The organism is Flavobacterium sp. UBA4197, assembly GCF_002379575.1.
Classification (GTDB): Bacteria; Bacteroidota; Bacteroidia; order Flavobacteriales; family Flavobacteriaceae; genus Flavobacterium; species Flavobacterium inviolabile.
Genome location: NZ_DFUB01000033.1, coordinates 2,842 through 118,184 on the forward strand (window position 1 = coordinate 2,842; position 115,343 = coordinate 118,184).

111 protein-coding genes (1 of these 111 running past the window's edge) are annotated in these 115,343 nt (G+C 40.6%); 62 read left to right on the forward strand and 49 right to left on the reverse strand.

Going from position 1 to position 115,343, the window contains the following annotated elements:
* From B3394_RS16690 to B3394_RS16710, 5 genes are all read left to right on the forward strand, one after another.
* Positions 1 to 1,397, forward strand: a 1,397-nt coding sequence (locus tag B3394_RS16690) for a DUF7507 domain-containing protein (protein ID WP_286927579.1), incomplete at its 5' end; no start/stop codon positions are given.
* A gap of 51 nt (positions 1,398 to 1,448) precedes the next feature.
* Positions 1,449 to 2,363 carry a PorP/SprF family type IX secretion system membrane protein gene (locus B3394_RS16695; protein ID WP_177733759.1) on the forward strand — a complete coding sequence of 305 codons (915 nt, stop codon included), beginning with the start codon at positions 1,449 to 1,451 and terminating at the stop codon, positions 2,361 to 2,363.
* Between the two features lie 14 nt (positions 2,364 to 2,377).
* Positions 2,378 to 4,324: an OmpA family protein gene (locus B3394_RS16700; RefSeq protein WP_286927580.1), complete on the forward strand. Its 1,947-nt coding sequence runs from the start codon at positions 2,378 to 2,380 to the stop codon at positions 4,322 to 4,324.
* A gap of 396 nt (positions 4,325 to 4,720) precedes the next feature.
* Complete coding sequence (locus B3394_RS16705) at positions 4,721 to 5,986, forward strand: aminotransferase class I/II-fold pyridoxal phosphate-dependent enzyme (RefSeq protein WP_177733763.1); 1,266 nt, start codon at positions 4,721 to 4,723, stop codon at positions 5,984 to 5,986.
* 134 nt (positions 5,987 to 6,120) lie between these two features.
* Positions 6,121 to 7,752, forward strand: a complete 1,632-nt coding sequence (locus B3394_RS16710; RefSeq protein ID WP_177733765.1) for a hypothetical protein — start codon at positions 6,121 to 6,123, stop codon at positions 7,750 to 7,752.
* A 61-nt stretch (positions 7,753 to 7,813) separates the two neighbouring features.
* Here the strand turns inward: B3394_RS16710 and B3394_RS16715 are convergent, their stop codons facing one another.
* Together B3394_RS16715 and B3394_RS16720 are read right to left on the reverse strand one after the other, a co-directional pair.
* Entirely contained in the window at positions 7,814 to 8,929 is a 1,116-nt protein-coding gene (locus B3394_RS16715) for a GNAT family N-acetyltransferase (protein WP_286927581.1), read from the reverse strand.
* Positions 8,930 to 8,937: 8 nt separating this feature from the next.
* A complete protein-coding gene (locus tag B3394_RS16720) occupies positions 8,938 to 9,888 on the reverse strand; it encodes a transporter (RefSeq protein WP_177733769.1) in 951 nt (316 codons plus the stop codon).
* Between the two features lie 122 nt (positions 9,889 to 10,010).
* Here B3394_RS16720 and B3394_RS16725 point away from each other — a divergent pair, with 122 nt between their 5' ends.
* From B3394_RS16725 to B3394_RS16740, 4 genes are all read left to right on the forward strand, one after another.
* Positions 10,011 to 10,286, forward strand: a complete 276-nt coding sequence (locus B3394_RS16725) for a DUF4834 family protein (protein WP_177733771.1) — start codon at positions 10,011 to 10,013, stop codon at positions 10,284 to 10,286.
* A gap of 81 nt (positions 10,287 to 10,367) precedes the next feature.
* The gene (locus B3394_RS16730; protein WP_286927582.1) at positions 10,368 to 12,803 is read left to right on the forward strand and encodes a YfhO family protein; all 2,436 of its coding nucleotides are present in this window, start codon (positions 10,368 to 10,370) and stop codon (positions 12,801 to 12,803) included.
* A 6-nt stretch (positions 12,804 to 12,809) separates the two neighbouring features.
* Positions 12,810 to 14,087, forward strand: a complete 1,278-nt coding sequence (locus B3394_RS16735; protein ID WP_414654277.1) for a glycosyltransferase family 4 protein — start codon at positions 12,810 to 12,812, stop codon at positions 14,085 to 14,087.
* A 1-nt stretch (position 14,088) separates the two neighbouring features.
* Positions 14,089 to 15,558 (forward strand): polysaccharide biosynthesis C-terminal domain-containing protein, encoded by a 1,470-nt coding sequence (locus B3394_RS16740; protein ID WP_286927583.1) that lies wholly within the window; start codon positions 14,089 to 14,091, stop codon positions 15,556 to 15,558.
* A gap of 80 nt (positions 15,559 to 15,638) precedes the next feature.
* Here the strand turns inward: B3394_RS16740 and B3394_RS16745 are convergent, their stop codons facing one another.
* Positions 15,639 to 16,349, reverse strand: a complete 711-nt coding sequence (locus tag B3394_RS16745) for a hypothetical protein (RefSeq protein WP_286927584.1) — start codon at positions 16,347 to 16,349, stop codon at positions 15,639 to 15,641.
* 325 nt (positions 16,350 to 16,674) lie between these two features.
* On the opposite strand from B3394_RS16745, the gene B3394_RS16750 reads away from it, so the two are divergent.
* Positions 16,675 to 17,868, forward strand: coding sequence for a M28 family peptidase (locus B3394_RS16750; RefSeq protein WP_286927585.1), 1,194 nt, complete (start codon positions 16,675 to 16,677; stop codon positions 17,866 to 17,868).
* A gap of 181 nt (positions 17,869 to 18,049) precedes the next feature.
* Here B3394_RS16750 and uvrA read toward each other — a convergent pair whose 3' ends face one another.
* Positions 18,050 to 20,836 (reverse strand): excinuclease ABC subunit UvrA, encoded by a 2,787-nt coding sequence (gene uvrA, locus B3394_RS16755; RefSeq protein ID WP_286927586.1) that lies wholly within the window; start codon positions 20,834 to 20,836, stop codon positions 18,050 to 18,052.
* A gap of 314 nt (positions 20,837 to 21,150) precedes the next feature.
* Here uvrA and B3394_RS16760 point away from each other — a divergent pair, with 314 nt between their 5' ends.
* Both B3394_RS16760 and B3394_RS16765 read left to right on the forward strand, forming a co-directional pair.
* Positions 21,151 to 21,735: an RNA polymerase sigma factor gene (locus tag B3394_RS16760; protein WP_177733782.1), complete on the forward strand. Its 585-nt coding sequence runs from the start codon at positions 21,151 to 21,153 to the stop codon at positions 21,733 to 21,735.
* 50 nt (positions 21,736 to 21,785) lie between these two features.
* The gene (locus B3394_RS16765) at positions 21,786 to 21,929 is read left to right on the forward strand and encodes a hypothetical protein (protein ID WP_177733784.1); all 144 of its coding nucleotides are present in this window, start codon (positions 21,786 to 21,788) and stop codon (positions 21,927 to 21,929) included.
* A gap of 33 nt (positions 21,930 to 21,962) precedes the next feature.
* On the opposite strand, the gene B3394_RS16770 is transcribed toward B3394_RS16765, so the two are convergent.
* On the reverse strand, positions 21,963 to 22,631 hold the full coding sequence (locus B3394_RS16770; protein WP_177733786.1) for an endonuclease III domain-containing protein: 669 nt from the start codon (positions 22,629 to 22,631) through the stop codon (positions 21,963 to 21,965).
* A gap of 34 nt (positions 22,632 to 22,665) precedes the next feature.
* Here B3394_RS16770 and bcp point away from each other — a divergent pair, with 34 nt between their 5' ends.
* Positions 22,666 to 23,118: a thioredoxin-dependent thiol peroxidase gene (gene bcp / locus B3394_RS16775; protein WP_273244624.1), complete on the forward strand. Its 453-nt coding sequence runs from the start codon at positions 22,666 to 22,668 to the stop codon at positions 23,116 to 23,118.
* A gap of 47 nt (positions 23,119 to 23,165) precedes the next feature.
* On the opposite strand, the gene B3394_RS16780 is transcribed toward bcp, so the two are convergent.
* The 3 genes from B3394_RS16780 to B3394_RS16790 form a co-directional block, all read right to left on the reverse strand.
* A complete protein-coding gene (locus B3394_RS16780; protein ID WP_177733790.1) occupies positions 23,166 to 24,641 on the reverse strand; it encodes a TonB-dependent receptor in 1,476 nt (491 codons plus the stop codon).
* A gap of 172 nt (positions 24,642 to 24,813) precedes the next feature.
* Entirely contained in the window at positions 24,814 to 25,254 is a 441-nt protein-coding gene (locus B3394_RS16785; protein WP_177733792.1) for a hypothetical protein, read from the reverse strand.
* A gap of 53 nt (positions 25,255 to 25,307) precedes the next feature.
* Positions 25,308 to 26,891 (reverse strand): hypothetical protein, encoded by a 1,584-nt coding sequence (locus tag B3394_RS16790; RefSeq protein ID WP_286927587.1) that lies wholly within the window; start codon positions 26,889 to 26,891, stop codon positions 25,308 to 25,310.
* 663 nt (positions 26,892 to 27,554) lie between these two features.
* On the opposite strand from B3394_RS16790, the gene B3394_RS16795 reads away from it, so the two are divergent.
* The 3 genes from B3394_RS16795 (at position 27,555) to B3394_RS16805 (ending at position 29,440) form a co-directional block, all read left to right on the forward strand.
* Entirely contained in the window at positions 27,555 to 28,319 is a 765-nt protein-coding gene (locus B3394_RS16795) for an MBL fold metallo-hydrolase (protein WP_177733796.1), read from the forward strand.
* Between the two features lie 4 nt (positions 28,320 to 28,323).
* Complete coding sequence (locus B3394_RS16800; protein WP_177733797.1) at positions 28,324 to 28,821, forward strand: hydrolase; 498 nt, start codon at positions 28,324 to 28,326, stop codon at positions 28,819 to 28,821.
* A 112-nt stretch (positions 28,822 to 28,933) separates the two neighbouring features.
* On the forward strand, positions 28,934 to 29,440 hold the full coding sequence (locus tag B3394_RS16805) for a hypothetical protein (protein ID WP_177733798.1): 507 nt from the start codon (positions 28,934 to 28,936) through the stop codon (positions 29,438 to 29,440).
* Positions 29,441 to 29,484: 44 nt separating this feature from the next.
* Here the strand turns inward: B3394_RS16805 and B3394_RS16810 are convergent, their stop codons facing one another.
* The 5 genes from B3394_RS16810 to B3394_RS16830 all read right to left on the reverse strand — a co-directional run bounded on the left by B3394_RS16810 (position 29,485) and on the right by B3394_RS16830 (position 35,101).
* Entirely contained in the window at positions 29,485 to 30,129 is a 645-nt protein-coding gene (locus B3394_RS16810; RefSeq protein ID WP_177733799.1) for an alpha/beta hydrolase, read from the reverse strand.
* Between the two features lies 1 nt (position 30,130).
* Complete coding sequence (locus tag B3394_RS16815; RefSeq protein WP_177733800.1) at positions 30,131 to 30,457, reverse strand: hypothetical protein; 327 nt, start codon at positions 30,455 to 30,457, stop codon at positions 30,131 to 30,133.
* A 3-nt stretch (positions 30,458 to 30,460) separates the two neighbouring features.
* A complete protein-coding gene (locus tag B3394_RS16820) occupies positions 30,461 to 31,717 on the reverse strand; it encodes a dihydroorotase (protein WP_286927588.1) in 1,257 nt (418 codons plus the stop codon).
* Entirely contained in the window at positions 31,714 to 33,642 is a 1,929-nt protein-coding gene (locus B3394_RS16825) for a vWA domain-containing protein (protein WP_286927589.1), read from the reverse strand. The genes B3394_RS16820 and B3394_RS16825 overlap by 4 nt, the downstream gene beginning before the upstream one ends.
* A 112-nt stretch (positions 33,643 to 33,754) precedes the next feature.
* Positions 33,755 to 35,101, reverse strand: coding sequence for a DEAD/DEAH box helicase (locus tag B3394_RS16830; protein ID WP_286927590.1), 1,347 nt, complete (start codon positions 35,099 to 35,101; stop codon positions 33,755 to 33,757).
* 323 nt (positions 35,102 to 35,424) lie between these two features.
* On the opposite strand from B3394_RS16830, the gene B3394_RS18205 reads away from it, so the two are divergent.
* Positions 35,425 to 35,508: a hypothetical protein gene (locus B3394_RS18205; RefSeq protein ID WP_414654279.1), complete on the forward strand. Its 84-nt coding sequence runs from the start codon at positions 35,425 to 35,427 to the stop codon at positions 35,506 to 35,508.
* A gap of 73 nt (positions 35,509 to 35,581) precedes the next feature.
* On the opposite strand, the gene B3394_RS16835 is transcribed toward B3394_RS18205, so the two are convergent.
* On the reverse strand, positions 35,582 to 35,953 hold the full coding sequence (locus B3394_RS16835) for a nuclear transport factor 2 family protein (protein ID WP_177733804.1): 372 nt from the start codon (positions 35,951 to 35,953) through the stop codon (positions 35,582 to 35,584).
* A 150-nt stretch (positions 35,954 to 36,103) separates the two neighbouring features.
* Positions 36,104 to 36,730, reverse strand: coding sequence for a helix-turn-helix transcriptional regulator (locus B3394_RS16840; protein ID WP_286927591.1), 627 nt, complete (start codon positions 36,728 to 36,730; stop codon positions 36,104 to 36,106).
* Between the two features lie 89 nt (positions 36,731 to 36,819).
* Between B3394_RS16840 and B3394_RS16845 the strand changes: the two genes are divergently transcribed.
* The 5 genes from B3394_RS16845 (at position 36,820) to B3394_RS16865 (ending at position 42,327) form a co-directional block, all read left to right on the forward strand.
* Positions 36,820 to 37,320 carry a DUF2480 family protein gene (locus B3394_RS16845; RefSeq protein WP_286927592.1) on the forward strand — a complete coding sequence of 167 codons (501 nt, stop codon included), beginning with the start codon at positions 36,820 to 36,822 and terminating at the stop codon, positions 37,318 to 37,320.
* 16 nt (positions 37,321 to 37,336) lie between these two features.
* On the forward strand, positions 37,337 to 37,885 hold the full coding sequence (locus B3394_RS16850) for an NADPH-dependent FMN reductase (protein WP_177733807.1): 549 nt from the start codon (positions 37,337 to 37,339) through the stop codon (positions 37,883 to 37,885).
* 254 nt (positions 37,886 to 38,139) lie between these two features.
* Entirely contained in the window at positions 38,140 to 39,624 is a 1,485-nt protein-coding gene (locus B3394_RS16855; RefSeq protein ID WP_286927593.1) for an ankyrin repeat domain-containing protein, read from the forward strand.
* Positions 39,625 to 39,628: 4 nt separating this feature from the next.
* A complete protein-coding gene (locus B3394_RS16860) occupies positions 39,629 to 40,120 on the forward strand; it encodes a DUF2271 domain-containing protein (RefSeq protein WP_177733808.1) in 492 nt (163 codons plus the stop codon).
* An 11-nt stretch (positions 40,121 to 40,131) separates the two neighbouring features.
* Positions 40,132 to 42,327, forward strand: coding sequence for a PepSY domain-containing protein (locus tag B3394_RS16865; RefSeq protein ID WP_286927594.1), 2,196 nt, complete (start codon positions 40,132 to 40,134; stop codon positions 42,325 to 42,327).
* Positions 42,328 to 42,394: 67 nt separating this feature from the next.
* On the opposite strand, the gene B3394_RS16870 is transcribed toward B3394_RS16865, so the two are convergent.
* The 5 genes from B3394_RS16870 to B3394_RS16890 all read right to left on the reverse strand — a co-directional run bounded on the left by B3394_RS16870 (position 42,395) and on the right by B3394_RS16890 (position 53,267).
* Positions 42,395 to 43,639: a pyridoxal phosphate-dependent decarboxylase family protein gene (locus B3394_RS16870; RefSeq protein WP_286927595.1), complete on the reverse strand. Its 1,245-nt coding sequence runs from the start codon at positions 43,637 to 43,639 to the stop codon at positions 42,395 to 42,397.
* Positions 43,640 to 44,041: 402 nt separating this feature from the next.
* Positions 44,042 to 44,860, reverse strand: coding sequence for a hypothetical protein (locus B3394_RS16875; RefSeq protein ID WP_286927596.1), 819 nt, complete (start codon positions 44,858 to 44,860; stop codon positions 44,042 to 44,044).
* Positions 44,861 to 45,524: 664 nt separating this feature from the next.
* The gene (locus tag B3394_RS16880) at positions 45,525 to 45,743 is read right to left on the reverse strand and encodes a hypothetical protein (RefSeq protein WP_177733822.1); all 219 of its coding nucleotides are present in this window, start codon (positions 45,741 to 45,743) and stop codon (positions 45,525 to 45,527) included.
* Positions 45,744 to 45,761: 18 nt separating this feature from the next.
* Positions 45,762 to 48,644, reverse strand: a complete 2,883-nt coding sequence (locus B3394_RS16885; protein ID WP_286927597.1) for a beta strand repeat-containing protein — start codon at positions 48,642 to 48,644, stop codon at positions 45,762 to 45,764.
* A gap of 216 nt (positions 48,645 to 48,860) precedes the next feature.
* Positions 48,861 to 53,267 (reverse strand): lamin tail domain-containing protein, encoded by a 4,407-nt coding sequence (locus B3394_RS16890; protein WP_286927598.1) that lies wholly within the window; start codon positions 53,265 to 53,267, stop codon positions 48,861 to 48,863.
* A 432-nt stretch (positions 53,268 to 53,699) separates the two neighbouring features.
* Here B3394_RS16890 and B3394_RS16895 point away from each other — a divergent pair, with 432 nt between their 5' ends.
* The gene (locus B3394_RS16895) at positions 53,700 to 54,122 is read left to right on the forward strand and encodes a hypothetical protein (protein WP_286927599.1); all 423 of its coding nucleotides are present in this window, start codon (positions 53,700 to 53,702) and stop codon (positions 54,120 to 54,122) included.
* Between the two features lie 190 nt (positions 54,123 to 54,312).
* On the opposite strand, the gene B3394_RS16900 is transcribed toward B3394_RS16895, so the two are convergent.
* Positions 54,313 to 54,873 carry a Crp/Fnr family transcriptional regulator gene (locus B3394_RS16900; RefSeq protein WP_177733831.1) on the reverse strand — a complete coding sequence of 187 codons (561 nt, stop codon included), beginning with the start codon at positions 54,871 to 54,873 and terminating at the stop codon, positions 54,313 to 54,315.
* Between the two features lie 283 nt (positions 54,874 to 55,156).
* Here B3394_RS16900 and B3394_RS16905 point away from each other — a divergent pair, with 283 nt between their 5' ends.
* Entirely contained in the window at positions 55,157 to 55,786 is a 630-nt protein-coding gene (locus B3394_RS16905; protein ID WP_286927600.1) for a chloramphenicol acetyltransferase, read from the forward strand.
* Between the two features lie 4 nt (positions 55,787 to 55,790).
* Entirely contained in the window at positions 55,791 to 56,315 is a 525-nt protein-coding gene (locus tag B3394_RS16910; protein ID WP_286927601.1) for a GNAT family N-acetyltransferase, read from the forward strand.
* A gap of 161 nt (positions 56,316 to 56,476) precedes the next feature.
* Here B3394_RS16910 and B3394_RS16915 read toward each other — a convergent pair whose 3' ends face one another.
* Entirely contained in the window at positions 56,477 to 56,812 is a 336-nt protein-coding gene (locus B3394_RS16915) for a hypothetical protein (RefSeq protein WP_177733837.1), read from the reverse strand.
* A 483-nt stretch (positions 56,813 to 57,295) separates the two neighbouring features.
* Here B3394_RS16915 and B3394_RS16920 point away from each other — a divergent pair, with 483 nt between their 5' ends.
* Genes B3394_RS16920 through B3394_RS16930 form a run of 3 tightly spaced genes read left to right on the forward strand, consistent with a single transcriptional unit; the run spans position 57,296 to position 58,672 of the window.
* Positions 57,296 to 57,799 carry a DUF4199 domain-containing protein gene (locus B3394_RS16920; protein ID WP_286927602.1) on the forward strand — a complete coding sequence of 168 codons (504 nt, stop codon included), beginning with the start codon at positions 57,296 to 57,298 and terminating at the stop codon, positions 57,797 to 57,799.
* 34 nt (positions 57,800 to 57,833) lie between these two features.
* Entirely contained in the window at positions 57,834 to 58,274 is a 441-nt protein-coding gene (locus B3394_RS16925) for an SRPBCC family protein (protein ID WP_286927603.1), read from the forward strand.
* A 26-nt stretch (positions 58,275 to 58,300) separates the two neighbouring features.
* The gene (locus tag B3394_RS16930) at positions 58,301 to 58,672 is read left to right on the forward strand and encodes a DoxX family membrane protein (protein WP_177733843.1); all 372 of its coding nucleotides are present in this window, start codon (positions 58,301 to 58,303) and stop codon (positions 58,670 to 58,672) included.
* Between the two features lie 107 nt (positions 58,673 to 58,779).
* Here the strand turns inward: B3394_RS16930 and B3394_RS16935 are convergent, their stop codons facing one another.
* The gene (locus B3394_RS16935) at positions 58,780 to 59,109 is read right to left on the reverse strand and encodes a hypothetical protein (RefSeq protein ID WP_273244670.1); all 330 of its coding nucleotides are present in this window, start codon (positions 59,107 to 59,109) and stop codon (positions 58,780 to 58,782) included.
* A 26-nt stretch (positions 59,110 to 59,135) separates the two neighbouring features.
* Positions 59,136 to 59,498 carry a DUF1622 domain-containing protein gene (locus B3394_RS16940; RefSeq protein ID WP_177733847.1) on the reverse strand — a complete coding sequence of 121 codons (363 nt, stop codon included), beginning with the start codon at positions 59,496 to 59,498 and terminating at the stop codon, positions 59,136 to 59,138.
* A gap of 299 nt (positions 59,499 to 59,797) precedes the next feature.
* On the opposite strand from B3394_RS16940, the gene B3394_RS16945 reads away from it, so the two are divergent.
* Positions 59,798 to 59,965, forward strand: coding sequence for a hypothetical protein (locus tag B3394_RS16945; RefSeq protein WP_177733849.1), 168 nt, complete (start codon positions 59,798 to 59,800; stop codon positions 59,963 to 59,965).
* Between the two features lie 264 nt (positions 59,966 to 60,229).
* Here the strand turns inward: B3394_RS16945 and B3394_RS16950 are convergent, their stop codons facing one another.
* The 5 genes from B3394_RS16950 to B3394_RS16970 form a co-directional block, all read right to left on the reverse strand.
* Entirely contained in the window at positions 60,230 to 63,967 is a 3,738-nt protein-coding gene (locus B3394_RS16950) for an AAA family ATPase (protein WP_286927604.1), read from the reverse strand.
* Position 63,968: 1 nt separating this feature from the next.
* A complete protein-coding gene (locus tag B3394_RS16955; RefSeq protein ID WP_286927605.1) occupies positions 63,969 to 65,207 on the reverse strand; it encodes an exonuclease SbcCD subunit D C-terminal domain-containing protein in 1,239 nt (412 codons plus the stop codon).
* Between the two features lie 217 nt (positions 65,208 to 65,424).
* Positions 65,425 to 66,840, reverse strand: coding sequence for a PLP-dependent aminotransferase family protein (locus B3394_RS16960; protein ID WP_286927606.1), 1,416 nt, complete (start codon positions 66,838 to 66,840; stop codon positions 65,425 to 65,427).
* Positions 66,841 to 66,894: 54 nt separating this feature from the next.
* The gene (locus B3394_RS16965) at positions 66,895 to 67,305 is read right to left on the reverse strand and encodes a hypothetical protein (RefSeq protein WP_286927607.1); all 411 of its coding nucleotides are present in this window, start codon (positions 67,303 to 67,305) and stop codon (positions 66,895 to 66,897) included.
* A gap of 309 nt (positions 67,306 to 67,614) precedes the next feature.
* The gene (locus B3394_RS16970; protein WP_286927608.1) at positions 67,615 to 68,040 is read right to left on the reverse strand and encodes a hypothetical protein; all 426 of its coding nucleotides are present in this window, start codon (positions 68,038 to 68,040) and stop codon (positions 67,615 to 67,617) included.
* 407 nt (positions 68,041 to 68,447) lie between these two features.
* Between B3394_RS16970 and B3394_RS16975 the strand changes: the two genes are divergently transcribed.
* The 8 genes from B3394_RS16975 (at position 68,448) to B3394_RS17010 (ending at position 78,635) form a co-directional block, all read left to right on the forward strand.
* Entirely contained in the window at positions 68,448 to 69,065 is a 618-nt protein-coding gene (locus tag B3394_RS16975) for a hypothetical protein (protein ID WP_286927609.1), read from the forward strand.
* 245 nt (positions 69,066 to 69,310) lie between these two features.
* The gene (locus B3394_RS16980) at positions 69,311 to 70,153 is read left to right on the forward strand and encodes a universal stress protein (protein ID WP_286927610.1); all 843 of its coding nucleotides are present in this window, start codon (positions 69,311 to 69,313) and stop codon (positions 70,151 to 70,153) included.
* Between the two features lie 154 nt (positions 70,154 to 70,307).
* Positions 70,308 to 71,432: a sensor histidine kinase gene (locus B3394_RS16985; protein ID WP_177733862.1), complete on the forward strand. Its 1,125-nt coding sequence runs from the start codon at positions 70,308 to 70,310 to the stop codon at positions 71,430 to 71,432.
* The gene (locus B3394_RS16990) at positions 71,407 to 72,156 is read left to right on the forward strand and encodes a LytR/AlgR family response regulator transcription factor (RefSeq protein ID WP_218618713.1); all 750 of its coding nucleotides are present in this window, start codon (positions 71,407 to 71,409) and stop codon (positions 72,154 to 72,156) included. The genes B3394_RS16985 and B3394_RS16990 overlap by 26 nt, the downstream gene beginning before the upstream one ends.
* 226 nt (positions 72,157 to 72,382) lie before the next feature.
* The gene (locus tag B3394_RS16995; RefSeq protein WP_286927611.1) at positions 72,383 to 73,462 is read left to right on the forward strand and encodes an efflux RND transporter periplasmic adaptor subunit; all 1,080 of its coding nucleotides are present in this window, start codon (positions 72,383 to 72,385) and stop codon (positions 73,460 to 73,462) included.
* Positions 73,463 to 73,496: 34 nt separating this feature from the next.
* A complete protein-coding gene (locus tag B3394_RS17000) occupies positions 73,497 to 76,652 on the forward strand; it encodes an efflux RND transporter permease subunit (RefSeq protein WP_286927612.1) in 3,156 nt (1,051 codons plus the stop codon).
* A complete protein-coding gene (locus B3394_RS17005; RefSeq protein ID WP_177733870.1) occupies positions 76,652 to 78,061 on the forward strand; it encodes a TolC family protein in 1,410 nt (469 codons plus the stop codon). Before B3394_RS17000 ends, B3394_RS17005 begins: the two co-directional genes overlap by 1 nt.
* 124 nt (positions 78,062 to 78,185) lie before the next feature.
* Positions 78,186 to 78,635: a GNAT family N-acetyltransferase gene (locus B3394_RS17010; RefSeq protein WP_177733872.1), complete on the forward strand. Its 450-nt coding sequence runs from the start codon at positions 78,186 to 78,188 to the stop codon at positions 78,633 to 78,635.
* Between the two features lie 9 nt (positions 78,636 to 78,644).
* Here B3394_RS17010 and B3394_RS17015 read toward each other — a convergent pair whose 3' ends face one another.
* The 3 genes from B3394_RS17015 to B3394_RS17025 all read right to left on the reverse strand — a co-directional run bounded on the left by B3394_RS17015 (position 78,645) and on the right by B3394_RS17025 (position 80,864).
* Positions 78,645 to 79,085 (reverse strand): DUF1801 domain-containing protein, encoded by a 441-nt coding sequence (locus tag B3394_RS17015; protein WP_286927613.1) that lies wholly within the window; start codon positions 79,083 to 79,085, stop codon positions 78,645 to 78,647.
* Between the two features lie 24 nt (positions 79,086 to 79,109).
* Complete coding sequence (locus B3394_RS17020; RefSeq protein WP_286927614.1) at positions 79,110 to 79,877, reverse strand: MBL fold metallo-hydrolase; 768 nt, start codon at positions 79,875 to 79,877, stop codon at positions 79,110 to 79,112.
* 108 nt (positions 79,878 to 79,985) lie between these two features.
* Positions 79,986 to 80,864 carry a LysR substrate-binding domain-containing protein gene (locus B3394_RS17025; RefSeq protein ID WP_286927615.1) on the reverse strand — a complete coding sequence of 293 codons (879 nt, stop codon included), beginning with the start codon at positions 80,862 to 80,864 and terminating at the stop codon, positions 79,986 to 79,988.
* Positions 80,865 to 80,953: 89 nt separating this feature from the next.
* On the opposite strand from B3394_RS17025, the gene B3394_RS17030 reads away from it, so the two are divergent.
* On the forward strand, positions 80,954 to 82,153 hold the full coding sequence (locus tag B3394_RS17030) for an MFS transporter (protein ID WP_286927616.1): 1,200 nt from the start codon (positions 80,954 to 80,956) through the stop codon (positions 82,151 to 82,153).
* 29 nt (positions 82,154 to 82,182) lie between these two features.
* Positions 82,183 to 82,662, forward strand: coding sequence for a gamma-glutamylcyclotransferase family protein (locus tag B3394_RS17035; protein ID WP_286927617.1), 480 nt, complete (start codon positions 82,183 to 82,185; stop codon positions 82,660 to 82,662).
* 29 nt (positions 82,663 to 82,691) lie between these two features.
* On the opposite strand, the gene B3394_RS17040 is transcribed toward B3394_RS17035, so the two are convergent.
* Both B3394_RS17040 and B3394_RS17045 read right to left on the reverse strand, forming a co-directional pair.
* Entirely contained in the window at positions 82,692 to 82,856 is a 165-nt protein-coding gene (locus B3394_RS17040; protein WP_286927618.1) for a hypothetical protein, read from the reverse strand.
* On the reverse strand, positions 82,853 to 83,260 hold the full coding sequence (locus B3394_RS17045) for a hypothetical protein (RefSeq protein WP_286927619.1): 408 nt from the start codon (positions 83,258 to 83,260) through the stop codon (positions 82,853 to 82,855). Before B3394_RS17045 ends, B3394_RS17040 begins: the two co-directional genes overlap by 4 nt.
* Positions 83,261 to 83,603: 343 nt before the next feature.
* Between B3394_RS17045 and B3394_RS17050 the strand changes: the two genes are divergently transcribed.
* Complete coding sequence (locus B3394_RS17050) at positions 83,604 to 84,515, forward strand: hypothetical protein (protein WP_286927620.1); 912 nt, start codon at positions 83,604 to 83,606, stop codon at positions 84,513 to 84,515.
* Between the two features lie 433 nt (positions 84,516 to 84,948).
* Here the strand turns inward: B3394_RS17050 and B3394_RS17055 are convergent, their stop codons facing one another.
* Positions 84,949 to 85,848 (reverse strand): helix-turn-helix domain-containing protein, encoded by a 900-nt coding sequence (locus tag B3394_RS17055; RefSeq protein WP_177733877.1) that lies wholly within the window; start codon positions 85,846 to 85,848, stop codon positions 84,949 to 84,951.
* A gap of 321 nt (positions 85,849 to 86,169) precedes the next feature.
* Between B3394_RS17055 and B3394_RS17060 the strand changes: the two genes are divergently transcribed.
* Both B3394_RS17060 and B3394_RS17065 read left to right on the forward strand, forming a co-directional pair.
* Positions 86,170 to 86,583 (forward strand): (R)-mandelonitrile lyase, encoded by a 414-nt coding sequence (locus B3394_RS17060; RefSeq protein ID WP_286927621.1) that lies wholly within the window; start codon positions 86,170 to 86,172, stop codon positions 86,581 to 86,583.
* A 36-nt stretch (positions 86,584 to 86,619) separates the two neighbouring features.
* Positions 86,620 to 87,678 (forward strand): NAD(P)-dependent alcohol dehydrogenase, encoded by a 1,059-nt coding sequence (locus tag B3394_RS17065; RefSeq protein WP_286927622.1) that lies wholly within the window; start codon positions 86,620 to 86,622, stop codon positions 87,676 to 87,678.
* Between the two features lie 71 nt (positions 87,679 to 87,749).
* On the opposite strand, the gene B3394_RS17070 is transcribed toward B3394_RS17065, so the two are convergent.
* Complete coding sequence (locus tag B3394_RS17070; RefSeq protein WP_286927623.1) at positions 87,750 to 88,628, reverse strand: NAD(P)H-binding protein; 879 nt, start codon at positions 88,626 to 88,628, stop codon at positions 87,750 to 87,752.
* A gap of 80 nt (positions 88,629 to 88,708) precedes the next feature.
* Between B3394_RS17070 and B3394_RS17075 the strand changes: the two genes are divergently transcribed.
* Both B3394_RS17075 and B3394_RS17080 read left to right on the forward strand, forming a co-directional pair.
* Positions 88,709 to 89,077, forward strand: a complete 369-nt coding sequence (locus tag B3394_RS17075; RefSeq protein WP_177733882.1) for a winged helix-turn-helix transcriptional regulator — start codon at positions 88,709 to 88,711, stop codon at positions 89,075 to 89,077.
* A gap of 197 nt (positions 89,078 to 89,274) precedes the next feature.
* Positions 89,275 to 90,849 (forward strand): Na+/H+ antiporter, encoded by a 1,575-nt coding sequence (locus B3394_RS17080; RefSeq protein ID WP_177733884.1) that lies wholly within the window; start codon positions 89,275 to 89,277, stop codon positions 90,847 to 90,849.
* A 280-nt stretch (positions 90,850 to 91,129) separates the two neighbouring features.
* Here the strand turns inward: B3394_RS17080 and B3394_RS17085 are convergent, their stop codons facing one another.
* Both B3394_RS17085 and B3394_RS17090 read right to left on the reverse strand, forming a co-directional pair.
* Positions 91,130 to 91,471 carry a zinc ribbon domain-containing protein YjdM gene (locus B3394_RS17085; RefSeq protein ID WP_177733886.1) on the reverse strand — a complete coding sequence of 114 codons (342 nt, stop codon included), beginning with the start codon at positions 91,469 to 91,471 and terminating at the stop codon, positions 91,130 to 91,132.
* A 46-nt stretch (positions 91,472 to 91,517) separates the two neighbouring features.
* Positions 91,518 to 92,237, reverse strand: coding sequence for a YoaK family protein (locus B3394_RS17090; protein ID WP_286927624.1), 720 nt, complete (start codon positions 92,235 to 92,237; stop codon positions 91,518 to 91,520).
* 356 nt (positions 92,238 to 92,593) lie between these two features.
* Here B3394_RS17090 and B3394_RS17095 point away from each other — a divergent pair, with 356 nt between their 5' ends.
* The 3 genes from B3394_RS17095 (at position 92,594) to B3394_RS17105 (ending at position 95,017) form a co-directional block, all read left to right on the forward strand.
* On the forward strand, positions 92,594 to 93,139 hold the full coding sequence (locus B3394_RS17095) for a sugar O-acetyltransferase (protein ID WP_286927625.1): 546 nt from the start codon (positions 92,594 to 92,596) through the stop codon (positions 93,137 to 93,139).
* A 360-nt stretch (positions 93,140 to 93,499) separates the two neighbouring features.
* Positions 93,500 to 94,465, forward strand: coding sequence for a bifunctional helix-turn-helix transcriptional regulator/GNAT family N-acetyltransferase (locus tag B3394_RS17100; RefSeq protein WP_273244716.1), 966 nt, complete (start codon positions 93,500 to 93,502; stop codon positions 94,463 to 94,465).
* A gap of 141 nt (positions 94,466 to 94,606) precedes the next feature.
* Positions 94,607 to 95,017, forward strand: a complete 411-nt coding sequence (locus B3394_RS17105) for a hypothetical protein (RefSeq protein ID WP_286927626.1) — start codon at positions 94,607 to 94,609, stop codon at positions 95,015 to 95,017.
* Positions 95,018 to 95,063: 46 nt separating this feature from the next.
* Here B3394_RS17105 and B3394_RS17110 read toward each other — a convergent pair whose 3' ends face one another.
* From B3394_RS17110 to B3394_RS17130, 5 genes are read right to left on the reverse strand one after another with little or no spacing between them, the layout of a single operon-like run.
* Positions 95,064 to 95,282: a DUF4287 domain-containing protein gene (locus B3394_RS17110; protein WP_286927627.1), complete on the reverse strand. Its 219-nt coding sequence runs from the start codon at positions 95,280 to 95,282 to the stop codon at positions 95,064 to 95,066.
* 2 nt (positions 95,283 to 95,284) lie between these two features.
* The gene (locus tag B3394_RS17115) at positions 95,285 to 95,677 is read right to left on the reverse strand and encodes a DoxX family protein (RefSeq protein ID WP_286927628.1); all 393 of its coding nucleotides are present in this window, start codon (positions 95,675 to 95,677) and stop codon (positions 95,285 to 95,287) included.
* Between the two features lie 10 nt (positions 95,678 to 95,687).
* Entirely contained in the window at positions 95,688 to 96,110 is a 423-nt protein-coding gene (locus tag B3394_RS17120; protein WP_273244724.1) for a VOC family protein, read from the reverse strand.
* A 10-nt stretch (positions 96,111 to 96,120) separates the two neighbouring features.
* The gene (locus B3394_RS17125; RefSeq protein WP_286927629.1) at positions 96,121 to 96,540 is read right to left on the reverse strand and encodes a VOC family protein; all 420 of its coding nucleotides are present in this window, start codon (positions 96,538 to 96,540) and stop codon (positions 96,121 to 96,123) included.
* Positions 96,541 to 96,548: 8 nt separating this feature from the next.
* Entirely contained in the window at positions 96,549 to 96,986 is a 438-nt protein-coding gene (locus tag B3394_RS17130; protein ID WP_177733905.1) for a VOC family protein, read from the reverse strand.
* 138 nt (positions 96,987 to 97,124) lie between these two features.
* Here B3394_RS17130 and B3394_RS17135 point away from each other — a divergent pair, with 138 nt between their 5' ends.
* The 5 genes from B3394_RS17135 (at position 97,125) to B3394_RS17155 (ending at position 101,334) form a co-directional block, all read left to right on the forward strand.
* Entirely contained in the window at positions 97,125 to 98,105 is a 981-nt protein-coding gene (locus B3394_RS17135; RefSeq protein ID WP_273244728.1) for a GlxA family transcriptional regulator, read from the forward strand.
* 64 nt (positions 98,106 to 98,169) lie between these two features.
* Positions 98,170 to 98,646: a hypothetical protein gene (locus B3394_RS17140; RefSeq protein WP_286927630.1), complete on the forward strand. Its 477-nt coding sequence runs from the start codon at positions 98,170 to 98,172 to the stop codon at positions 98,644 to 98,646.
* 173 nt (positions 98,647 to 98,819) lie between these two features.
* Positions 98,820 to 99,008 carry a cold-shock protein gene (locus B3394_RS17145; RefSeq protein WP_177733909.1) on the forward strand — a complete coding sequence of 63 codons (189 nt, stop codon included), beginning with the start codon at positions 98,820 to 98,822 and terminating at the stop codon, positions 99,006 to 99,008.
* A 258-nt stretch (positions 99,009 to 99,266) separates the two neighbouring features.
* The gene (locus tag B3394_RS17150) at positions 99,267 to 100,853 is read left to right on the forward strand and encodes an ABC-F family ATP-binding cassette domain-containing protein (RefSeq protein WP_286927631.1); all 1,587 of its coding nucleotides are present in this window, start codon (positions 99,267 to 99,269) and stop codon (positions 100,851 to 100,853) included.
* Positions 100,854 to 100,950: 97 nt separating this feature from the next.
* Positions 100,951 to 101,334: a VOC family protein gene (locus tag B3394_RS17155; protein ID WP_177733913.1), complete on the forward strand. Its 384-nt coding sequence runs from the start codon at positions 100,951 to 100,953 to the stop codon at positions 101,332 to 101,334.
* Between the two features lie 15 nt (positions 101,335 to 101,349).
* Here B3394_RS17155 and B3394_RS17160 read toward each other — a convergent pair whose 3' ends face one another.
* Together B3394_RS17160 and B3394_RS17165 are read right to left on the reverse strand one after the other, a co-directional pair.
* On the reverse strand, positions 101,350 to 103,038 hold the full coding sequence (locus B3394_RS17160; RefSeq protein ID WP_286927632.1) for an RluA family pseudouridine synthase: 1,689 nt from the start codon (positions 103,036 to 103,038) through the stop codon (positions 101,350 to 101,352).
* A 76-nt stretch (positions 103,039 to 103,114) separates the two neighbouring features.
* The gene (locus B3394_RS17165) at positions 103,115 to 103,504 is read right to left on the reverse strand and encodes a DUF1398 domain-containing protein (protein ID WP_286927646.1); all 390 of its coding nucleotides are present in this window, start codon (positions 103,502 to 103,504) and stop codon (positions 103,115 to 103,117) included.
* A gap of 389 nt (positions 103,505 to 103,893) precedes the next feature.
* On the opposite strand from B3394_RS17165, the gene B3394_RS17170 reads away from it, so the two are divergent.
* From B3394_RS17170 to B3394_RS17185, 4 genes are all read left to right on the forward strand, one after another.
* A complete protein-coding gene (locus B3394_RS17170) occupies positions 103,894 to 104,226 on the forward strand; it encodes a PadR family transcriptional regulator (RefSeq protein ID WP_177733919.1) in 333 nt (110 codons plus the stop codon).
* Positions 104,223 to 104,828 (forward strand): HAAS signaling domain-containing protein, encoded by a 606-nt coding sequence (locus B3394_RS17175; RefSeq protein WP_286927647.1) that lies wholly within the window; start codon positions 104,223 to 104,225, stop codon positions 104,826 to 104,828. Before B3394_RS17170 ends, B3394_RS17175 begins: the two co-directional genes overlap by 4 nt.
* A 7-nt stretch (positions 104,829 to 104,835) precedes the next feature.
* Complete coding sequence (locus tag B3394_RS17180) at positions 104,836 to 106,155, forward strand: serine hydrolase domain-containing protein (protein ID WP_286927648.1); 1,320 nt, start codon at positions 104,836 to 104,838, stop codon at positions 106,153 to 106,155.
* Between the two features lie 203 nt (positions 106,156 to 106,358).
* The gene (locus tag B3394_RS17185) at positions 106,359 to 106,943 is read left to right on the forward strand and encodes a nucleosidase (protein WP_273244744.1); all 585 of its coding nucleotides are present in this window, start codon (positions 106,359 to 106,361) and stop codon (positions 106,941 to 106,943) included.
* 17 nt (positions 106,944 to 106,960) lie between these two features.
* On the opposite strand, the gene B3394_RS17190 is transcribed toward B3394_RS17185, so the two are convergent.
* The 4 genes from B3394_RS17190 to B3394_RS17205 all read right to left on the reverse strand — a co-directional run bounded on the left by B3394_RS17190 (position 106,961) and on the right by B3394_RS17205 (position 109,392).
* The gene (locus tag B3394_RS17190) at positions 106,961 to 107,587 is read right to left on the reverse strand and encodes a class I SAM-dependent methyltransferase (RefSeq protein WP_286927649.1); all 627 of its coding nucleotides are present in this window, start codon (positions 107,585 to 107,587) and stop codon (positions 106,961 to 106,963) included.
* Positions 107,588 to 107,633: 46 nt separating this feature from the next.
* Complete coding sequence (locus B3394_RS17195) at positions 107,634 to 108,359, reverse strand: CPBP family intramembrane glutamic endopeptidase (RefSeq protein ID WP_286927652.1); 726 nt, start codon at positions 108,357 to 108,359, stop codon at positions 107,634 to 107,636.
* Positions 108,360 to 108,549: 190 nt separating this feature from the next.
* Entirely contained in the window at positions 108,550 to 108,750 is a 201-nt protein-coding gene (locus B3394_RS17200) for a hypothetical protein (protein WP_177733929.1), read from the reverse strand.
* A gap of 114 nt (positions 108,751 to 108,864) precedes the next feature.
* Positions 108,865 to 109,392: an ATP-binding protein gene (locus B3394_RS17205; protein WP_286927658.1), complete on the reverse strand. Its 528-nt coding sequence runs from the start codon at positions 109,390 to 109,392 to the stop codon at positions 108,865 to 108,867.
* Positions 109,393 to 109,631: 239 nt separating this feature from the next.
* Here B3394_RS17205 and B3394_RS17210 point away from each other — a divergent pair, with 239 nt between their 5' ends.
* From B3394_RS17210 to B3394_RS17235, 6 genes are all read left to right on the forward strand, one after another.
* Entirely contained in the window at positions 109,632 to 110,159 is a 528-nt protein-coding gene (locus tag B3394_RS17210; RefSeq protein ID WP_286927660.1) for a GNAT family N-acetyltransferase, read from the forward strand.
* A 503-nt stretch (positions 110,160 to 110,662) separates the two neighbouring features.
* The gene (locus B3394_RS17215; RefSeq protein ID WP_177733935.1) at positions 110,663 to 111,235 is read left to right on the forward strand and encodes a restriction endonuclease subunit S; all 573 of its coding nucleotides are present in this window, start codon (positions 110,663 to 110,665) and stop codon (positions 111,233 to 111,235) included.
* A gap of 1 nt (position 111,236) precedes the next feature.
* Positions 111,237 to 112,628: an HsdM family class I SAM-dependent methyltransferase gene (locus tag B3394_RS17220; protein WP_286927664.1), complete on the forward strand. Its 1,392-nt coding sequence runs from the start codon at positions 111,237 to 111,239 to the stop codon at positions 112,626 to 112,628.
* Between the two features lie 25 nt (positions 112,629 to 112,653).
* Positions 112,654 to 113,058 (forward strand): hypothetical protein, encoded by a 405-nt coding sequence (locus B3394_RS17225; protein WP_177733939.1) that lies wholly within the window; start codon positions 112,654 to 112,656, stop codon positions 113,056 to 113,058.
* A gap of 736 nt (positions 113,059 to 113,794) precedes the next feature.
* Positions 113,795 to 115,234 (forward strand): hypothetical protein, encoded by a 1,440-nt coding sequence (locus B3394_RS17230; RefSeq protein ID WP_286927666.1) that lies wholly within the window; start codon positions 113,795 to 113,797, stop codon positions 115,232 to 115,234.
* 60 nt (positions 115,235 to 115,294) lie between these two features.
* A protein-coding gene (locus B3394_RS17235) for a hypothetical protein (RefSeq protein ID WP_286927670.1) crosses the window boundary here: on the forward strand, positions 115,295 to 115,343 show its 5' end (the start). It continues 1,538 nt past the right edge of the window; the window shows 49 of its 1,587 coding nt (coding positions 1–49); its start codon is at positions 115,295 to 115,297; its stop codon lies beyond the right edge, outside the window.

Sequence of the window (115,343 nt, forward strand, 5' to 3'; positions counted from 1 at the left end):
CATTTGCACAGGTTGGTGAAACCATCACGTACACCTTTACGGTAACCAATACCGGAAACGTAACGGTAAACGGATTGGTGATCAACGATACACAGATCGGATTGACGAATGCAGCGGTAACACCAGCTACTTTAGCACCGGGAGCAACAGGTACTGCAACGGCTACCTATGTATTGACCCAAACGGACATCAATGCCGGACAAATCAGCAATACAGCTATTGCAACCGGAACCACACCACAAGGCGGTTCGGTTCAGGATACTTCTGGTACTTCAACGACAAACGATACGCCAACGGTAACACCATTAGTACAAAATCCGGAGCTGACTTTATTTAAAGAAGGAACATACCAGGATGCCAATGGCGACGGACTTGTAAACGCAGGCGATACAGTATTGTACACCTTTACAGTATCGAATACCGGAAACGTGACGATTACCAATATCGACATAACAGATCCGGCAGTTACAGTTACCGGCGGACCTTTAAGCAGCCTGGCACCGGGTGTGACAGATGCAACAACATTCACAGCCTTGTATACCATTACACAGGGAGATATCGATGACGGAGCGGTTTATAATATGGCATTAGTGGAAGGTACGGCTCCAAACGGTGATCCGGTTATGGACGATTCGGAAGATCCTACACCAATTAACCCTAATGATCCTTTAGTAGATCCAGGTTGTCCGAAATGTACCGTTACACCGTTAATCCAGAATCCGGGTATTGCTTTAATCAAAACCGGAGTGTTTAACGACAACAATCATGACGGTATTGCTCAGGCCGGAGAAACCATTACGTATAGCTTTACAGTAACGAATACCGGGAATACAAGTTTGGCCAATATTACCATAACCGATCCTTTACCGGGAGTGGTAGTGACCGGCGGACCTATCAGTTTAGCTGTTGGGGCAAGCGACTCAACAACGTTCACAGCAGTATATGTAATTACGCAGGCCGATATTAATGCCGGTGCGGTAAGCAACCAGGCTTTTGTTACCGGAACAGCACCGCAGGGACAAACAGTAACTGACAGTTCGGACGACAATGATGTGATTGGCGATAATCCGACAGTGATTACAGTTGACGGATGTGCGATCAATGTCTTTAATGCAGTATCTCCAAACGGAGACGGTAGTAACGATATTTTCTATATTGCGGGTATCGAATGTTATCCGAATAATGAAATTCAGATATTCAACCGTTGGGGCGTTCAGGTCTTTGAAACAAAAGGATATAACAATACCGATAAAGTATTCAAAGGATATTCCGATGGCAGAGCAACTGTAAACGCATCAGAACCATTACCGGACGGAACCTATTTCTACATTTTGCAGTATACCACTGCATATGGTGTGTCTCAGAACAAAAACGGATACCTGTATATTACAAGATAAATGGAATCCCGGGGGAAAGTAAGTACCCCGGGTTTATAAAACAAATAAAAAATGAGAACAAAATTTATACTTTTCGTTTTACTGTTGACCGGGATAAGCGGATTTGCCCAACAGGACGCCCAGTATACCCAGTATATGTACAATACGATTAATATCAATCCGGCCTATGCAGGCTCCAGGGGAGTAATGAGTATTTTCGGATTGCATCGTACGCAATGGGTGGGACTGGAAGGTGCGCCGGTAACCAATGCCGTATCGCTGAACACGCCAATTAACAATAGTAACTTAGGGCTGGGATTGTCATTTGTAAACGACAGGATTGGTCCGGCAGATGAAAATTCCATTTCAGCCGATTTCTCGTATACCATCAATACATCGGAAACTTTTAAACTGTCTTTCGGATTAAAAGCAACGGCACATTTGCTGAATGTTGACTTTAACAAGCTGAATATTTATGACCATTCCGATCCGAGGTTTCAGAACAATATTGACAATAAATTCTCTCCGAATTTTGGTGCCGGAATCTACCTGCATTCCGATAAAACCTATGTCGGGGTATCGGTGCCTAATTTTCTGGAAACCAAACATTATGATAAAAGTTCTGCATCAACCGCAAAAGAAAACCTGCATTATTACGTGATTGCCGGTCATGTGTTTGAGATCAATCCGGATATAAAATTCAAACCGGCATTACTGACAAAAATTGTTAAAGGTGCCCCATTACAGGTTGACCTGTCGGCTAATTTCCTGTTGTATGACAAATTCACTGCCGGATTAGCTTACCGATGGGATGCAGCCTGCAGTGCGATGGTTGGATTCCAGATCACAAACGGACTGTTTGCAGGATATGCTTATGATATGGAAACAACAAAACTGGCAGACTATAACTCAGGATCACATGAGATTTTCCTGCGATTCGAATTGTTTAACAGAAGTAACAGAATACTGACACCAAGATTCTTCTAATTAAAGACATGATTATGAAAAAAATAGTATTGCAATTAGGTTTGCTGCTGCTGCTTTCTACAAGTGTATATTCGCAAAAAGGAAAGATTGTTTCCGCTAATAAAGAATATGACAATTACGCTTATGTAGATGCCATTAAAACCTATGAAAAAATAGCCGACAAAGGATACAAGTCGGTTGAAGTACTGCAAAAATTAGGAGATTCCTATTATTTCAACGGAAAACTGGAATCGGCTGCAAAATGGTATGGCGAATTGTTTGCGATGTCGAAAGAGGTCGATGCCGAATATTATTACCGGTATTCCCAGTCGCTGAAATCCATAGGAGAATATGAAAAGGCCAATCAGATGCTGGCGAAATTCAATGAGAAAAATGCAAACGACGTAAGAGGTAAAGAATATAAAAGCCAGACCGATTACCTGGAAATCATCAAACAGAATTCCGGGCGTTACACTATTGATAATGCCGGAATCAACACTCAGTATTCCGATTACGGAAGTTCTTTCTTTGAAAATAAAGTGATCTTTACTTCGGCAAGAGATACTTCGGGTGTATTCAGCAAACGGGTACATACCTGGACAGGAGAATCGTTTACCAATCTGTATGCGGTAACGCTGAACGAAGACGGTTCGGTAACCAACCCCGAACGATTTGCAAAAGAGATCAGTACCCGGTTTCACGAAGCGACCCCGGTATTTACAAAAGACGGCAAAACGATGTACTTTACCCGTAACAACTATAATAACGGTAAAAAAGGAAAAGACAGTCAGAAAACAACGTTGCTGAAAATTTACAGGGCAACCTTAAAAGACGGTAAATGGACAGCTGTTACCGAACTGCCTTTTAACAGTAACAGCTACAGTACGGCACATCCGGCATTAAGCCCGGATGATAAAACCTTGTATTTTGCATCCAATATGCCCGGAACACTGGGACAATCGGATATTTTTAAAGTAGCCATTAAAGAAGACGGAAGTTTTGGCACACCGGAAAATTTAGGTGCAGTAATCAATACACCGGGAAGAGAAACCTTTCCGTTCGTATCGGCAGATAACGAACTTTATTTTGCTTCCGACGGCCATTTGGGATTGGGAGGTCTGGATATTTTTGTTTCCAGATTATCAAAAGAAGGAACTTTCAAAACGGTACAGAATATTGGCGCACCGGCAAACAGCCCGAAAGACGATTTCAGTTTCCTGATCAATACCACCACTAAAAAAGGATTCCTGAGTTCGAACCGGGAAGGCGGACAGGGAACGGATGATATCTATAAGTTTACAGAAAACCAGCCGTTACAATATGCCTGCGAACAGCTGCTGGCCGGTATCGTTACCGATACGGATACTGCAGCACCATTGCGCAATGCGACCGTTACCCTGTTTGATGAAAACTTTAAAGTAGTGAAAACAGTTACTACCGATGCAGCCGGAAATTACAATTTTGGCACTGTGGACTGTCAGCGAAAATACTTTGTAAAAGCAGAACTGCCGGGCTATAATACCAGAGAGTTAAGCGTTATTATTCCAAATACTTCCGGAAGTACGAACCTGCCGGTAGCCTTGGATAAAACCGTTAAACCGGTTCAGAAAGGTGATGACCTGGCTAAAACATTCGGAATCAGAATTATCTATTTTGATCTGGACAAATGGAATATCCGTCGTGATGCAGCGGTTGACTTAGCTAAAATAGTGGAAGTCATGAAAGAAAACCCGAAAATGAGAATAGATGTCCGTTCGCATACCGACAGCCGTCAGACTCATGAATATAATGAGCGTTTGTCCGATAGAAGAGCCAGATCAACAATTGCATGGATGGTGAAACAGGGTATCGAGGCTTCGCGATTAACCGGTAAAGGCTATGGCGAAACACAATTGCTGAACAAATGTGCAGACGGGATATCGTGTTCGGAAGAAGAACATCAGTTAAACAGAAGAAGTGAATTTATTATTGTTGACATGTAATATTCTGATAGAATGTATACCAATCAGTTATTATCCTTCTTTATTGGTTTATGCCTGTTTGTTTTATCCGGGCATACCCTTATAAATGGTATCATTAATAAAGAAAATCAACAGAAACGAAAGGGAATGCTCGGACTGATTGTTTCGTTCGGATTAATAATAGGGGGCTATTATTATATCCTGACCCAATAGGAACCGTTCGGGAACAGCAGTAGTATTCTTGTAAAAACAGGGTCAGAACATTTTGGCCCTGTTTTCTTTTTAGAGAACAGCGGTTAAAAAATAGTGGTGGCAGCACACAATAAAATAGGCAGAAAACTATGCTGAAATTATTATGATGGCATATAATAAATAGTTACTTTTGGCACGTTTTTAATATACTTAATATTGAATAGTATGGTAAAAGATTTATTCGAAAGAATTCAAAGTAATAAAGGTCCTTTAGGAAAATGGGCTTCACAGGCAGAGGGATATTATGTATTTCCGAAACTGGAAGGACAACTGGGGCCTAGAATGCAGTTTCACGGAAGAGAAATTTTAAACTGGAGTATCAACGACTATTTAGGATTGGCAAACCATCCTGAAGTTCGAAAAGTAGATGCACAGGCAGCATTAGAGTATGGAGCGGCTTACCCGATGGGTGCCCGAATGATGAGCGGACACACCACGATTCACGAACAGCTTCAAAATGAATTAGCAGAATTTGTACAAAAAGAAGCAGCTTATTTATTGAACTTCGGTTATCAGGGAATGGTATCTATTATTGATGCTCTGGTAACTAAAAATGACGTGATTGTTTACGATGTAGATTCCCACGCCTGTATTATTGACGGGGTTCGTTTACACATGGGAAAACGTTTCACGTACAAACACAATGATGTAGAAAGTCTGGAGAAAAACTTGGGACGTGCTACAAAAATGGCAACGGAAAACGGAGGAGGAATCCTGGTAATTACCGAAGGTGTTTTTGGAATGCGCGGACAACAGGGAAAACTAAAGGAAATCATTGCTTTAAAAGAAAAATACAATTTCCGTTTGCTGGTTGACGATGCACACGGTTTCGGAACACTTGGTAAAACCGGTGCCGGAGCAGGTGAGGAGCAGGGTTGTCAGGATGGTATTGATGTGTACTTCTCCACATTTGCAAAATCAATGGCGAGCATTGGTGCTTTTGTGGCGGCAGATAAAGACATTATCGATTACCTGAAATACAACTTACGTTCTCAGATGTTTGCAAAATCGTTACCGATGATCATGACTATCGGAGCGTTAAAACGTTTGGAAATGTTGCGTTCCATGCCGGAACTGAAAGCAAAACTTTGGGAAAATGTAGATGCGTTACAAAACGGATTAAAATCAAGAGGTTTCAATATTGGCGATACCAATACCTGTGTAACACCGGTTTACCTGGAAGGAAGTATTCCGGAAGCAATGGTGATGGTGAACGATTTACGTGAGAATTACGGAATCTTCCTGTCCATCGTGGTTTATCCGGTTATTCCAAAAGGAATTATCTTGTTGCGAATGATTCCTACCGCTTCGCATACCTTAACGGATATCGACGAAACTTTAGCGGCTTTCGAGGCAATTCGCGAGAAATTGGTTAACGGAACCTATAAAAAAATAGCTCAGGAAACTACAGTAGACGTAAGCGCTGAATAATACCTGAAATATAAAAGTAAGAATAAACACCGGAGATCTTCTTCGGTGTTTTGCGTTTTTATACGGTGAATAACTGCTTTTTTTAACATAGCTTAACATATAAAAGGAGTATTTTTGCCACAAATAAAATGAAAATGAAATTAAACAGATTAACAGGAATTGCCGCATTAGCGCTTTTTGCAACCGTAATTGGTTGTCAGTCAGATGATACTAACGGATCAAATTCAAACGGAGATGCTGATAAAGTTATTTTAAACTCAGACATCAATGCTTTAAATCAAAGAATTAACTTTTCAAATTCAGGAGTTTTGGACATGGTAGGTGCTACTTCTGGAAAAATGACAGGAGCTGCCAGTGATTTCCCGCTAACATTAGTTGCCGAAATTAACGCGCCAACCTATAACGGGCACACGTTGAGAGCGACACATGTGGATGTGGCCAATCAATATGCTTATGTGTCATACAATACCGAAGGGGAGACCTATTTGGGAGCGATTGACGTAATCAATATTTCAAATCCTAATAACCCGCAGTTAGTAGTTCAGGCGATTTTCCCGAACAGCGATATCAGCGCGGTTTCTTATAACAACGGAGAATTATTCATTGCAGGAGCAACCAGCATTGATTCAAATCCGGCATTAACAAGCCCTGCTTTTGCGGCTAAAATGCCATTGCAAAACGGTTTGTTAACAACAAACTATACACCAAATACCATTCTTGGAAATGTAGCTACTGATATTTTTGCAAACAGCTCTAAATATTATGCAGTTTCCGGTTATAACGGAGAATTGGTACGTTACAACAGATCTGGAAATACTTTTGAAGCAGCTATTCCGGTTGCCGATTTAAGAGCTTTAGGAAGTGTAGACAACAAAATTGTAGTTCTAAGCGGAACTCAGGGTGTAAAAGTATATGATGCCAATTCATTTGCTTTACAAAACGCATTCACCACTTCTCAGGATGTTTCAGATGCTAAAAGAACTATCGGTTTTGCTGATAACAGCAGAGTTTTAGTATCGGAAGGATATAATGGATTAGGTGTTTATAACTATGCTACAGGAAACAAATTACAAACTATCGCAATCCCTACAAATGTAGCCGGAGTTGAGGTACAGGATATCGTTACCAATGCAGTATCAGTTAACAATAATAAAGCATTTGTTGCTAACGGTGCAGCAGGATTATATATCTACAACACTGCAGGAACTTTAAGCCTTTTAGGTTCATTGCCGCTAAACGGTTCTTCTAACTATGTGAAAAGTGCCGGTGACTATATTTTCGTGGCAAACGGAAACGGTGGATTGAAAATCATCAAGATGTTAGCAACGCCTAACAATACTGTTGACTGTACAAACTTCCCTAACTATCCTGGTGACCAATGGTTAAATGTAAACTCAGGTCAGAACTTACAGTATAAAGGTTCGGCTTCTGTACAGGGTGTTAACGTAAACGCTAACCTTACTTTCTGCGGATCTTTAGCAGTTTCACAGGGATTAAATGTAAACAGCGGCGGAACATTCTACATGAAAGGTTCTTTAGCGCAGGGACAGGTACACAACCCGTACAACTCATTGAATGTAAACAGCAATGCTAAATTGAAAATCGAAGGTAGTGTAGTGATCTATGGTAACCTGGTATTGAACAGCGGAGCGACATTGGAATTCGTAGGATCTGGTTCTTCAATCACTATCCACGGATCGGTAACAAAAGGAAACAATGTAACGATTACAGGAACTTATACCGATACGTTTAATAAATTAAACTAATCGGATACTCTCAGAAATAGAAATGAAAAAGCCCTGAATTAACATTCAGGGCTTTTTTTTATTATAAATCCTTTTTAAACGTTTTGCGGCGTTTGTGGATAACCGGATTAAAGTTTTTCCATAGTTGCTGGATCTTTTTGTTTTCTTCCAGCTGCGGGTTTGTTTCGACCGATTTAATGCCTCTTTCGTTAAACACCTGATACATACGTTTCATGATTAAAGCTGTAACCCCTTTGTTCTGGTATTCCGGATCAACGCCAATAAGATAAAATTCGGCATGATCGTTCTTTTTCATCGCCCTAAGCAGGTGCAGGAAGCCAAAAGGGAATAATTTCCCGTTTGCTTTCTGGAAAGCCTTTGAAAAGGATGGCATGGTAATCCCGAAAGCGATCATTTTACCGTTTTTATCCGTTACACAGGTAATAAAATCCGGGTGGATAAAGGAAATGTATTTTTCTTTGTAATGATCAATCTGGAACTGCTCAATAGGCACAAAACTCTGTAATTCGGCATAGGTCTTATTCAGTAAACCAAACATTTCGTCCACATAAGGAAGAATGTCTTTGGTTGTTTTAAAATTCAGGCTCTTTACCTCATAACGCTGTTCGATAATGCGTGATAACGGTTCTACTTTGCCTAAATCCACCTGGGTGGCATCGATCTTAAATTCCAGCCATTCCGCTTCTTTGGTAAAGCCCAGTTGTTCCAGATGCTCCGGATAATAAGCGTGGTTGTACAATCCGATCATCGTTGCGATCTGGTCGAAACCTTCCGTGAGCATACCGGCTTTATCCATATTTGAAAAACCTACCGGTCCTTCAATATACTCCATATTGTTCGTTTTGCCCAGTTCGGTCACCTTGTCTAATAAGGCTTTGGAAACGGCAAGATCATCAATAACATCAAACCAGCCAAAGCGCACTTTGGCCTTGTGCAGTTCCTTAACCTCTGTCCAGTTGATAATTGCGGCAATACGCCCCACAACTTTTTGATCTTTATAGGCCAGGAAAAAGTGTGCCGTTACACTTTTAAAGATGTCGTTAGACTTGTTAAAACTCTTGAGTTCATCTTTTATTAAAGGCGGAACCCAGTAAGCGTTATTCTTATATAACTGAAAAGGAAATGTAACAAAGTCTGTCATTTCCTTTTTAGTGATTGCTTCTTGTATGTGAATCATTTTAAATACTATTGCGTTTCTATCTCATCAACACGTTTTTTCTTCTCTTCTTTTTTACCGTCCTTTTTGCCTTTTTCTTCCTTACCGCTCTTAATTTCGATTGGCTTGTAGTTTTTGTCAAAACGCCATGAAAAACCGATTCCGCCAATAACTAAGGATGGTGTATCTTTGATATTCGCTCCTATTGAGGCGTCAATCTGAAGGTTTTTGCGAAGCAGGTAAGCTGCACCGCCTCTGAAGATTACATCGGAATAATAATCACTCTGGTAACCCTGGTTTTCTATAAAAGCCGACCATTTCTCGTTGATACCTCTTGTTAGCGTTAAAACGTAACCGTAGCTGGAATAATCGGAAGTGAATTTATCGGCGATAAAGTTACCCACCAATACCCATTGTGCCCCGAAATGATTCTGGGTAATCAACATGGCTTTCGGACTGAAAGAAGGCTCGTCCGGATACCTGTAAATATTGGAAGCGCCAAAATTAGCACCTACATAAACCCCGACTGCCGGTACAAACTGACGCCATTTAAAACGGTGGTTTGCTTTCCAGCTGTAAATGTTTACTTTCTCTTCGTGATTTTTAAAAGGATCATACACCAGGTATTTGGCCCCTATGGTGGCCTGTCTGATACCGTTTCGGTTCGTATCGTAATAATCGGTTTTGTAACTGTCAAACTGGTATTGGATATCCGCAATAAACTCCAGCTGCTCTAAGAAAGCGCCGTATCGAAGACTTAATTCCCCGCCAAAACCCGAAGACTTATAACCCAGATATTTGTGCTTGTCATTAATATAATACGTACCGGCTTCTGCCTGAATTACGGTTTTACCTACCGAGAAAGCACCGTGTGATTTTCCGGGGCGGTTCGAGTTGATCTCATCTGTAAACTGGGCGTAATTTAATGAGGTGGTAAAAAGTAAAAGACCTGCAATTTTTAATTTAAAGTGCTTTATCATGGGTAAGTTGCGTTTCAATAGGATATAAACGTAATTCAAATGTAGTTATTTTATTATTATTTTAAGAAATAGAATTTATTTTTAAACGAATGATTTATTAAATTTGACAAAATTTATATATTATGGATACGGCATCATTTAGCGGTTTTGTGCGAACATTGTTATGGATTATCGTTATTTTTTATGCGCTAAAATTTGTAATGAAGTTATTGGCACCTTATTTTTTGCAACAGGTTGTGAAAAAAGCAGAGCAAAACTTCCAGCAACAGCAACAATACTACAATCAGCAAAATACACAGCAATCGCAACAGCAAAATACTCAGGCTAACTTTTCTTCCGATAAACCCAGAGAGAAGAAAAAAGTAGGCGAGTATATCGATTTTGAAGAGATAGAGTAGTGTTTGAAACCTGCTCTTTTTCTTTTTTTACAAGACATTTATTTCTATTTTAGCCTACTATTATTAGGCTAAATTCTTTTTATGAAAAACCTTTCTAAATTTTACCCACATGTACTGGCAATTTTTGGCTTTGTACTGATTTCTTTATTGTATTTCCATCCTGTACTACAGGGTAAAAAAGTATTCCAGTCCGATATTGCTCAATATATCGGGATGGCAAAAGAACAGAACGACTTCAGAAAAACAACAGGCGATGAGCCTTATTGGACAGACAGTGCTTTTGGAGGAATGCCTACTTATCAGTTAGGCGCCAATTATCCTAATAATTTTATCAAACAACTGGATTCTGTTATCCGCTTTTTACCGCGTCCGGCAGATTATTTATTCCTGTATTTTGTAGGATTTTATATTTTACTCCGCGTGTTCAGGGTAGATTCGCTCAAAGCCTTTTTTGGCGCTCTGGCCTTTGGATTCTCGACCTACCTGATTATTATTTTAGGAGTGGGACACAATGCAAAAGCCCATGCAATAGCCTATATGCCAATGGTGGTTGCCGGAGTGATCCTGGTTTTCCGGAAAAGATACCTGCTGGGAGGACTGCTCACTATGGTGGCAGCAGCATTGGAAATCAATGCGAATCACTTCCAGATGACGTACTATCTGCTATTATTCCTGTTGGTAATAGGCATCTGTTTTACCATTCAGTATATCAAAAACAAAGACTTTAAAAACTTAGGAATTGTTATCGGAATTTTTGCTGTAGCCGGTATTTTGAGTATCGGTGTCAATGCAACCAACCTGATGGCAACTTCCGAATATGCCAAATACAGTACCCGAAGCGACAGTGAACTGACATTCAATCCGGACGGTTCTAAAAAAGAAAGCAATAACGCGATGTCCTATGAGTATATCACCGAATATAGCTATGGTATTGCCGAAAGCTTTAACCTGATTGCCCCTCGTTTATTCGGAGGTTCCAACCATGAAAACGTAGGTGTGGATTCGCCAATGTATGAAATGGTTTCCAATCAGGGTGCTTCACCGGAACAGGCAAAAGACTTTGCATCAAGCGTACCGACCTATTGGGGCGATATGCCTATAGTTGCCGCTCCGGCTTATATTGGCGCAGTGGTTTTCTTCCTGTTCATCTTAGCGCTGTTTATCGACAAAAGAAAAATCAAATATACGTTTCTTGCCGGTGCCTTGTTATCGTTATTCCTGTCATGGGGAAAACATTTACCGGCACTGACGAATTTCTTTATCGACTATGTACCGATGTACAATAAATTCCGGGCCATATCATCCATCCAGGTAATTCTGGAACTGTGTATGCCGGTTTTAGCCGTATTGGGCTTACAATCCTTTTTTAAAGCCGAGGAGAAAGAACGCTGGAATGCTTTATGGAAATCCGGCGCAGCAGCTTTGGGAGTAGTGGTAATCTTACTATTGTCCAAAGGAATGTTCAGCTTTACCGGAGGAAACGACAGTTACTATTTACAGGCTTACGGAGAAATGGGCGCACCATTTATCCAGGCATTAAAAGAGCAGCGTGCTGCGATGTATGTTTCCGATTTATTGCGTTCCGGAACATTGATCCTGTTGGCAGCGGCAGTATTATGGCTGTTTACAAAAAACAAACTGTCACAGGTTACGGCTGTTGTACTGGTAGGTGTATTAATGGTGGGCGATTTGTTCTTTGTTGATAAAAACTATGTAAACAGCGATAGCTTTGTTACAGCACGTCAGGCAGATGTTCCTTTTGAAGAAACACCGGCCGATGCACAGATATTACAGGATACAACACACTACAGGGTATTTGAAGTAGACGGTAACATGTCGAGTGCAAGAGCGTCCTATTTCCACAAATCTATTGGTGGTTACCATGCGGCAAAACCAAGAAAAATGCAGCAGCTGTTTGACTACCAGATTGCGAAAAACAATATTGGTGTATTGAACATGCTGAATGTAAAATACATCATCCAGAAAGATAACGAAGGAAAAGACATCCCGTTGAAAAATGCGGAAGCAAACGGAAATGCGTGGTTTGTGAGTGAGGTGAAAAAAGTAAACACACCGGATCAGGAAATGAAAGCGCTGGACAAACTGGACACTAAAAAAACAGCGGTTCTAAACCAGAAAGAATTTGCCAATGCGGTAAAAGGAAGCACTTTTGTAAAAGACTCTTCGGCCGTGATTACCTTAAAGGAGTACAAACCGAATTACCTGAAATACACCTCGGATAACCCGAATGAAGGATTGGCTGTTTTCTCGGAAGTATATTATCCGAAAGGCTGGAAAGCGGTTATAGATGGTAAGGAAGTACCGCATTTTGCCGTGAACTATGTATTGAGAGCGATGGAAGTTCCGGCAGGAAAGCACACCATTGAATTTAAATTCGAACCGGGAGTGGTTAAAAAAGGAAGCCAGATTTCCTTATTCAGCTTTATTGCAATGCTGATACTGATTATTGCCGGAATTTATTTTGATGCTAAAAAGAAAAAAGAAAACGCAGCATAACTGATAATGAAAAAAGTACTGATCATAACCTATTATTGGCCGCCGGCCGGAGGCCCCGGTGTACAGCGCTGGCTGAAGTTTGTAAAGTACTTACCGGACTTCGGAATGGAACCGGTGGTTTATATTCCGGAAAATCCAACCTATCCGTTATTGGACCGGCAACTGGAAGAAGAAATTCCGGACAGCATCACGATACTTAAAAAGAAAATTACCGAGCCCTATGCATGGGCCTCGGTTTTTTCAAAAAATAAAACCAGGAAAATCAGTTCCGGGATTATCCCGAATAAAAAAAAGCAGTCGTTTTTAGAACGTTTAATGCTGTGGACAAGAGGTAACCTGTTCATACCCGATGCCCGTGTATTATGGGTAAAACCGTCGGTTGCCTATTTGTCGGAATATATTAAAGAAAACGGAATTGATACGGTAATCACTACCGGACCGCCGCACAGCCTGCACCTTATCGGGCTCGCACTGAAAAAAAAGCAACACATCAAATGGGTAGCCGATTTCAGGGATCCCTGGACCACTATTGGCTATCATAAAGCGCTAAAGTTATCCGGCTATGCCGCTAAAAAGCACAAAGACCTGGAACGGGAAGTAATGCAGGAGGCCGATTTCCTTTTGGTAACCAGCCAGACCACTAAAAAAGAATTTGAAGCTATTACGACCAAACCGATTCATGTTATTACCAACGGCTATGATGTAGAAAAGGTTGTCAAAGAACCTTTGGATGAAAAATTCACCTTAGCCCATATCGGTTCCTTTTTGTCGGAGCGCAACCCGAGAATACTTTGGAAAGCCTTGAGCGAACTGGTAAAAGAAGAACCCGGATTTAAGGAGCACTTTCAGCTGAAACTGATAGGGGCAACCAGTCAGGAAATCATGGAAACGATAGACGAGTTTAAACTGGCTCCGTATGTAAACAATCTGGGCTACGTTTCCCACCAGGAAGCGGTACAGCACCAGCGTAAATCGCAGGTACTGTTACTAATCGAAATTGATTCGGAAGAAACCAAAAGCATCATACCGGGAAAACTGTTTGAATATATGGTTTCCGAAAGACCAATACTCGCTATCGGACCGGAAGAAGCGGATTTTGCAGGCATACTGAAACAAACCAATACCGGTGTTTTTGCCCTGTATGAAGAAAAAGACCTGGTCAAAGAAACGCTTTTAAAATACTATAAAGCCTATCTGGAGCAAAACCTGAAAGTATATCCGGTAGGACTGCAGCAATACAGCCGTAAAAACCTGACGAAACAATTAGCCGATTTATTGAAATAGCATGGGAATTGTCATTAATCAATCCATAAAAAACACGGTGATAACCTATATCGGATTTGTAATAGGGGCTGCCAATACGCTTTTTATGTATCCTAAATTTTTAGGAGAAACCTATTACGGACTAACGGGCTATCTGCTTTCTTCGGCGAATATCATCATGCCATTGATGGCTTTTGGCGTGCACAATACCCTGATTAAATACTTTACCCATTATAAGACCGAAAAAGAAAAAGAAGAATTCCTGACCTTTGTGTTGTTTCTCCCTTTCCTGCTCATTATCCCGATGTTTCTTTTCGGAACCTTCGGATATTCGGCTGTAGCATCGTTCCTGTCCCGCAAAAACCCGATTATCTTCGATTATGTATGGCAGATTCCGGTGATCGGTTTGTGTATGGGTTATTTTGAAATATTTTATGCCTGGGTAAAAGTACACATGCAATCCGTTTTCGGAAGCTTTATCAAAGAAATCGCCCTGCGTATTCTCATCACGGTTTTCCTGTTTGCCGTTTACTTTAAATGGATCAGTCCGCTGATGTTTATCAATGCACTGATGGGCATCTATTTAGCGACCATGCTATTGATGCTGTTTTATGCCTTTAAAGTAAAGCCCATTGTTTTCCGGTTCCGGCTTCCGGCCAATAGCAGAGCCGTATTGGTCTATTCCTCTTTTATTATTCTATCGGGCAGTATCGCGAACATGCTTCTGGATATAGACAAAAACATGATCGGGCAGTATATCGCGATCGAAAACATAGCCTATTATTCGGTAGCCATCTTTATTGCTACGGTAATATCGGTTCCCAGCCGGGCAATGCACCAGATCACTTATCCGATTACAGCAAAGCTGATGACGGAAAACAAACACGAGGAACTGAACGACCTGTATAAAAAAACATCCATATCGTTACAGGTAGTCGGCGGATTGGTCTTTTTGGGAATACTGGTTAATATTAATGAACTGTACACCATGCTTCCCCAAAATTACCGCGGCGGAATTTTTGTTGTTTTTGTGATCGGACTTTCCAAATATTTCGATTTGCTGCTGGGAAATAACAATGCAATCATTTTTAACTCCAGATACTATCGTGCCGTTCTGTTTTTAGGACTGCTGCTGGTGTTTCTGACCATCAGCCTTAACATGTTTTTTATCCCGAGAATGGGTATTGAAGGTGCTGCGATAGCCACCTTGATTTCGATAACATTATACAGCCTGGCAAAGCTCCTTTTTGTGGTCATGCGGATGAAACTGTTTCCGTTTTCCAGAAACACCTTATATTCTTTCGGAATATCATTGTTTTGCTTTTTTGCCTTTTACTATTGGGATTTTCCGTTTCACCCGGTCATCAGTATCGGAATGAAATCAGTCCTGATCACCATCGTTTACCTGTATCTGAACTATTTCTTTAAGATTTCCGAGGATATCAATATGGTACTGCTCAAAGCCTTGAAAATGGCAAAACTCATCAAATAAGAAAACCCGCTCAACAACGGATTGTCTTGCGGGTTTCTTCAAACTAACCAACCAAAATTTTAAACTAACTACACTTAAAATTATTTTTTACTGTCTTTTATCGTTTTGATGTCTTCATTGCTCATCTTCGCTTTGGTACCATCGGCTTTATAATAATAGTAATCATCGTCATTGCTGCCGGTACCTGAGCCGTAGTTGTTATTGTCATAATCATCATTGTCATAAACCGAATAACCGCCATTGCTATAAGGAGCATAAGTATAATTTTGAGACGCATTGTTCACAAAACCGCTGATGTCGATAATCTGCCCTCTGCGGTTGTAAAAAATACGCAAGCCACCTACCTGTGACAAGGCAAAACTGTTATAGCTCATATATACTGTTCCCACTCTTTTAACGCGGTTAGCGCTATCGTAGTTGATAAAAACATTACCTACGCGTTTCACTCTTCCGAAATTATCGTGCTCGATACGCACACCATAGTTGGGCGTATAGTAACCGCGGACATTACCACGGGTTGCCGGAGCGCCATAGGTTGCATTGACACCGCCACGTCTTGTTCGGGTGTACACCACGGTTTCTGCAGGCTGGGTGTTGAAATCAAATTCACCGTTCGGGAATATATAAAACGCAATGCCTCTTTCCATAAACATAATCGGTTCCGCATTTCGATAGTCAATGCCATAACGCGGTCCGCTACCATTGTTGTCAGAAAAAACAGGGTTTTCTGACGCATTAGCCATACTTCCTACCAGGAACATACTGGCTACTAAAAGTGTAAATTTTTTCATAATACAATAATTTAATAGTTTCCTACTCTATACGTTTTTCGGTTCCACTTCACGAAATCTGTTTTTAAAAAGATGTTCGTTGTTTAGGTAATTCCAATTTGCGTGCCAAAAAAAATTACAGAGGACGGCGGTGTGCCCAATAAGAATTAAAATAATAACTATCTGTCTGGATAACAGTAGCTTTCGGGAATGTTAAAAATGACGTAAGAAAATGATTTGCCCAAATAATTTAAAAGAACAAATGGGTGAAAGGATTAAAAAGTAGTATATTCGTTTGCCGATTTATCGGAATAACCCAACAATACTAAAAATAACTAACTAAAAAATGAAAATCTTAACGAAAAGTTTAGTGGTATCACTATTCGCAGCAATGTACGCGCATACAACCCAGGCCCAGACATTTGTACAAGCCTATGCGAATATTGTGAACCAGAGTTCCCAATCGGGGATTTTAACGAATCTGACCGAGTTTGAAAACCTGGGCGTCAAATACAGGGGAACTGCTGCGCAGGCTAACACGCTGGAATGGCTGAAAAACAAATACCTGAGCTATGGTTATACGGCCAGCCAGCTCACGGAAGACACATTTACCTATTCGGGAGCGACCTGTAAAAACCTGATCGTAACCAAGATCGGAACGCTTTATCCGAATACCTATGTGATTGTTTGTGGACATTATGATACGATTACCGGAACCGGAACGAACGACAACGGCAGCGGAACGGTAAGTATCCTTGAAATTGCCCGTTTACTGGAAAATATCCCCACAGAATACTCCATTAAATTCATCAACTTCAGCGGGGAAGAAGACGGTCTGAGAGGAAGCCAGCACTATGTGAGTACGGTAGTGAACGGAACGACCCCGAAAATGAATATTAAAATGGTATTCAACATTGACGAAGTGGGTGGAGTAGCCGGAAAGGTGAACAATACAATTACCTGCGAACGCGACACGTCCAGCCCGACAGCAAATAACGCTGCCTCAAATACCATTACCAACGAACTGATCCAGTGCGTGCAGCTGTATTCGCCGTTACAGACAAAATTATCCTATGCCTATGCCTCCGATTATATGCCTTTCCAGTCGAATGGCGAGGTAATTACCGGTTTTTTTGAAACAAACGAGACCACTTTTGCCCATACCGTAAATGACTTACTGGTTAATATGGATCCGGTATATGTATTTAATGTAGCCAAAGCTGCTACCGGAGCAACCCTGCATTTTGCCAAAGCAACCACATCAGCCATCCTGAGCAGAGAGGATTTTGACAATACTTTTAATGTGAGTTTCTTTCCAAATCCGGTAAAAGATCTGCTAACCATCAACAAAGGGAAATTAGAAGCAAGTCATTATACTTTTTCGATTTTGGATATCAACGGAAAGCAGGTTTTGAATCATAAAGTAAACGATGCAAAATTGCTGGAAACAGTAAATGTAGGTACATTGAGCAAAGGAATTTATATGGGTGTGCTGGAAGCAGAAGGGCACTGGATCTCAAAGAAAATTATAATAGAGTAACAACTCGTTGTATAGCAGGATTGCTACAGTTTGGTTTTTCAAATTGTGCAGAAGAAAACAACATTCCGTTATACCTTTGCCGCAAACCGAGAATAAACATTAAGGAAAAGTGGAAAACACTGGAAAAACACATATTCGATTAAACAAAAAGCCCTTCCCGATATCAGGAAGGGCTTTTTTATTATAGCTTGTCTTTTAAATATTTTCCGGTAATGGAAGCTTTGTTTTTGGAAACTTCCTCCGGTGTACCGAAAGCCATTAACTGGCCGCCGTTTTCACCGCCTTCAGGGCCGATATCAATAATATAATCGGCACATTTAATTAAATCCAGATTGTGTTCGATAACAATAATGGAATGCCCTTTTTCGATTAATGCCTCGAAAGAAGCCAGTAACTTTTTGATATCGTGAAAATGCAGACCGGTTGTCGGTTCGTCAAAAACAAACAATGCCTTGTCTTTTGTAACGCCTTTTACCAGGAAAGAAGCCAGTTTTATACGTTGTGCCTCACCACCGGACAGGGTAGAAGAGGATTGTCCCAATTGTACATATCCCAAACCAACATCCTGAAGCGGTTGTAATTTCTGGGTGATTTTGGTCTGACCGTGCAAATTGAAAAAAGCAATCGCATCGTCAATGGTCAGGGTCAGCACATCGTCGATATTTTTATTCTCGAAATTAACTTCCAGTATTTCCTTTTTAAAACGTTTTCCGTTGCAGGTTTCACATTCCAGGTGAACATCGGCCATGAACTGCATTTCGATCGTAACGGAGCCTTCCCCTTTACAGGTTTCACAACGTCCACCATCGACATTAAAAGAGAAATGTTTCGGCTGATAGCCTCTCATTTTAGAAAGATGCTGTTTGGAGAACAAATCGCGGATATCGTCATACGCCTTGATATAGGTCACCGGATTGGAACGCGAACTACGGCCAATCGGGTTCTGGTCCACATATTCAATATGCTTGATATGGGAATAACTGCCTTTCATTTCGGTGAATTGCCCGGCTTTTTCGCCAACGCCTTCCAGCTGCTTCTGCATGGCAGGAAACAGTATCTTTTTAACCAAAGTACTTTTTCCGCTTCCGGAAACTCCGGTAATAACCGTAAGGCATTCCAGAGGGAAAGTAACGTTGATGTTTTTTAAATTGTTTTCACGGGCACCGATAATGTCAATATGATTTTTGAACTTCCTTCTTTTTTTAGGAACTTCAATTTCCATGGTGCCGTTCAGGTATTTGGCGGTAAGTGAATCTGCTTTCAGGATCTCCTCATAAGTTCCCTGAGCAACAAGATCACCACCCAAAGTTCCGGCTTCCGGTCCGATATCAATGATCATATCGGCAGCTTTCATGATATCCTCATCGTGTTCCACAACAATTACGGTATTCCCTAAATTGCGCAGGTTTTCCAATACGGTTATCAGGCGTTCGGTGTCTTTGGGGTGCAAACCGATACTCGGTTCATCCAGGATATACATGGATCCTACAAGGCTGCTTCCCAAAGAAGTGGCCAGATTGATACGCTGCGATTCTCCTCCGGAAAGTGTTGCCGAATTACGGTTTAACGTTAAATAGCTTAATCCTACTTCATCCAGAAAGCGCAAACGATTGTTGATCTCAATCAAAAGACGTTTGGCTACTTTTTCATCATATTCAGATAAGGTAAGCGCTTTAAAAAAATCGATCAGGTTTTTAATTGGCAGATCAACCAGGTCGGAAATGGTTTTTCCGCCCACAAAAACATAATTTGCTTCCGGGCGCAGACGCTTTCCTTTACAAACATTACATTTCGTTTTTCCGCGGTAACGCGACAGCATCACGCGGTTCTGGATTTTATAATTTTTCTCTTCCAGTTCCTGGAAAAAATCATCCAGTCCGGTAAAGAATTTATTCCCTTTCCAGATCAGTGCTTTTTGAGCATCTGTTAATTCAAAGAAAGGTTTGTGTATCGGGAAATCAAATTTATAAGCACTGTTTACCAATTGATCGCGGTACCAGCTCATGCTTTCACCACGCCACGGATAAACGGCATTTTCATATACAGACAGTGCTGTGTTGGGAATAACCAGCTCTTCATCAATACCAATCACGTTTCCGTAACCTTCACATTTCGGGCAGGCTCCGTAAGGATTGTTAAAACTGAACAAATGAACATTCGGCTCCAGGAAGGTAATCCCGTCCATTTCGAAGCTGTTGCTGAACACGATGCGTTTCTCGCTATTTATTTCCTGTAAATAACATTCCCCCTTACCTTCATAAAAAGCAGTCTGGGCGGCATCGGCAAGGCGGTTGTAAAATTCTTCATCTTCTTTTACAACAATCCTGTCAATGATTAATAAAACATCTTTATTATCCAGCGTATGCTGTTCGATCTCATCCAGACGCACCATTTGGTTATCGACTAAAACACGGGCAAAACCCTGTTGCAGCAGCACCTTTAACTTGTCTTCCAGTTTTCTGCCGTCTTCCAGGTGAATAGGCGCGAGCAGCAACCATTTGCTGTCCGGTTCAAATTGCTGAACCTGGTCAATTACATCCGTTACGGTATCTTTTTTTACTTCACGGCCGGAAACCGGAGAAATGGTTTTCCCGATCCGGGCATATAGTAATTTCAGGTAATCGTAAATTTCGGTAGAAGTTCCCACGGTAGAGCGGGCATTGGTGGTATTTACTTTCTGCTCAATGGCAATAGCCGGAGCAATACCTTTGATATATTCTACTTTCGGCTTGTCCAGCCTGCCTAAAAACTGTCGGGCATAGGAGGACAAACTCTCCACATAACGGCGCTGTCCTTCGGCATATAACGTATCGAAAGCCAGGCTCGATTTTCCCGATCCCGAAAGACCGGTCACAACCACTAATTTATTTCGCGGAATAGCGACATCGATGTTCTTTAAATTGTGTAGTTGAGCCCCTTTTATGATAATATTCTTTTTGGGCTCGAGTGTTGTGATATCCGTTTTCATAGCAAAAAATCAATGGAATGCAAAGATAGTCAAAAAGAAAATTTTTGTTTTTCTTATTGCTAAAGATTCTGATAAAAAAGTTATTCCTTTTTAAAGAGCCGGTTTCGCGGGATTCGGCCTGCATTTTTGATACTAAAAACAGGAAATTATTGTATGAAAATATGTTAATTTTTAAAATTGTGTTGCTATGTAACAAAATATTATGTTATATTTGGCTTAACATTAAATCTAATTTAACATTTGCCTATAGGATAAAAATACTTTTTAGAAAACATTTTTTCGAAAATCCAAACCAAAAACTAAAAGGTATTGTTATGGCTAATGTTGTACTTCCAGACGCTGTCTTGGTGAAAAATTATGTAGGTGGAGATGAAACTGCTTTGGCTACACTAATTGAGAGACATCAATCAAAAATTTATGGTTTTATTTATTCTAAAGTAATGGATCGTGAAATTACGGAGGATATATTTCAGGATACCTTTATTAAGGTAATAAAAACATTAAAAACAAAAAACTATAACGAAGAAGGTAAGTTTTTACCCTGGGTGATGCGCATTTCGCATAATTTGATTGTCGATTATTTCAGAAAATCGAAAAAAATGCCTTATCACAGAGAAACGGAAGAGTTTTCTATTTTTTCTATCATGACCGACAACAGTCCGAATGTGGAAAACCGGATTATCAGTGAGCAGGTAGAAGTGGATTTACAGCGTTTAATCGAGGAACTTCCTGAGGATCAGAAAGAAGTACTGGTAATGCGTATGTATCAGGACCTTAGCTTTAAAGAAATCGCCGATTTAACCGGAGTGAGTATCAATACAGCTTTGGGAAGAATGCGTTATGCGTTGATGAACCTGAGAAAAGTGATCGAGAAAAATCAAATTATTTTAACGAACTAAACAATATTATATATAAAGATGCGTTATATTAGTATAATTAAAGCACTAATATGGCAAAACTTTACTCTAAGAAAAAAAAAGCAAGTCAAACTATGTTACCTAAAAAAGAAACTATAAGTTTTTTACTCAGTTATTCTAAAGCATTGAGTATTGTTAAAGTAGGTGATTTGACGTTTGAAAATCTTGCTAATTAAGGAACATCCCGGTACATAGTATCGGGATGTTTTTTATTTAGCGGTTTTCGGACTCTTTTTATAATACTCGTCTATAACCGATTTCCTTCCGATGGTCTGGGTGATAATATCTTTTTCCAGGCTCCATCCTCTTGCCGGAGAATATTCCCTGCCGTACCAGATGATCTGTAAATGCAGGTCGTTCCATAATTCACGCGGGAAAATGCGTTTGGCGTCCTTTTCGGTTTGCTGTACATTTTTTCCATTCGATAAATTCCAGCGGTACATCAGTCGGTGAATGTGGGTATCTACTGGGAAAGCCGGAACGCCAAATGCCTGCGACATAACCACACTGGCTGTTTTGTGCCCAACGGCAGGCAGCTCTTCCAGCGCGGCAAAATCCTGTGGTACTTCGCCGTTGTGCTTGTCAATCAGGATCTGCGACAAACCGTGTATCCCTTTTGATTTCATGGGTGATAATCCGCATGGTCTGATGATCTCCTTGATTTCTTCCACACTCATTTTTACCATATCATAAGGATTGTCGGCCTTGGCAAACAATAAAGGTGTGATCTGGTTTACCCGTACATCGGTACATTGTGCCGAAAGCAAAACCGCTATTAACAAGGTGTAGGGATCTTTATGATCTAACGGAACCGGGATTTCGGGATATATTTCATTTAACGTATTTATAACAAATGTGATTTTATCTTCTTTGGTCATTTTTGCCTACTTTTATAAAAACAAATATACGGCGATGACAACATTAAAAAAAGGCGATAAGGCTCCTAATTTTTCGGGAGTTGATCAGGATGGAAAAACACATACTCTGGCAGACTATAAAGGGAAAAAATTAGTAGTGTTCTTTTATCCGAAAGCAAATACTCCGGGATGTACGGCCGAAGCCTGTGATCTGAGAGATAATTTTGAGCGTTTTCAGGCAAACAATTATGAATTGCTGGGTGTGAGTGCCGATAGTGCCAAAGCGCAGGGTAAATTCAAAGAAAAATATAGTTTTCCTTTTCCGTTACTGGCAGATGAAGACAAATCGGTTATCCAGGCTTTTGGCGTGTGGGGACCTAAAAAGTTTATGGGTAGAGAGTATGACGGGATTCACCGTACCACTTTTGTAATTGATGAAAACGGAATTATTGACGAGGTGATTTCGGAAGTAAAAACCAAAGCACATGCCAGTCAGATCTTAAAATAAGACATAAAAAAAGCCGGAATTTCCGGCTTTTTTTATAGGTATTTATCTTAATTGGAGGTTTCTTCTTCCAGTTGTTTTTGTTCGCCGCAGCCAAACAAGTGATTCACTTTAATCAGTTCGGCAATACCTTCCGGAAGCATTTCTTCCCATCCCTGCTGCCCGTCATGAATCATTTTTAAAACTTCACGGGAGAAGATCTTTAAGTGTTCTTTATCAAAATCAGTGATGTCCACCACTTTTCCGTTATAGGCAAAGAACTTGTACAGTTCTTTCATACGCGGATGTACTTTCAGGTTTTGAGAGGTAACAATGTTTCCGTCTTCATCTTCCATAGGATACAGGAATACTTTTAAGTCACGGTAGAATAATTTACCGAAGGCTTCCAGTATACCACCACTTAAATGACGGTAATATTTCTCATCAAAAATATCGATCAGGTTGCTCACACCCATAGCCAGTCCCATTCTTGCTTTGGAATACTCAGAGAAATATTCCACTACTTTATAATATTCCTGGAAATTGGAGATCATAACCGTTTGTCCTAGCGAACAAAGCAGTTCGGCACGGTCCATAAAGTCACGTTCGTCAATTTCCCCTTCGGATAACAGGTTGGATAAAGTGATTTCGAAAATAACCATCGCATTTTCTTTGTCTACTTTTTTCTCTTCCAGGAACATTTCATAGGACTTCTGGTACATGTCCATATTTACTTTGGTTACCGGGCGGAAACTTCCGCGTAGTGCCAGGATGTTTTTACGGTAAAGTATCGAAGCCGGCAGGATGTTGTTTCCGTCTGGACCAAACATCACCGCATCGGTCATTCCGTTTTTTACTAATTGTAAGCTCATTAAACGGTTGTCGACATCTTTAAAACGCGGACCGGAGAAATTGATGGTGTCAATTTCCAGCTGGTCTTTGTCCAGGTGATCGTACAGGTAACGCAATAATTTTTTAGGATCATTGTGTTTATAATACGCTCCGTAAATAAGGTTAACACCTAAAATACCCAGGGTTTCCTGTTGCAGTCTCGGATCTGTTTCCTTAAAACGGATGTGCAGTATGATTTCGTTATAATCTTCTTCCGGGTCCAGCTGGTATTTAATACCAACCCATCCGTGTCCTTTGTATTGTTTGGCAAAATCAATTGTTGCTACAGTATTTGCATAACTGAAGAACATTTTGCTGGGATGTTTGTCTCTTTTTAAGCGTTCTTCTACAAGTCTTATCTCGTGAGAAAGCATTTTTTTTAACCTGCTTTCAGTAACATAGCGGCCGTCATCTTCCACTCCGTAAATAGCATCACTAAAATCCTTGTCATAAGCCGACATTGCTTTTGCAATTGTTCCGGAAGAACCACCGGCTCTGAAAAAATGCCTTACTGTTTCCTGTCCGGCGCCAATTTCAGCAAAGGTTCCGTAAATGTTTTTGTTGAGGTTAATGCGGAGAGCTTTTTCTTTTAGAGCGGGGATGTGTTCAATCTCCCGGTCTCCTTTTAAAGTAATTTCGTTATCTGAGTTTTTCATAAGTGCCATAATGTTGCAAAGTTAGCAAAATAGGCAGTCTAATAAAAGAGAATGATTCTATTTTAATAAAGTAAAAAGCAAAAAATGCCAATTGAAGCAGGGCGGTTGTGCTTTAATTGTTTGATAGAGAGCTGTAAAAAACAATGCCGGTTTAAAACCGGCATTGAAAGTGTTATTTGTTATGCTGCTGTAAATCAACAGCATTATTGTAATCTTCTTCGATAAAGATAAATTTGTATTCCCTGCTGTTTTTTGTTTCCAGTAATAAAATGAAATTTTTAGGATTCAGAAAATTTCGTATGCTCGTGGTATTTGTGGTGAAGTGCTGAATCTTTTTGTTGTCAAAGATTATTGTCACGGAATCGGATAAACTAATGATATCGCTGGCACTTCCGAACATAAGATTTATTTGCTGCGTCAGAGAATTTTCCTTTGCTAACGGAAAGGTGTATTCTTTGGCCGATTTATAACTTTTTATCGTGATATCATGTCCGCTTTTGTTGATATACGTGTATTTTTCAATAAAAGTTTCGTCTACTATTTTACTGCAAAAGATCACTGAAAACATGATAATCAACAACAGTAAAAGTGATATAACTGACCGGTTTCTCATTTTCTTACTTTAGGGTTCTCCCGGATTTTTATAAACAGGAGGGAACGGTATTGTTATTGCATGTTCCAGAAACTAAAAGTAGCTTCAAGATTGCTTTCTGTTGGATTGTTAAATTTCGTTATGATACTGTTTTTCCAGGCATCCCAGGTTTTCTGGTTTTGTAAAGCATCTTCAATTTGTCTGATGGTATATCCGGAAACTTTGTCCTGATACGATTTTGGTAAAACATTCCAGGGATTTGCATCGGTAAAATACCAGGTGCAGCTTCTTGTTTTGAATCCGTCAATGGCATCCTGTACCATTCCGGTATAACGTAATCTGTTGTAGGATGATTCATAATCGGTGTACACCATTCGGGTAAGGCTCCATTCAACACCTCGTGCCCATGTTTCCACAACAATCTTATCCGAATTTTTAAAGTTGCTGCCGCTGCTCATGCTCCAGTGCGAAGCGTGCCCCAGTTCGTGTATGGTTGTTGCGTAAGTACGGTATCTTGGATTTTGAGGATTAAAGATATGGATATGGCTGCCCAGTCCTAAAAATCGTCTTGCCGGTGATGCGTTTCCGTCATAATCGCTGTTGGTTTCATTTACCGCTTTGATTTTTAGCTGTGTTTTCCAGAAACCGTTTTGCGGCGGTCTTCTTAAGCCTAAAATATTTTTGTAGTAGTAATGATGAGCAGCGCGGAATATCGTTGAATAGTAGCTGTGAATGCTGGTTGCTACGTGGTGAACATCCCAGTTTCCGGTTTTTTTAGGACCGTCTAATTTAGCTGTAGAAAACAACCATCCTTTGCGGATCTGGAAATCATATCTTTCGTAGTCGTAGCTGTAATTTGCCGGACGTTTGAATGTTCCGTCGCAGCTGTAGTAACCGTTTGCGTCTACAAAACCGGTATGTGTAGTGAACCATCTTCTGGCACATACTTTTAGTCCTTCAACACCAATGGTTCCTAATTTGTCGTCATACATCGTGATTCGTCCTGCCGGTCTCCAGCTGCTTCGTGCAGCAACTCCGGCATTTTCTTCTTCATGATCGTTACCGGTTAATACTAAAGAACGTTCTACAAGTTCTTCGGGCGTTATTCCGTGTAATACTACCGGTGTTGGCGGATTTCCTTCTTTGATATCGGCGATTTTTTCTTCATCCGGGATAAAAAGCTCATCCAGGATCTGGTGTTCCACTTCCGGCATCGGTTTGTTCACCGGAATGGAAGCATAGCGATAACCCGGCTGGTCCTCTGCAACGCCTTCATCGCGGTAAGAATCTAAATCGTATCCTTCCGGGAAAGCAACATCAAGCGGGAAAGTGTACATTACAATAGTACTGTCCTGCTTTAACAGATCCATCATGTCCTCATTTTGCGGCATGAATTTTACGTAATAGTGAGTGGTTGTAATGCCGGACATTTCTTTTGCACGGTCAATATCTCCTTCTGTTAACAGATCGGCGTATGCTCTGAGCATGTTTGTTACGGAATATGGATTCTCAAGCTGTGTTGAGCCGTCCGGAAGCCGCTGACCAAATGTGGTGTTTGTTTTGGATTGGCTGTTTTGATCTTCATTCCAATCTTTTTTGTCACAGCTACCCAAAGTAAGTAGTGTAATCGCAATTAGTCCTAGTAAAACTTTTTTCATTGACATTGGTTAAAGGTTAGTATTATTTTTTCTCAGCTTTGCGAAATTATTAAAAAACAATTGATATGCAAGTAATGTGGTTTGTTTTTAATGTTTTGATAATGTTTAAATTATGTTTAAAAATAAAGAAAGTGTAGCTTCCGTATTGTAAATCAGGTACTGCAATCTATGGTAGATGGTCTGTTGTGAAATAATGTAAAACAATGGTTTTGAGTGATATATTTGTGTTTTTTGTTGGATTTATTTGTAGTTTTTTAATTTTATAACTGGTGCGATTTGCACTTATTTTGTAAAGAGATAAATTACAGTGTCTGTTTTTGTTTTTTTCGATTCAGGTGTAAAAAATGCTGTCTGATATTGGGAAGAGGTCTTAAAAAAGCTGATGACTATTGATGGAAAGCAATGCTAAAAAGGCGCTCAGGCTAACATTGGTTCTTTGAAAAAGGGATCGGGGAGCTTGTAACGTGTTTTATCTGCCGGTTTCCGTTCTCCGGTAATTTCTTCCGGTCATAAGGAATTAAGGCTTTTGCGGAAACGGGAAAGGGCGTCAGTGGTTAAATGGTATTCAAATCGTTTCTAAACTATTATTTGTTCGTTTTTATTAGCTTTATTGTATAGGGATTTAGGAGACAGATTCTTATTTTTGTAAAAAAGAAGACCACTTTGAAAGTATATTTTTTGGGAACAGGAACTTCACAGGGAATCCCTATTATCGGAAGCGATCATCCCGTTTGTCTGAGTGATGATCCGAGAGATAAACGATTGCGGGTATCCGTTTTAATGCGTTGGGAAGATCATAATGTTGTAATTGATTGCGGACCGGATTTCAGGCAGCAGATGCTCACGGCTAAATGTGCTAAGCTGGACGGGATACTGTTTACGCATGAACACGCCGATCATACAGCCGGTCTGGACGATATCCGGCCTTATAATTTCCGGCAGGGTCCCATGCCTGTATATGCACACGAACGGGTGATAGCAAGCCTTAAAAGACGATTTGACTATATTTTCGAGACCGAGAACCGCTATCCCGGCGCGCCTTCGGTGGCTGTTAGCGAAGTGAAAAACGATGCGGCTTTTGTTCTGGGCGGTAAAACGGTGATCCCGATAAATGTATGGCATGGCGACTTGCAGGTATTTGGTTACCGCATAGACGATTTTGCCTATCTGACCGATGTGAAAACCATTGACGCTGCAGAAGTGGAAAAACTCAAAGGAGTAAAGGTGCTTGTGGTGAATGCCCTACGGGTGGAACCGCACATTTCCCATTTTAATCTGGAAGAAGCTCTGGCGTTTATCAGCCATATTCAGCCGGAACGTGCCTATCTGACCCACATCAGCCATCATATGGGATTTCACGGAGAAGTACAGGAAAAACTGCCGAAAAATGTATTTTTGGCTTACGATAATTTAGAAATTACAATTTAATACTATGAAAAAAGCAATACTCTATCTCTTTATTTTATCCTTATTGTTTAATGTTTTTCAATACATGAATTCCAATAAGATATTGAAAACGCAGCAGAAAGAACTGGATACTGCCAAGTTAAGAATCGATAAAGTACGCGATTCCATTAATACGATTCTTGTTGAAAAAAACGACAGTGATTATTTCTCATTGGAATATGACGATGATGCACAGGAGTATTTTTCCCGTTATGATGTGATGAAAGTTGCGGCTAAGGTAAAAGAGGATCTGGTTACTTTAAACGATGCCAAAACCGGAAATGCCATGATTCCGTATGAACCGATTGACGGAAAAAAGTTTATCATCAGTAAAATAAAAATCCTGAATCACCGTTGGATTATAGCCGACTTTTATAGCGGTGCGGTGCGGGGAGAAGTACTGTTAAAGTATTTTCACAACGAAGACAAGCCTACAGATTTTGAAAGAATCGATGCAATTTTGTTTTCGAATACGGTAAAATAAAACAATTATTTTATATTTTTATAACTGCATTGTTTCTGCTTTCGCAACTTTGAAAGGAGAGGCGGTTTAAAGCAGTTGACCCAACTATTTTCAGGACGAAAAAAAATTATAAATGAAAAAGATAATCCCATTAATTGCATTCAGCTTCTTTTTCGTTTCGTGTGATCTCATTATGAAAAAGCATGACAGCGAAGATGAGGTGGTTGTAAACCCCAAACAAATGGTATTAGGAACCGATAAAGACGAACACGGATGTGTGGGGTCTGCCGGTTACAGATGGTCCATTCTTAAAAAAGACTGTATCCGTGTCTTTGAAGAAGGATTTCGCATGAATCCGGTAAAAGAAACCCCGGTGGATACCGAAGAAGAAATTGAAGAACCGATCATCAGCAGTTTTGTAACTTTTGAAAAAGACGGGGACAGAGCCGAATTGTTCTTGCCGGAAAAAAAGGAATCGGTTATTATGACCAGAGAGAAAGAAGGGAAACCGTATCATGGTGGCGAGTGGACACTGGAAACCGATGGCGGCTTATCGCTGAAAGTAAACGGTGTGATGAAATACAAAGGCGCATTGACAGAAGAAAAAGCGGTAACCGGAAGTGATAATCCGGAGCAATAATAAATACGCAATAAAAAAGCCCTGAAATTTTCAGGGCTTTTTTATTATTGTTGTAACCAGGTTTTGAAATCGTAAAAATTCTGCGGTGCAACACCATGTCCCACAGGATATTCTTTATAAACAACATCCAGTCCGAGTGCTTTTAAGAATTCCGGAGCTTTCCGGGCCCAGTCCACAGGAATAACCTGATCGACCGTTCCGTGTGAAATAAAAAATTTCAGCCTGGAGATCGCTTTAGTCTGAAAATCGGGAGCAATAATATCCGGATTCACATAACCGCTCAAAGCCACTACGCGCTGTATCTTTTCCGGGTTAGACAAGGCTGCTGCATAACTTAAAATAGCACCCTGGCTAAAACCGATTAACGTAATCTTATCTTTATCTATCGGGTAATTTTCCAGTAATTCATCAATAAAGGTAACGATCAGCTCGCGGGATTCCACCGCTTCTTCATCGTCTGAAAACTTGTTCGCATCCGCATCAAAATGAATGCTGTACCAGGCGTTGCCATAAGGCGGCATTGGGTGTGGTGCACGGGCGGAAACCACGAAATATTCTTCCGGCAATTCGGATGCAAAAGAGAACAGATCCTCTTCATTACTGCCATAACCATGAAGCAGCAGCAGCAACGGATTTTTATCTGATTTTATTTTGGGTTCTCTAACGAGATGAAATAAGGATAAATTCATTTTATGCTAAATTTTTAAACCATTTTTGGAAATATTCCCCAAGAATAGGGATTGTTTTCATTTCGTTCTGTAAAGCGCCAACCAATCCGTAAGCCCATAGTACAAAGAAGAAAATGAAGAAAGCAGAAGAAACCATCCAACTGTCGGCATAACCCACAAAATAAGCCAAAACATAAAATGAAAGATGAATGCCAAAGGCCTGGCGGATATGAAAACCGGCAAACGGGTTTTTCGTTTCCATATTCATAAAAATGGCAATAATGGTTCCAATTATTGTGATATAGCCAATAATCGCGGTTGTTTTACCTTGTTCGACAGTATTGTTCATAGCTTATTCGTTTAAAATTAAAATTCCCTGATTGTAAATACCATAGGCTTTTCCTTTCATAGGCTGACCTAAGAATGCGGAATTTTTTGATTTGGAAAGAATGTCTTCTTTCGAAAATTCCCAGCTGCCTTCGGTGTTAAACAAACTTATTGAAGCTTTGTTGCCTTCTTTAATCGCTTGTTTTTCGATCTTGAAAATGCTTTTTCCGGCTGTCAGTTTTGCGACGATAACATCCGCCGGCAATACGGTTAGTAAGGCTCCAAAAGCACTTTCCAGTCCGATGGTTCCGTTTTTGGCATTGTCAAATTCCATTTTTTTATGTTCGATATCGAGCGGATTGTGATCGGTTGTTATTATGTCGATCGTTCCGTCCAGTACGCCGGCGATAAGCGCTTTTCTTTCGTTCTCATCACGCAAAGGCGGCGTTACTTTATAGCGGGTATCGAAATTGTTTAAGGTTTCATCGGTTAAAACCAGATGGTGTACCGCTACGCTGCAGGTAACGTTTAATCCTTTGGCTTTTGCTTCTCTGATTAAAGTTACGGATTTTGCCGTAGATATTGTCGGGATATGCAGTTTTCCTCCGGTATATTCCAAAAGAAACAGGTTGCGGGCAATCTGAATTTCTTCGGCAAGTCCCGGAATTCCTTTTAATCCCAGTTTGGTACTGGCAATCCCTTCGTGAACAACACCGTTCCCTTTTATTTTTTCATCCTGGCAATAGGTGATCACCAGTCCGTCGAAATCCTGTACATATTGTAAGCCTATCTTTAACAGGTTGGCATTGTCAAGACTTTTGTTATAATCGCCAAAAGCAACGGCTCCGGCATTGGTCATGTCAAACAATTCTGCCAGGTCTTTACCTTCGCTGTTTTTGGTTAACGCACCAATCGGATGCAGCTGTGTAGCCGCTTTTCCGGATTTATGAAGTACGAAGCTCACTTCTGTCTGGTTATCGATAACAGGAGCGGCGTTCGGTTGTAAGGCAATATTGGTAAATCCGCTTTTTGCGGCAACCTGAAGTCCGTTGGCAATGGTTTCTCTTTCTTCATAACCCGGTTCTCCCAGGGAAACAGAGCTGTCAAACCAGCCTTGGGAAACATGAAGATTATCCCGTTCGATTATCGTTGCGTTTTCTTCATTGGACAGATTCTGTCCGATCGTTTTTATAATTCCGTCAATAATTTTAATGTCCGCCGTCTGATTGTGAAACGGACTTTCGGTATCGATAATTGTTGCGTGTTTAAGAATTACATTCATTTTACGAATTTTTGGATCAGTAGTTCTAATAATAAAAATAGTAGTGTTGCGATGATAAAATACTTCCAGGCTTCACTGGCTGTTCTTGTCGAATGGATATCGTTAAAAACAGTAGCAATAGAATCCACTTTGGTATATTTATCGAATAAGTTGTCGTTTTGTAAGCTCAGATCACTTTCGGTACGGGCATGATTAAAGCTGATATTTTTTAAAACCGTTTTGTTTTTGGTCAGGCTGTAATTGCCCGATTGTTCCGGATAGTCGCCAAAGGACAGTTTTATTTTATTGTTCAGGATTTGCTGCATCGGGATAAAATCCGAAGTTTCATTCTGTACGGTTACCACTTCGTCCTTGGATAATAAAACATCCAGGATCATGCTTTTATTGTCGCCGATGGTAAATTCCGTAATACCGGATTTCTGATTGTTTTGTGCCATATTGTAAAAAGTAGGCACAATCAGCGGGGAATTCTGGAAATTACTGTTTGTTTTGTTGATAGGAGCGCTAAACAGGTACAGGGTTCCTATTTTGTTGGTCTGCGAACCCAGGAACGGTGTCTGGTCGTCATAGCTGAGTATCGCTGCCGGATTCCCGCCCAGTCCGAAAGAGCTGTTAACTTTCGGGTATTGGAAATTATCGGTTTTCTTTTCAAAAACAGTTTGGTATAGCGGATGGCTGAAAGCGATTTTGGTAATTTGTTTTTCAGTCGTTTGCAGCGGATTCATTTTCAGTCCTCCGAAATTCCCTAAGAAAGTGGTCAGGTTTTGTGCCGAACCGTCAGCAGCAGGAATCAGGACAATATTACCGCCTTTATCGTAAAAAGCTTTTAAGGTGGTTTGCAACGACTGCGGAATGTCTTTTAGTTCGTTCAGGATAATGGCATCCTGTTTGTCCAGTGCGTTGTAATCTACACTGTTCAGTTCCTCGCTTTTGTAATTAAACTCATCTGCAGTATAAATTCGGGACAGGAATGCATTTTTAGCATTTTCGCCTATAGCGATCACATTCGATTTTTCCGGTTTGGAAATGCTGAAATAATAGGTGTTGTCATAGTTCAGACTGTTGTCTTCAATGGCAACATACCCGTGAAAATCCTTTTTAGGCAGTGTAAAGTGAACCGATTTTTGAGTAGTATCAAATTTTACAACCGTTTTAGCTGTCAGGTTTTTTCCGTTATAAACAGCCATCGGTAATTCGTTTTCATAGTTACCGTAAGCGGTTACGTCTACTTTAATTTCATAAAAGTTATCCAGATGCTGGCTTATTGAAACCTTATCAATGCTAACGTTGGTTTTGTTTTCCGCTTTTGGAATGATAAAATAGGCGGGTGTTTTATCATCCAGTTTGTCCGCACTTTTTGCATCCTGTGCAATCGCATCGGTGATTACCACAATGTCTTTCGGAACGTTGTGTTTTTTAGCGGCCACTTTACTTAGTAAAAAGTCCAGCTGGAACGGTGTGGAACTGTACGGTAATGTCTGCAGTTCTTTCTGGATGGATTTAATATCGGTATCCCAGAAAGCTTCGGTATTGGTAACGAGCGAAAAACGCTGGTTGTCGGATGTGTTTTCCAAAAGATCCTGAACGGCTCTTTTTAAGAGTTCACCCCGGTTTCCTTTTACCTGCATGGAAAAAGAATTATCGAGTATGATAATGATTTCATTTCCGGTATTTTTAGCGTCTTTGGCATCAAAATAAGGCTGAGCAAAAGCCAGTACCAAACAGGCGAGCAGTAACAAACGGGTACACAATAAAAGCCACTTTTTCAGTTGGGAGCTTTTACGGGTTTGTATGCTGAGTTCTTTTAGGAAACGTACATTTGTGAAGTATTCTTTCTTAAAACGACGCAATTGAAACAAATGAACCAGAATTGGTATTACCAATAGAAAGAGGAAATACAGAATTTCAGGATGTTTGAATTGCATTTTATTTTAATGTTTGTCAAAAATAGTAATTACTTTTTAGTTTTCGACAGTAGTTACAGGTTGATTTAAGTTTTCGTTATTAAATTTTAAAAAAATAAGCTATACAGATAGCTTATTTCTTTTTCTTTTTGGCCGCTCTGGTTTTTTCCACCCCGCGGTTTCTTGGTTTGGTTTTTCGCGGAGTACGTTTTCCGGGACCACCAAGATTTACTTTTTTGTTTTTATCTGTTTTTTCATGAAAAGCGCCACCGCCGTCAAGCTTCACCTTTTTCATCAGGAATTTGACTTTTTGCTGCTCTTTTTCAAATTCCAGTTTTTTCTCTTCAATTTTTATGCCTTCCGGAATCGGTAACATTTCCAGTTCCTGCTCCATTAATAATTCGGCTTCCACCTGGAATTCTTCTTCTTTCGGCGCGATGATGCTAATGGCAATACCATCTTTGTCTGCACGTCCGGTACGACCGATTCTGTGGATATATTGTTCGGGAACTTCCGAAAACTGCATGTTGATCACGTGGGTAATATCGGAAATATCCAATCCACGCGCCATAATATCGGTAGTGACAATACCGCGTAATTCGCCTTTCTGGAATTTTGCCATCGTGTTCAAACGATAGTTCTGGGATTTATTGGAGTGAATAACGCCAAATTGTTCCGGGAAATCTTCTTCCAGATGTTCCATTAAAATATCGGCTACTCTTTTATTATTCACAAAAACCAGGATGCGTTCCAGGCTTTCATCGGCAGTTAGTAAATGCTTTAAAAGGTTAACTTTCGTCAGGAAGTTCGGCACATGGTAAGCTAATTGTTTAATCTTTTCCAGAGGTGTTCCGGATTGTGCCAGCGATACTTCTTCCGGGAAATCAAAATAATCGTCCAAAAGTTCATCCACTTCTTCGGTCATGGTTGCCGAGAACAGGATATTTTGACGTTTGGGTTTCATCATCGCCAGAATGGATGTAATCTGGAAGCGGAATCCTAAATTCAGGATCTCATCAAATTCATCAATAACCAGTTTTTGCATTTCGTCAAAACGAACCACATTGTCTAAAGCCAGGTCCATTAAACGTCCCGGAGTGGCTACCAGGAAATCAATTCCTTCATAAACGGCTTTTTTCTGGGTATTGATGTTTACACCTCCGTAAACACCCAAAACCCGAACCGACATGTACCGGGTTAGTTTTTCGACTTCTTCGGCTACCTGAACTACTAATTCACGGGTAGGAACAATGATGACTACTTTAGGGGTATGCGTTGGCGAAAACTTCCATTGTTTTAAGATCGGAAGTAAATAGGCAAACGTTTTACCGGTACCGGTTTGGGCAATTCCCATCATATCACGTCCTGACATAATCACCGGGAAAGATTTTTCCTGAATAGGAGTAGGTGTTGTTAACCCTAAATCGTCTATAGCTTTTTGCAGGGATTTTGGAAGATTGAATTGCTCAAAAGTGGTCATAAAGTCTGTATTTTCGGCAAAGATACGATTTTATTGTTTTAGTACTGTTTTAAAGATTGGGAACGGGGTAATTGTTAAAAGACTGTGATTATGATATTGGGATGTAAATAACTTCTTTGATAATTGTAAAATAATTGTATTTATCGTGCTTTTAATCAGTAATTTATGAAGTAATAACTACTTTTTTTAGTATTCGTATGCAGTTTTTTTATGCCCGGTTTTTCGCAGGTAGCCCATCAGCGGCCTGATTTATCGGTCTGTAACAGTGAAGTTTTCGATTTAACGGTACAGACCCCGGTTATTCTGGGAGGCCAAAGCGGGATATTTCCGGATTGGAAAAAGGACTGTATTTTATTGGTATTACAACCGGAAATGTAGCTACTGTTCAGAAATTGATCATTAAATAATTCGAAATCATTTTACAATAAAAAACCTGCTCCGATAATCGGGCAGGTTTTTTATAATTGTTTAAAACGTTTGTCACTGTTTTACATGGGTGTATAATTTATTGACAATTAACCATTCGTTGTTGATCTTGGAGAGCGACAGAAAATCGTAATAATTGTATCCCAGCATCGGGACATGGAGCTTCGCAATGGCATTATTGCCGATGATCTCTATACCAATGATTTCCATTTCGAATTTTTCTTCTAATTCGCTCGGACTTCTTCTGTTTTTAACGGTTACCAAATAATCGTCTAAGGATTTATAGAACACGTGACCTTCAATGTCACCAAACAGCATGGCATTGGGGTGAAATATTGCTTTCAGTTTTTGCACATCACCATCAAATATACCTTCAAAATATAAGGTGAGTACCTTTTGAACCGGGATTATTTCTGCTGAATACATGGTCACTAAATATTAATTAGTATTAAAGGTAAGCTAAAAAGACTAATAAATTGTAAACCAAAGTATTAAAAAAATAACGGCGCTAAAGTGCAGGGAATCATATTGAAGGCAGCTGCCTTAAAAACGCTTTGTTAAGGGAACCGGAAGTATTTATAGGGTGATTTTATACGCACATCGCTGGGCACCGCTTAATACATGATCGATACGGGTAACCGTTACGGTATCGCCGAGTATGGCCCGGAAGGTTTCCAGTTCCGATTTGCAGAATCCCTGGCATATTGTGGCGGCAGCGCAAATGGGGCAATGGTTTTCGAATAGTATAAAACCGCCTTCCTCCTGTGTGTAACCGGCCATATAACCTTCACTGTTGCGAATCTGTGCCAGTATCCTGATCCGGTCTTCCAGCTCGTTGATACCTTCCACGGCATGCAGATATTTGCTCCGGCTTTCTTTGCCATAGGCTTCAATAACGGCATCGAGGGCGCTTTCACCCAGTATTTCCTTTGTTTTCTGAATTAATTTTACCGTTAGTTCGGCATGCCTGTCCGGGAAACGTCCGTGACCGGAAGCGGTTAACGCCCAGATTTGCTGCGGCCTGCCTCTTCCTTTCGATTCGGTAGTGGCGGCAACCAAACCTTCACCGGCTAATCGCAGCATTTGAAAACGGGCACCTTCTGTGGTGACATTTAGTTCTTTTGCTACTATATTCAAAGGAAGGGAACCCTGAGTTTTCAGGATCCACAAGGCTTTTTCATTATCCGGCAATTTTATTTCCATAATAAACAAAGTGATTATTTGGTTTATTAGGCAAAATTAATAATTTTGTATCACAAACAAAAAATTAGTACTTTAAATGTGCGCAAATCATGTCGGATAAAACAATTGTAAATAAAGTAACGGCATCAGGTATTCTGCGATTGGATTTATTGCAGTACCAACCGGATGTGGTTTTTGCTGATTTTGATATCAAAAACTATCTGTTTCAGGAGCTGGTGCTGATCGAAAAAGAATTCCGCATTGAGATGGAAGCAATCGATTGGGAAGCATATCAGGGAAAAGCGGTTTCGGTTTACTGTTCTGTTGATGCCATAGTACCGCAATGGGTATATATGCTTGTTGCGGCAAGGCTTAAGCCGTATGCCTTTTCGGTAATATTTGGTTCGGAAAAGGAACATCATATAAAACTATGGGAAAACAGGCTGTTACAGGCCGATTTAACCGGATATGAAGGAGAAAAGGTGGCTTTCAGGGCAAGCGAACACATACCGGAAGCGCTTTATATCACAGCAACGAATGTATTAGCCGGTAAGGTTGCCAGCCTTATGTACGGAGAACCCGGATTACCGAAAGTGATCCGGAAATATTAATTAAAAGTAAAAACAAATGAATGTATTGATATTTAACGGCGCATTGGAACGCAGAACCACTGCCACCTCACATAAAATAGCGGATTATTTTAAAGAAAGTTTCGAAGCTAACGGAGCCGGAGTAACGGTGTTTAATTTACCCGATTCGGGGATTCCGCTTTTTGATGTTACGATTAGCGGCGTACCGAAGTCGGTGGAACTAATGGCCAATACGTTTCGCAATGCCGATGTGCATATCTGGCTGACACCGCTGTATCATGGCGGGATGACCGGAGTAATGAAAAACTGTCTTGACTGGCTGGAAGTAAGTGCCAAAGAGCACAGTCCGTATTTAACCGATAAAACCATCGGTTTGGTTTGCTGGGCAGAAGGTGGTCATGCGGTGCAGGGCATCAACAATATGGACGCGGTGGCGAAATCACTGCGCGCCTGGACGCTGCCGTACAGCGTTCCGTTAATTCGTAAGGCAATATACGATGGCGACGGAGCCTTCTCGGAAGAAAGCCTTCAAAAATTCAATCAAATGATCAAATTGCTGCTCAATAGTAAATTAGCAGGGAAATAAAGGAACATTTATCAGGTCTGACATAACTTTGTAAATGTAAAGTGCCTATCTGTAACCAGGTAGGCACTTTTTTTATGGAATGCCGTGAAAACAACAATGTTTTGCGGAGAACCACCGGAACGTTAAATCGCAACATTTATTTGGGATTTAGTTTTTTATTTAGAATCATTCTTATTAATTTTGCCCGACCGTACGATTTTACTTTGCTTTGCTTTTAATCGGCGTAATCCATAAATATGCTAAATCAAATAGTCATGAATATAACAATGAAACAGCTCTTTATCGCTTCGATAACGTTCGCATCATTCACCTTACAGGCCCAGAATAATGTTTTCCTGGAAAGATCGTACTGGAAGAAAAATCCGGATGTAACGCAGATAAAAGCGGAAATAGCAAAAGGGAGCAACCCTTCACAGCTTAATACCAATGCTTTCGATCCGGTTGTTTTTGCAATAATTGAGGATGCTGCAAACGATGCCGTAAAATTCCTGTTGGAACAAAAAGGAAATGATGTTAACAAGCTGACGCATGACGGTCGTACCTATATTTTCTGGGCGGCTTACAGAGGGAATACAGATTTAATGGAATACCTTTTAGCCAGAGGTGCCAAAACCAATGTACTGGACGATCACGGGTATACATACCTGAATTTTGCAGCAGCAAACGGTCAGTCCAATACCAAAGTATATGACCTGGCACTTAAAAACGGAGCAAATCTTAAAAAGGATCTGGACCATGATGGCGCGAATGCTTTATTGCTGATCGCACCACACGATAAAGATTTTACGTTGATTAACTACTTTATCGGAAAAGGACTGGATATTAAAAGTACCGATGCAAACGGGAATACAGCTTTTAACTATGCGGCGAGAACCGGAAACATTACAACTTTAAAACGCTTACTTGAAAAAGGGGTTACTTTTAACGATAATGCCATGATCTTTGCCAGCCAGGGAACGAGAAGTACTGCCAATACACTGGAATTATACCAGTATCTGGAAAGCTTAAAAATCAAACCTACGGCTGTTTCGAAAAACGGACAAAACGCGTTGCATGCCATTGTTCGTAAAGACAAACAGGAAGACATCATCAAATATTTTATTGAAAAAGGTGTTGATATCAACCAGGCAGACCATGACGGAACAACAGCCTTTATGAATGCAGCTATGGCAAACAGTGATGTAGCGGTAATTAATCTATTGGCAGCGTCCGTAAAAAATATCAACCAGGTTAATAAAAAAGGAATATCTGCTTTGGCTTTAGCCGTTCGCAGCAACACACCGGAAGTGGTACGTTTGTTAATTCAGAAAGGTGCCGATGTAAACGTTGCCGATGCTAACGGAGACAACCTGGCTTACTATTTGATCCAGTCGTACAATCCACAAAAAGCAGAAGCTTTTGAAGCAAAACTGAAAGCACTGGAAGAAAAAGGATTTAAGGTAGCGACACCGCAAAAGAACGGAAATACATTATACCATCTGGCTGTAGCTAAAAATGATTTATCTTTAATTAAATTAGTAGAGCGTTACAAAGTGGATGTTAATGCTAAAAATAAAGAAGGAATGACCGCTTTACACAAGGCAGCCATGACGGCTCAGGATGCGGCTATTTTAAAACACCTGATGGCTTTGGGTGCTAAAAAAGATGCGGTTACCGAGTTTAAAGAAACGGCTTATGATTTAGCTTCCGAAAATGAAGCGCTTACAAAAAACAAGATTGCAATTGACTTTTTAAAATAAAAAAATGAAAAACCTTTATAAAATAGTATTGGTACTGGCGCTGACACTTTGCTCCGGAATGAACATGATGGCGCAGAAAGGCGGTTCTACAAAATACAAATGTATGGTTCAGATGACCAACTATCCGGGTGAAGGTGCCTATATTGTTGTGTCGCTGATTGACCCGAAAGGTGCCTATGAAAAAACACTTTATGTGATGGGATCCGATAAAAAATGGTATAAGGATATTAAAGAATGGTATAAATTCCACTCTAAAAAACCGAGTAACATCAGTGCTATTACAGGTGCTTCCCTTTCCGGAGGAGAACGCAGCGTAACGGTACTGGAACTGGAAGATTCCAAAATTAATTCCGGTTACAGCTTGCGATTTGAAACGGCTGTAGAGAACCAGGAATACAAAGTGAAAGACATCGAATTCCCGCTTACCACGGAAAATGTTTCCGGCAAAAATGACGGTACCGGCTATATCCGTTACGTACGTCTTAGTCCGAATTAATCAAAAGAAATATGACCATTTCAATCTGGAGATACAGCCACTTAACCCTGGCTGTATCTTCTTTTCTCTTTATACTACTGGCTTCCGTTACCGGAATCATACTGGCATTCGAGCCGGTTTCCCAAAAAATACAGCCTTATCGCGCTACGGATTTCAACCAGATCACGGTTGCCGAAATGTTACCCGCTTTAAAAAAATCCCATTCAGAGATAACCGATGTAACGGTGGATGCGAATCAGTTTGTCATTGCCAAAGTGATAGACGATAACGGTAAAAATGCCGAAATATACGTTGACCCGAAAACCGGAAAGGCCATTGGAAAAGTAGCCGAAAAAAATGCTTTTTTCCAATGGGTAACGACTTTACACCGCTCCCTTTTTCTGCATGAAACCGGAAGAATTATTATTGGTATAACCGCCTTTTTGCTGCTGCTGATCGCTACTTCGGGTACCGTACTGGTTATACAGCGCCAGCGTGGGCTTAAACGGTTCTTTACCAAAATTATCAGAGAAGATTTTGCACAGTATTACCACGTGGTGCTGGGGCGTTTGTCCCTGATCCCGATACTGATTATTACGCTTACAGGAACCTATTTGTCGCTGGTTCGCTTTGAACTGTTTCCGGAGCAAAAGATCAGTCATGAGATTGATTTTGATGCGATAAAAACGGAACCGGAGCAAAAGCTTGCTGATTTTTCCATTTTTAAAAATACCCTGCTTTCGGAAGTGGAGCACATTGAGTTTCCTTTTTCGGAAGATACGGAGGATTATTATACGCTGAAACTAAAAGACCGCGAAGTTGTGGTCAACCAGATTACCGGCGATATACTGAGTGAGATTCCGTATTCCCGGACAACCGTACTGACCAATCTGAGCCTTACGCTGCATACCGGGCGTGCCAGTGGCATCTGGGCAGTGGTATTGGCAATCGCAGCGGCAAACATTCTTTTCTTTATTTATTCCGGGTTTGTCATTACGTTAAAACGCCGTGGCAATCGCGTGAAAAACAAATACAAAAAAGAAGAAAGTGAATACATCCTGTTGGTCGGATCAGAAAACGGAAGTACATTCCGTTTTGCAAATGCGATACACCAGCAGCTGCTTAAAAACGGAAAGAAATCCCATATAACGGAACTGAACAATTATACGGTTTTCCCAAAAGCGGAACACCTGATTGTGATTACCGCAACTTACGGCTTGGGGAATGCACCTACAAATGCTTCCCGGTTTATAAAATTGCTGGAAAGCAAACCACAGCAGCAGCCGGTACAGTTTTCGGTAGTTGGTTTCGGTTCGCATGCCTATCCGGATTTTTGCCAGTTTGCCTTTGAAGCAAACAATGCCCTGTCTTTACAAAAATGGGCAGCACCGTTCCTGGAAATACATACGGTTAACGATAAATCGCCGGAGGAATTCCGCCAATGGGCGACACTCTGGGCACAGAAATTGGCTATGCCTTTTGAATGGTCACCGGAGCAGTTCCAGACAAAACCAAAGCGTACCGAGAAACTTACGGTTATTGACAAAACAGCGGTTACCCATACAGACGGTGCCTTTTTTATCCGATTGCGTTTTCAGCGCAAAGTAAAATTCACCTCGGGTGATTTACTGGCTATTTATCCGGCAAACGATCACCGCGAAAGACAATACTCTATCGGGAAAGTAAATAACGAAGTGCAATTGAGCGTAAAGCTGCATCAAAACGGTTTGGGTTCCGGTTATTTATACCAGTTAGAACCCGGAGCGACTTTTAATGCGAGTATTGTACGCAACGAACATTTTCATTTTCCCCGTAAAGCCAATACCGTTATTATGATCTCCAACGGAACGGGTATTGCACCGTTTTTAGGCATGATCGATGAGAATACCAATAATACCGATTGTCATTTATACTGCGGTTTCCGTGGGGAAACGTCCTTTGCCTTATACCGATCGGGAATTGAAAAAAATATAGCGGAGCAGCAGTTGCAGCAACTGCACATAGCCTATTCCCGTGAAGGGGAGAAGCAGTATGTAAAAGACCTGCTGGCCCGCGATGCAGAATTTGTAGCCACAACTTTAAAGAACGGCGGTGTTATCATGCTTTGCGGTTCGCTGTCGATGCAGCAGAATATCCTTGAATTGCTGGAAAATATCTGTCAGCAATACCACAATAAAAGCGTTAGCTATTACCAGTCCCACAACCAGTTACTGATGGACTGTTATTAATATAAAAAAAGCCCGTAAGCATTATGTTTACGGGTTTTTTTAGTATTGGACTATCGTTTAAAGCAGTTTAAAGGAAAGTGGCATATTCTTTTTGCAGGCAGACTACCAGTTCGCTTAGCTGTTCGATAGTAACATGATCCATTACAACTACCTTATACCATTTGTTTGAGGCATCGTGTTTTTGCGGAACAAGACTAAAACGGGTGGCAACTGTTTCCGGCAGATAAGCGGCCTGTATGGTCACGATATTCATAAATGGTTCCCGGAAATACGGTATGCCCAGTGTATCCAGTTCTTTACACAGCCAGGCGGTACGCATTTGTAAGATACTCACTTTTTCATGCCAGCCATGGGCACCATAGGTGAATAAAATCATCCATACGGCTATGGCATTGGAACCGGAACGGCTTCCGCAAAGGGTTAAGTCCATACCTTCCACATATTCTGCTTCTCTGGTGAGTACCTGACCGATAAGGCCTTTACGGCAGATAAAAATACCTGTTCCGTATGGCGCCTGCAGCATTTTATGGGCGTCAATAGTGATGGAACTAACTTTCGGATGGCTAAAGTCGAGTGTGCTGGCCGGATTGCTAAACGGGTATACAAAACCACCGTAAGCCCCGTCAATATGAAGTCTGAATGGAACCCTGTGGCGTTCTAAAACGGAGATATAAGTTTCCGGATTGTCCACAGAACCAAACATGGTTGTTCCCATATTCACGACAACTATAAAATATTTTTTTCCGTTATTTTTAGCGATATCGATCAGGTCGTCCAATGCAGCGGTATCGACCGTACGGTTTTCAAAACCAACCGGTACTTTTAACCAGTCGATTAGCAGTAAGTTAGACCCTTTTGGGATGGAGTAATGGGTGTCTTCGGAAGCCAGTATGGCAATTTCATGTGCCTGAGCACCGAGTTCCTGCATAAAATAGTTGCGGTAAATCCACATTGCCTGAATATTGGCTTCGGTGCCGCCGGGAGCGATATAACCGTCAAAACTGTCCGGAGCCGCTTTAAAGATATCTACCGCGATAACATTCAGCACTTCCCGTTCCATTTCCTGAGTGCCTTTAAATGCTTTTTCGGAAGTTCCGTAGGTATGGCAGCCAATGTGATTCGGATTGGCAACAAACGCCTGTAGCGTAGGAGCATCCTTTAAAAACGGGGCATCATCATAAAATACTTTTCCGTCCAGTTTGGATGCCGGATAGCCCAGGGAGGTATCTGTTGCGAAATTTACATTCTCGGATAGCGCTTTCTGAATTCGCTGCTGGCGCTCTACAGCCGTTAATTTTTTCCAGTAATACATAAACGATCGTCTGTTTTAAATTGGATAACAAAATAACAGACTGTCAATCAGATAAAATATGACAAATGTTAGGTTTTGGGATATATGAGGTGAGAAGTTTGAATTATGAATATCGTAAATTGAACTTTATATTGTGAAGAGGTAAAAGGCAAAAGGCAAAAGGCAAAGAGCAATAGGTAAAAAGCAAGAAGTAAGATATTTGATATATGAGGTACGATGTAGGACTTCCAAACAACTGAATCGTTGAATTTGTGACCTTCGTATATCAAACTTCGTAAATCTAATATTTGATATACGATATATGAAGTACGAAGTATGATTCAGGTCTTCTAATAACTAAATAGTTGAATTCTTGATTTTCATATATCAAATTTCGTAATTCCTAATTCTTCATTCTATCACTTAAATCAAGTGTTTAATAATATTCTGCGCAATGGAATAAGGGAAAAAGTCAGCATTTTTGGGTAGGGCTAATTTTAAGATTTCTTCATTGTCGGCGAATTCTGCCTGTAGTAGTTTGTAATCGTGCCGGGTGAATTTTTTCAGGCGTGATTTTGGAAAAATCAGTCCTTCGTTCAGGCGTTTTTGATAGTCCGGTAGTTTGTTCTCAAAATCAAAAGATGTTTCATCCGGATGTAAAATAAATTTTTGCATAATGTCTGCATACTCCAGGATATTAATATAGCGGCGGTTATCAAATTTACCGGGATAAAAATGATTCAGCCATTTTTTAAATGTCTTTTGGTTTTTAAACATCAGTTCCTCGCGGGTTTCCTTAATTGAAAACATGATTTTGGAAGCGAAGGTATATTTTAGATAAGCTTTTAAAGCTTCTTTGTCCTGGTTGAATTTTTGTAATATGACCTGTTCAAAAATTTTCATGAATGCTACGATCCGGTCAAATTTTTCCTGAGTGATATTACTGCTGATAACCCAGTTTTCAATATCCAGATTTACTAACGAATTAAAACCTGTTACCTGCAGCATCAACTCATTTAGAGCCTGCATCTCTTTAACCGGTAAATCCCTGGCAATTTTTTCATTCAGTTTTTCCTGAAATTCAGCTTCCGAACCGGCCGATGCCTGTAATGCTGAAAATACTTCCTGCGCTTTCTCCAGACTCCCGTAGTGGTGACTGTAAAAGGCTTCAAATAATTCCGTGGCAAGTGCGCCGTCCTGATGCATAAGTACTTGTTCTGCTATTTTAAAAAAGGCTCTCATTTTTTAGTGTTTTTAAGCACATAGCAATGAAACCAGGTTCATTGCTATGCTGCCGGAATTAATTTTCTTCTCTGGAATGCCAATATTCCCAATGGTCCGGATTTAACTGATTCGCATGATTGTCCAGTTCCGCCTGATTTAAATACTTTGTTTTCATAGTATAAGGTTTAAGTTATTAATAAAATCTGATTCAGTGATATCCAAATCGAAGACAATATTAGAAACAACAGCAGAACCAAATCCTAAATTTTGACCGTTACTACTTTTTTTACTAAAATAATCAGGAAATTGAAAGAATAGTCGGTTTTGGTGTAATTGTTTTTGGGGAAATGAAGGGAGGTAAAAGGCAATAGGCAAGAAATAAAAGGCAAGAAGTTAGATATGTGAGGTAGGAAGGATGATATTTGAAGTATAAGGTAGGACTTCCAAACAACTAAATTGTTGAATTCTTGACCTTCGTATATCAAACTTTAATAAATCTAATATTTGATATAAGATATATGAGGTACGATGTAAGTCTTCTAACAACTAAATTGTTGAATTTTAGATTTTCGTAAATCAAACTTCATAAATCTAATATTGGATATATCGTAATACCTAATTCTTTTTTATATAACAAAACCCGACATGACAGCCGGGTTTTGGATTATGATAATCTTAGCAATTATTTTTTAAGCTGTAGCTTTCGGAAATAGTAGAAAGCAAAGGCAATACCCATTAACAGCAGCCAGATCATTTGGGTGTTGATAGGGACTATGGGATCTTCAACCGTACCGCCGTCGTCAAATCCGTTTCCGGGATCTTCGTCGTCCTGAGCAAACAGTACAAAATCGCTTAGCAGCAGTACCGTAAAAAAGTATATTTTTATTAGTTTGGATGTCATGATAAGTAGATTCAAAAATTAATAAATTATTTTCTTGCTAACGGTAGTATTTGCCGCTGTGATCAGCTGTACGATTAATACCTGCTGACTAACGTTAAGATTGCTGATAACGGCTTCCGTGGCATCTACGTTGTTTTGCTCGTAAACCAGTCGGCCGCTGATGTCGAATATTTTAATACCGGACAATACGGTGTTACCGCTATTGATGTGTAAAGCATGATTTTGTTTGTACACCACCACCTGGTTTGCATCAAAATCGGGAGTGCTTAAAACGCTGTTCTCATAAACGATTTCAAAACGGTTTTCAAAAGTTCCGGCTTCGGTTGTAAACACGTAGCTGCCGGACTTCAGATTGTGGATTGTATTTAGGGTTTTATCTTTCAGGTAAATATTCTGATTGCTGAACAGCCCTTCAAAATTGTTTAGCGACAATGTTATGTTTCCGCCATTGACAGCCTTATAGCTTACCGGAACAACATCCTGTACGCTGAATCCGGCTCTTGCCTGAATGGCTAATTTGGTATTGTCCGCTTTCGTATAGATGGCAAGGTCACCATCGTTTAACAGCAATCCGTCCCAGCCGTAATCAAGATTATTGGTTGTAACGTTTGTATAGCCGATAACCGTTTGGCCGAAAGCATTGGCATTGTCCGAAAGGTTTAACGAAAACCGGGAGATTTCCGGCTCAACCGGAGAGGCAGTCGCAGCAGTTTTAAAGAACTGGTTGTTGTTTGCTGCCCGGCGCATCGTATTGTTAAAAACAAGACTGGTAGCTGCCGGTGCTGCTTTGACAAAGAATCCCTGTCCGGTATTGATTGTCCACTGGGCAGTATTGCCGGCAAAAACAGCCAATCCGGTATCTCCGCCCGCTGCGGTATTGGCATTATAAGCCAGTTTTGTTATCGTAGCATAAGTAGTTTCGGCAGGATTGTTCGTTTTTCTCCAGAAGTAAAGCGTACCGTTGTCTAGGTTTCCGGCATTGGCATCGATAAAATCCCAGATGTTAATTGGTGACGGATACGGGTTTCCTACAGCGTTATAACGGTTTCCGCCGGTGCTTAGAGGAAGGGTAACAGCACCGTTGTTTGGTGTTCCGGTAAACAATCCGTTAAAAGTGGTTGTTTGTCCGGCTGGAAGTCCGTCCGGCATGCGGATAAGATAGCCTTTTGCGGCTGTAAACGTAACCGCATTCGGATTACTGCCGAATATTCCGGAAGTACTGGTGTAATTGCTATAGGCATTCTGAGCTGTGTTGTACACATAGAAACGCTCATCCAGCGTATTCGGGGAGAATGCTTTTAATGTCTGCGTTCCGGTAGTAGGAGCAGACCAGATCGTATAATCCAGGTTGTATAATGAAGAACTGTTGCGGTGTATGTTTACGGTACCCTGGTTTACCACATTGTTTTGCTGTATCAGATTACTGTTGTTTTCGAACGTAGCGGTACCGCCGTTAGCCACGTTTAAGGCATCGGTAAGATTCAGGTTGCTACCGCCGGTTACAACCAGTGTGGCTCCGGTATTAACGGTAAGTGCGGCTGCATTGGCTGTCATATTTCCGGAAACAATTGCCGGATTGGCTACCTGGGCAATAACGGCTGCCATTGCTCCGGTAGGAACAACACCGCAGGACCAGTTGGCTGCAGTATTCCAGTCACTATTGGTGGTGCCTGTCCAGGTATTGCTGGACACATTAATTGCACTGCCGTTGTCGTTTGCACTGAATGTCAGGACACTGCTGTTCGATACCTGAAGCATACGAATCTTATAATTACCCGGTGCTAAACCGGCTGGAAAAGAAGCGGTTACAGGACTTAAAGTTCCTGTTCCGATAATGTTAGTTTGTGTATTGGTAAAGATACCATTGGCATCTGAAATTTGTACATGAAAATCAGTATTGTCAAATGTGCCCTGAGTTGTAAAAGCAACGCTTAAAGTATTGGCAATTCCGTTGCAAAAAGGACCGTATGAATGGGTAGTTGTTGTCAGACTTGGCGGCAATACTCCCGTACCGGTTAATGCAACGGTTTTATTTGTCGCTCCGGCAGCACTCAAAGTCACTGTAGCGGGCTGTGATCCGGTTACTGTCGGGCTGAAACGCACATAAACCGTTCCGCCGGCAGCAGCTAAATTAAAGCTTGAAGCAAAGCCGGTTGTACTATTGCTACTCACCTGGTAAGGAGCAGGAACAGCTACGGCTATACTACCGCTGATACCGGTACCGCTTACTGTAAAACTTTTGGAAACGGAATTGGTATTGGTAGTCACATTTCCGAAGGCTAAAGATGTTGGAGAAGGGGTATTGATTACGGCGGAGGATACTGTACCGCTGAAAACAAAATCATTGATACTGGCAGTCCCTGTTCCGCCATTGGCTTTATAATAGTATACACGGAAAGTGATAGCCGAAGCAATATTCTGATAAGCCGCATCGGTTAACGTAATCGTTGATGTATTGGCAGCTGTTCCGATTGTAAAAACTGCCCCGATGGTTGCCGAATAATTGTCCAAGCTGGATTTTACAATCCCCGATACCGGTCCGGTGTTGGAACGCTGTGTTGTAAAGGCAAAACTGCTAAAGTTGATTTTAGCACTGCCCACCGGTGTTAAGGTAAACGAAAAATAATCGTTGGCATCTATACTTGCAGAGGTCGTGAAACCCGTCGCATTATACCGGTCTGCGCCGGCATTGGCACTAATACCGGAACCTCTTCCGATACCGCTTACGGTAATATCAGAATCGTTCACGTCTCCGCTGGTAAACGGATTGGCAGTGGCAGGATTGGTACCGTCAATAGTGTTGGTCCAGATCGATTGCCCTTGCGAAGTACCGATGGTCATCAATACCATAAAGAGCAGAAAGTCACGTAAAAATTTTTGAGGGAAAAATTTCATCATCATTTTTTTAGTTAGTTTTCATTTATATAAGTGTCATTGATTACAAAGGTTGGGTTTAAATAACAAGTTGTCAAAGGATTAAGGTTGTATTACTGTAAGCTAACTGTTATAACTTTCCTAACTAAAGGTTAACTGTTTAAACTTTATGTAAAGAGAAAAAAGCAAAAAAAATGCCTCTTCCGGAGAAGAGGCATTGTAAATAAAGGGGTAAAGAAAGGATTAGTATACCATTTTTTTCGTCACTGTTTCATTAGCAGCTGTAATGATTTTAACGATGATTACCTGGTTAGAGCTGTTCAGGTTTGCGATTATTACTTCCTGTGAGTTGAATTTGTCGGAAGCATATAAAACTTTTCCGGACATATCATATACTACAACCGACTGAATAGCATCATTAGATGACGTCAGGTTTAAAACACCATTTTGGTTGAAAGCATTCACCTTGTTAACCAATTCGTTATTAACAGCTGTTTTAGCGCTGAAAGCAGCAGTAGTTACCGCAATAGTATTCGAGTTGTCGCTGGTATTACCGGCAACGGCTCTTACTCTGTAGTAATAGTTGGTATTGGCTGTTAATCCGGTAACGTTAAGGTTTGTACCGTTAACGGTTACGTTTTCGTATCCCGGAACAAAAGAAGCCGTTAATCCGGAGTAGGTATGTGAACCTAAATTGCTCACATCATTTGTGTCCAATACGATCCATTCTGTAGCCAAAGTTGGGAAACCGGCTGTAGGATTTACGGTAACACCACCTGTTACTGACGCTTTTCTAACCAATGTTTTGTCAACGGTAGTAATTCCGGTTGCCGTCCAGGCAGTACCCGGATTTTCACCGATTCTTCCGATGATGTCTACGTTTGAAGCAGTCGATATTTTGTATAAAGCAACGGCATCATTACCGTTAAAGTTAACAGAAGCCACAACTGTAGCTGTTCCGGTATAAATAGTAGCCGCAGCATTTTTCAATACGATAGTAGCACCATTGGCTAAAGTACCGGATAACTGTACATCATTTGCAGAACCGGCAGCCGAAGTACTTCCGTTAGAATACAAACGTACTCTGTAGTCTGATAAATCAACAGCAGCACCGGTACCATTATAGATTTCCACATATTTGTTAGTACCTGTTCCTTCCACATATTCTGAGAAGAATAAATCTGAAGCAGGAGCAGCCGTTCCGAATGTAGGCGACTGGCTTACATCCACACGATAATCCACAGCTCCTTCCGAAGCATCCCAGTTTGCTGTAAAGCTCACGTTGGTAATAGCTGTAGCGGCAGTTGCAACCGGAGCAATAACCGGATCGGTTGTGAACGTTAAAGCAGCACCGTAGCTGATACCACCGTTGTTAACACTGTATGCTCTGGTATAGTAAAGTGTTTCTCCGATTAAACCGGGAATAGAAAGCACATACGTTCCGGCACCTGTTCCGGCATCGGTAACTTTTGTAACACCGATTCCGTCAATTTCCGGATCAGCGGTAAGGCTGTAAACAATTCCTCTTTCGGTTACTGTAGAACAACCCTGTACGGTAACTTCCGCAGTAACTTTAGCCGTTGAAGCGCTTAATACTTCGGCAGCAGTAGTGTTAACCGTTGCAACAGTGCTCACGCCGTTTCCGGAAGCTAAAGTAAATGTTTCGGTACCACCACCAATGATGGTTACATCACCGTTATAAGTAAGGGCGTCTGTAGGCTCAAAACGTACAAAAACATCCTGTGTAAAAGTACCACCTGCCTGAGTAAGGCTAACAGAAGCGGTAAAAGGACCGGTAGCCGAGGTAGCATAGGTAAAACCATCTGTAGGACCTACAACGATAGCATCGGTAGTAAGATTGATACCGGATATGGTAATCGTGTTTACGCTGCTTAAAGCATTGGCACACACATCGCCGAAAAGCGCTAATTCAGTAACCGTAAGTGTTGGTTGTGTATTAACAATAGTCGCTACTTCGATAGTGTTCGAGTTGTCGCTGGTGTTCCCGGCAACGGCTCTGACTCTGTAATAGTAAGTCGTAACCGGTACAAGACCTGTAACGTCTAAAGAAGTACTGTTAACGGTTACATTTTCATAACCGGCAACAAAAGAAGGTGTTAACCCGGCGAAAGTATGCGAACCTAAATCGCTCACATCGTTAGTGTTTAATACAGTCCATTCTGTTTCCAATGTAGGGAAACCGGCAGCTGGATTTACCGCAACACCGCTGGCAACAGCCGGTTTACGTACTAATGTCTTGTCAACTGTAGAACTGGCAGCAGTTGTCCAGGCAGTACCCGGATTTTCACCGATTCTTCCGATGATATCCACGTTTGAAGCAGCCGATATTTTATATAAAGCAACGGCATCATTACCGTTAAAGTTAACAGAAGCCACTACAGTAGCTGTTCCGGTATAAATAGTAGCCGCAGCATTTTTCAATACGATAGTAGCACCATTGGCTAAAGTACCGGATAACTGTACATCATTTGCAGAACCGGAAGCCGATGTGCTACCGTTAGAATATAAACGTACTTTGTAATCGGATAGATTAACAGCAGCACCTGTACCATTGTAAATTTCAACATATTTATTGGAAGCAGTACCTTCTACATATTCTGAGAAAAATAGATCGGTAGCGGCTGATGAGGTTCCGAATGTAGGCGACTGGCTCACATCCACACGGTAATCCACAGCACCTTCAGAAGCATCCCAGTTAGCAGTAAAGCTATTGTGTGTAATTGCTGTAGCAGCAGTAGCTACAGGAGCCATAACAGGAAGTGTTGTAAACGTTAAAACAGTACCATAGCTCACGCCGGCAGCTGTAATACTATATGCTTTAGTATAATAAAGTGTTCCTCCGATTAAACCGGATAAAGTAGTTGTATAATTACCAATTCCTGTTCCGGCATTGCTTACTTTAACAACATTTGTTCCTCCGATTACCGGATTGGCAGTAGTACTGTAAACAATTCCTCTTTCGGTTACGGCAGCACATCCTTCGGCGCTAACTTCCGCAGTAACTTTTGCCGTCGATGGTGTTAAAGCACCGGCTTCAACAGTAGTAACCGATGATAAGGTATTGATCCCTGTTCCGGAAGCGGCAACAGTAAGGGCTGAAGCACCACCACCAATTACAGTAATGTTTCCGTTATAGGCAATGGCAGCAGTTGGTTCAAAACGAACGTATACGGTAGCGTTAAAAGTACCTCCGGCCTGGGAAAGTGATAAAGACGGTGTAAAGGTTCCGGTAGCCGTTTCAGAAAAAGTATAACCTGCCAAAGGACCTACTACAACAGCATCCGTAGTAAGGTTGATTCCGCTCACAGAAAATGATTGTACATCAGAGGACTGAAGCACACAAACGGATCCGAACGGACGTAGTGTACCAACAGCCAACGTTGGTAATGTATTCACTAATGTTGTTCCGGAAACAGCATCGCTAAAAGCTGTTTCTACAGCCGGAGTAGCCGCGTTTCTCGCTTTAGTGATAAATGTATATGCGGTATTGTCTGTAAGACCGGTTACGGTTACAGTTCCCCACTGTGCAGCTGTCTGCCATACAGCGTTTACGCCTAAAGTACCGTTTGCCTGTACATAACTTCCGGAAGCCTCACGGATAGCATAGGTAGTAGCAGCAGGATTGCTGTTTTGTGTAGTGGCAGTAATCGTAATATCTAAAGTAGTGATAGCAGGATTGCCAACAGTCAGTAATCCCGGTACATTTGCTAATGTATAAAAACTGGAATTGTTTCCGTTTGTTGTTGTAGCAGCAGTTCCGACAGCTCTGAAGTTGTATAAAGTATTTGGTGCTAACGAATTTACCACAGCACTAACAGCCGTAACAGAAGTTCCGCTTACTGTAGCCGGTGTTGCCGCAATACTGTTTCCGTAGGCAGTAGTAGCACCCCAGTTGAATAGGGCAGAAACAGTCTGGTTGTTTGCATTGATTGTTCCGTTTAAAGTAGCCGATGAAGCCGTAATAGCATTAGCTGCTACAGTAGTTACCATAGGCGCATCTGCTCCCCAGGAAAGCACAACGTTATCCAATGCGATACCGTCACGACTGCCGGTTCCGCTGATTTCGTCGTAGCTCCAACGGATCCATACGTTACCGCTGGTATTGTCAATAGCGGAAAGGTTAATATTCGTATAAGCAGTAGTTGTACCTTCTGCAAGGTTTCCTGAAGCATAAGCACCACCGCTAACAGCTGTAAAACCGCTGGTTGCAGAGGTCGTACTGATTTCAAGATTGAAAGAATTACTTCTTGCCTGTTCTCTTATTTTGATAACGTCATACGAAATCTTTAAACCCGTTTTACCGGCTGTATTGGTTAATCGCAATACTATGGAACCCGGTGAAAAAGCACTACCGGATCCTAAGATCCCGATTTTTGAAGCATAATTATAATTGGCACCCGATGTAGAAGCAGCATTACCCACAATCATCGCATTGTCCACAGCAGTACCGTTATAGGAAGACCATCCTGTAGGATAAGCCGTTCCGGAAGCACCCGGTGTGGTGTTGAAATTTTCCGAATAAGGGGAAGTGCCCGGTAACGTAACCTGACCCCACATCGCTGAGCCGACCAGTAAAGTCGTCAAAAGCAGACATGCATTACTGAATGTCCTGTGTAATTGTTTTTTCATAATTAAAAGTTTTTTGGTTCTAACATTGATAATCAATGCTATACAAACTTAAAAGGTCGGTGTTAAAAATTCCGGATTCCAAGATTGTGTTATAGTAAGCTATAGGTTATTCTTTATTAAACAGAATGTTACCGATTTAAAATATTTGTTAATTGCGAATGTTTGAAATGGAACGTCAAGCAAAAAGTAAATAAGGTTTAAAGGTGCTGCCGTCGATTGTGTAATTCTTAACATGGTTTTTGGGATGTTAAGAATTCGATACTGCAAATTGAGAAGTATTGGTAACGGATTCTGAAAATACTCATCGAAGAATTGTCATATAAATACCGAAACGATTTGAAATAGTGTAAAAAATGACGAAATGCCGGTATTTTTAAATATTTGATAATGAATAATGTAGTATATTTAGTTTCTGATTAAATAACATGATTTATGAAAAAAACACAACTGCTTTTATTTGTTATGCTATTGGTGGCGGGGTCATTTAGTGCCTTTTCACAGGAAAAAACAGGGAAAGTTGTCTTTATCCGCTATACCGGAGAACAAGGCGCTTTAGTGAACGACAAAGTATATATTGACGGTAAGCTGACCTGTAAATTAAAGAATAACCGGTTTTCGTCCCATGACGTTCCGGTAGGAGAGCATCAGCTTACCACACGTAGCGGCGGACTGCCCGCCGGTAAAATGGATCCGTTAACAATCACGGTAATTGAAGGCAAAACCAATTATGTCGAATTGGTAACGACAACCACCGGAATGGGATCTGCAAAACTCTATTGCCAGGAAGTAACGGAAAATTCCGCTCAGGTCTTACTGAAAAAAGTAAAACAAGAAACAGACTGTCACGTGAAATAATCGCTTGGCAGGCATTTGCACCGTTTTATCCCGGATCTGAATCACAGTTCCGGGATTTTTGTTAGGTAGGTGAGTACTAAAAGTATTTGCGATACCGGATTGCCAAAACCCGGCGATTGCACTTTGTTGTGATTCCTACTGTATAATTTCTACCTTATATAGTGGCAGGTGTTCGTTTTATAAAACACGTTTAAAGTTCTTTTAAGGCACGGTTTAAACTCCGGGTGGTAATGCCCAGGTAAGCTGCCATATCTTCTTTTGAAATAATAATGTCCTGTTTGGCTTGCAGCTCCAGTATTTTCCGTAATCCGTATTCTATTGTATACAATTGTTGTGAGGAAGCCCTGCTGCTGGTGTTGATGATCCGTTCGGCTAATTCTTCCAGTATTAGCCGGTTAAAATTGGCATCCTGTTTCAGTAAATTTCTAAAAAGAGCCACCGGTATAGCATAGGCTTTTACAGCCGTAATGGCCTCTACATTACAAAGACAGTTGCTATTTTTGATCACTTCAATTTCGCCAACAATTTCCCCTTCACTCATAAATTCCAGAATATAGTCCTTACCGTTTTCTTCCCGGAAAAAACACTTGATAATACCTTCTTTCAGTATAAAAACTTTCGATGCTTTTCCGTCCTGATGTAACAGGAGTTCTCCTTTTGAAAAGGTCGTTAGTACTATGTCTTCCGAATGCGGATGTTTTTCATAGAGGGCTTCTGTAAAAGATAAAAATGAAAGGTTGGTTCGTAACATATTTTTAGTGCCGGGACAAATGTCCTTTTTTAGGGTGTGGGTATGCGCGAATTTTGCACTTTAAAAATACAAAAATAAGAAGAAAGAGTGATTGGTAAAAGGTAATTAGCAAAGGGCAAAGGGCAAGAGGCAAAAGGCAATTAGCAAGGGGCAAAAAATAATTACAAATTATGATGTATGCTATTTCAATATAGATAAAAGGCAAAAGGCAAAGTATTGAAAGGGCAGTTATCAAATAAACAAAAATAAATCCCATACCCATAAATTCACAAAAAACACATATATGAAAGAAATAAACTTATCAGACTGGAAGCGCAAAGATCATTATGCTTTTTTCTCACAATTTGAAGAACCGTTTTTTGGGGTAACCTTAAAGATTGATTGTACACAGGCTTATGATTTTGCTAAAGAACAGGAACAGTCGTTTTTCTTATTGTATCTTTATCGTGCTTTAAAAGCAGCCAACAGTATTGAAGAATTCCGTTACCGTATTGTCGATAAAAAAGTAATGCTGTTTGATACGGTCACCGCATCGGCAACAATTAATCGTCCGGATGGAACCTTCGGATTTTCCTATATGGATTATCACGAGGATGAAAAAGTATTTCAGGAAAAAGCGTCAGAAGAAATGGATGTAGTACGAAACAGTACCGGATTGATACCAGCCGTTTCCGGTGAAAATGTTATTCACTGTTCGGCAGCACCCTGGCTGGATTTTACAGCATTGTCACATGCCAGAAGTTTTACGTTTCCGGACAGCAGTCCGAAAATTTCTTTTGGAAAATGGACGGAAGAAAATGGCGTTAAAACAATGCCGGTTTCCATTCACGCACACCACGGTTTGATGGATGGTTACCATATCGGGCTTTTTATTGAAGCATTCCAACACTTAATGAACACGATAAAAAATTAAACAAATGGAAATAAGCATCAGGCAGGAAAAACCAGAAGACATTGCTGCAGTATTCAAGCTCAACGTTGCCGCTTTCCCACAGGATGGAGAAGCAAAGCTGGTTGATGCGCTGCGCCGTAATAGCGAGGTCTTTATCCCGGAACTTTCTTTAGTTGCCGTATCCGGTAATACGGTTGTGGGACATATATTGTTTACCAGGATTAAAATTATAGCTGCCGATGGTAAGGAATTTGAAAGTCTGGCACTGGCACCCATGGCGGTAAGCCCTGAATTTCAAAAGCAGGGTATTGGAGGACTGCTCATACAGGCAGGACTTCAAAAAGCAAAAGCATCAGGATTCACTTCGGTTATTGTATTGGGACACGAACACTACTATCCGAAATTTGGTTTTGAGCCTACAGAAAAATGGCAAATAAAAGCACCTTTTGATGTTCCGGCAGCCGTTTTTATGGGCATTGAACTGGAAGAACAGGCTTTGCAAAATAAAAGCGGAACCGTGCAATACCCGAAAGAATTTGAAGCGGTATAAAAAGTACGGGTCACAATACATCAAAACCATTTNNAAATGGTTTTGATGTATTGTGATAATAGTAGTCAACGAAAGTAATATAATGTAAAAACCCTGATAGGGGGGATACCAGGGCTTTGTAGGAACGACACCAGTGTGGCATCGTTAAAGAAATCGGGCTGCTAACAAATTTTAAAGAGTACCGATCCTTCACCGTTGCTGTTCCACAGACTGCTTTTCAGTCCCCAATGGAGCAGGTGCTTAGTGCTTTTTCTTTCTTTTAATGTCGATCTGGAATCTCTTCCCGCTTTAGTATACAGCTCTACAATGTCACCGGCCTTCACTTTTAAATGTTTAAACCAGTGCTTGTGTCTTAGCTTGCAGCGCATGCCGTTGTTTTCGTCATAAGCAGTATCGGCAAGAATATAATCTGCCAGATCGCAATCGGAAATAACGTCTAAAACAATTTTTTCATCCAATGTGCCCCCACCTTCAACTTTAGTGATTTTAAGTTCCATAGGTCTATTTATTTATAATAAATTTTTGGCACTTAAATTTAATAAAAATCCAGAATTAAAAATATTTTTTATTTTGTAATTCTTGTTTTTATGTATTTATTATTTTGCTAATAAGTTAATTTATTGATTATTAGTTGTTTTTTATAACAAAAACATGTGAAATTTAAAGCGTGATGCCTTCGCGGCTATTTTGCTAACAGAATACTGCTGCCGGTAGATGGTTTAACCTGAAAGTTACGGTACCTTTTTTGGCATTGGCTTATAGATAATCAGATAGGATAAAATAAAACAACAGCTGCCTTCCGGTGATGACTATTCTGCTAAGTCGAAAAATACAACAAAACAATATGTTTTCGTTATGCGGATGATGATTTTTGTGTTTTTATTTTTATTAATTTAGCTAAAAAAATAAAGAATATTTATTTTTTAATGCTTGGTATTGTGAAAACATGAAAAATTTATAAATACTTAAAAGTAGTAAAGATGAACAGGATCAGGATAGAAATTAAATGGGCGGTTGTGTTCCTTATCGTTTCCTTATTGTGGATGGTACTCGAAAAATTATGCGGACTTCACAGTACACACATTGATAAGCATCAGTATCTGACCATGTTGTTTATGATACCCGCCATCTGGATTTACGTCCTGGCGCTTAAAGACAAAAAGAAAAATTATTACAATGGTGTGATGAATTTCAGGCAGGGACTCCTGTCCGGTATGATTATCACGCTGATAGTAACCATTTTTAGTCCGCTTACCCAATGGATAATCTCGACTATTATTACCCCGGAATATTTCCCGAACGTTATTGAATATTCGCTTAAAACCGGATATCACAAAACAAGAGCGGAAGCTGAAGCCTATTTTAGCCTGGAGAATTATATGATTCAGAGTACTATAGGCGCAATCATGATGGGAACAGTCACTTCGCTGATTGTCGCTTTTTTTGTAAAAAGCAAATCCGGACCTGAAGCAAACAGGTCTTAAGTAACCGTAAAAATAGTACTGCTAATACTTTAATATGGATTTTGTAACCGTATCCCAGACGTTTCAATGTACCGTAGAAGAACTTTGGAACGCCCTCACACAGGAAGAACAATTAAAAGAATGGTACTTTCCCGTTCAGGATTTCTTGCCGGAAGTAGGGCATACGTTTACTTTTTATGAAAGTGAAAAAAGCAAAAAATACCTGCATCGATGCCGTTTTTTAAACATTATTCCATACAAACTGCTGGAACACACCTGGGAGCATCCCGGCCACAGTAAAGGAACTTCCCTGCTAAAATGGGAGTTACTGCCCTTAAATGACAGCAAAACACTGCTCACTTTAACCCATACCGATTTACAGAACTTTGCCGATGCCGGTCCCGATTTTAGTGTGGAAAACTATAGGATGGGGTGGGAAGCGATATTGAATACCTCCTTAAAAAAACATTTGGACAAGTTTACCGAAGTGCCCTAAAACCGTAACCCCAAAAACCCTACATAATGAAGATTGTTAAATTTATTGTCTGTCTTCTTTTCGGACTGATGTTCATCAATGCCGGACTGAACAAATTTTTTAATTATATGCCCATGCCCGATATGAGCGAAGAGCAGCTCAAGGTCATGGAAGCTTTTATGAAAATAGTCTGGCTGCTGCCTTTGGCAGGGATTATTGAAATTATAGGTGGAATCCTGTTTATTATCCCAAAATACAGAGCATTGGGCGCCATAGTCATTTTACCGGTTATGGTTGGAATCGTACTGCACAACATCCTGATGGAACCATCGGGAATTGAAATGGCACTGGTACTTTTTGCTATTAACCTTTGGATCATTCTGGATAACTGGAAAAAATACCAGCCTTTAATGTCCTAAACGTACTGTATAACATCAAAAACACCTGACAGCATTTTAAACGGTCAGGTGTTTTTTTATGGGATTATTTATCCCTGCTGGAAAATTTTAACCGGATATTTACCGGGTTAATCTTTTTTCTCCGGTCTGTCTTTTATCTCGGAAGCTTTAAGATACACTTTCTTTCCCTGTTTGTTCACATAATACTTACGGTTTTTATTGTTGATGTAAACATCGGTTCCGTCTGGTGCCATTTTGCCTTTCCAGACCTTATCGGTAATCTTGGAAGTACCTTTTACGGCTACTTCGGCAGTTTTGTTACCAACGGCTTTGGCAGTTTTTTCAATTTTATCACCTACAGATTCTTTTTCCTTTTTTTCCTGTGCATGAACGGTTAAAGGAGCGGTAATCAATAATCCAAGGGTTAACAACCCTGTAAAAATGCTGGTCTTTTTCATGATAATAGTTGTTAAATGGTTAATAATTAGGGTAATGTATTGGTGTCTTCAGCTGACTTTTTCTGTGCGATATTTTCAATTTCCTTGTTCAGAAAATAGGACAATCCGGTCCGGATGATCACAGTCCCGGCCAGTATGCCTAAATCTTCAAAAGTAGGATTGAGTATGGTATCAATAATGTCGGAAGCAATCAGGAATTCCAGTCCCAGCAATAAATAGTAACCGACTTCTATTTTAATTTCAATGGTTCTGGCAAGTAAAAAAGTATGTTTAAAACGATCCGCTTCATTAACGATAAATTTAAGCAGTCCAATAGCGGCACCATAGCAAATAATCGCAATACTGATATAGCTGATCGTGTCTGATAGGGTATGGAGCAGTTCGTTCATCGCATTATATTTATATAAAGATACATAAATATCGTAAAATGCGATTATTTAAAGTGTTGTTTTAGTGTGATTTAGGAAGGGTTTTGTCCGGTAAACACCCTAAAAAGGGGTATTTCTACGCGGTATCCGGAAAAAAGGATACAGTAATTTAGCCCTGAGATATGGTAACCGAAATTAAAGTATAAGTTCAGGATAAGGAACATGTTTTGCTGCCGAAATGTACAACACAATCAGTACTGCAAATAAACATTTTTCGGATCACACGGATTTACAGTTAAAAACCTTAAAGGTCATCAAAAATGCCGATAACAATATTCAAAAAACAGGGAAAAACAATTGCAGAAGCTGGATTTAACAGACAGTCTGCCAATGAACAATTGCTAATGCAGTTGAAAAAAGAAATTATCAACGAAATACACGAAAACCTGCTAAAAGAAATGCTGTATAAAAGAGAAAGGCAGTATTGAAGATAAGTGTAAGAGGTGAAGGGCAAAAAGCAAGAGGCAAAAAGCAAGAGGCAAAAAGCAAGAGGCAAAGGGCAAAAAGCAAAAGATAAGAGGCAAAGGGCAAGGAGTAGACCTGGAGGTATGATATACGATATATAAGGGGAGATATATGAAGTTTGATATATGATATCACATCCTTCATTCTTCACATCTCGTCCTTCGTATTTCAAACCTCTTACTTCACACCTCAAACTTCGTCTTTCATACCTCAAACCTCGTCCTTTGTCAAGCGTATTGCACTATCTCCACCTTACTTTTTCCACTGGCCATTTTACTCACTTTAATCTGCGTTGGGATACGTTCCGTCATTTCCTGTACGTGTGATATCACACCCACTTTCCGGCCTTGATTGTGCAGTCGTTCCAAAGCATCCATCGCAATATTCAGTGTGTTCGGATCCAGGGAACCGAAACCTTCATCAATAAAAAGGGATTCTACTTTCATACGGCTTGAAGATAGGGAAGCCAGCCCTAAAGCCAGTGCCAGCGAAACCAGAAAGGATTCTCCTCCGGAAAGAGAGAAAACAGTACGCACTTCATCACCCATATCCTGGTCGATTACCTGTAAGCCAAGCGAATTCGGAATGCGTTCAATTTTGTAACGGTTGGTCAGTACTTCCAGATGAATATTGGCATAACCCAATAAAACATCAAGCGTGTATTCCTGTGCAATCTGACGGAATTTCTTACCGTCATACGAACCGATAATCTCATTCAGCTTACTCCAGTTTTCGGTAACGGCTGCCTGTTGGTTAATGCGGTCTAAAAGATCACCGATTTTGTTTTTGTTGGCTTCATCCTGTTGTAGTCTGAAACCGATTTCACTATGGGACTGCTTGTTTTTTTCCAGATCCGATTGTGCCACACGGTATAGCTCGTTGAGCTCAGGTAATGTCCTGTCGGATAATTTCTTTTGTAGGTGTGCTTCCAGCAGCTGTGTTCTTTCAGCTAATACCGACTGTGTCCGGGTAACTTCCTCCGTAATAACCTGGAGTATTTTTCGTTCTGCCTGCATCCAGTCGGGAGTAAGGGTAAGCAATTCTTTAAGCTCATCCGGACGCAATGGTACAGCATGCTGTTCGTTATAAGCTATCAGCCATTGCCCGAGTTGTTGAGAGGCCTTCTGAGCTGTATTTTCAAAAGCAGTTCGCTCTTTGAGCAGCTGTTCCTGTTGGGTGATTACTTTGGTACTTTCGATATGCAATTGTTGCTGCTGTAACTGGTGACGTTCCAGTGCTTCTTTGGCTGTAGCTACAGATTCCTGTAACTGTGCTTCAATCGTTTTTACCGGTTGACCTTCAAAAAGGGACATCCGTTCTTTATATAAGGCCAGATAAGCACTTTCGGAAGCAATTAATACTCCGGCTTTTTTCTGAGCGTCAGCAGTAAGTCCGGCAAACTGTTTTTCTAATTCGGTAACTGTTGCCGAAAGAATACCATACTGATTGAGGTTGTATTCCAGTTTTTCGGTTTGTGTTTTCCATTTCTTTGTAAAATGCTCCATTTTTTCAAGGAAAGATTCCGGAGCATTTTTCCATTTATCCACCCAGCCCTGGTCGGTGATATAATGACTCAAAAAGGCTTCTGCATCCAGTATGGAAGCTGTTGTTTGAGTGTGTTCCTGTACAAGGCGTTCCAGCTGTTCGGTATGGGATCCGAGTTCCCGTTCCAGATCTTTTATACGGTTGGTAGCTTCGTTACAATCTTTTTCCAGTACATCAATTCGGGCTTTCTGGCTTTCCAATTGCTGTTTTTCAGCGGCATGTGCCAGTAACTGCGCTTGCAATTGTGCCTGTTTTTCTTTTAAGACAGATCGTTTTTCGGCTATCCATACTGTTTTCTGCTCGTCAGGGATATTGCTGCATTCGTCTGCAATGGCAAAGTTTTCCCAATCTTGTTGTAAAGCCTCTAATATTCCCTTTTTACTGTTGATGGTTGCTGCAAGAGCGGTAATACTCTTTTGCAGGTTTTCGCAGGTTTGCTGCAGACTGCTTTGTTCCTGTAAAGAGGAAAGATATTGCTGTTCCGTTTCCCGGTGTGCCTGTTCCAGTGTGGCCAGTACATGATCCAGTTTTGGTTCGTGTGCGGCATAAGGATGCTCTTCACTGCCGCATACGGGGCAGGGTTCGTGAGGAACAAGACCGGCGCGGAGCGTTTCCACATTTTCAGTGGCTGCCAGACGCGCTTTCTGCAATAATTGTGCAGAAGCCTCTTTTTTAGCTGCTTCATGGATAACACGCTGGTTGTGTTGTTGCAGGGCGGCTCCTTTTATTTGATATTCCTGCTCGTCGGCAGTTTGTTTTAAAAGTAAAGCATCAAAATCAAGCCGGGTGCTATAGAATAATTTCCAGTGTGCTTCCGCTTTAATGGTGTTTTCCAATGCAGCATCCGTATCTTCTTTCTCCAGTCCGATATTTTCTATAGGTAGCAGCAACAGTTGCTTTTTCTTGTTGTTATAGGTTTCCTGAAGGGTTTCCAGAGTGGTTTGCTGCGTGATGTTATCAGTACTCAGCGTAGTTCTTTCGGCATCTTTCTCCCGGATTTTTTCCTGTACAGTTTCAAGATCATGGGCAACAGTCTGCAACTGCGTATACAACTTTTGGGTTTCCTGCAGTTTGGAAACAATAATGGCGCTGTTTTCGGCTATCGGTTTTCGGCTGTTGTGTTCTGTTTTCCAGTTTTCAATAAGCTCCGTTTCTGTGGAAAGCGCTGTCAGGGCGGTTTTTTTGGCAGCTATTTCAAGCTGTTGCTGCTCGCTTTTTTCAGCCGTATTTTCAGCTTCTTCTTTGGCTTTAGCCAATTGTTCCTTTTTTTCTGCCAGCAGGGTATCTTGCTTTTTAGCTTCTTCCAATAGTGGCAGTGCTTCGGTACTGATCTTATTTTTTTCGGCCAGGTTTTTTTCAGCCTCCGCAACCGATTTTTGTACACTTGCTTTTTGCACTTCCAGCACGGTGATTTTTTGCGTTAAAGCTTCCAGTTCGGTTGTTTTTTGTTTTTGCTGCTGTTCGGCATGCTGCAAGGCATCAGCCCAGGTTCTGGTTTGCTGTACCTGTTCTGCCTGCTGTAGCTTTTGTTCGCGGTTGGCCGCATTTTTTTGGGCTGTAACAGCTTCAATTAAAGCGCTATCTGCCAGTGCCTGATGGGAACTTAGTTCTATTAACTGCTGGTGCCAGCTGATTTCGGCATGTACTGTTTCGGCCTGTTTTTCCAGAATTTTAATCCGGGAATGTAATGCTGCCTGTTCTTCAAGAAGTGTTGCGAGCTCTGCTTCCGTAAAGGTTACAATACCTTCTTTTTGAAGGTTCAGCTCGCGCAGCAATACTTCTTCCTGTTTACATTTTTCATATACCATTCTTGAAATTTCAGAATAGATATGAGTACCGGTCAGTTTTTCCAGTAAAGAGGATTTTTCATCCTTATTGGCTTTTAAAAAAGCAGTAAAATCGCCCTGGGCTAATAGGACGGAACGGGTAAACTGCTCAAAGTTCAGTCCGACCAGGCGTTCTATTTCCTTATAGGTTTCTGCTTTTTTTCCGGGAATATCGGTTTGCAGCGTAATGTTTTTTAACGTAATGGCATCGGATTGTATATTGCCATCGGCCTGATTCCGGGCTCTGCGAACGCTCCATGTGGCGCGGTAATAATTACCGTCAACACCTGCAAAATCAACTTCGGCAAAACCATCGGCTGTACCGTCTCTCAAAATACCGCGCACATCACCCTGGCTGATGGTACTTCCCTGTACATCGTGAATTTCCACTCCGGTTTCTCTTGCCTGCAGGTAGCGGGGTGTTTTTCCGTATAAGGAAAGGCAAAGTGCATCCAGTATGGTCGACTTACCGGCTCCGGTGGCTCCGGTTATCGCAAAAATCCCAGCTGTTGCGAGCGGTTCTGCTGTAAAGTTGATTTCGGTAGTACCTTCCAGAGAGGCTAAATTCTTGATTCGTATGGCTATGATCTTCATGTTAATTCTCTTTTTGGGTTACTTCCTGTGCCGCCTGCTGGAAAAGCTGCATGATGGTTTCGGGAACCGGAATATTGTATTTGGACTGGTATATTTTGGAGAAAACATCGGCAGGCTGTAATTCCTGTAACTTTTCCTGCGTAACAAATTCGGTTGCTTTGTTTGTGGCGGCTGGATACCGCACATCAATTTTTGCCAGCCGTATATTTTTACCGGTCAGGGCTGTTTCTACTTTATGACGCAATGCCGGTTCGGGACCATCCAGCAGTACACGCACTTCCAGATAAGGAGCCGGTTCGCCGGAACGGGAAGTATCCGGAAGCTGCTTTAACAGCGTTAAGACTTCCTGTAAAGGCTGGTGTGTGGCTGGCACCCTTTGTAACGGTACAAACAGCGGAATTTCCAGAATCTGTAAATTATCGATCTGTGTTTTACCTGATTCAAAAACAACTACCTGATGTCTGTAGTTAAGTTCTGAAAAAGACATTGGAAGCGGACTGCCGGAATAGCGGATGTGTTCTTTTCCGCCAATTTTCTGTGCTTTGTGGATATGTCCTAAAGCTACATACTGTATTCCTTCCGGAAAAGCGGTTGCCGGAACACATTCCACACCACCCATGATCAGGCGTTCGGTTTTGTCCAGTTCCGTTATTTCAGCATGATGTGTATGCAGATGGCCCATGGCAATAATGATCTGATCGTCCTGTTTCTTTTCCAGTGCATGGGCATACGCCTGTTCGTATAAGGCGGTAACACCATCGGTATACGGATTGGTACTACCCGGAATAGCCGGATAATCGCCCATACGCAAAAACGGGATGGCAAGGCACCAGGCTGTTGTTTTGCCGGAAGTATCGTGAATCGGAATAATAAGCTTTTCGTAATTGATAGTACCATCCGGATTTTTTTCGACCAGTCCGATAATATGAATATTGGATGACTCCAACAGTGGTTTCGGGGATTCTAAACGCGATGCCGAATCATGATTGCCGGCTGTAATGATAATCTGTAATTCCGGACAGGCTTTGGTCGCCTGATTTAAAAACGTATAAAACATTTTTACCGATACTGCAGCAGGATTGGAAAGATCGAAGACGTCGCCGCTCACCAGTAAAACATCAATTTGTTCCTGTTGTAAAGTCTGTATCAGCCAGTTCAGGAACTGCTGATGCTCGTCTGTGCGGTCGTATTCGTGGAATAGCTGACCAATATGCCAGTCTGCTGTATGGAGAATTCTCATTGCCGGTCAAAGTATTTTATCAGAAAATAAAAACTGCTGTTTTAGTAAGATACTTAAAATGAGAGTGCTATTTTCTGCTGTTTGTCAAAAATAAAAGTCCTAAAATTAAACTTTTTAAAGGACAAAGCATCCGGTATTATTACAGAATTCCATAAAAATACAAACAGCGAAATACGTAAGGAAAGTAAGGACGGGTTGTTTGTTTCCGGACAGCGGGTTACAATGCTTTCTTCACGATATTCCCGAGGCGTTTCAAATCATATTCCAGTTTTTCATCCCATTTTAAGGCAAAATTCAGCCGCATACAGTTATTAAACTGGTTGTGCTGCGTGAACATTCTGCCGGGTGCAAAGCTGATATTCTGCTGCATTGCCTGTTCATACAGCAGAGCGGTATCGATACGTTTGTCCAGTTCCAGCCACAATACAAAACCACCCTGTGGCTGTGCGGCTTTGGTATTATCCGGGAAATAGGTTTCAATAGCCCGCTGGTATTGCAGGCAATTGGTGTGCAGCGTATTTCTCAGGTTGCGAAGGTGAAGGTCATACCGGCCATGTTCCATAAAATCGGCTACAACCTCCTGAAATAAAGGCGGTGTGGATATGGTTTGCAACAGTTTTTTCCGCATCACTTTTTCTTTAAACTTTCCGGGGGCTACCCAGCCAACCCGGTAGCCGGGTGCCAGAGTTTTCGAAAAGGAACCGCACCACATAACGATACCCGCTTCGTCATACAGTTTGCAGGGAGCAGGGCGGCTGGTGCCAAAAAACAGATCTCCGTATAAATCATCCTCAATTAGCGGAATATTGTATTTGGTAAGCATTTTGACTACGGCTTTTTTGTTCTCGTCCGGCATACAGCTGCCCAGCGGGTTATTGAAATTGCTTACCAGGCAGCAGGCCTGTATTTTGGGTAACACTTTTTTAAGTGCATCCACATCAATGCCGGTAACCGGATTGGTAGGCAGCTCAATGACTTTTAGTCCGAGGGATTGTATCATTTGCAGTATGCCAAAATAGATCGGGCTTTCCAGTGCAATCGTATCTCCCGGTTTGGTAACCGCCATCAGGCATAAGTAAATGGCATTCAGCGTGCCGGAAGTGGTTATAATATCGTTTTCCGTTAGCGAACCGCCCCACACAAAAGACCATTTCGAAATATTGCGCCGGAGGTTTGTATTGCCGGGAATAATATCATATCCGGTTCCGCTGTCGTCCAGACTTCGCATCGCTTTCAGGACACTTTTATTCAGCTTGGCAATGGGCAGCATACTGTTGTCCGGTACACCCAGTGAAAACCGGGTAATTTCTTTGTGATGCAGGGTATTAAAAACCTTACTGATTAAATCTTCCGGATGATCCTCTTTTTCAAACAGCCTGGGTTTACTGGTTTCCGGAATGGAAAATTTCCGGTTAAAGGTATTGCTCACATAATAACCCGATTTTGGCCGGGATTCTATCAGTGATTTGCTTTCCAGTTCCAGAAAAGCCTGCTTTACAGTGTTTAGACTGACATTGTAAATTTTTTGTACCGTGCGGATAGAAGGCAGTTTATCGCCAATTTTTAATGTTTCGGAAGCAATCTGGGCTTCAACAGTATGGGCAATTTTTTGATATAAGGCTTCTTTCGGCATGCTGATTTTTTAGTAGAACTTTAAAGGTACGATAAACGGAAATAAAAATGCCGTTTAATTCAGATAACATTGGTTCAGCCAGTCGATAAACCGGTCTATTTCTTGCTGAACTGCCCGTTCTGAAACAACAGTATTGTTTTGTAAACTTTTGTTTGACCGAAGGTGTACTGAAAAAGAATTCAGCTGCTCGTTAATGCCGGCAGTTTTAAAATCGGTATCCGCCTGAACGGTAATTACCGCTTCACCGGATGAGGTCAGTTTTACAACAGAATAGGCTACAATCTTTTTGTCCTGTTCGGCTACACCAATCGGCAGTCCGAAATCGGCAGCCAGTTTGTTCTTCACCGCCGATCCGACTTTTTTAAGCGATTGGTTTTTACGGTATAATTGTACAATGGCATTCAAATCGGATAGATACACTTCCCGGAATTGTATCGGTTTTGGTTCTTGTGCTGCGACGTTCATAATTGTCATCTTTAGAAGACAAAATTAGAGCGCCTTTACAGAACTATACAGATACAAAAATGTATTTTTTTAAGGGTACAGATTTGAAAGGTTAGATTTAAGAAGTTTGATATATGAGGTATGAGGTTAGATATACGAGGGTTGATGATGAGGGCTGAAAATCTAATATCGTACTTCATACTTCTAATATCACATATCTTACTTCTTGCCCTTTATCCTTTGCCCTTTGCCCTTTGTTTTATTTCATAAAAAACGGAAGCACCTTACCGGCACTTCCGTTTTATGAAAAATCTTGATTATAGAAAGAAACTATCGGGTGATAACTGTTCTTTCAGAGATATTTTCGTCATAATTTTTAATAAAAAGATCAATTTTTGCTTCGTCTAATGTCCCGTCATCTTTAATGATTTCGTTTTTAAGTAAAAGCTTAATAGCTTCTTTTAAATTACCACCTCTGATTTCGGCTTTTTGTCCAATGGTCAGGAATTTTATCTGAGTATAATCATCATCCAGATGCATGTGGGTACCACCATTATTGGCTATCAATGAAAATAATGGCTTATTGGAATTTAAAGGAATAAAAATAAAACCATTAGCTCCGAAAACGCCGGTTCTTTCGGTTTTAAATAGCTCCTTGTCGTCAGCAAGTACCTTGTCATTTTTGAATTTTATCTTTTGGGAATAAGATAAACTGGTAATAAAGATTAACAGGGATGTTAATGCAATTTTCCTCATAATTGTTTTTGTATTGATTGCGTTAATTTATTGTGGATATATGGTTTTTTTGTGTCAGCGGGTAAAAATATAATTAATATTTAAAAGTTTAAAATTTTTGTTGACAGGATGATAAGGTTTTTGGGGTGGTTAAAAGAAGAGGCAAAGAGCAAAAGGCAAAAGGCAAAGAGCAAAAGCAAGAGGTAAGATATGTGATATTAGATATTAGAAGTGTGAGGTCCGATGTACGACTTTCAACCTTCATATATTTAACTTCTAATATCATACCTCGCATATCAACCCTCATATATCTAACATCGTACTTCTAACCTCATATATCATACTTCAGGAAGTAACCATAATTTCAGGTAAATCATTAGATTTGTAATCGTATCAATAATGATGATAGCCTAACGTTTAAATATACTATGAAACTAAAAAGAACTTTACTGTTTATAATCCTAATATCAAATTTTGCTTTTGCTCAAAATACCGTAAAAATCACAAACAATTACGGAAGTGAAAACCGGGAAATCCAGGATGTAATTGATTTTGAAAATATTTACATTGAACGACTGAATTTTGAAGGAGGTCAGCTTAACGGGAAATATTATGAAATAAATATCCAGGAATTTGTAAAAGGAAAATTAGTGCATAAGGAATTACTTTTTGATGGTGCTGAAACTGATTTCTTTAAGATCAATTCGGATAAAGAGTCACTAAAGTTTTTCTTTAAAATGGCTGACAGAAAGTTAAAAACCTATATAAGAGGAATGAAATTCGGAAGTAAGAAATCGTATTTTAAATTACAGGATGATTCCGATAAATATGCTTTAAAAGACTTTTTTGGCAGTAAAGAGGAGCTGTTTTTAGATATAAATTCCCAGCAGGAAATTCCGGTGTTTGCTATCATAACGCCAACAATCCATAAAGACGGCTCCGGTTCGTATTGCGAAGTTGTACAATCGGATATCAAGCCTGAAAATCTGGGGACACATTTTAAAATTCCGCATTATTTTTTAATAACAATGAAGTTTAAGAAGTAGAGGGCGAGGAGGAAGAGGCAAAGGGCAAGAAGTAAAAGGCAAAGGGCAAGAAGCAAAGGGCAAACAAACAACAACCTAAGGGCAATTCCTAATTCGTAATTCTTCATTTCTAATTCTTTATTCTCTTTTCTTCAGTAAAGCTTTCCTACGTTTCAGGAGCTAAAATTGCTTTTCGGGTAATATTTCCATAAGTACATACACAACAAAAGGACAACTTTGCCATAGTGTAATCTTTCTATCTACTTATGATGAACAATGCCAACACCATAACCATTATTGCGGCAACCAATTTTAGCGCTATTGCGGAAAATGCCGTACTGTATGCCGCCGGTTTAGCCAAAACCGTAGGCGCAAAACTGCTGCTTTTCAACTCGTTTTCGCTGCCGGTTCATTCGGCGAATTCCCATATCACTTCCGACGGGATTCAAAAGCAGATCGACAATACAACAAACAAACTGAAACGACAGGCGGAAACACTGGCACAGCAGTTTGGAATTGAAACAACCGTTTTTTGCAGCTATTCCTTTCTGGAAGAACAACTGGTATTGCTGCTGAAAGAAACCAACGCACAGTTGCTGGTTATGGGCATGGCGGAACGTTCACTCGAACAGACACTGATTGGAAATTCTACCACTTCGGCAATCAAAAACATCAATATTCCAATACTGGCAGTACCGCTGAAAGCACACTTTGAAGCCGCCCGGAAAATACTCTTTGCCTGCGATACCTTTAAGGAAGTCCCCCTAAAAAAACTCTCCTGGCTGTGGGAAGCCACAAAACTGATAGACGGCGAAATAGAAGTCTTTAATGTCACCGAAAAAATAGATAGTTTAAAAGCATCCGACGCATCGGCACTGGCAAAAAATATAGCCGAAAGCGAATTTCAGGATGTCAGATACCTTTATAAAAGCGTTCGTTCCAATGCGGTTATAGCCGAGATTGAAAAAGAGATCCGGAATTTTGATGCCGATATACTGGTCATGATACCTCAAAAATACGGTTTCTGGGATTCGCTGATCCACCGCAGCAAAACCGGAATCATGGCTTCCGGCTTAAACATACCGCTGCTGTCATTGCCCAACTATTAGCCGGATAGGCGAGAAAAACAGTAAAATATGGTACTGAGGAATGGTAATTTCATTTTAAAAAACTATATTGGCACTAAGCCCTTAAAACGGCAGCAAACAGCACATATAAAAATCCGATCTTGAATATTTTTGCAGGTCACTATACCATCTGTACATGATTGAAAAAATAAATATATACCTCATTAGCCGGTGGAGGAAAGTAGTTTTTGCACTGCTCTCCTTAATCATGTATTATGTGGTATCCTTTTTTTTGCATCCCGATGCTTACTACTGGAAATTCTTTTTTACACAGCCACTGCTCGATCAGATCATCGATGTGACCGTATCATTGCTGTTCTGTCTGATTATTTCAAGGATCAGCATTATCATTAACAGCAAACTGAACGAATCGCTGCCCTGGACCGAAAAAACACTGCAACGGGCGGTTATACAGACCGGTTTACAGATTTTATGCATCGTACTGATCATTGCTTTTCAGGTAATTGTGAGTTTTTATGTGTATGATATGGACTGTGAGAACGATCCCTTATGCGATTTTAAAGGACTGTGGAATTGGGTGAGTGCCAGTATTATTATTGCTTTGATTATCAGCGCAATCAATACCAGTAATTATTTTATTGAAAGCTGGAAGAAAACGGCACTCGATGCGGCGGAACATCGTTTGAAAGCAGCCGAAAACAAAAGGGCTGCAGCCGAAGCCGAACTGCTTGCCTTAAAACTGCAGATCGATCCGCACTTTGTATTCAACAACCTGAGTGTACTGTCGGAACTCATATTGGTAGATCAGAAACTGGGGTATGATTACTCTGAAAACTTTTCCAAAGTTTACCGCTATCTTTTGGTAAACTCCAAAAAGGACATCATAAAACTGGCCGACGAATTAAAATTCTTGCGATCCTATATTTTCCTGATTCAGAACAGGGTAGGAAGTGGTGTGTCCTTTGAGATTGCTATTGACGAAACGGCACAAAACTTATATTTGCCGCCGTTAACGCTGCAATTCCTCATTGAAAATGCCTTAAAGCACAACAAAACCATCAAAAGCGATCCTCTGAAAATTAAGATCTACAACAGCGGAACCGACACCTTAGTGGTTGAAAATGAACGCATCCCGATACAAAGTGCTGTATTGTCCTCCGGATTGGGACTGAGCAACATCATGGGCCGGTACAAACTGCTCACAGACAGAACTCCCGAAATAATCAAGGACAGCCATACGTTTAAAGTGATAATCCCATTAATAGGCTATGAAGATGAAGATAGTAATTATAGAAGATGAAAAACCGAATGCGGATCGCCTGCAACGACTAATCAAAGAAATTCGCCCGGAGGCGGTAGTGCTGTGCGTACTGGAAAGCATAGCCGAAAGTGTGGCCTGGTTTTCAAACAACAGCAGCCCGGATCTGGTCATGATGGACGTGCGCCTGAGCGACGGACTCAGTTTTGAGATCTTCTCCGGTATAAAACTGCTGTGTCCGATAATTTTTACCACGGCTTACGACGAATATGCCGTGAGAGCTTTTAAATTCAACAGCATCGATTACCTGCTCAAACCGGTTGAAAAAGAAGAATTGGAAACCGCTTTTGAAAAGCATGAAAACCAGCCCCATAGCAACCTTCAGAACAGGCTGGACAGTCTGCTGAATTTTGTAACCCATAAAGACTACCGTACCCGGTTTTTACTCCCGTACCGCGACGGCTTTAAAACCTTAATGATCAGTGATGTGGAATACTTTTATTCCGAGCTGAAAGTCACCCGTGCGCGCCTGCTTAACGGTACGGAAGAAGTCGTACCGCAAACCATGGAAGAACTGGAACACCAGCTGGATCCGAAAACCTTTTTCCGGGCAAACCGCCAGTTTATCATACACATCGATTCGATACAGCATGTGTACAACCACTTTAATTCCAAACTGAAAATCGTACTCAAAAAAAGCAGCGATACCGAGATCATCATCAGCCGTGAAAAAGCGGGGATCTTAAAATCCTGGATGGATTATTAAACGGCAGCTTTACCGGAACAATGACGGTAATTACCGGTCGTGAACCCCTGTTTTTACTCAGAACGGCTATTCTTCGTTTCAGCAGTAAAAAACGACGTTTCGGTTAATTTCTTATATTTTACAGGGGCTTCCCGTTGTTATTTTGTCGTCTAAAATTATAGTATTCGATAAAATGACAAAGCCAATTTTCCAAAACAACAGGACCTTGATAAAGGTTTTCGTGGTAATGATTATGATAAGCCTCACCTCATGCGGACAAGGAGGCAACGGAGAGGCACCGCAAATGCCCAAGCCGGAAGTCGATTTTTTTATAGCCCAGTCCACAACCGGTGAAGTCGAGAAAAAATACCCCGGCAGCATTGAAGGAAGCGTTAATGTTGATATCAAAGCACAGGTGTCTGGCTATCTTGAAGCGATTTATGTTAAAGAAGGAGAGTATGTACAGCAGGGACAATCCCTGTTTAAAATTAAGGGAGATGTTTTTGCCGAACAGGTAAACAATAGTCAGGCTGCCTATAAAGCGGCTTTGGCAAACCTTTCCAACGCCAGACTGGAAATTGAAAAAATAAAACCGCTGGTAGCCGGAAAAGTAGTTTCAGAAATCCAGCTGCAAACCGCTCAGGCAAATTATGAAGCAACGGTAGCCCAGGTAGCTCAGGCAAAAGCAGCCTTGGGTTCTTCGAAGCTTAACGCCGATTTCTCACTGATAAAAGCACCGGTAAGCGGTTACATCAGCCGTATTCCGAACCGTATCGGGAACCTGGTTACGCCTAATGATGCTGCACCGTTAACCACTTTATCTGAAATAAACAACGTTTTTGTATACTTCTCAATGAGTGAAGCCGATTATTTGGCAGTATTGAGAGAAGGCATGTCCAAAACACCGGTAAGCCTTATTTTAGCCGACGGAAGTACCTATGAACACAAAGGGAAACTGGAAACGGCAAGCGGAAATATTGACCGTACTACCGGAAGTATTGCACTAAAAGCAATTTTCCCGAATCCGGAAAAATACCTGCGTGCCGGCGGTTCGGCAAGAGTGGTGCTCAACAACAGCCTTTCTGCTGTACTGACCGTTCCGATGGCAAGTGTAAAAGACATACAGGACAAGTTTTTTGTATTTACGCTGACCGCAAACGATAAAGTTGCGATGACCCCTATAGAAATAGCCGGAAGTGCAGGTAATAACTACTTTGTGAGCAAAGGCATAAAACAGGGCGATAAGATCGCACTGAACAACATTGACGTCCTGAACCACGAAATGGTTGTAGTACCCAAAGTAGCAACTTTAGCGGCTAAAAAATAAACAAACCCATTGATTTAATATAAATAACATTTCCATGTTAAAAAACATAATAGACAGGCCGGTACTGGCTACCGTAATTTCCATTGTATTGGTAATACTTGGAATCATTGGCCTTACAAGATTGTCGGTAACCCGCTTTCCCGATATTTCGCCACCTACAGTAATGGTGAGTGGTTCCTATCCCGGAGGGAATAGCGAAACCGTTATCCGTTCGGTAGTAACACCGTTGGAAGAACAGATCAACGGGGTGGAAAACATGCAGTACATTAAATCGACTGCCAGTAACGACGGTTCGTTTTCCATCAACGTGGTATTCAAACAGGGTGTCGACCCGGATCAGGCAGCTGTAAACGTACAAAACAGGGTACAGCAGGCAACGCCAAAACTGCCGCAGGAGGTAATCCGTATGGGATTAACCACTTCCAAGCAGCAGAACAGTATGATCGTTATCTTTAACCTGTATACAGACGACAACAGCAAATACGACGAATTGTTCCTGCAAAACTATGCGAATATCAACCTGGTACCACAGATAAAACGGGTACCGGGCGTAGGACAGGCACAGATTTTCGGGGCTAAGGACTATTCGATGCGTGTTTGGCTGGATCCGCGTAAAATGGCAAATGCCGGGCTGATCCCTTCCGATGTAACGCAGGCAATAGCCGACCAGAGTCTGGAATCGGCTCCGGGTAAACTGGGGGAAGAATCAAAATCGGCTTTGGAATACATTATCCGTTACAAAGGGAAAAAGAATAAGCCGGAACAATATGAAGATATCGTTGTTAAAAATGACGGACAGAACATACTGCGCCTTAAAGATGTGGCGCGGGTAGAATTCGGATCCATTTCCTATAGCGGTGATAATATGTCGAACGGTAAAAATGCCGTTACGGTAGCGATCCTGCAAACCTCTGGCTCGAATGCCAATGATATTGAAATAGGCGTTAACCGGGAAATCGAAAGACTATCAAAATCCTTTCCGCCGGGTGTGAAATACGTAAGTGTAATGAGTACCAAAGAGCGGTTGGATGAAGCCACCGGACAGGTAAAATCGACCTTGATCGAAGCTTTCCTGCTCGTGTTTATAGTTGTGTTTATCTTCCTTCAGGATCTGCGTTCTACGATTATTCCGGCGATAGCTGTTCCGGTAGCGATTGTAGGAACATTTTTCTTCCTGCTGGTATTCGGTTTCACGATCAACATCCTGACGTTGTTTGCATTGGTACTGGCCATTGGTATTGTGGTGGATGATGCCATTGTGGTGGTCGAAGCCGTACACAGTAAGATGGAAGAAGATGCCGGCCTTACGGCTAAAGAGGCTACCCATACGGCCATGTCGGAAATTACCGGGGCGGTAATCTCGATTACACTGGTTATGGCTGCGGTATTTATTCCTATCGGTTTTATGACCGGATCATCGGGGATTTTCTATAAGCAGTTTGCCTATACTTTAGCCATTGCCATTATCATTTCGGCAGTAAATGCACTAACGTTAACGCCGGCTTTATGTGCCTTATTGTTAAAGAATAACCATAGCGGAAACCACCATGATGCGGTGCCGGAAACAAGCTTTAAGCAGCGTTTTTTTACCGGTTTCAATACCGGTTTCAACAACCTGACCGGGAAATACATTAAAGGTGTTCGTTTTCTGATTAACAGAAAATGGCTGGCAGCCGGTCTGGTAACAATTGTGAGTGCGGTTGCTTTTCTGATGATGATGAGCACGCCAAAGAGTTTTGTACCGCTGGAAGACGACGGATTTATGATCTACAGCTTGTCGATGCCGCCGGGAACTGCCCTGGATCGTACAACCGAAGTGGTTAAGAAAATTGAAAAAACACTGGACGGAATGGAAGCCTTTGACAACCATACCAGTATTACCGGATTTAACATCCTGAGCAACAGTGCGAGCCCGGCTTACGGTTTAGGATTCTTAAAACTAAAACCGAAAAAAGACAGGGGAGCAGTAAAAGATATTGAAGCCATTTTAAATGATGTGAACGCCAGATTGTCTACGATAAAAGAAGGTTCGATCATGGTACTGCGTATGCCTCCGGTAGAAGGATTCGGAGTAACCAGTGGTGCCGAAATCGTGTTACAGGACCGGACGGCACGTGATCCGGCGGTACTGAAAGCGATGGCCGATAAAGTAATCGGACAGATCATGCAGCAGCCGGGTGTGCAATTTGCTTATACTACTTTCCGTGCCGATTATCCGCAGCTGGAACTGGAAGTTGATGAAGACAAAGCGAAGCAGATGGGCGTAAGCGTCCGGGATCTGTTAAACAATATTCAGACCTATTTTGCAGGAGATCAGTCGGCTGACTTTACCCGTTTCGGGAAATTCTACCGTGTGAATGTTAAGGCAGACGGTATCTTCCGAACCGATGAAGCCGCTTTTAATGAAATATTCGTACGCAATGCCAAAATGGAAATGGTACCGGTTAAAGCTCTGGTTACTCTGAAAAAGGTGTACGGACCGGAATCGGTGAACCGCTATAACCTGTACAACTCCGTTAGTATTACAGCTGTAGCCTTACCGGGTTATAGTAACGGAGAAATTATGGGTAATCTTGAAAAAGTACTGGACACGCTTCCGTCTGATTATACTTATGAATGGACCGGATTGAGTTTAGAAGAAAAATCGGCAGGTAACCAGACGGTAGCGATCTTCGGATTGTGTCTGCTATTTGTATTCTTCCTGCTGGCTGCACAGTATGAAAGCTATTTACTGCCATTGGCGGTATTACTGTCCATACCAACGGGAATATTGGGGGCTTTTGCCGGAATTAAAACGGTAGGACTGGATAACAACATTTATGTACAGGTAGGATTGATCATGCTGGTAGGACTGTTGGCCAAAAATGCCATCCTGATTGTGGAATTTGCATTGCAAAGGCGAAAATCGGGATTATCAATCATTGAAGCCGCGATTGAAGGAGCGAGATCCAGGCTGCGCCCGATTATCATGACCTCACTGGCTTTTATTGTGGGAATGATACCGCTGATGTTTGCCACAGGAGGTACCGCAGTAGGAAATAAATCCATCAGTATAAGTGCTGCGATAGGAATGTTAAGCGGAGTGGTATTAGGTGTTTTTGTCATACCGTTGCTCTTTATATTCTTCCAGTATTTACAGGAAAAGATTTCCGGTAACAACAAAATGAATCAGACTATAAACAGAAACTAATGAAAATAGTAAACAATATAGCGATTGCCTTATGTACCGCCATGATTGCATCGTCCTGTGTGGTGGGTAAAAAATATGCCCGTACGGATTTAAACACTCCGGAACAATACCGGGAACAGCTTGCGGTAACGGGAGATACCCTTTTACTGCCGTGGAAAAGCTTTTATAAAGATCCTTTGCTGGCAGAACTTATCGAAAAGGCACTGGCAAAAAACAACGAAGTGCTTACGGCTGTTAAAAGTATGGAACAGCTGGACCTGGCCTATAAACAGGCGAAGCATTCACTGATGCCCACATTGGAATTTTCAACCGGGGCAAACCGGACCTATCAGTCCAGAAACTCTTTAAACGGCTCGTTAAGCGAGCAGTTTACCGGGAAAAACTATCTGGATGATTATAGTGCAAACCTGAGCCTTTCGTGGGAAGCCGATATCTGGGGCAAGGCTGCTTTGCAGAAAAGAGATGCCAGAGCGGGTTATTTTGCCCAGAAAGAAAACCTTTCGGCATTAAAAACCAGGATCATTGTCCAGGTGGCACAGGCATATTACAATCTTTTGGGACTGGATGAGCAGCTCAAAATTGCTGAGAAAAATATTGAACTATCGGACAATACTTTAGCAATGATGCAATTGCAGTACAAATCCGGGAATATCAATTCGCTGGCAGTCGATCAGACCGAAGCACAGAAAAAAACAGCTGAATTACTCGTACCGCTGGCGAAAACAAATATAGCGGTGCAGGAAAATGCCCTGCGTATTTTGTGTGGCGACTATCCGGACAGCATACAGCGTTCGGGCAGCCTGGATGTGAATGCGCTGCATGATGTTTTTGACGCAGGTGTTCCGGCGGCACTTTTAAGCCGGAGACCGGATGTAAAAGCAGCAGAATTTGCGGTAATGTCTGCTACGGCAAAAACCGGACTGGCAAAAGCGGCCATGTATCCAAGGCTGAGCATTACCCCGCAAATAGGTGTCAATTCGTTTGAATTTGACAGCTGGTTTGATTTTCCGGGTTCGGTTACCAAAAATATAGCGGCGAATCTGGTACAGCCAATTTTCCAAAAACGAACGCTGCGCACGGCCTATCAGGTAGCTCAGCTGGAACAGGAAAAAGCGGCGATACAGTTTAAACAATCGTTTCTGGTTGCCGTTGGGGAAGTATCTGACGCCTTGTCAAAAATAAAATATGCCAAAGAGCGCCTACAGCTGATAGACCAGAAAACGGCTTCTTTGGAGAAAGCGACAAAAGGAGCGATGCTGCTTTATAAAAGCGGTATGGCAACTTATCTGGAAGTTATTACAGCCCAGAATAATGCCCTTCAAAACGATCTGGAAGTCATTAACCTCAAACTGGAAAAGCTAAATGCATCCGGCGATTTGTACAGAGCCCTTGGAGGTGGTGTTAATTAGAATCTGAAACACAAAATTCCTTTTCCGGCATATCCAGTTAATGCTCCTTACTGGGTGTGTCCGGATCAGGTTTTTTGTATATTTATAAGAAATCAGCATTAAGCATCATAACAATTAAAAACAGATGAAAATAATATCCGTCCGGGAAAACCCCGAATATAAAGATAAAGCAATACACTATTTACAGCAGGCATGGCAGGAAGTATCGCCTGTTATATATGAAGACTGTATCACGCATTGTATCCATGCCGAACAGGATTTGCCACAATGGTATTTACTGGAAAAGGATGCGGTGATTATCGGCTGTGCCGGACTGATCACCAATGATTTTATCAGCAGGGGAGAGCTGTACCCGTGGGTTTGTGCTATTTTTATTGAAGCGGCACACCGCGGCAATAACTATGGAGCCTTACTGGTTGAAAAAGCAAAAGAGGACACCCGTAAATTTGGTTTTAAATACTTAAACCTTAGTACCGACCATGTGGGGTATTATGAAAAAATGGGTTTCCGCTATATCGGTCAGGGGTATCATCCCTGGGAAGAAGAATCCCGTGTTTACCAGCTTACTTTATAAGCATCGGTATTATTCCCTGCTGATTCTGGAAATGGAAGAACCGGTAACGGAAGCCGGTTTGGTCCTGTCCTGAATGGCCAGTTCAATAGCCGACAGCAGCAATGCCTTAACTTTTTCGTTTCGGTAATCTTCGACAGTACTCACCGGAATATGCCGGATCAGTTTCCCCGTACCGGTTAATAATTTGTCCGGATCGGGCAGCAATGTTCCTTTATTAAAACCTAAATTCAGGTGACTGGTATAGATGGGCAGCATGCAGAAAGCATCCGAAAGCGTGTCGGAAACGGAAAATACAGTAGTGAGCGCATGCGTATGATACAGCAATTCATTGCTTTCGGGATATAATTCCAGTATACAGGCTCTCAGATCGTGAAACAATTCCTGTATGTTTGTTTCTTTTAACTCCAGAAAATACAGGAAATCAGGATGTACAGGCTTTGCATGTTTCATAATGGCAAAGGGATAAAATTTCCGTTATAGTACTATTCCGGCCGGTTGGAATTCGGCGATATCATGATAGCCAAAAACGGTTATTTCCGGATGTTCCGCAACAAAGGCACGAATGCGGTTTAGTGTTTCGATTCGCAGACCATCATTATCAGCTCTCATTCGGGCTAGTTCATTTACCGGATGTTCCGCATCGGTCAGTTCCACTTTCATATAATAAGCATCCCCGATATAGAATAACCATCCGGATTCGTGTTGTAGCGCCACACCGCAATGTCCGAGGGTATGTCCGAAAAGCGGGATAAGGTATAGCTCCGTATCGGAATTCAGGTTTACTTTACGGGCTTCAAATCCAAACCAGGTTGCTGTGCTTCCGGCATAGGTTACAATGGTTGGGTTATGATCCAGCTGCTGCGGTAAATATCTCGGATTTCCGCTTTTAAAATTTTGATATTCTTCTACTCCTACATGCACGACCGCATTCGGGAAATCGGCAAGTCCGCCGATATGATCCGGATCCAGATGCGTAATCACGCAATGGGTAACCTTGTCCGGATCGAGCCTGAGCTGTTCGATCTGTTTTATGGCGGTACGCGCTTCGTTAAACTGAAAACCCACAATATCAATCAACGGTTGTCCGATTCGTTCGTCCGGATTTTGAGTGTCTAATAACCCGATTCCGGTATCAACAAGATACAGTTCCGCATTATTTTCAAGTAATAAACAGTGTCCGATAACATTATCGTTAACCGGTGAAACAATCTTTAAACAGTTTAAATGGTGCAGCGTCGTCATTTGATTAAAATAAAGGGTTGTAATTTCAGTGTCAAGTTACAAAAGTTCAGGGGTATTGCAGCGGTCTTTGACAAGCCTTTTTCCGGCCGGAAGGGTATGTGGCTGATTTTATGCCTTGTTCAGCCGGATCAGTATATCGAGAAAGGTCGTTACCGCTTTTTTTTCATAAACCTCTTTCAGGGCAATAATCATCGCTGTCCGGATCATATTATTTCCTTTAACAGGAATGGCAAACAGCTCCTTTTCATTGTTAATGGTTGTCTGTGTCAGTATCGTATGCCATTTTCCGGTTCTCACCAATTCAAGCAGCGTGGGAATATCGTTTATTTCAATAGCAACTTTCGGTTGCAAACCGGCTTTTAAAAAAGCATTGCCCATAAACTGACTGGTACTGTATCCGCTTGCCGGAAGTGCCAGAGGAAGTTCGCTTATCTCTTTTAACGAAATAGCCGTTCGCTGGTTAGCAAAAACGGCATCAGACGTTACCAGCGACATTGGTGCGCTAAACAGTTTTTGGTGCTTAAAATGTTTTGCCGAAGGTGTTTCCTGGAAGGTAAGGATGACATCCAACTCGAAGCTGTTTAATTTTTCAATCAGTTCTTTTGAAGTCCCGAAAACAATTTCAAAGCTGATTTCCGGAAACTGCGCGTTAAGCTGAATGATGGCCTGCGTTAGGGTATGCCGCAATCCATAGGTTACGCCAATCAGGATTTTTCCGGTATTCAGGTTGTTCAGGTCTTTTAATAACTGGAAACCGTCATTTGCCTTGTTAAGACTCTGCAAGGCATATTCTGCAAACAATCCGCCGGCTTCCGTCAGTGTTATGCGTTTGCCAATCCTGTTAAATAACGGAACCCTCAGCTCGTCTTCCAGTTGTTTGATTTGCTGCGATAAGGTACTTTGGCTTATGTGTAATGCGGCAGCGGCTTCGGTAAAGTTGAGAAATTCCTTTGCCTTTAGGAAATAGCGGAGTTGTCTGAGTTCCATTTTATAATCGGTTTTATCGATTGATTGTATCGAAAAATAGCGTTTTACAAATATATAAAATCTTAAGAAGTTTGTAGAAATTATTCAGAATGATCAAGAATATGCAGGAAATCGAAAAGCAGCCATTACTCAAAAACATGGTATTAGGTGTCGCTCAAATCTTATTGTGGGGTGGTTCTTTTTTTATTTTGGCAATTCTGGCAGCGCCGATCATGGAAGAAACAGGCTGGTCGCATCAGTTTGTTTACGGTTCTTTGTCGCTGGCCTTATTGGTTTCAGGATTGTTATCGCCGGGAATTGGCAGGATAATTAACCAAAACAGTACTAATACAGTCTTGTTGTATTCGGGTATTGTGATGGGAGTAGGGCTGATTGTTATCGGTTTGTCGGAACATGTTATCTTGTTTTTGTTCGGTTGGATTGTGGTGGGAATTGCCATGGGAATGGGCTTGTATGACGCATTATTTGCAACATTGGGCAAAAAGAAAGGCAAAGAAGCGGGTAAATCAATCTTACAGATTACCCTTATTTCCGGATTTGCGCCCACTGTTTCCTGGCCGCTTGTTTCCCTGCTTCTAAGCCGGTTTGGCTGGCGGAACACCTGTTTTATATATGCGGTGCTGCTCATTATCGCAATATATCCGATACATCGTTTTGTTTTTAAAGCGGACGCAGTTACGGGAAAAACAATATCTCCGCCGGACCTTACAGGAGGGAAGACCAATGCGATATTCCGTTCTGGCGCTTTTTACTTATTGCTGGCAAACTTTACAATTGGTGCTGTATTAATGACCGGAATATCCATTCACCTGATTGCTATTTTACGAGATAACAATATCAGTATGGTCAAAGCAATAAGTCTGGCTGCACTATTGGGGCCAAGTCAGGTAGGTGTCTGGATATTGGATCTGATCCTGTCTGAAAAAGCGCCCATAAAAACGGCAGTGATGTCTGCAATAGCCATTTTACTGGGATTACTGCTCTTTTTCTTAGGTCAGGAAGTAGCTTTCCTGGGCGTTATCTTTTTTGGAATGGGAAACGGAATGCGCTCTATTTTAAGAGGAACATTGCCTTTGTGGCTTTACGGACAGGATAATTATGCCGTAATTATGGGTAAATTAGCCCGGCTACCGTTAATTGCTCAGGCCATTACTCCTTTTATAGGCGGTTTTATCATACAGAATTTTAATACGACGGTATTTTTAAACATACTATGCGGGTTTGCCATGCTCAATATTATTTTAATAATGCTGCTGCAAAAAAGCATACCGCATGCAATATCGGAATAGTGGTATAATATAGAATAAAAGTGTTGAAAATGAATAGTAAAACAATGAATATAGCAGAAATTATAACCGGTTTAAATAAGAACAGCCGGGTGCCGGACATTATGGTAAACCGTTTGGAAAGTTTTGATTTAACGGAAACTGAAAAAGCATTTTTTAAGAAATTCAAACCCGAAAATTACCTGATTATTTACGGTACTCTTGCTCCGGGAAAGCCGAATCATCATATTATGGAGCACATCCGGGGAGAATGGCAGCAGGCAACAGTAAAAGGGAAGCTGGAAAACAAAGGCTGGGGAGCCGAAATGGGATATTATGGCTTCCGGCATGCTGATGCCGGAGAACAAAATGAAATTGAAGCCTATGTTCTTTTTTCAGACGAACTGGTTGCCAACCGGAAATACCTTGATGATTTTGAGGGAAGCGGTTATAAACGGATCCTGGCCAGCTATAAAAAGAGCAATGGGGAGACCGGTGTAGGCTATATTTATGCTATAGCGGATGATTTTTAATAAATGAACGGAAGTAGGAAATTAGCCGTTTACCAATTGGAATGCTGTTTTAAAAGTTCCGGGTTTATGGATCTTTTGATATAAACATAGCGGTAGCGGTTTTTTGCGGTAACATAAAGTGTATCACCATGAACAGTGAATTCCTGTGTCTGTTTTCCAATTTGCCAGCCAAGCTGTCCGGTTTGGGTAATCAAATCTCCGGTAATTTTGCCTTTTTTAGATAAAGGACTCCTCTCCACCCGGTATAAGCAGGATCGAACATGTTTTGGGTCAGTATCGAGTCGTTTCTGTCCAAATGAAACAGGTTGTAATTGCCGTTTCCGTAAAACCGGTAAACGCCATAAATTGTATTGCGGTTGTTATGATTGTTTCGCGCTAAGATATTTTGTTGTTGTACACTGCCGTTGTAATAAACCGGAAGGAACTCTTCATAGATTACGGTGGTGTCAATTTGCGCCAGTATCGATTTGTCAAAACTGGCTTTATTCTGAAATACTTTAGGATTAACCGGAGCTTGTGAATAGCCGTTTTTAAGAATGGTTGTCTGTAAACAACCCGTCAGAAGTATCAAGAATAAAATCGGGAATAGTTTTTTCAAGGTTCAAAGGGGTGTTTGTAATAGGATAAGGTTATGAATTAAAATTAAATATATAATTCTGATGCGTAGTTAAAATAAGGATTATTTAGGTAAAATTTATACCGGTAAAAAAGCCAGACTATTTAAAGTCAGGCTTTTTTACGCTTTAATAGTACGTTTTTTTTACCATGAGTAGATTTGCGTAGTTAAATATTTGTTTCAGTATTACATAACACGCATTTTTGTTATTTACGTATTGATAATAATGAAAAAAATAGAGCAAATTGTCCTATTTAACTATGTTGGGTGCAATTTTCCTTAAAATATTAAAATGTAACAATAAAATATTCTAAATGGTAATAGTATGTTTTTCTCTTTAAAAAATAAAAAATTATTTATAGTTGGTTTTATTGTAACGCTGTTATCCTGTAAAACCTTAATAAACAAAACGAACAATGCTTCGGATGTAAATTACATTCCTTATTATTCACAGGTATATAAGGCAGACAGTTTGTTTCTGACTAATAATTTCCAGAAAAGCTATAATATTTTAGATAGTTTGTTTCAAAAGTACGAGCCGCATGAGACTGAAAATATCAATGAATATTCTACTTATATAGCATGCTCGGTATTAACGGGTAATACCGATAATATTGAAACAAAAATAAGAAAAGGGTATTCTAAATTTGGCGGAATAGGAATTACGCATCCTAAAAGAGATAGTATTGGGAAAGTACTTATAAAATATAATCTGTTAACGATTGAAGAAAAAAGAAATCTAAGGAAAGAATATTTTAAACAATTTGACCCGGTTTTACGAAATAGAATAGAAAGAATGTTTAAGGAAGATGAAGCGGCCAGAGTGCCTGAATTGGATTATGTAACAATGAGGTTTTACCAGAAAAAGCATAAAAAAGAAATAAAAGAGATAATTGCTAAATATGGATATCCTGATTATCAGTTAATAGGAAGTACGGGAAGCTTTGAAGAAGTACCGGTTAATTTTATGATAATATTTATGCATCAAAAAGACAGTTTTAAGAAGAAATACTTAAAAATGTTGTATGACAATATGGTTAATGGAAAATTAGCACCGGAAGAGTATGCCATAATAGTGGATAGAACTTATTTAGAAAAGAAAAAATCAATTTACGGAACAATTATACAACCGGGGTTAGCATATCCTAAAAAACTCGATTCCATAAGAACAACAATTGGTTTACCCAATGTTGATTATCAAATATGGGCATTTAAGAAAAGATTTCCGGATACTTGAAAGGTATTTTGATAGCCGGTTTCATTATTTCTGATGCATCAAAGTGATTTTTTTTACCATGAGTAGATTTGCGTAGCTAAATATTTGTTTCAGTATAAAATAATAAACAATTTCGTAAATCAATTGTTGATGTGATGAAACATATTTGGTTAATTATACCCTTAATTATGATACTGTTGTGTATAGTATATATGCTTTATATAAACTTATATGTTATGCCTGTATTGATAATTATTTCTCAGTTTATTGTAATTTATATAAAGATGAAAAATAAAAGGAATCAATAAGTAGCTCTTGTATATAAAAAAGGTTACGAATAAGATTCTTATTGCTTAATTGAAATTTACAGCTGTATAAAAAAATAGAATTAAGTGAGCTGAAAAATCGGGAAGGCCATGTTTAAAATAATTGCATTTTTTCTATTGGTAATCCGTTAGTTATTCATCACCCGGTATTCATTAGGCGAATACCCCATACGTTTTTTAAACAACCGGCTAAAATGCTGCGGATATTTAAAACCCAGTTCATAGGCGATCTCACTTACAGATTTGTTGGTATCAAAGATCTTTTCTTTTGCCAGATCCATCAGTTTTAGCTGAATATACTCCTGAGCCGATTTACCGGTTTCCTTTTTGATCAGGTCACCAAAATAATTGGCAGATAGATGCAGTTGTGCCGCACAATAGGCTACAGACGGTAAACCCAGTCGCTGCGGTTTATCGGATTGGAAATAATCGTGAAGCAGATTTTCAAAACGTTCCAGTAATCCTTTATGAACATGGTCACGGGTTACGAATTGGCGGTCATAAAAACGAACGCAGTAATTCAGGAACAGTTCAATATTGCTGACGATCAGTTTTTTGCTGTGTTTGTCAATGGCATGTTCCAGTTCAAACTGGATTTTAGATAGGCAGTCCACAATCACTTTTCGCTCCGTTTCCGATAAATGAAGCGCTTCAAATACTTCATACGAAAAAAAGGTATAATCGTTGATATTGCGGCCCAGTGAAGTGCCGTGAATCAGATCCGGATGAAACGTCAGCGCATAGCCCTGCGGCTGGTAATGCTGACCGTTATTTTCAATACCGATAACCTGTCCGGGACCTAAAAAAACCAGCGTTCCTTCCTGGTAGTCATAATAATTACAGCCGTAGCGCATATCGCCGCAATGGATGTCTTTTAAGTAAATGGTATAAAAACCGAAATTCATCCTTTGATGCGGGCGCGGTTCCGATTTAGACAGATCAATCACGCTGACTAACGGATGCAGTGTTTCCTGTCCTAAAAGTTTATTATAATCGCCTACATGATCCAATCTTAAAACTTTGTCCATCACTTTACCATTTTAAACAAATCAAAATTAGTACATTTAAGGATAGGTTTTTTAGTGGTAAACCGCAATCAGTAATATTGGTATGCAATACTGTAATCGGTATAACAAAAGATTGGCAAATAGGTAAGAATTTTGTACCGATGTTAAAAGGAACGCGATACGGAGATTGGTTTCAAACCAATTTTTCAGCGGGTCCCAAAGAAGCGGACAACAGGTAGAATCACTAAAATAACATGTATGCAAAAATAATTTATCCGGTTTGTACTTTTCGCCGCCTTTGTATCCTTTTTACCATCCTGTAACCCTTCAAAAAATATCAATATGAATGCCAACAGCACTAATGAAAAGGCTATTTTTCCAACAGGAGAAAGAGGTTCTGCCGCTTATTTTTCGGGTACCACCCGGGTTAAAATATTAATCCAAAAAGGAGGTGATGTAAACTATTCCATTGCCAATGTACAGTTTGAACCGGCTGCCAGAACCAACTGGCACACGCATCCTGCCGGGCAGGTATTACTGGTAACCGAAGGAAACGGTTTTTATCAGGAAAAAGGGAAACCGGCAATTGCTATTGCAAAAGGCGATACAGTTAATATTCCGGCAAATGTTGAGCACTGGCACGGAGCGGCATCCGGCAGTCATTTTACCCATATTGCCATTACCAGTTATAAAGGGGATGAAAATGTGGTCTGGCTGGAACCGGTAACCGATGAAGAATACAACAGCATACAATAATTCTATAGAAAACAACAAGCAATAAACAGAAAAACAATGGAAAAATTCACCGTAAAAGCATACGGGACACAGGCTCCCGATGCAGCAATAGCACAACTAAGTATCGACCGCAGAACCGTAACGGCTAATGATGTGGAAATCGAAATCCTGTATTGCGGCGTTTGCCATTCCGATCTGCACACGGCACGCAACGACTGGGGCGGTACGATTTATCCGGCTGTTCCGGGACATGAAATTGTAGGTAGAGTGAGCAGTGTAGGTAGCGGAGTAACCAAATTTAAAGTAGGCGATATCGCTGCGGTTGGTTGTTTGGTCGATTCCTGCAGAGAATGCGAGCAATGTAAAAATGATCTGGAACAATACTGTATTCCGGGATTCACAGGTACCTACAACGGTAAAGACAAACATCTGAACCAGCAGACTTTTGGCGGTTATTCCGAAAAAGTGGTAGTCGACCAGCATTTTGTATTAAAAGTGCCTAAAAACCTGGATCTGGCTGCGGCAGCACCGTTATTATGCGCCGGAATTACCACCTGGTCGCCATTAAAACACTGGAAAGTAGGAAAGGACAGTAAAGTGGCCGTAGTGGGATTAGGCGGACTGGGACACATGGCTATCAAATTGGCAAAAGGACTTGGGGCTCATGTAACATTGTTTTCCCGTTCTCCGGAAAAAGAAAAAGACGCTTTGGAACTGGGCGCCGATCAGGTAATCATTTCAACAAGTGAGTCACAAATGGCTGAGGTAGGCGGTAAATTCGACTTAATTATCGATACCGTTCCTTATGTACATGATGTAAACCATTATATCCCAACTTTAAACATTAACGGTACAATCGTATTGGTAGGTTATTTAGGGGATCTTAACCCGATGCTGAACACCGTTCCGATGATTTTAGGCAGAAAATCGGTTGCCGGCTCTGTTATTGGCGGCATCGCTGAAACTCAGGAATTACTGGATTTCTGCGGAGAGCACAATATCGTTTCGGATATTGAGATCATCAAAATGCAGGATATTAACGAAGCTTATGAGCGTATGCTGAAAAGCGATGTGCGTTACCGTTTTGTGATTGATATGGCATCATTAAAAAACTAAAAGGACGGGACATTATAAATAAAAAAAGGAAAGTCACAGGCTTTCCTTTTTTGTTTAACGGGAATCGGAAATTAGAATTTTGAAGCAAATTCTTTTGCGAAATCTTCCGGTTTTATGGCTCCGGTTGTTACGCTGCCCTGTTGGATAAAGTCATGCTGGATCGCTCCGTTTCGCAATCCGGCACCCATTTCGGTATACACTTCCGCAATTTCTTTCGGTACTCCGGTCTGTTGCATACCTTCCAGTGCCTGTTCGTCAGTAAACGTTACCCAGGGTAATGCCGGTTTGGCTATGGCTGCTCCCAGTGTAGCGGCTAATTGCGCCGGAGTTGTTACATCGCTTACAACATAACGGATGTTTTTACCGGTAGATTCCTGCTGTAAAGCTTCTGCCGCAGCCACCGCAATATCCGTTGGATGTACCAGTGGTAAAGTCGTATTGGCTTCCATGTTACCGCCCATAATGTTCATGCCTTTAATCATCGGCACATCATTGTAAAAATTGGTGTAGAAATATCCGGCACGCAGATAGGTAATCGCTACTGCATCCAGTTCGTTAAACAGCTGCTCAATATGATATAGCGATTGGATCGGCCCGTTTCCGTCCGGTAAATCGGCACCAATACTGCTCAGCATCACTACGCGTTTTACGCCCGATTCTTTTATGGCTGCAGCCAATGCTTTACCGGCGTTTACCGTGTTTGTAATGATGTTGCTCCCACCCATATTGGGAGGTGTCATCGAAAAAACGGCATCGGCACCGTGAAAAGCCTGCTGTAAAAAAGCGGCATCACTAACGGAACCTACGGCTGCTTTTGCTCCTAAGTTTTCTATTTCCGCCTGTCTGTTTGCGCTGCTGGTGATAACCGTTACGGTATGGCCTTCGCCAACCAGTTTTTGGGTTAAGGGTTTACCGATATTTCCAAGAGAACCTGCAATTATAATTTTCATGATATTTTGTTTTTTTATTTGTCATACAAAGGTATCTTTGTACTTACTTTTATACAAGTACTTACCCTAAAGTATGTATTATGACAGCAATTAAAGAATCATCGACCATACAGGAAAACAAGCGTTTTGCCCTGGCGGAATGTCCGGTAACTTATGTAATGGAAAGAATAGGCGGTTACTGGAAACCGATTATCCTCTATCATCTTACTTCCGGCGATAAAAGATATAGTGAACTGAAGCGCGCCATTCCGGCGATCACTGAAAAAATGCTGATTCAGCATTTAAAACAGCTTGAAGCCGATAAACTGATCATCCGGGAAGCAAGACCGGTGGTTCCGCCTTTTGTAACGTATCGGTTAACCAATTCCGGACATGCTTTACAGCCGATTATCAGCGCAATGGCCGCCTGGGCATTTGAAGATATGAAAGGGGCTTTTGAGGGGGAGTAGCGGGATGTGAAGAGGCAAATAGACAAAAAGCAAAAGACAAAAAGCAAAAAGCAAGGAGCAAAAGGCAAGGAGCAAAAAAGCAAAAAGCAAATATATTTGGACTATTTAACTTTTGCGGGGCTATGGCTTGTGCTATAAAAAAATGCCCGGAGAATAACTACAATTTTTATCTTTATATTACCTAACACCTGATTCCCATGATAGCGCATTTACCATTTTACCTGAGTTTGCTTGTAGCGATTGTACTGCTCATTATGCTGGCCAATAAAGTAAAGATTGCCTATCCGGTGCTGTTGGTAGTGGCGGGACTGGCGATTAGTTTTATTCCCGGCATACCGGCTTTGCATATCAATCCGGAGCTGATTTTCTTTATCTTTTTACCACCGTTATTATATGAAGCTGCCTGGACGGTTTCCTGGAAAGAAATGTGGCGCTGGCGCAGAATTATTGTCAGCTTTGCTTTTGTGGTGGTGTTTCTGACGGCTATTTCGGTGGCTTTAGTCGCTAATTATTTTATACCCGGCTTTTCGCTGGCCTTGGGCTTTTTACTGGGCGGAATTGTATCACCGCCCGATGCCGTTAGTGCCGGAGCCATTTTGAAGTTTGTAAAAGTACCGCGCCGGGTATCGTCAATATTGGAAGGCGAAAGTCTGCTAAACGATGCGTCCTCCTTAATTATTTTCCGTTTTGCAATGGTTGCCGTGGCGACCGGTCAGTTTGTCTGGCACGAAGCAGCCCTGAGTTTCGGATGGATGGTAATTGGCGGACTGGGTGTAGGATTGCTTACCGGATGGATTTTTATGAAAGCCCATAAATATCTGCCAACGGATGCGAATATGGATATAGTGCTAACGATGGTAGCGCCGTATATCATGTATCTTGCGGCAGAGGAAGTGCATAGTTCGGGAGTATTGGCAGTTGTGAGCGGTGGTTTACTGTTGTCGAATAACCGGCATTTGTTTCTTAGCGGCACTTCACGGCTAAGAGGCGTTAATGTGTGGGAAAGTTTTTGTTTTATATTAAACGGACTGGTGTTTATCCTGATCGGACTGGATTTGCCGGAGATTACCGCCGGATTGGAAGGCGTGAGTATTGCAACAGCTGTGGGGTATGGTGTATTGATCACCGTGGTGCTGATCGTAGGCCGGATTATAGCGTCCTATGGTGCAGTTGTGGTAACGCTTATTGCCCGTAATTTTATTACCGTGGCCGACAGGCGAAGTCCGGGGTATAAAGTGCCGCTGCTGATAGGCTGGACGGGAATGCGCGGAGTGGTTTCGCTGGCAGCTGCTTTGTCGATTCCGCTAAAACTGGACGACGGTTCACCTTTTCCACAGCGTAACCTGATCCTGTTTATCACCTTTGTGGTAATACTGCTAACGTTACTGGTTCAGGGACTGACCTTGCCGTATCTCATCCGGAAAATCAACATGCCGGATCCGGACCAGCACCTGCCGGAAGAGGAGATTGAACACCAGATCAAAAGGCAATTAGCAGAACATGCGCTTTTGCATTTGCGAACCAATTATAACGAACAGCTCAACACGGAGCCGGTACTGCAGCAAATGGCACTTAAATGGGAACATAACAGCCTGATTGCCGATAATGATCAAATGTCGGAAAAATGCAAGGCAGTATATATGGATATCATTAACCGGCAACGGGAATGGCTGCATGACAAGAACAGGGCAGAAGCAACACTGAATGAAGAGATCATCCGCAAGCATTTGATGTATCTGGACATGGAAGAAATGAAACTCCGGTATCTGTAACTACTTACCCTGAAAAAGTAGTTTTGTGGAATGGGTTACCGTATATTGTAATTTCATGCAGAGCATAAAAATCGGAAAAAACAGGCAGAAGAAAACTTAAAGAAGAATAAAGCTTAAAAATAGGCTGATCGCCAGAAGAAAACAGTAAAAGCTAAAACTATAAAAAGGCAAGAAAATATATCTTGCCTTTTTATATAAGCACAACCTTCAATATTAAATTGATGAATCAGCATTGTCAGTTTATCATAAATATACTGGCTGTTCTATTGTAATATTGTTACTACGCTTTTCTAACAAATTCAGACTTTAGTCCCATGGCTCCAAAACCATCGATCTTGCAGTCAATATTATGATCGCCGTCCACAAGTCTAATGTTCTTTACCTTGGTTCCCGCTTTGACCGGCCCGGAAGCTCCTTTAACCGGCAAGTTTTTTATTACGATCACCGAATCGCCATCCTGTAAAATGTTCCCGTTGGAATCTTTTACAACCAACTTACCTTCTTCTGCTAATGCTATTGGGTTCCACTCATGGCTGCACTCTGGACAGGCATATAGCTCATCATTCAGGTAATAGCCATAAGCTGATCCACATTGCGGGCAATCTTTCATTTCTTCAGACATAATCATTTCTCTGTATTAAAAATTAGTAAATATTTTATCTCAATTGTTAGTGTTTAAACTTTCTTTTTAAGTGGTAATACCTTAATATCACGTAGTCATAATATAATGCTGCCAGAAGTACCAAAACCGCTATCAGCAAAGTTTTCAGTGCTAAGGTGTGATACAATACACCACCCAGAAGACATCCCGAAAAGAAGCAAAAAATAATGATCAGCTTCAGGTTGATACTTTGCCTGATCTTCTTATAGCTGAACATATCCGACCGATAAAAGATCAATTGCGATAGTTCAATCCCCAAGTCGGTAAACAGACCGGTCAGATGTGTTGTTCTTACCACAGAATGTGACACCTTGGTAACAAGTGCGTTTTGAAGTCCCATAGCAAACAACAGCAGGCAGGCTATAACATGTGAACTCCAAAAATCAAATCCCAATAACGATACCAATAATAAGATTATCATCTCAATAAACATTGGAATAAGATAAGAAACGGCTAAATTCTTTCTCATAAACATTTCAATAAGTACACCCGTACAAAAAGCTCCCAAAAGAAAAAACAGGATGTATAATAGAAAAATAGTAGCTGTTGGATAATTTTGGAGCACGACTTCTTCTGAAAAATAAGCAAAATGACCTGTTACATTGGTAGTAAGTACTTTGATTGACATCACTCCGGTTACATTCACAATCCCTGCTACAATAGATAGCATGGATGCTAATTTCAGATTATGGGAATAAGTCCGGTTTTTACCTAAGTGTCTAAACATAATCAACAGAGATTACAACCATGCAAATTTATACAATTATTCATCCCTTACCTTGATTAAAGCCATCTATGTTAAAAACAAAAATACCTCATCCTTTTTATGAGGTGTTCCCATTTATCAATCCGGATTTATTTAGCGTTTTTATCCGGTCGATACAATCATCATTAAGAAGCTCAGCCATCAACCAGGAATACTTTTTAATCTCATTACTGTGAAAGGGAATTTACGTTAGGTGTCCAAATTTGTTTTTATTCAACTAAATTGAATGATGGTTCGCCTTTTCCACAACGTAACCTGATCCTGAAAAGTTTATTAAATACAAAATTTTACCTTTGCAGAAAATAATTCCAGATAAAATGAAAGATAAAGTTGAATATATAAGAGGTGATCAATCACTATCAGCTGATTTTAAAAGAGCCGGCAAATTAATCCAGAGTTTTAACACGGCCGATTACGATAATGATACATTAAAGAAATCGATACTTACGGAATTATTAGGCTCCGTTGGAGAAGGAATTACTATTGAACATAATTTTCATTGCGATCTGGGATACAATATCCATGTAGGTAAAAACTTTTATGCCGGATTTAACTGTACGATTCTGGATATGGCCGAAGTACGGATCGGCGACAATTGCCTTATCGCTCCTAACGTGGGAATATACACAGCCGGTCATAATATTCATCCTATAGACAGACACAAGTCGGGAAATGCCCGTCCGATTATAATAGGAAATAATGTATGGATAGGCGGACACGTGGCTATAGTTGGTGGTGTTGAAATCGGAGATAACTCCATCATAGCTGCCGGATCTGTAGTTCTGAAAAATGTACCTTCAAATACCATAGTGGGTGGAAATCCGGCGAAGATAATTAGAAGCATAACAGATTCTGACTTATAGAAAAAGTTCCTTTGAGATCAGTGCCATTTAAAATTCAGCCGTATTTAACAGGGCTGGATTTCTGGTATTGAGCTATACCTAAATTGGTCTTTCACAAAACGGTACTCAAGATCTTTAAAAACTCAAAAACAGATACCTTAGTACGATCTTTTGTTTCAAATTTAATTGCATTATTTGGACATTTCAATTTTTTATTTACATTTGCATAACTGGTTATATAAGTAAATATATAGTTGAGGTTGTAATAATTTAATCTATCAATAGAGATAGCAGAACCTTGACCCAGTTATATTATAACAAAGCATCTCCCGGACAGAAACGGAAGGGGAAAAACATAAAAAGCAAATTAAAAAATACAGTATGGAATTATTTAACAGAACAGGAAAAATGGCGTTGGGCAGCAGACTACGTTTGCTAACGGCAAAAGTAACCGAAGATGCCGCAAAAATTTACGAGATGTATGATGTGGACTTTTCGCCAAAGTGGTTTCCCGTATTATTTATTTTGTCGGAAGACGGGGAAAGAACCATTACCGAAATAGCGGAACAAATCGGGCATTCGCAGCCGTCTGTTACAAAGATCATTAAGGAGATGGCAAAAGCCGGCTTGGTGATGGACAATCTGAAATCGGAAGACAAACGCAGGAATTTAGCAGGATTAACCGAAAAAGGCAAAGAAGTAGCCTACAAAATAATAAACGTACAATCGGCCGATATTGATGCTGCGATTGACGGTGTTATTGCGGAAGCCACACACAACCTTTGGGAAGCGCTTGCAGAATGGGAATTTTTACTGGAACAAAAATCGATCTTTAAAAGAGTACAGGAGCAAAAAAAATTACGCGAAAGCCAAAAGGTGCAGGTCGTGGAATATGCGCCACAATACCAATCGGCTTTTAGAGCGCTTAACGAAGAATGGATTTCCTCCTATTTTGAAATGGAAGAAGCCGATTATAAGGCATTGGACAATCCGGAGGAATATATACTAAACAAAGGCGGGAAAATTGTTGTCGCGCTATACGACGGTGAACCATTAGGCGTTTGTGCCTTAATCAAAATGGAGGATCCGGATTATGATTTTGAAATGGCAAAAATGGCAGTATCGCCCAAAGCTCAGGGGAAAAATATTGGATGGCTATTGGGGCAGGCCATTATTAAGGAAGCTGAAAAATTGGGTGCATCAAAAATATTCCTGGAAAGCAATACCATTCTAAAACCGGCGATCAACCTGTATTATAAAATGGGCTTTCAGAAAATATCGGGACGTCCAACACCCTATAAAAGAGCTAATATCCAGATGGAATTATTGTTAAACGACAAACAGTAATATTCCTCTATTTCGTATATGCTGTAAGGTTTGATGTACTGCCGGTTTTTATCGGTTGTACCGGAGTACTGTTGCCGGCATACAGCATATACAAAAACTGGGCATTAGAGTTATAAAGACTTTTATATTCATAAAAATGGCATGAATACACAAAACGATATAATAGAAAAAACAAAAATCAGGCGGGTGTACCTGTCCGATTTACACCACATTCAATCCCTTTACACAGAAAAACACACCAATTTTTCGGATACGAATACGACACCTCAAAATAGCAGATTGCTGCTTACGGAAGATTTTGGATTGCCTATAGCCTTAGCCGAATATAACAAAGAAGTAATCGGATATGCCGCTGTTGTGATACATGCCGGGAAACAACCTCAAATACAATTATACTTTAAACAGGGATATGAACTAACAGCAATCGAAATTTTACTGAATGACTATGCCCGGAAAGTTTTAAGTTCCCTGAACGAAAGCAATCCAAATGCCGGATTTAAACTTGAAAGCGGTATTGGTAAAATAGTAAGCTGGCTGAATAAATGCCAGTAGGTCTGATTATCGCTGCTTTTTCCGTAAGAATCAATCCATAATAGTTTTATTCTCTTTTCCCTTTAAGAAAAGCATAGACAGCCATAGCATGGCCATGACCTAAGCCATATTCGTCTTTAAGCCAGTCTGTAATTTGTGTTGCCTTTATCTCTTTTTTGATCTGCCCGTTTTCGGTAAATCCTTTTTCTTCGGCTATTGCCTGAAAATCGGCAGTCGTTTTGCCGGTTTTCGCCCGGATATTGTCTAAATACGCTTGAAAGGACATCGTTAATTATTTTTAAGGTTTATAACAGTGCTGCTCTTATGATAGAAAATATAGGATACCATTAAAACGGCTAAAACGATTAATGGGAAAAAGGTCTCAAAATGCAATCCGTCTACGGCAAAATGACTGATGGAGGCAAATAGAAAATCAAATGTAAAACCGGCGTAGGCCCATTCTTTCAGGCGTTTCGGTGCTTTTGGAAGGATAAGTATGATAACGCCCAGGATCTTAAAAGCCACTAAGGCATTGCCAAAATATTCCGGATAACCCAAATGCCGGATACCTTCTTTTGCCAGTGCTGTTTGTGACGTTAGTGCCGGCATTACGCCTTCGAACAGGAAGATTAAAATTGTTGCCGACCAGAAAAGGATTCGGTTTGTTTTTGATGAATTCATAGTAAATGGTTTAAGCGGTTTGTAATTTCTCAATATCAAATTTTGTCATCTGCATAAATGCAGCAATAACTCTCGGAGCTTTTTCCGGATCAGCCATCAGCTGTGCTAAAACAGCCGGCACGATTTGCCAGGAAACACCAAACTGATCGTTCAGCCATCCACATTGATTGTAAACGCCGCCGGCTCCCAGTTTTTCCCAATAGTAATCAATTTCTTCCTGGGTATCGCATTCCAGAACATAGGAATTGGCAGGAGAGAACTCATATTGCGGACCTCCGTTGAGTCCCATAAACGGAAAGCCGTTCAGCTCAAACCGGACAACCATCGGGTTTTCACTGGTTATTTCAGAATTGGGAAAAACGGAACAATAATAAGCGGCTGCTGCTTTGGCCTGACCATCAAACCATAAACAAGGATAAAGTAATTGTGCCATAGTTGTGTTTTTAAAGAATTTGTTTTTTGTCAAAATAGAGAAGCCAGTGATTGCCGAACGGATCGGTAATATCGCTGATCATTACCTCCCGGTCGTTTTGTGCTAAAGGCTGGTGGATATGCCCTCCGGCGGCGAGTTTTTCAGCATAATGCCGGATCTCTTCCTCACTGCTGCAATGCAGGGCTAAAGAAACCGAATTGCCTTTATTCAGCCCGTTTTCAGTCACGATATCAGTACCCATTAAAACAAAGGTTTTGGTAATTAAAACCGCCTGTAAAATGCACTGGCGCATTTTTTCGGGCATTTTTTCCGATAAAGGAGCATCGTTAATGCGCTGGAGCATTAATTTTCCACCCAGACATTCCCGGTAAAAGGACATGGCTTCATTGCAATTGCCGTTAAAAGTAAGATAGGGATGAAGCTGTGCCATATTGTTTTTTATTGTTGCGGTGTGTGATTAAACATCCAGCGAATGCCAAAACGATCCAGGCAGCAACCCCAGTAAGCGCCCCAGAACATATCCTGCAAAGGCATGATATCGGTAGCACCTTCGGATAGGGCATTAAACAATCGTTCCGTTTCTGCCCGGCTGTCCGGTTCCAGATTGATCGTGGTGTTGTTCCCTACAATTAATTGATGCCCCATAGAGGCTAACATGTCTGTACCCATAATGTTGATTCCTCCTAAAACAGGCAGGGAAACATGCATTACTTTGTTAAGCTCATCATCCGGTAAAGGCGGCATTCCTTCATGGGCAGGTATATCTTTGTTATACATAATGCCGCCGTTAAATTCGGTTTTAAAAACAGATTTGTAAAAGGTAAAGGCCTCTTCTGTAGTGCCTTCAAAATTCAGGTAAATAGATACGGTTGCCATTTTTTTATTTTTTAAGGGATTAATAACATTACAAAGTTCCGCAGAAACGGGCAAAATGAAACTGTGTAAAAATGACAACTAAAAGGGCATTTGCGACAAAATGTAGGCTATATTTGTTACAGCATAAATCCTGTTACAATGAAAAACGTTAGTATTTTAGTTCCGGAAACCGCTGTTTTGCAGGCAATAGCAGATCCGCAGTATTTATTTTCGGCAGTAAACCAATTCATGACGGCATCAGGTCGGCAGCCTTTGTTTAATGTACAGCTGGTCGGTTTAAAAAAGACGATAACACTCAATAACGGCCTTTATACGGTCAATACCACCCAGTTGCTGGAGGACGTCGGGAAAACGGACTTAATCGTAATTCCGGCGCTTTTCGGGGATATGAAAACGGCTGTGGAAGCCAATGAAAAAGTTGTGCCCTGGATAAAAGAACAGTATGCAAACGGAGCAGAAGTGGCTTCCCTTTGCGTAGGCGCTTTTTTACTGGCCGCTACCGGTTTGTTAGACGGAAAAAAATGCTCGACACATTGGGGATTTCAAAATGAATTTCGGGAAATGTATCCTGATGTTGAGGTGGTCGACGGCAGTATTTTAACGGAAGAATCCCGGATCTATTCCAGTGGCGGTGCAAATTCCTACTGGAATCTGTTACTTCATTTAGTAGAAAAATATACCGACCGGGCTACGGCCATTCTGGCTTCAAAATATTTTGCGGTAGATATTGACCGCGAGAGCCAGTCGGCATTTGCGATGTTTCAGGGACAGAAAAACCACAATGACGAAGCGGTAAAACAGGCACAGCTTTTTATTGAGGCGAATACACAGGAAAAAATAACTATTGAAGAACTGGCTAATTTAGTCGCATTGGGACGGAGAAGCTTTGAAAGACGCTTTAAAAAAGCAACCAACAATTCGGTTCTGGAATATATCAACCGGGTAAAAATAGAATTTGCCAAACGCAGTTTTGAAACCAACCGGAGAAATGTAACCGAAGTAATGTATGATATTGGCTATACGGATACCAAAGGATTCCGTACCATTTTTAAAAAAATTACCGGATTGACCCCGATAGAATACCGGAACAAATACAACAAAGGGATTAGCGTTTCCTGATGTGCTGCAATAAATAAAGAAAACAACAGTTAAAACAGTAATTACAGCCCGTAAAAAAGAAAGTATGCATCCGGAAAAAAAGCACAGGCAAACCGCTGCCCGAACCATCACATTATTAACCATACTGCTGGCATTCCTTTGCTATGGTTGCGACTCTAAAACAAAGAAATTTGAAGAAAACTACACTTTTTACCGCGCTGTAAACGGTAAGGATACTGCGCTTTTGGCCATCGCGGAGAACAAAACACATTTTTACGGACGGTATGAGATACAATATGAAGGAACGATGAAAGATTCCGGTGAGGTGAGAGGAAAGATTATGGGCGATACGCTGCAGGGCGATTACTATTATAAACCTTATGGCGGCGGCAAATGGAAACGGGTGCCGATTGCTTTGCTAAAAAAGGATCGCAAACTGCTGTTAGGACGTGGTGTAACGATTACCTATATGAACATCCCCCGCTATACATCCGGAGTACCGATCGAATACTCCGACCCGAAATTTACTTTTGAAACGGTTCAAAAAGCCGCCCAGAAATAACGGTTGCCAGTCCGGAATGGACTGTATATTCCGCTATGGCGATGGCTGCGAATTGCAGGATAAATACAGGCGGTAACAGGTATAAATGCCTGTTTTTTTAATAAAAAATAAAGCATCCGGTTTGTGGGATGCTATTTTCGATTACATTTACCAATAAAAAAAGTACAAAAAATATGAAAACAGGAGTGGTAAAATTTTACAATGAAACAAAAGGATTTGGATTCATAAAGGATGAAACAGGACAGGAAATTTTTGTTCATGTTTCCGGTTTAAAAGACAAGATCAAGGAAAATGATGCAGTAATATTTGAAGAGGCTGAAGGAAAGAAAGGAAAAAATGCCATTAATGTCCGTCTGGCCTAATGACTGCTTAAAAAAAATATAGTACTGATTGAAAAGTAATAACCAATTAATTGGTACTATATAATCTGATTTTTCAGCTTTTCCGGTTTTAGAAAAGAGCATTATGCCCTTGCCGGACAAGTATGGTGAAAAACATTTTGTATATTTGCAAACGAAATACGAACAGATAAAATGTAAAAAATAATTTCTTTTTATGGCACTTACAAAACGGTAACCGCAACGGTTCACCGTATTCGCTACACTTTAAAAAAAGAAATTATGATTGTTTTACAGCACATTGCATACGTGCATCCCAATAAAAATCTGTTGTTTTCAAACATCAGTCTTACCGTTAATCATCACGATAAAATAGCTTTAATTGGCAATAATGGAGTGGGGAAATCCACCCTGATGCAAATTATTGCAAAAGAATTGCCACTGGCCGAAGGACAGCTCAAAGTGGATTCCGAACCGTATTATATACCCCAGATTTTCGGGCAGTATAATCAGCTGACGATTGCTCAGGCATTGCGCATTGAGGCAAAGCTGAATGCGCTGAAAGAAATAGTAAGCGGCATTGTTACTGAAGAAAACTATGCAGTGCTCGACGATGACTGGACCCTTGAAGAACGTTGTAATGACGCTTTAAACTACTGGCAGTTAACCGGATTGGATCTGACCCAGAAAATGGAAACGTTAAGCGGCGGACAAAAGACAAAAGTTTTCCTTGCCGGTATCGCAATCCACCAACCCGAAATTGTTTTACTGGACGAGCCAAGCAACCATCTGGACGGTTCTGGCAGGCAGCTTTTGTATGACTTTATTACAACCACAACCAGTACCCTGATCGTCATAAGCCACGACCGGAAACTATTGAATCTTTTAAGCACGGTTTGCGAGTTGAGCAAACGCGGCATAACCGTTTATGGCGGTAATTATGATTTTTATGCCGGACAAAAGCTGTTGGAAAACAAGGCGTTGAACCAGGACATTAACAGCAAGGAAAAAGCCTTGCGCAAAGCCAGGGAAAAAGAACGGGAAATGCAGGAAAGACAGCAGAAATTAGACTCCCGCGGTAAAAAGAAACAGGAAAAAGCCGGTGTTGCCCGGATAATGCTGAACACCTTAAAGAACAATGCCGAAAACAGCACTTCAAAAATGAAAAGTGTCCATGCCGAAAAGATTGGCGGTATTTCGCAGGAACTACAGGAACTGCGTTCCGCTTTACCGGATAGCGACAAGATGAAATTCGGACTTAACAGCGCTGCACTGCACAAAGGAAAAATACTGTTTACCGCTGCCAGTACCAATTTTAGTTATCACAAGCAGCCTGTCTGGAATACAAACCTGAATGTTCAGATCACAAGCGGAGAGCGCATTGCGCTGAAAGGCGGGAACGGTTCCGGTAAAACAACACTGATAAAGCTCATTCTGGGTAAATTGACACCACAAACAGGAACGGTTTACAGGGCAGCCAATACAACGGTATATATCGACCAGGATTATTCTATTCTGGACAATCAGCTGAAAATTTACGAGCAGGCGCAGCGATTCAATGTTTCGGCTTTGCCCGAACATGATATAAAAATGAGGCTCAGCCGCTTTTTGTTTGGCAAAGACGATTGGGACAAACCCGCCGGTATGCTGAGCGGCGGCGAAAAGATGCGTCTGATCCTTTGCTGTCTGACCATCAGTAATGAATCGCCGGACATGATTGTTCTGGATGAGCCAACCAACAACCTGGATATTCAGAATATTGAGATCCTGACGGCTGCCATTAACGAATACCAGGGTACTCTGATCGTTGTTTCACACGATGAATACTTTTTAGAACAGATACATATCGAACGGACAATCCAGTTGTAATGATTTTTGTTGTGATACGGCAAATACTTATATTTATAGCGGATATATAGCGGAGTCACAGTCAGGACTTTCATCGTACCATAAAATAGAGAAACACATGAAAAATTTCGGATTTATTATATACGTTTCCGATCAGAATAAGAGTATGGAATTTTACCGGAATCTTTTGGACAAGGAACCGGTACTGCATGTTCCCGGAATGACCGAATTTGCATTTTCAGAAACCTGTAAACTGGGCATTATGCCGGAAAGCGGAATTGCAAAAATCATTGAAGAAAAAACACAACATCCGGCAAACGGAAACGGAATTCCCCGTTGTGAACTTTATCTTGAGGTTGCTGCAATCGAACCCTATTACAAAAGAGCAAAAGCATTAGATGCGGTATTGGTAAGTGATACGATGGATCGGGATTGGGGACATCGGGTTTGTTACTTTGCAGATCCTGACGGGCATATCGTTGCTTTCGCCGAAGAAATATAACGGGCTTCCGGCCGGTTAAAAAGCTTCGGCTGCTTCAAAGCAGAGTGTTTCTTTGGTTCTGGGATGCACAAATTCAAGGTAAGCCGCATGAAGATGCAGCCTGTTGGAAGCCGTTCCGTATAAATCATCACCCACTATGGGCGCATTCAGGCCCAGTTCGTGTGCGGCATGCATACGCAGCTGGTGGGTACGGCCGGTAAGTGGCCAGAAATGGACTTTGGTTGTCGTTTCATTCCGTTGGATAACCTTCCATCGGGTATGCGCTTTTTTTCCGAATTCGAAACAAACCAGCTGGCTTGGCCGGTTGTCCAGATCACCCCGTAACGGTAATTTTATTTCGCCTTCTTCCCCGGAAATCACTTTGGAAAGCAGTGCCGTATACCGTTTGATAACCGTTCGTTTTAAAAACTGTCTTTGAATGTGTTTGTGGGCTTCTTTGGTTTTGGCCACCACCAGAAGTCCGGAAGTAGACATGTCCAGCCGATGAATGATGAGCGGTTCAATATTTCCGAAGGCTGCCTGAAGCCGGGTATAAACGGAATCCTGGATTTGGATTCCCGGAACAGAGAGCAGTTCGGCGGGTTTGTTAACCACGACAAGACAGTCATCCTCATAAACAATGGTTAGTGTGGTTCCTTCACCTGAATTTTTTAAAAGCGGATTTTCATCCATAGGTACGCCTTCCAGCATGTGGCTCAGAATGGGTTTGCATTTTCCGGTACAGGCCGGATAAAACTGCCTGTGTTTCCGGATTTCCGATTTTGGCGAAGCACCCCACCAGAATTCGGCCATAGCAATAGGTTTATAGCTGTTTAGAAAGGCATATTGTAACAATTTCGGTGTGGCACATTCTCCTGCGGCGGCTGGTGGTTTTCCAAAAACAGTCTCGCTGAAAATCGCCTGCAGGCTTTTTTCCTTTCCGTCCTGGTTCAGGAAGGCATATTGCTCAAAAAGCTGCTGCTGTAAGGCTGCCGATTTTTCTTTGCGTTCTTTCTTTAAGGCTTCAATGCTGTTTTCGAATAGGGTAATTTCAGATTGGGTCACTTCCAAAAGCTGTTTCCATCTGTTCGATAAAACTGTCAGTTCCCATTTATCACTTAAACTCTGTTTGATCAGATCTGCTTCAAAATGAGTGTATTCCTGTTCGCTTAAGACCGGTTGCTGTGCTTCACGGTGTTTTTTCCGGTTTTCTTTATTGCTTTTTAATTGTTTTTTAAAAGCGGTTATCTCTAAGACAGATTGGGCGGTAAACTGCTCAAAATTACTTTTAAGGATACTGTAATGTTCATCCGACTCGATGGCTTTAATCTGCTGGTTGATGCTGTTGAGGATTTCCTCTTCTTTTAAGAAAAAACTGTTTTCGATCAGCATGTCAAAAACCGGCGGAACAAACTTCGGATGATTGTTGGTACCGGCCAGTTTTCCTGAAAAGGCAGCCAGATAACCCAGTTTCCCGTTGTTGTCCTGAACCACCAAAACGCCAAACATCTTACCGATAACAAGTCCCTGTTGGTCTGCTGTCAGTCCGAAATTATGATCCAGCTCCGTTTGGGTTTCCAGATAGTGCTGCAATTCGGCAGCGGCAATTTGGGTTAACTGGTGCGGCTCATAATAGAACGGAAACGTAAACCGTTCCGGTACGGTGATCCCGTTTACTGAGCTATCGGAAAAGTAAGTAATGCTATTTTGAGTAGTGTGCTGCACGGTATTTTTTTGTAGCTGCGAAAATAAGCGTTATTCTCCGGAGATAAGGCGATGTAAAACAATTTTATTTAGCATCTCACTCCGGAATGGACTCCACAAGGATTACTGTACCGGCTTTGTCATAATAGGTACAGGTCATTTTGTCCAGACACATTGCCCATTTCTCAATCCCTGATGCTGCACTGCTGTTGCAAAATGCGGGATAATCGGTTTTACCCTGCTGATGGGCTTTTAATATGGCTTTAAACCGGGCTGCATCAGCAATTGGGGCGATAGCAATAGTTTCATATTTAGCACCGCCTGAAGTTTTATAATCACCGGCTCCGTAATAGTCGGTATGACCGTCGGTTACATACACTTCATAAAAGGTAACACCAAGCTGTTTTATTTCCCGGATATATGCCGGAAAATCGGCACCGGATTTTACCTTGCTGTGTATTGCGTTGATTTGCGCTACTGTAAACATAGTTTGAGGATTTTAGGGTGATACATTTAATTTCCAGGAATAACAATTCTTTGCTGAATATTCGATTCGTCATTGTCATACAAATGTCGGATTATTGGAATTAGTTTTATTGTAAAAAGACATTTTTTCGATATCAATTCCTTAAATTTTTTTGCAGAAGTTCGATACTTTTTTCCGCCATATTCCTGTTGTTACTCTTTGAACCGGATGAATTTTGCGCAAGCATCGTGCATCATCAAGACCATTTTTTACAATGTAAAAGTTTTTTTACTACTCTTTATGCTTTTAAATGCTGATAATCAATGGTTTGGTTGTGTTTTTTGGTTAATCTTTAAAATTATAAAACAAAGTACATTGTTATGCTATGTATTTTGTTTTATATTTGTTCTATGAACGAAGATTTTACAACCAAATGGATATCACAGCTCAAGAAAGGCACTTTGTCTTTCCTGGTGCTGAGTATTTTGAAAGACGGCAAGGAATACTACGGGTATGACCTGATTAATGAGATCCGGAAAAAGACCAAAATTGAAATTGCCGAAGGAACGCTTTATCCTTTGATGAACCGGCTGAAAAAGGAAAATTTAGTGGAGTCAAAATGGGTAGAACAGGACTCGGGTATTCCGAGGAAGTATTATAACATTACCCCATTGGGACAGAATACGACAAACGAAATGAAAGCCTATTGGGACAACCTCAATACAATAATAAACGCAATATGAAATTTAAAGAAATAGTATTCCGGGATCAAAATTCAAAAAGGATTTATCTGGATTATATCGCAAGAATCCAGCAGGCTACAAAAGTGCTGGATAAGGAAAATCAGCAGGAGATTTTACTGGAAATCAACAGTCATATCTATGAAAGTCTGATGGATAATGCCGCCGGTGGAAAAGGGGAGGTTGAGAAATTACTGGATGTCGTGGAAAAACTGGGGCAGCCGGAAGTTTTCCTGAAACCTTTGGTTGCCGAAAAGAAATTAGAAGAAGCAACCAGAACGTTTAATCCGGTAAAAATAATAAAAGCCCTTGCGCTCAATATCGGTAACGGTATTTCCTATGTGATTTTTGCCGCTTTGTATTTGCTGCTATTTGGTTTCCTGTTCGTAATTGTCGCTAAAATTGCCGATCCTCAGAATGTCGGGCTTTTTTACCGGAAGGATGTGGTTTTTATTTTAGGATATTATAGAGAGAAGGGCGTTGATTATACCCAATATGAACAATTAGGCAGTTGGTTTATACCGCTTATGCTGCTGTTGGCAGTAATTTTCTATGTACTGATAACCCTGTTACTCCGCTTAAAAAGAACCTTAAATAAAAAATAGTAATAGTATGATTAAGAATTATTTGGCCTGTTTGTTTGGTTTTTTCGTTTCGTCATTTGTACTGGCACAAGAGATAGACACCCGGAAACTGGATTTATATTTTAAATCATTGGAAGATAATAACAAATTTATGGGCAGTGTGGCGATTTCCCAAAATGGTAAAATAGTTTATACCAAAACGATTGGACTCGCTGCGGTTGAAAACAACCTCAAGGCAAACGAAAATTCAAAATACAGGATAGGTTCGATCTCAAAAACATTCACCGCTGTTTTGATTTTGAAAGCTGTTGAAAACAAAAAATTAGCTTTGGATCAAACCATTGAAAAGTTTTTTCCAACCCTTGCAAATGCGAACAGGATCACGATTAAACAGCTGCTTGGCCACCGAAGCGGTGTACACGATTTTACCGATGATGAGGACTATGAGACCTGGAATACCAAAGCCAGAACGGAAAAAGAAATGGTAGCGGTTATCACTAAGGGGGGAAGCGATTTTGAACCGGACACGGAAGCAGCATACAGTAATTCGAATTATGTACTGCTGACGTATATACTGGAAAAAACCTTTAAAAAACCGTATGCCGAACTGTTGACGAGCGATATAACCAAACCGCTCGGACTGACCAATACCTATTTGGGCGGCAAGATAAACACGGCTAAGAACGAATGCAGATCGTACCGTTTTGAAGCAGGCTGGCAGGCAGAACCGGAAACGGATATTTCCATTCCGTTGGGAGCGGGCGGAATTGTGTCTACACCAACCGACCTGGTAAAATTCAGCAATGCCCTTTTTGGCGGAAAGCTGCTGAAAGCGGAAAACCTTGAATTAATGAAAACGGTAAAAGACAACTACGGACTGGGATTGTTTAAAATACCGTTTTATGAAAACATAAGTTACGGACATAGAGGCGGAATAGGTAAATTTACAGCTGTTTTTTCCCATTCTTCCGAAGGTAATATTGCTATCGCCCTGATCTCAAACGGAAGCAATTACAATAATAATGAGATTCCTCTGGCTATTCTGAGCGCTGTTTACAACAAGCCTTTTGAGCTTCCGGTGTTTAAAACGTATGCCGTTCGTTCGGAAGACCTGGACCAATACCTGGGAGCGTATGCTTCCAGCCAGATTCCGGTTAAAATAACCATATCCAAAGATAACAAAACGCTTATCGCACAGCCCGGAGAGCAATCGCCGTATCCATTGGAAGCAACGGAAAAAGACAAGTTTAAATATTATAAAACGGGTATTGCCCTGGAGTTTAATCCGGCGGAAAATACGGTGATCTTAAAACAGGGAGGAAAGGAGTTTGTATTTACAAAAGCTTAAGAACGGCAAAGCTTTGTTCTCTGTTGGAACAATATAATTATCCTGAAAATTCCGTTTAAAACGGCTTGATCAAAAAAAGTGCAGACCTGATATTGTAAAGGGCTGCACTTTTTTTGTGATATGCATGCATACCGGATTAATTGTCTTTTTAGTGTTTTATATTGCCTAAAATAGTAATATTGTAAACAAAAAAGAACAGGTTAATGATTAAAATCGGAGAGAATATTAGTTACGAAATTTCAGATACACTTTTTGTTTTCGCATTGGATTCGGAAGCAGGAGATGCTTTTGATGATAAAAACAAATTAATTACCGGTATCGGTAAAGTAAACGCAACTTTGGCATTGGTAAAGGAAATCCATAAAAGAAGACCCAAATTAATAGTAAATCTTGGTTCGGCAGGAAGCAATACCTTTGGTAAAGGGGAAGTGGTGTGCTGTACTAAATTTATTCAGAGGGACATGGATGTAAGAGGGCTTGGATATGATCAATATGAAACACCTTTCTCGGGAATCCCCACAGTATTAAATTATGGATTCAAAATTGACAGCCTGAAGGAAGGAGTTTGCGGAAGCGGCGATAGTTTTGAAATGAATCAGCAGGAACGTGAGTATAATATTGTCGATATGGAAGCCTATCCTTTAGCGCTGGTAGCCATGAAAGAAAACATCCCGTTTCTTTGCTTAAAGTATATTTCTGATGATGCCGGGAGTGATGCGGCAGAAGACTGGTCCGTACAGGTACACTTAGCGGCAACAGCATTTAAAACAGTACTCTTTACAAAATAAGCTTACAGGGGGATATTTTAAGTATCCCCTTTTTTACATTTAATCAGAAAAAAAGGCTGACTTTCCTGAATTGCCGTTATCTCAGATAATCCGGCTTTGCCAAACTCGGATGCGATGGATTCCCGGTCATAAAAGAACATTTTGACACCGTCGAAGATCTCATAACGATCGGTACTGATACAGTTGCCCTGCCCATAGGTAGGCGCTTCTTTTGAAATGACCGTAAAGACCATATAGCCATTCTCCGATAGCTGATTATAACAGTCACGAATCAGTTTTTCCCTTTCGCTGCTGTCTAATAAGTGAATCAGGGCATAACAAAATATCCCGTCATAGCGGTTTTTGTCAAAGGGCATATCCGTTACCGACCCGTGATGGATAACCATATCATTTCCGTAATGTTTTTCTGCCATGGCAATTGCCGTTTTGGAGATCTCAATTCCGGTAACGGTCATTCCGTTTTCTTTGAATATCTGCGCATTACGGCCGTAGCCAATTCCGGGTATCAGGACGTTTTTTACCGATTCCCGGACAAAAAACGCTGTTGTCAATACAGCAGACTTTGAAGGTTCAAAGCCCCACATTTCCTGCTTTTCGCCAAAGGCTGCTTCCCAAAATTCCGGTTTTTCGGTTCCATTTGCCATTATCTGTGCTCTTTATGTTATTGGTTATGCAATTTATAGGAAAATTTTAACGGTCTATAGCAACGGTTTTTGCCGGCTTTATTTTTTTGTTCCAGGTTAACAGCAGTAACATAAACAATATAAAACAGATCAAGGCAACAATATTTGTCTGAATGATAAAGGCGTGAATAGCAGCGGGAGCTATTATCGATTTTGTCCGTAAAACGGCAAACGTGAGTATAAAAGAAAAGACGATACAAAAGGCAAAGAAGATCCAAAAACCTCCGTACTGATCGAAGTTGTTAAAAATCAAAAGGTGCCAGACAGCCCAGAATGAACCCGAGAGAATGCTTTTCAGGACGAAGTTTATTTTTCCGAAACTTTCAATCAGATAGCCTCTCCAGGCATATTCTTCCATGATATTGTACACAAAAGCAAAGGAACAGAATAGTAATGCCCATAAATGCTTATCTACACCGTGACTGTTATTGATACCATATACTGTATAACAAACAAACAATATCGCCGGAAATAACAGGCTTTTGATTTTATGATTTCCCAATAAGGTGATTTCCTGTTTTACACCGCTGAATTTATAGAACAGGAGCGATGCTGCTATTGTCATGATGCCGTGATTATAATTAAAGGTAAAAGGAATGTCGGTTAATTTTACTAAAATCAGGTTTAATAAATTGGGAAGCTTCCGGGCAAAATACGTCCCGGTTAGTACAATTCCGTAAAACAATACTATGCGTAACCAATTTACATTTTTGATTTGTGCTGTTAAATTCATGCCGTTTTCTTATTAGAAGGGTACAGTGTACTTTGTGTTATTGGATGTCGTTTTTGTTTGAAAAAAATCAAATGTAACGAATTATTACTTACAAATTGCAGGTTTAATACTACTGAAATGGAATTGAATAAGGGACAATATCACAGTATAATGTACCCATCGTAAAATTTGCCGGAAAGGCTAACGGCTATTATGCTCTTTGAATATTCCTGTAAACAAAGTTAGTAGCAAAATAAAAGGTTGAAATCAGGATAAAGACAATACCAACCATTCCAAAAAACTCTGTAAACCGCATTAGCATACTGGGATCTTTTGCATCACCGTCCATCAGGAACCCGATTGTCGTAATAATTGAAGATACCGCCAGGATATTTAAAATTTTTCTTTTCATAAATATTAGATTTTTAGATTATGATGCTATAAACGTTTTTCGGTACCGTTTAGTATAGTAATCTTAACAGATTCTTTCAGAAAATTCTTTAACGATTGAATGTTGTTTACCCATTTAGTTACCTATTGGTATTTTAGATATTTTGTTAAGGATCTGATTCCTGCGGTTAGCTAAGGTTCCATGCACTTCAATTGTTTCGATATCAAAATCCCATATCCATTCATTCAGGATGTCATTTACGTTGTTCCTGAGCTTTGGAAAATCTGATTTTTCACAGGATATTACATCCGGTTTCTCGATGGGAACAAAAACAAGAAGGTCAATTTCTTCGATTATTTCCTGAGCGGTTGCAAAGAGCGATTGAATATTTCTGCTTCGGTCAATAGCGTGAATATAGGCTAAAAGATCAACCGGGCACCTGTCGAAGATTACCTTATCGTCATCTTCCGATATCTGCTCGACAGCATATTCAAATTGTGCTATAAAATCGTCAGCTTCGGGTATTTCCGAAAAGTCATATCCGGATTCTTCCAGTTCATGATACGGTTCCTTTTTAAGAACATAACCGGGAAGATGCTTTATGAGCTCTTCTGCCAATGTTGTTTTACCGACCCGATGGGCGCCTGCAATTGCTATTTTCATTTTCCTGTTGTTTAGATTCTGATGACCTAAAAATAGCATAAAATAATTTAAATAAACGCTGTTAATATCCGGACGTTTTTTTCGCCCAGGTTCTAATAGTGCGTAAAATAATTTCACTTTTCCTGTCCTGTAGAATACGTACCTTTACAACGTTTTGGATAAAGTATAAGCAAGAGTAAGATCTGGTTTACGCTCAACCCGGAATGGTATAATTTTAATTGAATATAAGTTTTGAAAATATGGAAAATATAACCGTTAAAAAGATAATGCCGGAGGATATCGGCCAGCTTCAGAAAGTTAGTAAACAAACTTTTTGGGAAACCTTTTCCGCCAGCAATTCTGAAGAGAATATGACCAATTATTTAGAGGAAAGCTTTTCTGTGGAGAAGCTAACCGATGAATTGAACAATAAACACTCCGATTTTTACTTTGCCCTGCTTGACGAAAAGGTAATCGGTTATTTAAAACTGAACTTCGGACAATCTCAAACAGAACTACAAGACAATAAAGCACTCGAAATTGAGCGTATTTATGTATTACAGGAATTTCACGGTAAAAAAGTAGGGCAGGTGCTGTATGAAAAAGCTTTGCAGATAGCCGGTCAGGTAAATGCCGATTATGTCTGGCTGGGAGTTTGGGAAGAAAACCTGCGGGCAATCGGTTTTTATAAAAAGAACGGTTTTGTTGCGTTTGACAAACATATTTTCAAATTGGGAGGGGATGAACAGACCGATATAATGATGAAAAAAGTTTTAAAAGCCGATTGATAATATTGCCGGATTAAATCTGAGGGATTGTTGTAAAATTAACCGAACCCTCATTCCGGCTAATCATTCCCTTGTTTTGGCACAGTAGTAGCCAATTATTTCGCAGCAAAAGGCTGGAACGTCGTAGCAACCATGCGGGACGCAAGCAAAAGCGAAGGCCTGTAAAGCTCGGAAATATCTTCATTACAAAATTAGATGTACAGGATCGCACATCTATTGCAACAGCCATTGGCTTACACAAAAGAACCCGATTGGAAAAAAATTATCTTAGGGATTCTGGTAATTGGTTAGATTTAATCCATAATCATCGTTTTTTTTTAAATGACAGTCTTTAGGTTGGGTTAGATTGTTGTATTTATGAGTGATTAAAAAATAATTTTCTTCTATCCAAAGCTAATAATCAAGCTTTGGATTATTTAATTTGGCACACTAATTTTTTTTACGTTACAATTTTTTATATTCATGATTATTTGTAATTTTGTCTCCAAGTTAAATGGAGAAATATGCTAAAGTTGGAAAATTTATGCTCTATAAGATCAGGACAAACATTCAAACGCTCTTGGAACGATTATGACAAAGGCGATATTATTGTATTACAGCCCAAAGATATAGCCGATGGTGAACCCAGTAAAGAGATATTAATGATAAGTGAATACGAAATTCCTTATTTGAATAAACACTTACTTCAAAAAGGAGATATTGTTCTTGTAAACAGAGGTACACGTTTTAACTCTTGGATGTATAACGGAACTCCTGCAAAAATGGTAGTTACGACTGCATTCTATGTCATTACACTTAATACAGATAAAATACTTCCTGAATTCTTTAACTGGTATTTAGGTCAACAAGAAGTGAAAGACTATTTTGACTTAAATGCTACCGGAACTACTATAAGGGGTATTAATAAAAAATCTCTGATGGAATTACCAGTTCCTAATATCCCGTTAAAACTACAAAAGCATATTGTAGAATTAGTAGAAAAGACAAAAGAAGAGCAACGGTTGTTGAGCGAATTGAAGAAAATCAGAAAAACATATGTAGAAAACTATATATGGGAACAAATTAGAAATTATTGATATGCAGAACCGATTAGAAAAAACATTAGATGAAACTCGTAAAATTTACGTTTCCGGTAATGAAAGTTTTCGTGATTTTTGCGATTTTACCTTATCTATTATTACTTGGAATTTGTTGTCAGATGCTCGTATATCCCCCCCTAATTTTAAAAACACAACATCCGATAAATATAACTTTACGTCGGTATTGAAAACATTAAGTCACAACGCAGTGAACATTCATTCTACTATTAATGAAGCACTACACTATTGGAACAATCTTCTGCAGAATCAACAGAAATATGGATTAGCACTCTTAAAATGGGATGACGCTATAACAGAAAATCTTCCAGGAAACAGTTGGAAGCTAATCCTTCAGTTATGGGGGAAGTTTTTCAGTATATTTCCGTCCGATAACCGAGATATTCTTTGTGAATTCTGGGAATATATAGAAAGATATTTTGTAGCTGCTTACAATAATGAGAATGCTTATCTTACACCAGTCGCACTTATTTCAACTATGACACAATATTTAAGGGGTGAGGAAAAAAATATATCAATATATGATCCCTATGCACGTACAGGTAATTTACTAGCTGGAGCACAGCATATTGTGCCAGGAGTACAGGAAATAGTAGGTATGTCTTCTACACGGTTATCATGGAAATTGGCGACTATACGGTTATTGTTTACAGGTGTTCAGTCGAATATTCATTTAAGTAACTCGAGTAAGATAGATGTTAATAATGATACATTTGATATGATTCTCTCCAACCCTCCTTATGGTGATAGTCGGGACAGTATCAGTATATCTGTTAAGGATCAACATTTAGCCACAATAATCCAAAAAACCAAACGCTTAGAAGTTCTTTTTCTAAGTCATATGTTGGACAAGTTGTCCGATGACGGACGGGCAGCTATATTATTGCCTTCAGTATTTTTAACAGGTAGTTCTTCAGTTAAAAGTTTAATGGCATATATATTATATCGAAATATACTTGATGTTGTTGTTGAATTACCGCAAGGCTTGTTTGAGCGTACCGCCATTGCACCTGTATTGTTTTGTTTGAACAAAAAGCGAAAGAAAGATAAAAACATTATTTTAATTAATGCTACCAATGAAATGTTCAAATCAGGAAGACAATTATATCTTAACGAAAAGACATTGACGGCTTGGTTACAGCAAATCCAGGATGGAAGTATACCGAATGAAAAAAATATTATTAAGGTTGCTCCCAATGAAGTAGTTACAGCTGACTACAACTTCTATAAATTATTACATCTTCAGGAAAAAGAAGATAATGGGGAACGTAAACCTGTGGCACAATTGTTAGTTGAAGGCGAACAAATTCAAAATAATTTAGTTTTGGTTCAGCGGGAAATAGCTGTATTAATACAAAACTACAATAACTGATTATGTATAGTTAATAACCATTGTTATGGCTAAAATGAAGATAAAAGATCTTGAAGGAAATCTGAAAGATATTGATGAACTTTTACAGAAACACAATTGTGATTTATCTAGCTATATTGGTGCTCAGAAATCAGTACCTAAAAGTATTAAAACATGGTTATGGATAGCAGGTGTGTTGCATTTTGTATTAGCATGTATGCTTTTGTTAGATATATTTCTTACTCCCATCAATAAAGTACTGATGCTCGGTTTAATTGTTTCCGCTATTATTATTGTCTTTTGTGTATATCTAGAGTTTAGAAATCTACAATTAGCAGTTTTATGTTTTATAGGAACGCTGCTAATTATCTTGATTACGTTGAATGTATATACGCCCGAGGAAGCTATGAAAAAAGTAGAAGAAACGGTGTTAAAGTACTATAAAGAATAAAGGCGAACAGTATTAATAAGTTATTTTATTTGTCTTCATTCTAATTATTGAAACTAAAAAGACAACGTTCATACACAATTAAAAAGTGTTCAACTATCTTTTTCTCACTATAAGAAAATAAATTTCTAATTGTTTAATATATTAATGATTTTTTAAGAGATATTGTTTTTTTAGTTATCACCCCTCGTAAAGCCTTTATTGATAATTGATTATAAATTTAGGTGTAAATTATTGATTTATAGTGTTTTGTAGGTATATTGGGCTTCAATTGCAGAACATCAAGTCTAAAAAACTGGGTAATAAGATTATAACTAGCTTGAAAATGTTCTTACCAAACCTATTTCCATATTGTTGTCATTAAAAAAGACATTATATAAGAAATCTTGTACTTTTCTATTTTGCTACCAAAAAGGAGGTTAGTGATTAATTAATGGATTTACCTATAAGCAATTGGAGCATAATATGCCAATCTCTACCCCGACAATCATATCGGTAGTCTAGTGCCTACACGGGGCAAAGCCCTACGTACTACAACCGAAACTTTATTTGTCTTCCTGTCCAGTGTCAAAGACTACAAAGCTTTAAAGTAGTGTGATTTGGTATCAGGAAGTGGAAATCAATAAAACAGAATATTGCATTGGTATTTTAACATGAAAAAATATACAGAAGTAAATTGTATTTGAAAACTTTGAGTATTTTTATGACATAACTGATACAGCCAAGCAAACATCTAAATATGGATTTTCAACAAGAACTTAACGAAATTTTTGAGATTATAAAAGACACGCTTCCCGCTGGCGTGGAATTTACTGCCTACAGCATTCCATCCTATTCCGGTCATGGTACTAGCGGTAAATCCTACTTTACCCTTGTCGATGGAAAAGCGAACAGAGATGCAATCCCTGAAGCATTGAAAGACGGCTCCGAATACCGAAGGATCGAGATAAACCGACGTATCAACGATGCCAAATTCGATATTACCGTTGCTCAGGAACCGGGACGATTTGTCATTTTCTCGGTTTCAAAAGAAAACGGATATACGTATAGAATCGCCACTCCGGAAGAATTGGTACAACTCACGAAATTAGAACTGATAAAATTCGTTGATCCCGGAACGCGCAAGGAAATTTTTGCCGAAGTCGCCCCGGATAAGAAAACCGGTAAACCGGACGTCGTAGGAAGACAGAAAATCTATTATGAAAACGGAGAAGTAAAGGAATATACGGGCGCACCGATTTCCGATTTCGCGAGAGCCGCTTTCCACGCGCTCGATGAAAAACTGAAGTTCGTGTATGCATTGGTTACTGAAACCGATGCCGTCATCAAAACTTCGCCTGCAATTCCAGGTGTTACGGAATTATATGAAGTCAACGAAGACTTGACGCTCGACGTATCCAAAATCGAAAATATTTACGAATTCCTGGAGTCTTTCAGTGAAGCCAAAATCGAAAAAGGCATCGAAGCACTTGAAGCAAATCCGGAATTCAAAGCAAAAGCCGAAAAACGCTATGGTCAATTGATCAAAACAAGAGTGGGGCAAGACGCAGGTATCGAAAGTTTCGAAAAAGCAGCATTGTCGCGTAAGGAAGTCGAACTGTTTAGCGACTGGCATTTTGCCGAAAATGTGATCTCGCTATCGCGTATGGATGAAGGCGAATGCCGGACTGTTGTCGATTTTATCGGAAGTCTGGTGATGAGTTATCTGGATATCCATGAGTTTAAAGAACAAATGGAAGCTACCGAAAACGAAATGGAGTTGCGGGAGGTATATCATTCCGCTGCCCAAAAAGTCAAAGCTGGAATTTTGGACGAAGCGAATGTTTATGGCGGTAGTTGGTTCGGAGAAATAAGCACACTGCTTGCGAATCATAAGGTCGAAAAACTCATGTTCGAAAAAACACATTTCAAACTCGAAAACAATGATGCGCTTAAGGCGTTTATGTTCTATCTGAATCTTAATAATGGAATCAGCATTTATTTCGACATCTACCAATCCTATCTCTACAACCTTACGGAATTCTTCTGGTTCTCACCAACTTTACCGAGAACGGACTGGGGCGAAACCGACTTTGTATTACCGGAATTCACCCTGAAATTCAGACGAAAAGCATTTTACCGAATCAACGATGACGGTGAATGGCTTCGAAAAAGCCCAAAACCCGCTGGCGTTGAATAAGCAATAAACCAACCACATTTCCGAATTGTTTTCGGAGAACTTAAACAATCGAATTACCCTATGGCTACACAAATGTACGAGGTACAGTGGAACGACGCTGTCCCGGAAA

Excerpts from the sequence above, each read along its gene's own strand:
- B3394_RS16695 (WP_177733759.1), top strand. The coding sequence starts at position 1,449 with ATGAGAACAAAATTTATACTTTTCGTTTTACTGTTGACCGGGATAAGC.
- B3394_RS16700 (WP_286927580.1), top strand. The coding sequence starts at position 2,378 with ATGAAAAAAATAGTATTGCAATTAGGTTTGCTGCTGCTGCTTTCTACA.
- B3394_RS16705 (WP_177733763.1), top strand. The coding sequence starts at position 4,721 with ATGGTAAAAGATTTATTCGAAAGAATTCAAAGTAATAAAGGTCCTTTA.
- B3394_RS16710 (WP_177733765.1), top strand. The coding sequence starts at position 6,121 with ATGAAATTAAACAGATTAACAGGAATTGCCGCATTAGCGCTTTTTGCA.
- B3394_RS16715 (WP_286927581.1), bottom strand. The coding sequence starts at position 8,929 with ATGATTCACATACAAGAAGCAATCACTAAAAAGGAAATGACAGACTTT.
- B3394_RS16720 (WP_177733769.1), bottom strand. The coding sequence starts at position 9,888 with ATGATAAAGCACTTTAAATTAAAAATTGCAGGTCTTTTACTTTTTACC.
- B3394_RS16725 (WP_177733771.1), top strand. The coding sequence starts at position 10,011 with ATGGATACGGCATCATTTAGCGGTTTTGTGCGAACATTGTTATGGATT.
- B3394_RS16730 (WP_286927582.1), top strand. The coding sequence starts at position 10,368 with ATGAAAAACCTTTCTAAATTTTACCCACATGTACTGGCAATTTTTGGC.
- B3394_RS16735 (WP_414654277.1), top strand. The coding sequence starts at position 12,810 with ATGAAAAAAGTACTGATCATAACCTATTATTGGCCGCCGGCCGGAGGC.
- B3394_RS16740 (WP_286927583.1), top strand. The coding sequence starts at position 14,089 with ATGGGAATTGTCATTAATCAATCCATAAAAAACACGGTGATAACCTAT.
- B3394_RS16745 (WP_286927584.1), bottom strand. The coding sequence starts at position 16,349 with ATGAAAAAATTTACACTTTTAGTAGCCAGTATGTTCCTGGTAGGAAGT.
- B3394_RS16750 (WP_286927585.1), top strand. The coding sequence starts at position 16,675 with ATGAAAATCTTAACGAAAAGTTTAGTGGTATCACTATTCGCAGCAATG.
- uvrA (WP_286927586.1), bottom strand. The coding sequence starts at position 20,836 with ATGAAAACGGATATCACAACACTCGAGCCCAAAAAGAATATTATCATA.
- B3394_RS16760 (WP_177733782.1), top strand. The coding sequence starts at position 21,151 with ATGGCTAATGTTGTACTTCCAGACGCTGTCTTGGTGAAAAATTATGTA.
- B3394_RS16765 (WP_177733784.1), top strand. The coding sequence starts at position 21,786 with ATGGCAAAACTTTACTCTAAGAAAAAAAAAGCAAGTCAAACTATGTTA.
- B3394_RS16770 (WP_177733786.1), bottom strand. The coding sequence starts at position 22,631 with ATGACCAAAGAAGATAAAATCACATTTGTTATAAATACGTTAAATGAA.
- bcp (WP_273244624.1), top strand. The coding sequence starts at position 22,666 with ATGACAACATTAAAAAAAGGCGATAAGGCTCCTAATTTTTCGGGAGTT.
- B3394_RS16780 (WP_177733790.1), bottom strand. The coding sequence starts at position 24,641 with ATGAAAAACTCAGATAACGAAATTACTTTAAAAGGAGACCGGGAGATT.
- B3394_RS16785 (WP_177733792.1), bottom strand. The coding sequence starts at position 25,254 with ATGAGAAACCGGTCAGTTATATCACTTTTACTGTTGTTGATTATCATG.
- B3394_RS16790 (WP_286927587.1), bottom strand. The coding sequence starts at position 26,891 with ATGAAAAAAGTTTTACTAGGACTAATTGCGATTACACTACTTACTTTG.
- B3394_RS16800 (WP_177733797.1), top strand. The coding sequence starts at position 28,324 with ATGAAAAAAGCAATACTCTATCTCTTTATTTTATCCTTATTGTTTAAT.
- B3394_RS16805 (WP_177733798.1), top strand. The coding sequence starts at position 28,934 with ATGAAAAAGATAATCCCATTAATTGCATTCAGCTTCTTTTTCGTTTCG.
- B3394_RS16810 (WP_177733799.1), bottom strand. The coding sequence starts at position 30,129 with ATGAATTTATCCTTATTTCATCTCGTTAGAGAACCCAAAATAAAATCA.
- B3394_RS16815 (WP_177733800.1), bottom strand. The coding sequence starts at position 30,457 with ATGAACAATACTGTCGAACAAGGTAAAACAACCGCGATTATTGGCTAT.
- B3394_RS16820 (WP_286927588.1), bottom strand. The coding sequence starts at position 31,717 with ATGAATGTAATTCTTAAACACGCAACAATTATCGATACCGAAAGTCCG.
- B3394_RS16825 (WP_286927589.1), bottom strand. The coding sequence starts at position 33,642 with ATGCAATTCAAACATCCTGAAATTCTGTATTTCCTCTTTCTATTGGTA.
- B3394_RS16830 (WP_286927590.1), bottom strand. The coding sequence starts at position 35,101 with ATGACCACTTTTGAGCAATTCAATCTTCCAAAATCCCTGCAAAAAGCT.
- B3394_RS16835 (WP_177733804.1), bottom strand. The coding sequence starts at position 35,953 with ATGTATTCAGCAGAAATAATCCCGGTTCAAAAGGTACTCACCTTATAT.
- B3394_RS16840 (WP_286927591.1), bottom strand. The coding sequence starts at position 36,730 with ATGGAAATAAAATTGCCGGATAATGAAAAAGCCTTGTGGATCCTGAAA.
- B3394_RS16845 (WP_286927592.1), top strand. The coding sequence starts at position 36,820 with ATGTCGGATAAAACAATTGTAAATAAAGTAACGGCATCAGGTATTCTG.
- B3394_RS16850 (WP_177733807.1), top strand. The coding sequence starts at position 37,337 with ATGAATGTATTGATATTTAACGGCGCATTGGAACGCAGAACCACTGCC.
- B3394_RS16855 (WP_286927593.1), top strand. The coding sequence starts at position 38,140 with ATGAATATAACAATGAAACAGCTCTTTATCGCTTCGATAACGTTCGCA.
- B3394_RS16860 (WP_177733808.1), top strand. The coding sequence starts at position 39,629 with ATGAAAAACCTTTATAAAATAGTATTGGTACTGGCGCTGACACTTTGC.
- B3394_RS16865 (WP_286927594.1), top strand. The coding sequence starts at position 40,132 with ATGACCATTTCAATCTGGAGATACAGCCACTTAACCCTGGCTGTATCT.
- B3394_RS16870 (WP_286927595.1), bottom strand. The coding sequence starts at position 43,639 with ATGTATTACTGGAAAAAATTAACGGCTGTAGAGCGCCAGCAGCGAATT.
- B3394_RS16875 (WP_286927596.1), bottom strand. The coding sequence starts at position 44,860 with ATGAGAGCCTTTTTTAAAATAGCAGAACAAGTACTTATGCATCAGGAC.
- B3394_RS16880 (WP_177733822.1), bottom strand. The coding sequence starts at position 45,743 with ATGACATCCAAACTAATAAAAATATACTTTTTTACGGTACTGCTGCTA.
- B3394_RS16885 (WP_286927597.1), bottom strand. The coding sequence starts at position 48,644 with ATGATGATGAAATTTTTCCCTCAAAAATTTTTACGTGACTTTCTGCTC.
- B3394_RS16890 (WP_286927598.1), bottom strand. The coding sequence starts at position 53,267 with ATGAAAAAACAATTACACAGGACATTCAGTAATGCATGTCTGCTTTTG.
- B3394_RS16895 (WP_286927599.1), top strand. The coding sequence starts at position 53,700 with ATGAAAAAAACACAACTGCTTTTATTTGTTATGCTATTGGTGGCGGGG.
- B3394_RS16900 (WP_177733831.1), bottom strand. The coding sequence starts at position 54,873 with ATGTTACGAACCAACCTTTCATTTTTATCTTTTACAGAAGCCCTCTAT.
- B3394_RS16905 (WP_286927600.1), top strand. The coding sequence starts at position 55,157 with ATGAAAGAAATAAACTTATCAGACTGGAAGCGCAAAGATCATTATGCT.
- B3394_RS16910 (WP_286927601.1), top strand. The coding sequence starts at position 55,791 with ATGGAAATAAGCATCAGGCAGGAAAAACCAGAAGACATTGCTGCAGTA.
- B3394_RS16915 (WP_177733837.1), bottom strand. The coding sequence starts at position 56,812 with ATGGAACTTAAAATCACTAAAGTTGAAGGTGGGGGCACATTGGATGAA.
- B3394_RS16920 (WP_286927602.1), top strand. The coding sequence starts at position 57,296 with ATGAACAGGATCAGGATAGAAATTAAATGGGCGGTTGTGTTCCTTATC.
- B3394_RS16925 (WP_286927603.1), top strand. The coding sequence starts at position 57,834 with ATGGATTTTGTAACCGTATCCCAGACGTTTCAATGTACCGTAGAAGAA.
- B3394_RS16930 (WP_177733843.1), top strand. The coding sequence starts at position 58,301 with ATGAAGATTGTTAAATTTATTGTCTGTCTTCTTTTCGGACTGATGTTC.
- B3394_RS16935 (WP_273244670.1), bottom strand. The coding sequence starts at position 59,109 with ATGAAAAAGACCAGCATTTTTACAGGGTTGTTAACCCTTGGATTATTG.
- B3394_RS16940 (WP_177733847.1), bottom strand. The coding sequence starts at position 59,498 with ATGAACGAACTGCTCCATACCCTATCAGACACGATCAGCTATATCAGT.
- B3394_RS16945 (WP_177733849.1), top strand. The coding sequence starts at position 59,798 with ATGCCGATAACAATATTCAAAAAACAGGGAAAAACAATTGCAGAAGCT.
- B3394_RS16950 (WP_286927604.1), bottom strand. The coding sequence starts at position 63,967 with ATGAAGATCATAGCCATACGAATCAAGAATTTAGCCTCTCTGGAAGGT.
- B3394_RS16955 (WP_286927605.1), bottom strand. The coding sequence starts at position 65,207 with ATGAGAATTCTCCATACAGCAGACTGGCATATTGGTCAGCTATTCCAC.
- B3394_RS16960 (WP_286927606.1), bottom strand. The coding sequence starts at position 66,840 with ATGCCGAAAGAAGCCTTATATCAAAAAATTGCCCATACTGTTGAAGCC.
- B3394_RS16965 (WP_286927607.1), bottom strand. The coding sequence starts at position 67,305 with ATGAACGTCGCAGCACAAGAACCAAAACCGATACAATTCCGGGAAGTG.
- B3394_RS16970 (WP_286927608.1), bottom strand. The coding sequence starts at position 68,040 with ATGAGGAAAATTGCATTAACATCCCTGTTAATCTTTATTACCAGTTTA.
- B3394_RS16975 (WP_286927609.1), top strand. The coding sequence starts at position 68,448 with ATGAAACTAAAAAGAACTTTACTGTTTATAATCCTAATATCAAATTTT.
- B3394_RS16980 (WP_286927610.1), top strand. The coding sequence starts at position 69,311 with ATGATGAACAATGCCAACACCATAACCATTATTGCGGCAACCAATTTT.
- B3394_RS16985 (WP_177733862.1), top strand. The coding sequence starts at position 70,308 with ATGATTGAAAAAATAAATATATACCTCATTAGCCGGTGGAGGAAAGTA.
- B3394_RS16990 (WP_218618713.1), top strand. The coding sequence starts at position 71,407 with ATGAAGATAGTAATTATAGAAGATGAAAAACCGAATGCGGATCGCCTG.
- B3394_RS16995 (WP_286927611.1), top strand. The coding sequence starts at position 72,383 with ATGATTATGATAAGCCTCACCTCATGCGGACAAGGAGGCAACGGAGAG.
- B3394_RS17000 (WP_286927612.1), top strand. The coding sequence starts at position 73,497 with ATGTTAAAAAACATAATAGACAGGCCGGTACTGGCTACCGTAATTTCC.
- B3394_RS17005 (WP_177733870.1), top strand. The coding sequence starts at position 76,652 with ATGAAAATAGTAAACAATATAGCGATTGCCTTATGTACCGCCATGATT.
- B3394_RS17010 (WP_177733872.1), top strand. The coding sequence starts at position 78,186 with ATGAAAATAATATCCGTCCGGGAAAACCCCGAATATAAAGATAAAGCA.
- B3394_RS17015 (WP_286927613.1), bottom strand. The coding sequence starts at position 79,085 with ATGAAACATGCAAAGCCTGTACATCCTGATTTCCTGTATTTTCTGGAG.
- B3394_RS17020 (WP_286927614.1), bottom strand. The coding sequence starts at position 79,877 with ATGACGACGCTGCACCATTTAAACTGTTTAAAGATTGTTTCACCGGTT.
- B3394_RS17025 (WP_286927615.1), bottom strand. The coding sequence starts at position 80,864 with ATGGAACTCAGACAACTCCGCTATTTCCTAAAGGCAAAGGAATTTCTC.
- B3394_RS17030 (WP_286927616.1), top strand. The coding sequence starts at position 80,954 with ATGATCAAGAATATGCAGGAAATCGAAAAGCAGCCATTACTCAAAAAC.
- B3394_RS17035 (WP_286927617.1), top strand. The coding sequence starts at position 82,183 with ATGAATAGTAAAACAATGAATATAGCAGAAATTATAACCGGTTTAAAT.
- B3394_RS17050 (WP_286927620.1), top strand. The coding sequence starts at position 83,604 with ATGTTTTTCTCTTTAAAAAATAAAAAATTATTTATAGTTGGTTTTATT.
- B3394_RS17055 (WP_177733877.1), bottom strand. The coding sequence starts at position 85,848 with ATGGACAAAGTTTTAAGATTGGATCATGTAGGCGATTATAATAAACTT.
- B3394_RS17060 (WP_286927621.1), top strand. The coding sequence starts at position 86,170 with ATGAATGCCAACAGCACTAATGAAAAGGCTATTTTTCCAACAGGAGAA.
- B3394_RS17065 (WP_286927622.1), top strand. The coding sequence starts at position 86,620 with ATGGAAAAATTCACCGTAAAAGCATACGGGACACAGGCTCCCGATGCA.
- B3394_RS17070 (WP_286927623.1), bottom strand. The coding sequence starts at position 88,628 with ATGAAAATTATAATTGCAGGTTCTCTTGGAAATATCGGTAAACCCTTA.
- B3394_RS17075 (WP_177733882.1), top strand. The coding sequence starts at position 88,709 with ATGACAGCAATTAAAGAATCATCGACCATACAGGAAAACAAGCGTTTT.
- B3394_RS17080 (WP_177733884.1), top strand. The coding sequence starts at position 89,275 with ATGATAGCGCATTTACCATTTTACCTGAGTTTGCTTGTAGCGATTGTA.
- B3394_RS17085 (WP_177733886.1), bottom strand. The coding sequence starts at position 91,471 with ATGTCTGAAGAAATGAAAGATTGCCCGCAATGTGGATCAGCTTATGGC.
- B3394_RS17090 (WP_286927624.1), bottom strand. The coding sequence starts at position 92,237 with ATGTTTAGACACTTAGGTAAAAACCGGACTTATTCCCATAATCTGAAA.
- B3394_RS17095 (WP_286927625.1), top strand. The coding sequence starts at position 92,594 with ATGAAAGATAAAGTTGAATATATAAGAGGTGATCAATCACTATCAGCT.
- B3394_RS17100 (WP_273244716.1), top strand. The coding sequence starts at position 93,500 with ATGGAATTATTTAACAGAACAGGAAAAATGGCGTTGGGCAGCAGACTA.
- B3394_RS17105 (WP_286927626.1), top strand. The coding sequence starts at position 94,607 with ATGAATACACAAAACGATATAATAGAAAAAACAAAAATCAGGCGGGTG.
- B3394_RS17110 (WP_286927627.1), bottom strand. The coding sequence starts at position 95,282 with ATGTCCTTTCAAGCGTATTTAGACAATATCCGGGCGAAAACCGGCAAA.
- B3394_RS17115 (WP_286927628.1), bottom strand. The coding sequence starts at position 95,677 with ATGAATTCATCAAAAACAAACCGAATCCTTTTCTGGTCGGCAACAATT.
- B3394_RS17120 (WP_273244724.1), bottom strand. The coding sequence starts at position 96,110 with ATGGCACAATTACTTTATCCTTGTTTATGGTTTGATGGTCAGGCCAAA.
- B3394_RS17125 (WP_286927629.1), bottom strand. The coding sequence starts at position 96,540 with ATGGCACAGCTTCATCCCTATCTTACTTTTAACGGCAATTGCAATGAA.
- B3394_RS17130 (WP_177733905.1), bottom strand. The coding sequence starts at position 96,986 with ATGGCAACCGTATCTATTTACCTGAATTTTGAAGGCACTACAGAAGAG.
- B3394_RS17135 (WP_273244728.1), top strand. The coding sequence starts at position 97,125 with ATGAAAAACGTTAGTATTTTAGTTCCGGAAACCGCTGTTTTGCAGGCA.
- B3394_RS17140 (WP_286927630.1), top strand. The coding sequence starts at position 98,170 with ATGCATCCGGAAAAAAAGCACAGGCAAACCGCTGCCCGAACCATCACA.
- B3394_RS17145 (WP_177733909.1), top strand. The coding sequence starts at position 98,820 with ATGAAAACAGGAGTGGTAAAATTTTACAATGAAACAAAAGGATTTGGA.
- B3394_RS17150 (WP_286927631.1), top strand. The coding sequence starts at position 99,267 with ATGATTGTTTTACAGCACATTGCATACGTGCATCCCAATAAAAATCTG.
- B3394_RS17155 (WP_177733913.1), top strand. The coding sequence starts at position 100,951 with ATGAAAAATTTCGGATTTATTATATACGTTTCCGATCAGAATAAGAGT.
- B3394_RS17165 (WP_286927646.1), bottom strand. The coding sequence starts at position 103,504 with ATGTTTACAGTAGCGCAAATCAACGCAATACACAGCAAGGTAAAATCC.
- B3394_RS17170 (WP_177733919.1), top strand. The coding sequence starts at position 103,894 with ATGAACGAAGATTTTACAACCAAATGGATATCACAGCTCAAGAAAGGC.
- B3394_RS17175 (WP_286927647.1), top strand. The coding sequence starts at position 104,223 with ATGAAATTTAAAGAAATAGTATTCCGGGATCAAAATTCAAAAAGGATT.
- B3394_RS17180 (WP_286927648.1), top strand. The coding sequence starts at position 104,836 with ATGATTAAGAATTATTTGGCCTGTTTGTTTGGTTTTTTCGTTTCGTCA.
- B3394_RS17185 (WP_273244744.1), top strand. The coding sequence starts at position 106,359 with ATGATTAAAATCGGAGAGAATATTAGTTACGAAATTTCAGATACACTT.
- B3394_RS17190 (WP_286927649.1), bottom strand. The coding sequence starts at position 107,587 with ATGGCAAATGGAACCGAAAAACCGGAATTTTGGGAAGCAGCCTTTGGC.
- B3394_RS17195 (WP_286927652.1), bottom strand. The coding sequence starts at position 108,359 with ATGAATTTAACAGCACAAATCAAAAATGTAAATTGGTTACGCATAGTA.
- B3394_RS17200 (WP_177733929.1), bottom strand. The coding sequence starts at position 108,750 with ATGAAAAGAAAAATTTTAAATATCCTGGCGGTATCTTCAATTATTACG.
- B3394_RS17205 (WP_286927658.1), bottom strand. The coding sequence starts at position 109,392 with ATGAAAATAGCAATTGCAGGCGCCCATCGGGTCGGTAAAACAACATTG.
- B3394_RS17210 (WP_286927660.1), top strand. The coding sequence starts at position 109,632 with ATGGAAAATATAACCGTTAAAAAGATAATGCCGGAGGATATCGGCCAG.
- B3394_RS17215 (WP_177733935.1), top strand. The coding sequence starts at position 110,663 with ATGCTAAAGTTGGAAAATTTATGCTCTATAAGATCAGGACAAACATTC.
- B3394_RS17220 (WP_286927664.1), top strand. The coding sequence starts at position 111,237 with ATGCAGAACCGATTAGAAAAAACATTAGATGAAACTCGTAAAATTTAC.
- B3394_RS17225 (WP_177733939.1), top strand. The coding sequence starts at position 112,654 with ATGGCTAAAATGAAGATAAAAGATCTTGAAGGAAATCTGAAAGATATT.
- B3394_RS17230 (WP_286927666.1), top strand. The coding sequence starts at position 113,795 with ATGGATTTTCAACAAGAACTTAACGAAATTTTTGAGATTATAAAAGAC.